Origin of the sequence: Nonomuraea maritima (assembly GCF_900100395.1) — a bacterium.
Classification (GTDB): Bacteria; Actinomycetota; Actinomycetes; order Streptosporangiales; family Streptosporangiaceae; genus Nonomuraea; species Nonomuraea maritima.
This window is the reverse complement of the sequence record NZ_FNFB01000003.1, coordinates 57672-172202: the sequence shown is the minus strand read 5'-3', so window position 1 is coordinate 172202 and position 114531 is coordinate 57672. Positions and strand designations below refer to the sequence as shown.

At 71.7% G+C, this 114531-nt stretch carries 102 protein-coding genes and 1 riboswitch (2 of these 103 running past the window's edge); of the genes, 57 read left to right on the top strand and 45 right to left on the bottom strand.

The window, feature by feature from the left end; translation table 11 throughout:
• The 3 genes in view from BLR04_RS07625 to BLR04_RS07615 are tightly spaced (at most 26 nt apart) and all read left to right on the top strand, a layout consistent with a single transcriptional unit that may run on beyond the window.
• On the top strand, positions 1–1137 hold the 3' portion of the coding sequence (locus tag BLR04_RS07625; RefSeq protein ID WP_245740090.1) for an N-acetylneuraminate synthase family protein. The gene continues 915 nt to the left of window position 1, outside the view; only the last 1137 of its 2052 coding nucleotides appear in the window; its start codon lies off the left edge, out of view; its stop codon occupies positions 1135–1137.
• Between the two features lie 26 nt (positions 1138–1163).
• The gene (locus BLR04_RS07620; protein WP_090761111.1) at positions 1164–2138 is read left to right on the top strand and encodes a glycosyltransferase family 2 protein; all 975 of its coding nucleotides are present in this window, start codon (positions 1164–1166) and stop codon (positions 2136–2138) included.
• Positions 2139–3407 (top strand): alpha-2,8-polysialyltransferase family protein, encoded by a 1269-nt coding sequence (locus BLR04_RS07615; RefSeq protein ID WP_090761109.1) that lies wholly within the window; start codon positions 2139–2141, stop codon positions 3405–3407. It begins immediately after the preceding gene.
• On the opposite strand, the gene BLR04_RS07610 is transcribed toward BLR04_RS07615, so the two are convergent.
• Both BLR04_RS07610 and BLR04_RS07605 read right to left on the bottom strand, forming a co-directional pair.
• Complete coding sequence (locus tag BLR04_RS07610) at positions 3391–4575, bottom strand: DUF6716 putative glycosyltransferase (RefSeq protein ID WP_090761108.1); 1185 nt, start codon at positions 4573–4575, stop codon at positions 3391–3393. The genes BLR04_RS07615 and BLR04_RS07610 overlap by 17 nt on opposite strands.
• The gene (locus BLR04_RS07605; protein ID WP_090761107.1) at positions 4572–5516 is read right to left on the bottom strand and encodes a hypothetical protein; all 945 of its coding nucleotides are present in this window, start codon (positions 5514–5516) and stop codon (positions 4572–4574) included. Before BLR04_RS07605 ends, BLR04_RS07610 begins: the two co-directional genes overlap by 4 nt.
• Positions 5517–5608: 92 nt before the next feature.
• Between BLR04_RS07605 and BLR04_RS07600 the strand changes: the two genes are divergently transcribed.
• From BLR04_RS07600 to BLR04_RS07560, 9 genes are all read left to right on the top strand, one after another.
• Positions 5609–6424, top strand: a complete 816-nt coding sequence (locus tag BLR04_RS07600; protein WP_218128756.1) for an aldo/keto reductase — start codon at positions 5609–5611, stop codon at positions 6422–6424.
• A gap of 34 nt (positions 6425–6458) precedes the next feature.
• A complete protein-coding gene (locus BLR04_RS07595; protein WP_090761104.1) occupies positions 6459–7412 on the top strand; it encodes a Gfo/Idh/MocA family protein in 954 nt (317 codons plus the stop codon).
• Positions 7413–7523: 111 nt separating this feature from the next.
• A riboswitch (cyclic di-AMP (ydaO/yuaA leader) is annotated at positions 7524–7661 on the top strand.
• Between the two features lie 13 nt (positions 7662–7674).
• Complete coding sequence (locus BLR04_RS07590) at positions 7675–8367, top strand: CHAP domain-containing protein (RefSeq protein ID WP_090761102.1); 693 nt, start codon at positions 7675–7677, stop codon at positions 8365–8367.
• A 1166-nt stretch (positions 8368–9533) separates the two neighbouring features.
• On the top strand, positions 9534–10853 hold the full coding sequence (locus BLR04_RS07585) for an extracellular solute-binding protein (protein ID WP_090761100.1): 1320 nt from the start codon (positions 9534–9536) through the stop codon (positions 10851–10853).
• A 56-nt stretch (positions 10854–10909) separates the two neighbouring features.
• Positions 10910–11863 carry a carbohydrate ABC transporter permease gene (locus BLR04_RS07580; protein WP_090761098.1) on the top strand — a complete coding sequence of 318 codons (954 nt, stop codon included), beginning with the start codon at positions 10910–10912 and terminating at the stop codon, positions 11861–11863.
• Complete coding sequence (locus tag BLR04_RS07575) at positions 11860–12690, top strand: carbohydrate ABC transporter permease (RefSeq protein ID WP_090761096.1); 831 nt, start codon at positions 11860–11862, stop codon at positions 12688–12690. Before BLR04_RS07580 ends, BLR04_RS07575 begins: the two co-directional genes overlap by 4 nt.
• Positions 12687–14096 carry a GH1 family beta-glucosidase gene (locus BLR04_RS07570; RefSeq protein WP_090761094.1) on the top strand — a complete coding sequence of 470 codons (1410 nt, stop codon included), beginning with the start codon at positions 12687–12689 and terminating at the stop codon, positions 14094–14096. The genes BLR04_RS07575 and BLR04_RS07570 overlap by 4 nt, the downstream gene beginning before the upstream one ends.
• Positions 14077–15075, top strand: a complete 999-nt coding sequence (locus BLR04_RS07565) for a LacI family DNA-binding transcriptional regulator (protein WP_090761092.1) — start codon at positions 14077–14079, stop codon at positions 15073–15075. The genes BLR04_RS07570 and BLR04_RS07565 overlap by 20 nt, the downstream gene beginning before the upstream one ends.
• A 23-nt stretch (positions 15076–15098) precedes the next feature.
• Positions 15099–16094 (top strand): phosphotransferase family protein, encoded by a 996-nt coding sequence (locus tag BLR04_RS07560; RefSeq protein ID WP_090761090.1) that lies wholly within the window; start codon positions 15099–15101, stop codon positions 16092–16094.
• Here BLR04_RS07560 and BLR04_RS07555 read toward each other — a convergent pair.
• From BLR04_RS07555 to BLR04_RS07540, 4 genes are all read right to left on the bottom strand, one after another.
• On the bottom strand, positions 16038–18170 hold the full coding sequence (locus tag BLR04_RS07555) for a M64 family metallopeptidase (RefSeq protein ID WP_218128755.1): 2133 nt from the start codon (positions 18168–18170) through the stop codon (positions 16038–16040). The two genes, BLR04_RS07560 and BLR04_RS07555, sit on opposite strands and share 57 nt — an antisense overlap.
• A gap of 171 nt (positions 18171–18341) precedes the next feature.
• Positions 18342–19226, bottom strand: a complete 885-nt coding sequence (locus BLR04_RS07550; RefSeq protein WP_090761086.1) for a 2-hydroxy-3-oxopropionate reductase — start codon at positions 19224–19226, stop codon at positions 18342–18344.
• 28 nt (positions 19227–19254) lie between these two features.
• Positions 19255–20067 (bottom strand): hydroxypyruvate isomerase family protein, encoded by an 813-nt coding sequence (locus BLR04_RS07545; protein WP_090761085.1) that lies wholly within the window; start codon positions 20065–20067, stop codon positions 19255–19257.
• 43 nt (positions 20068–20110) lie between these two features.
• Positions 20111–20830 carry a GntR family transcriptional regulator gene (locus BLR04_RS07540; protein ID WP_218128754.1) on the bottom strand — a complete coding sequence of 240 codons (720 nt, stop codon included), beginning with the start codon at positions 20828–20830 and terminating at the stop codon, positions 20111–20113.
• A 156-nt stretch (positions 20831–20986) separates the two neighbouring features.
• Here BLR04_RS07540 and BLR04_RS07535 point away from each other — a divergent pair, with 156 nt between their 5' ends.
• The 3 genes from BLR04_RS07535 to BLR04_RS07525 all read left to right on the top strand — a co-directional run bounded on the left by BLR04_RS07535 (position 20987) and on the right by BLR04_RS07525 (position 24540).
• Positions 20987–22183 carry an FAD-dependent oxidoreductase gene (locus BLR04_RS07535; RefSeq protein WP_090761080.1) on the top strand — a complete coding sequence of 399 codons (1197 nt, stop codon included), beginning with the start codon at positions 20987–20989 and terminating at the stop codon, positions 22181–22183.
• A 91-nt stretch (positions 22184–22274) separates the two neighbouring features.
• A complete protein-coding gene (locus BLR04_RS07530; RefSeq protein ID WP_176902990.1) occupies positions 22275–23612 on the top strand; it encodes a class II 3-deoxy-7-phosphoheptulonate synthase in 1338 nt (445 codons plus the stop codon).
• A gap of 157 nt (positions 23613–23769) precedes the next feature.
• Positions 23770–24540 carry an SAM-dependent methyltransferase gene (locus BLR04_RS07525; RefSeq protein ID WP_090761078.1) on the top strand — a complete coding sequence of 257 codons (771 nt, stop codon included), beginning with the start codon at positions 23770–23772 and terminating at the stop codon, positions 24538–24540.
• A gap of 72 nt (positions 24541–24612) precedes the next feature.
• On the opposite strand, the gene BLR04_RS07520 is transcribed toward BLR04_RS07525, so the two are convergent.
• Positions 24613–24987, bottom strand: coding sequence for a thioredoxin family protein (locus BLR04_RS07520; RefSeq protein WP_090761076.1), 375 nt, complete (start codon positions 24985–24987; stop codon positions 24613–24615).
• A 438-nt stretch (positions 24988–25425) separates the two neighbouring features.
• Here BLR04_RS07520 and BLR04_RS07515 point away from each other — a divergent pair, with 438 nt between their 5' ends.
• Entirely contained in the window at positions 25426–26781 is a 1356-nt protein-coding gene (locus tag BLR04_RS07515; RefSeq protein ID WP_176902989.1) for a pentapeptide repeat-containing protein, read from the top strand.
• Positions 26782–26790: 9 nt separating this feature from the next.
• Complete coding sequence (locus BLR04_RS07510) at positions 26791–27510, top strand: permease prefix domain 1-containing protein (RefSeq protein WP_245740089.1); 720 nt, start codon at positions 26791–26793, stop codon at positions 27508–27510.
• 154 nt (positions 27511–27664) lie between these two features.
• Here the strand turns inward: BLR04_RS07510 and BLR04_RS07505 are convergent, their stop codons facing one another.
• Positions 27665–28000, bottom strand: a complete 336-nt coding sequence (locus BLR04_RS07505) for a helix-turn-helix transcriptional regulator (RefSeq protein ID WP_090761070.1) — start codon at positions 27998–28000, stop codon at positions 27665–27667.
• Between the two features lie 91 nt (positions 28001–28091).
• Between BLR04_RS07505 and BLR04_RS07500 the strand changes: the two genes are divergently transcribed.
• The 8 genes from BLR04_RS07500 to BLR04_RS07465 all read left to right on the top strand — a co-directional run bounded on the left by BLR04_RS07500 (position 28092) and on the right by BLR04_RS07465 (position 36273).
• Positions 28092–29252, top strand: coding sequence for a cytochrome ubiquinol oxidase subunit I (locus BLR04_RS07500; RefSeq protein ID WP_090761068.1), 1161 nt, complete (start codon positions 28092–28094; stop codon positions 29250–29252).
• Positions 29253–29263: 11 nt separating this feature from the next.
• Positions 29264–30094 carry a cytochrome d ubiquinol oxidase subunit II gene (locus BLR04_RS07495; RefSeq protein ID WP_090761066.1) on the top strand — a complete coding sequence of 277 codons (831 nt, stop codon included), beginning with the start codon at positions 29264–29266 and terminating at the stop codon, positions 30092–30094.
• A 6-nt stretch (positions 30095–30100) separates the two neighbouring features.
• Entirely contained in the window at positions 30101–31861 is a 1761-nt protein-coding gene (gene cydD, locus BLR04_RS07490; RefSeq protein WP_090761063.1) for a thiol reductant ABC exporter subunit CydD, read from the top strand.
• 8 nt (positions 31862–31869) lie between these two features.
• A complete protein-coding gene (gene cydC, locus BLR04_RS07485) occupies positions 31870–33624 on the top strand; it encodes a thiol reductant ABC exporter subunit CydC (protein WP_090761539.1) in 1755 nt (584 codons plus the stop codon).
• Between the two features lie 82 nt (positions 33625–33706).
• Positions 33707–34330, top strand: a complete 624-nt coding sequence (locus BLR04_RS07480) for a hypothetical protein (protein ID WP_090761061.1) — start codon at positions 33707–33709, stop codon at positions 34328–34330.
• The gene (locus tag BLR04_RS07475; protein ID WP_090761059.1) at positions 34327–34662 is read left to right on the top strand and encodes a winged helix-turn-helix domain-containing protein; all 336 of its coding nucleotides are present in this window, start codon (positions 34327–34329) and stop codon (positions 34660–34662) included. The genes BLR04_RS07480 and BLR04_RS07475 overlap by 4 nt, the downstream gene beginning before the upstream one ends.
• The gene (locus tag BLR04_RS07470) at positions 34659–35540 is read left to right on the top strand and encodes an ABC transporter ATP-binding protein (RefSeq protein ID WP_090761056.1); all 882 of its coding nucleotides are present in this window, start codon (positions 34659–34661) and stop codon (positions 35538–35540) included. The genes BLR04_RS07475 and BLR04_RS07470 overlap by 4 nt, the downstream gene beginning before the upstream one ends.
• Positions 35533–36273, top strand: coding sequence for an ABC transporter permease (locus tag BLR04_RS07465; protein WP_090761054.1), 741 nt, complete (start codon positions 35533–35535; stop codon positions 36271–36273). Before BLR04_RS07470 ends, BLR04_RS07465 begins: the two co-directional genes overlap by 8 nt.
• A 73-nt stretch (positions 36274–36346) precedes the next feature.
• Here BLR04_RS07465 and BLR04_RS07460 read toward each other — a convergent pair whose 3' ends face one another.
• From BLR04_RS07460 to lon, 7 genes are all read right to left on the bottom strand, one after another.
• Positions 36347–37477, bottom strand: a complete 1131-nt coding sequence (locus BLR04_RS07460) for a S1C family serine protease (RefSeq protein WP_245740087.1) — start codon at positions 37475–37477, stop codon at positions 36347–36349.
• A gap of 263 nt (positions 37478–37740) precedes the next feature.
• A complete protein-coding gene (locus BLR04_RS07455) occupies positions 37741–39276 on the bottom strand; it encodes an AMP-binding protein (protein ID WP_090761052.1) in 1536 nt (511 codons plus the stop codon).
• Between the two features lie 96 nt (positions 39277–39372).
• Positions 39373–39960, bottom strand: a complete 588-nt coding sequence (locus tag BLR04_RS07450) for a hypothetical protein (RefSeq protein ID WP_090761049.1) — start codon at positions 39958–39960, stop codon at positions 39373–39375.
• A gap of 168 nt (positions 39961–40128) precedes the next feature.
• Positions 40129–40965 carry a MetQ/NlpA family ABC transporter substrate-binding protein gene (locus BLR04_RS07445; protein WP_090761047.1) on the bottom strand — a complete coding sequence of 279 codons (837 nt, stop codon included), beginning with the start codon at positions 40963–40965 and terminating at the stop codon, positions 40129–40131.
• Between the two features lie 8 nt (positions 40966–40973).
• The gene (locus tag BLR04_RS07440; RefSeq protein ID WP_176902988.1) at positions 40974–41630 is read right to left on the bottom strand and encodes a methionine ABC transporter permease; all 657 of its coding nucleotides are present in this window, start codon (positions 41628–41630) and stop codon (positions 40974–40976) included.
• Positions 41627–42604 (bottom strand): methionine ABC transporter ATP-binding protein, encoded by a 978-nt coding sequence (locus BLR04_RS07435; RefSeq protein WP_090761045.1) that lies wholly within the window; start codon positions 42602–42604, stop codon positions 41627–41629. Before BLR04_RS07435 ends, BLR04_RS07440 begins: the two co-directional genes overlap by 4 nt.
• Before the next feature lie 443 nt (positions 42605–43047).
• A complete protein-coding gene (gene lon, locus BLR04_RS07430) occupies positions 43048–45417 on the bottom strand; it encodes an endopeptidase La (protein ID WP_090761043.1) in 2370 nt (789 codons plus the stop codon).
• Between the two features lie 314 nt (positions 45418–45731).
• On the opposite strand from lon, the gene BLR04_RS07425 reads away from it, so the two are divergent.
• From BLR04_RS07425 to BLR04_RS07410, 4 genes are all read left to right on the top strand, one after another.
• On the top strand, positions 45732–45932 hold the full coding sequence (locus tag BLR04_RS07425) for a hypothetical protein (RefSeq protein WP_090761041.1): 201 nt from the start codon (positions 45732–45734) through the stop codon (positions 45930–45932).
• A 200-nt stretch (positions 45933–46132) separates the two neighbouring features.
• Entirely contained in the window at positions 46133–47419 is a 1287-nt protein-coding gene (locus BLR04_RS07420; protein WP_090761038.1) for an ArsB/NhaD family transporter, read from the top strand.
• Between the two features lie 172 nt (positions 47420–47591).
• Complete coding sequence (locus BLR04_RS07415) at positions 47592–48242, top strand: biliverdin-producing heme oxygenase (RefSeq protein ID WP_090761036.1); 651 nt, start codon at positions 47592–47594, stop codon at positions 48240–48242.
• A gap of 112 nt (positions 48243–48354) precedes the next feature.
• Entirely contained in the window at positions 48355–48948 is a 594-nt protein-coding gene (locus BLR04_RS07410) for a TetR/AcrR family transcriptional regulator (RefSeq protein ID WP_090761035.1), read from the top strand.
• A gap of 23 nt (positions 48949–48971) precedes the next feature.
• Here the strand turns inward: BLR04_RS07410 and BLR04_RS07405 are convergent, their stop codons facing one another.
• A complete protein-coding gene (locus tag BLR04_RS07405; protein WP_090761033.1) occupies positions 48972–49622 on the bottom strand; it encodes a helix-turn-helix transcriptional regulator in 651 nt (216 codons plus the stop codon).
• Positions 49623–49691: 69 nt separating this feature from the next.
• On the opposite strand from BLR04_RS07405, the gene BLR04_RS07400 reads away from it, so the two are divergent.
• Positions 49692–50546, top strand: coding sequence for an oxidoreductase (locus BLR04_RS07400; protein ID WP_090761533.1), 855 nt, complete (start codon positions 49692–49694; stop codon positions 50544–50546).
• An 81-nt stretch (positions 50547–50627) separates the two neighbouring features.
• Positions 50628–52040 (top strand): MFS transporter, encoded by a 1413-nt coding sequence (locus BLR04_RS07395; protein ID WP_090761031.1) that lies wholly within the window; start codon positions 50628–50630, stop codon positions 52038–52040.
• 8 nt (positions 52041–52048) lie between these two features.
• Here BLR04_RS07395 and BLR04_RS07390 read toward each other — a convergent pair whose 3' ends face one another.
• From BLR04_RS07390 to BLR04_RS07355, 8 genes are all read right to left on the bottom strand, one after another.
• The gene (locus BLR04_RS07390) at positions 52049–52225 is read right to left on the bottom strand and encodes a hypothetical protein (protein ID WP_245740086.1); all 177 of its coding nucleotides are present in this window, start codon (positions 52223–52225) and stop codon (positions 52049–52051) included.
• A 49-nt stretch (positions 52226–52274) separates the two neighbouring features.
• The gene (locus BLR04_RS07385; protein WP_090761027.1) at positions 52275–53504 is read right to left on the bottom strand and encodes a cytochrome P450; all 1230 of its coding nucleotides are present in this window, start codon (positions 53502–53504) and stop codon (positions 52275–52277) included.
• Positions 53505–53637: 133 nt separating this feature from the next.
• Positions 53638–55104 carry a sensor histidine kinase gene (locus BLR04_RS07380; protein ID WP_245740085.1) on the bottom strand — a complete coding sequence of 489 codons (1467 nt, stop codon included), beginning with the start codon at positions 55102–55104 and terminating at the stop codon, positions 53638–53640.
• A gap of 4 nt (positions 55105–55108) precedes the next feature.
• Entirely contained in the window at positions 55109–55801 is a 693-nt protein-coding gene (locus BLR04_RS07375; protein WP_090761026.1) for a response regulator transcription factor, read from the bottom strand.
• On the bottom strand, positions 55798–56361 hold the full coding sequence (locus tag BLR04_RS07370; RefSeq protein ID WP_143021979.1) for a cytochrome c maturation protein CcmE: 564 nt from the start codon (positions 56359–56361) through the stop codon (positions 55798–55800). The genes BLR04_RS07375 and BLR04_RS07370 overlap by 4 nt, the downstream gene beginning before the upstream one ends.
• Positions 56354–57592: an ABC transporter permease gene (locus tag BLR04_RS07365; protein WP_090761022.1), complete on the bottom strand. Its 1239-nt coding sequence runs from the start codon at positions 57590–57592 to the stop codon at positions 56354–56356. Before BLR04_RS07365 ends, BLR04_RS07370 begins: the two co-directional genes overlap by 8 nt.
• Positions 57589–58320 carry an ABC transporter ATP-binding protein gene (locus BLR04_RS07360; protein WP_090761020.1) on the bottom strand — a complete coding sequence of 244 codons (732 nt, stop codon included), beginning with the start codon at positions 58318–58320 and terminating at the stop codon, positions 57589–57591. Before BLR04_RS07360 ends, BLR04_RS07365 begins: the two co-directional genes overlap by 4 nt.
• The gene (locus tag BLR04_RS07355; RefSeq protein WP_245740084.1) at positions 58317–59495 is read right to left on the bottom strand and encodes an efflux RND transporter periplasmic adaptor subunit; all 1179 of its coding nucleotides are present in this window, start codon (positions 59493–59495) and stop codon (positions 58317–58319) included. Before BLR04_RS07355 ends, BLR04_RS07360 begins: the two co-directional genes overlap by 4 nt.
• A gap of 134 nt (positions 59496–59629) precedes the next feature.
• Here BLR04_RS07355 and BLR04_RS07350 point away from each other — a divergent pair, with 134 nt between their 5' ends.
• A complete protein-coding gene (locus BLR04_RS07350; RefSeq protein WP_090761018.1) occupies positions 59630–61462 on the top strand; it encodes an efflux RND transporter periplasmic adaptor subunit in 1833 nt (610 codons plus the stop codon).
• A 140-nt stretch (positions 61463–61602) separates the two neighbouring features.
• On the opposite strand, the gene BLR04_RS40480 is transcribed toward BLR04_RS07350, so the two are convergent.
• The 3 genes from BLR04_RS40480 to BLR04_RS07340 form a co-directional block, all read right to left on the bottom strand.
• Positions 61603–61743 (bottom strand): hypothetical protein, encoded by a 141-nt coding sequence (locus tag BLR04_RS40480; protein ID WP_176902987.1) that lies wholly within the window; start codon positions 61741–61743, stop codon positions 61603–61605.
• A gap of 91 nt (positions 61744–61834) precedes the next feature.
• Entirely contained in the window at positions 61835–62425 is a 591-nt protein-coding gene (locus BLR04_RS07345; RefSeq protein WP_176902986.1) for an HAD family hydrolase, read from the bottom strand.
• On the bottom strand, positions 62422–63246 hold the full coding sequence (locus BLR04_RS07340; protein ID WP_090761014.1) for a lipase family protein: 825 nt from the start codon (positions 63244–63246) through the stop codon (positions 62422–62424). Before BLR04_RS07340 ends, BLR04_RS07345 begins: the two co-directional genes overlap by 4 nt.
• A 156-nt stretch (positions 63247–63402) precedes the next feature.
• Here BLR04_RS07340 and arfB point away from each other — a divergent pair, with 156 nt between their 5' ends.
• Positions 63403–63810 carry an alternative ribosome rescue aminoacyl-tRNA hydrolase ArfB gene (gene arfB / locus BLR04_RS07335; protein WP_090761012.1) on the top strand — a complete coding sequence of 136 codons (408 nt, stop codon included), beginning with the start codon at positions 63403–63405 and terminating at the stop codon, positions 63808–63810.
• A 12-nt stretch (positions 63811–63822) separates the two neighbouring features.
• Here the strand turns inward: arfB and BLR04_RS07330 are convergent, their stop codons facing one another.
• Positions 63823–64263 carry an NUDIX domain-containing protein gene (locus BLR04_RS07330; protein WP_090761010.1) on the bottom strand — a complete coding sequence of 147 codons (441 nt, stop codon included), beginning with the start codon at positions 64261–64263 and terminating at the stop codon, positions 63823–63825.
• Positions 64264–64340: 77 nt separating this feature from the next.
• On the opposite strand from BLR04_RS07330, the gene BLR04_RS07325 reads away from it, so the two are divergent.
• Positions 64341–65270: an acyl-ACP desaturase gene (locus BLR04_RS07325; RefSeq protein WP_090761008.1), complete on the top strand. Its 930-nt coding sequence runs from the start codon at positions 64341–64343 to the stop codon at positions 65268–65270.
• A gap of 284 nt (positions 65271–65554) precedes the next feature.
• A complete protein-coding gene (locus BLR04_RS07320; RefSeq protein WP_176902985.1) occupies positions 65555–66151 on the top strand; it encodes an NADPH-dependent FMN reductase in 597 nt (198 codons plus the stop codon).
• A gap of 120 nt (positions 66152–66271) precedes the next feature.
• Here BLR04_RS07320 and BLR04_RS07315 read toward each other — a convergent pair whose 3' ends face one another.
• The gene (locus BLR04_RS07315; protein ID WP_218128776.1) at positions 66272–67057 is read right to left on the bottom strand and encodes an HAD-IIA family hydrolase; all 786 of its coding nucleotides are present in this window, start codon (positions 67055–67057) and stop codon (positions 66272–66274) included.
• Positions 67058–67138: 81 nt separating this feature from the next.
• Here BLR04_RS07315 and BLR04_RS07310 point away from each other — a divergent pair, with 81 nt between their 5' ends.
• From BLR04_RS07310 to BLR04_RS07275, 8 genes are all read left to right on the top strand, one after another.
• The gene (locus BLR04_RS07310) at positions 67139–68326 is read left to right on the top strand and encodes a M20 metallopeptidase family protein (RefSeq protein WP_090761004.1); all 1188 of its coding nucleotides are present in this window, start codon (positions 67139–67141) and stop codon (positions 68324–68326) included.
• Position 68327: 1 nt separating this feature from the next.
• A complete protein-coding gene (locus BLR04_RS07305) occupies positions 68328–69293 on the top strand; it encodes a zinc-dependent alcohol dehydrogenase family protein (RefSeq protein WP_090761002.1) in 966 nt (321 codons plus the stop codon).
• A gap of 161 nt (positions 69294–69454) precedes the next feature.
• Positions 69455–71269: an ABC transporter substrate-binding protein gene (locus tag BLR04_RS07300; RefSeq protein ID WP_176902984.1), complete on the top strand. Its 1815-nt coding sequence runs from the start codon at positions 69455–69457 to the stop codon at positions 71267–71269.
• A 10-nt stretch (positions 71270–71279) separates the two neighbouring features.
• The gene (locus BLR04_RS07295) at positions 71280–72290 is read left to right on the top strand and encodes an ABC transporter permease (RefSeq protein ID WP_090760998.1); all 1011 of its coding nucleotides are present in this window, start codon (positions 71280–71282) and stop codon (positions 72288–72290) included.
• Positions 72291–72333: 43 nt separating this feature from the next.
• The gene (locus tag BLR04_RS07290) at positions 72334–73233 is read left to right on the top strand and encodes an ABC transporter permease (protein ID WP_090760996.1); all 900 of its coding nucleotides are present in this window, start codon (positions 72334–72336) and stop codon (positions 73231–73233) included.
• A 2-nt stretch (positions 73234–73235) separates the two neighbouring features.
• On the top strand, positions 73236–74222 hold the full coding sequence (locus tag BLR04_RS07285) for an ABC transporter ATP-binding protein (protein ID WP_245740082.1): 987 nt from the start codon (positions 73236–73238) through the stop codon (positions 74220–74222).
• Positions 74219–75226, top strand: a complete 1008-nt coding sequence (locus BLR04_RS07280; protein ID WP_090760992.1) for an ABC transporter ATP-binding protein — start codon at positions 74219–74221, stop codon at positions 75224–75226. Before BLR04_RS07285 ends, BLR04_RS07280 begins: the two co-directional genes overlap by 4 nt.
• The gene (locus BLR04_RS07275) at positions 75226–76080 is read left to right on the top strand and encodes a GNAT family N-acetyltransferase (RefSeq protein ID WP_090760990.1); all 855 of its coding nucleotides are present in this window, start codon (positions 75226–75228) and stop codon (positions 76078–76080) included. Before BLR04_RS07280 ends, BLR04_RS07275 begins: the two co-directional genes overlap by 1 nt.
• Positions 76081–76082: 2 nt before the next feature.
• Here BLR04_RS07275 and BLR04_RS07270 read toward each other — a convergent pair whose 3' ends face one another.
• Entirely contained in the window at positions 76083–77222 is a 1140-nt protein-coding gene (locus BLR04_RS07270) for an exo-beta-N-acetylmuramidase NamZ family protein (protein WP_090760988.1), read from the bottom strand.
• A 57-nt stretch (positions 77223–77279) separates the two neighbouring features.
• Here BLR04_RS07270 and murQ point away from each other — a divergent pair, with 57 nt between their 5' ends.
• Together murQ and BLR04_RS07260 are read left to right on the top strand one after the other, a co-directional pair.
• On the top strand, positions 77280–78179 hold the full coding sequence (gene murQ, locus BLR04_RS07265; protein WP_090760986.1) for an N-acetylmuramic acid 6-phosphate etherase: 900 nt from the start codon (positions 77280–77282) through the stop codon (positions 78177–78179).
• A gap of 22 nt (positions 78180–78201) precedes the next feature.
• Entirely contained in the window at positions 78202–79416 is a 1215-nt protein-coding gene (locus tag BLR04_RS07260; RefSeq protein WP_090760984.1) for a serine hydrolase domain-containing protein, read from the top strand.
• Between the two features lie 85 nt (positions 79417–79501).
• Here BLR04_RS07260 and BLR04_RS07255 read toward each other — a convergent pair whose 3' ends face one another.
• Positions 79502–80389 (bottom strand): TIGR03619 family F420-dependent LLM class oxidoreductase, encoded by an 888-nt coding sequence (locus tag BLR04_RS07255; protein WP_090760982.1) that lies wholly within the window; start codon positions 80387–80389, stop codon positions 79502–79504.
• A 363-nt stretch (positions 80390–80752) separates the two neighbouring features.
• Between BLR04_RS07255 and BLR04_RS07250 the strand changes: the two genes are divergently transcribed.
• The 3 genes from BLR04_RS07250 (at position 80753) to BLR04_RS07240 (ending at position 82377) form a co-directional block, all read left to right on the top strand.
• Entirely contained in the window at positions 80753–81103 is a 351-nt protein-coding gene (locus tag BLR04_RS07250; protein ID WP_245740081.1) for a hypothetical protein, read from the top strand.
• An 86-nt stretch (positions 81104–81189) separates the two neighbouring features.
• The gene (locus BLR04_RS07245; RefSeq protein ID WP_090760976.1) at positions 81190–82056 is read left to right on the top strand and encodes a phosphotransferase family protein; all 867 of its coding nucleotides are present in this window, start codon (positions 81190–81192) and stop codon (positions 82054–82056) included.
• Between the two features lie 57 nt (positions 82057–82113).
• Positions 82114–82377 (top strand): TFIIB-type zinc ribbon-containing protein, encoded by a 264-nt coding sequence (locus tag BLR04_RS07240; RefSeq protein WP_090760974.1) that lies wholly within the window; start codon positions 82114–82116, stop codon positions 82375–82377.
• A 67-nt stretch (positions 82378–82444) separates the two neighbouring features.
• On the opposite strand, the gene BLR04_RS07235 is transcribed toward BLR04_RS07240, so the two are convergent.
• Positions 82445–83416: a hypothetical protein gene (locus BLR04_RS07235; RefSeq protein WP_143021978.1), complete on the bottom strand. Its 972-nt coding sequence runs from the start codon at positions 83414–83416 to the stop codon at positions 82445–82447.
• Between the two features lie 19 nt (positions 83417–83435).
• Positions 83436–85052: an ABC-F family ATP-binding cassette domain-containing protein gene (locus tag BLR04_RS07230; RefSeq protein ID WP_090760969.1), complete on the bottom strand. Its 1617-nt coding sequence runs from the start codon at positions 85050–85052 to the stop codon at positions 83436–83438.
• Between the two features lie 321 nt (positions 85053–85373).
• Here BLR04_RS07230 and BLR04_RS07225 point away from each other — a divergent pair, with 321 nt between their 5' ends.
• Positions 85374–87131 (top strand): AMP-dependent synthetase/ligase, encoded by a 1758-nt coding sequence (locus tag BLR04_RS07225; RefSeq protein WP_090760967.1) that lies wholly within the window; start codon positions 85374–85376, stop codon positions 87129–87131.
• Positions 87132–87188: 57 nt separating this feature from the next.
• On the top strand, positions 87189–87716 hold the full coding sequence (locus BLR04_RS42710; RefSeq protein ID WP_425413432.1) for an acyl-CoA thioesterase: 528 nt from the start codon (positions 87189–87191) through the stop codon (positions 87714–87716).
• Between the two features lie 8 nt (positions 87717–87724).
• Here the strand turns inward: BLR04_RS42710 and BLR04_RS07215 are convergent, their stop codons facing one another.
• The 5 genes from BLR04_RS07215 to meaB all read right to left on the bottom strand — a co-directional run bounded on the left by BLR04_RS07215 (position 87725) and on the right by meaB (position 93862).
• Entirely contained in the window at positions 87725–88807 is a 1083-nt protein-coding gene (locus BLR04_RS07215) for an acyltransferase family protein (protein ID WP_090760963.1), read from the bottom strand.
• Entirely contained in the window at positions 88804–89424 is a 621-nt protein-coding gene (locus tag BLR04_RS07210; protein ID WP_090761525.1) for a TetR/AcrR family transcriptional regulator, read from the bottom strand. The genes BLR04_RS07215 and BLR04_RS07210 overlap by 4 nt, the downstream gene beginning before the upstream one ends.
• 48 nt (positions 89425–89472) lie before the next feature.
• Complete coding sequence (locus BLR04_RS07205; RefSeq protein WP_090760961.1) at positions 89473–90414, bottom strand: acyltransferase domain-containing protein; 942 nt, start codon at positions 90412–90414, stop codon at positions 89473–89475.
• A gap of 4 nt (positions 90415–90418) precedes the next feature.
• Positions 90419–92587, bottom strand: a complete 2169-nt coding sequence (locus BLR04_RS07200) for a CehA/McbA family metallohydrolase (protein WP_090760959.1) — start codon at positions 92585–92587, stop codon at positions 90419–90421.
• A gap of 282 nt (positions 92588–92869) precedes the next feature.
• Positions 92870–93862: a methylmalonyl Co-A mutase-associated GTPase MeaB gene (gene meaB, locus BLR04_RS07195; RefSeq protein WP_090760957.1), complete on the bottom strand. Its 993-nt coding sequence runs from the start codon at positions 93860–93862 to the stop codon at positions 92870–92872.
• A gap of 77 nt (positions 93863–93939) precedes the next feature.
• Here meaB and BLR04_RS07190 point away from each other — a divergent pair, with 77 nt between their 5' ends.
• Complete coding sequence (locus tag BLR04_RS07190) at positions 93940–95907, top strand: serine/threonine protein kinase (protein WP_090760954.1); 1968 nt, start codon at positions 93940–93942, stop codon at positions 95905–95907.
• On the opposite strand, the gene scpA is transcribed toward BLR04_RS07190, so the two are convergent.
• From scpA to mtnA, 4 genes are all read right to left on the bottom strand, one after another.
• Entirely contained in the window at positions 95904–98048 is a 2145-nt protein-coding gene (scpA, locus tag BLR04_RS07185; RefSeq protein WP_090760950.1) for a methylmalonyl-CoA mutase, read from the bottom strand. The two genes, BLR04_RS07190 and scpA, sit on opposite strands and share 4 nt — an antisense overlap.
• The gene (locus BLR04_RS07180; protein WP_090760949.1) at positions 98045–99784 is read right to left on the bottom strand and encodes a methylmalonyl-CoA mutase family protein; all 1740 of its coding nucleotides are present in this window, start codon (positions 99782–99784) and stop codon (positions 98045–98047) included. Before BLR04_RS07180 ends, scpA begins: the two co-directional genes overlap by 4 nt.
• 46 nt (positions 99785–99830) lie before the next feature.
• Positions 99831–101303 carry an N-acetylmuramoyl-L-alanine amidase gene (locus tag BLR04_RS40475; protein ID WP_176902983.1) on the bottom strand — a complete coding sequence of 491 codons (1473 nt, stop codon included), beginning with the start codon at positions 101301–101303 and terminating at the stop codon, positions 99831–99833.
• 86 nt (positions 101304–101389) lie between these two features.
• Complete coding sequence (gene mtnA / locus BLR04_RS07165; protein WP_090760947.1) at positions 101390–102328, bottom strand: S-methyl-5-thioribose-1-phosphate isomerase; 939 nt, start codon at positions 102326–102328, stop codon at positions 101390–101392.
• A 121-nt stretch (positions 102329–102449) separates the two neighbouring features.
• On the opposite strand from mtnA, the gene BLR04_RS07160 reads away from it, so the two are divergent.
• Positions 102450–103559, top strand: coding sequence for a DUF5925 domain-containing protein (locus BLR04_RS07160; RefSeq protein WP_090761523.1), 1110 nt, complete (start codon positions 102450–102452; stop codon positions 103557–103559).
• An 82-nt stretch (positions 103560–103641) separates the two neighbouring features.
• Here the strand turns inward: BLR04_RS07160 and BLR04_RS07155 are convergent, their stop codons facing one another.
• Complete coding sequence (locus BLR04_RS07155; protein WP_090760945.1) at positions 103642–104988, bottom strand: SWIM zinc finger family protein; 1347 nt, start codon at positions 104986–104988, stop codon at positions 103642–103644.
• An 83-nt stretch (positions 104989–105071) separates the two neighbouring features.
• On the opposite strand from BLR04_RS07155, the gene BLR04_RS07150 reads away from it, so the two are divergent.
• From BLR04_RS07150 to BLR04_RS07135, 4 genes are read left to right on the top strand one after another with little or no spacing between them, the layout of a single operon-like run.
• Positions 105072–106142 carry a C39 family peptidase gene (locus tag BLR04_RS07150; RefSeq protein ID WP_090760943.1) on the top strand — a complete coding sequence of 357 codons (1071 nt, stop codon included), beginning with the start codon at positions 105072–105074 and terminating at the stop codon, positions 106140–106142.
• Between the two features lie 4 nt (positions 106143–106146).
• Entirely contained in the window at positions 106147–108006 is a 1860-nt protein-coding gene (locus BLR04_RS07145; protein ID WP_176902982.1) for a dipeptidyl-peptidase 5, read from the top strand.
• On the top strand, positions 108003–109271 hold the full coding sequence (locus tag BLR04_RS07140; protein ID WP_090760938.1) for a M20/M25/M40 family metallo-hydrolase: 1269 nt from the start codon (positions 108003–108005) through the stop codon (positions 109269–109271). The genes BLR04_RS07145 and BLR04_RS07140 overlap by 4 nt, the downstream gene beginning before the upstream one ends.
• 31 nt (positions 109272–109302) lie before the next feature.
• On the top strand, positions 109303–110550 hold the full coding sequence (locus tag BLR04_RS07135) for an erythromycin esterase family protein (protein ID WP_176902981.1): 1248 nt from the start codon (positions 109303–109305) through the stop codon (positions 110548–110550).
• Between the two features lie 690 nt (positions 110551–111240).
• Here the strand turns inward: BLR04_RS07135 and BLR04_RS07125 are convergent.
• Together BLR04_RS07125 and BLR04_RS07120 are read right to left on the bottom strand one after the other, a co-directional pair.
• Positions 111241–111960 (bottom strand): DUF427 domain-containing protein, encoded by a 720-nt coding sequence (locus BLR04_RS07125; RefSeq protein ID WP_218128753.1) that lies wholly within the window; start codon positions 111958–111960, stop codon positions 111241–111243.
• Between the two features lie 62 nt (positions 111961–112022).
• Positions 112023–112610, bottom strand: a complete 588-nt coding sequence (locus tag BLR04_RS07120; RefSeq protein ID WP_090760931.1) for a hypothetical protein — start codon at positions 112608–112610, stop codon at positions 112023–112025.
• A 497-nt stretch (positions 112611–113107) separates the two neighbouring features.
• Between BLR04_RS07120 and BLR04_RS07115 the strand changes: the two genes are divergently transcribed.
• On the top strand, positions 113108–114531 hold the beginning of the coding sequence (locus BLR04_RS07115) for a S8 family serine peptidase (protein WP_218128752.1). Its footprint extends 2269 nt past the window's final position; the window shows 1424 of its 3693 coding nt (coding positions 1–1424); its start codon is at positions 113108–113110; its stop codon lies off the right edge, out of view.

Below are 114531 nucleotides of genomic sequence, written 5' to 3'. Positions count from 1 at the left end.
GAGTGGCTGGCGTCCGAGGGTCTCGACCCGGCCCGCGTGGCCTACGTCGGCAACGACGTGAACGACCTGGGCGCGATGGCCGAGGTCGGCTGGCCGATCGCGACGCCGGAGGCCCACCCGAAGGCCCGAGCCGCGGCCCGCGTGGTGCTGACCCGTCCCGGCGGGTCGGGCGCGGTGCGCGAGCTGTGCGAGCGCGTGCTCGCCGCGCGCCCCGAGCCGGCGCCCGCCGCCGTCACCTCCGCGCGGGTCCGCACCTGGCCGCGCCGCGGCCCGGTGGCGATCGGCGACCTGCTGGTCGGCGACGGACAGCCGGTGTACGTCATCGGTGAGATCGGCATCAACCACAACGGCGACGTCGACATCGCCCGTCGCCTCATCGACGTGGCCGCCGACGCCAGCTGCCAGGCGGTCAAGTTCCAGAAGCGTACCCCCGCGATCTGCGTCCCCGAGGAGCAGAAGCGCCAGATCCGGCAGACGCCGTGGGGCGAGATGACGTACCTGGAGTACAAGGAGCGCACCGAGTTCGGCCGCGACGAGTACGAGCAGATCGCGAAGTACTGCGACGAGCGCGGGCTGCACTGGTTCGCCTCCCCCTGGGACGTCCCTTCCGTGGAGTTCCTGGAGGACATGGACGTCCTGGTGCACAAGGTCGCCTCGGCCGGCATCGCCGACCACGAGCTGCTGCGCGCCCTGGCCGCCACCGGCAAGCCGATCATCCTGTCGACCGGCATGTCCACGCTGCAGGAGATCGACGCGGCGGTCGACATCCTCGGCACCGACAAGCTGATCATGATGCACGCGACGTCGACGTACCCGCTGCCGCCCGAGGAGGCGAACCTGCGGACGATCACCACGCTGAAGGAGCGTTACGGCGTCCCGGTCGGCTACTCCGGGCACGAGCGCGGCCTGCAGATCTCGCTGGCCGCCGTCACGCTCGGCGCGGTCACGGTGGAGCGGCACATCACCCTCGACCGGACCATGTGGGGCTCCGACCACGCCGCCTCCCTGGAGCCGGTCGGCCTGGAGCACCTCGTCCGCGACATCCGGATCATCGAGCAGGCCATGGGCGACGGCGTCAAGCGCGTCTTCCCCGGCGAGGAGGCCCCGAAGGCCCGCCTGCGCCGGGTGACCGCCTGACCCTCCGCACCCCCTGGAGCGTCCATTTGATCACCCTCTCGGTCGTCGTGCCGGTGCGGGACGGCGAGCGCCACATCGCCGACGCGCTCACCTCGCTGTGCCGTAACACCAGGCACGACTTCGAGTTCATCGTCGTGGACGACGGGTCCGTGGACGGCACCGGCGAGGTCGTCTCCGACTTCGCCGGTGAGCTGCCCGGTCTCACCGTGCTGCGCAACGAGGCGCCCGCCGGGCTGGCGGACGCGCGCAACGCGGGCCTGTCGGCCGCGACCGGCCGGTACGTCACGTTCCTGGACGGTGACGACTGGCTCGCCCCCGGCTACCTGGCACGGCTGGTCGACGCCGTCGACGGCCTCGGCTGCGACTTCGTCAGGACCGACTACGTGCAGGTCGAGGGCCGCAAGCGGGTCGTGCACCGCGCCCCGTCGGCGCGGCGGGGCGCGGTGCACGACCCCCGCGACGGCATCCTGCCCGCCGACGTGCGGACCATGGTCGACTACCCGTATGCCTGGGCCGGGATCTACCGGCGCTCGCTCGGCGACCTGCTGCGCTTCCCCGGTTCCCTGCACACGGCCGAGGACCGGCCGTGGATCTGGCGGCTGCACCAGCAGGCGGCCACGTTCGCCGTGGTGTCGCTGGCCGGCGTGTTCTACCGCAGGATGGTCTCCGGGTCGCTCACCCAGGTGGGCGACGAGCGCCAGCTGCACTTCCTCGACGCGTTCGAGCTCGTCATGAAGGATGTCGAGCCGCGTTTCCAGGCCAAGGCGGTGCGGAACTTCTGCGCGCTGCTGGCCCACCACCTGGAGCTCGCCGACCGGTTCACGCCCGAGCTGCGCGCCCGCTTCGAGGAGCGGGGCGCGCGGATGGTGCGCGACCTGCCGGCCGAGCTGGTGGCCGACTCGGTCGCGCGGATGTCCGCGCAGCGCGGGGCGGCGCTGCGCGCCCTGCTGCCCGACCTTCCCCCCGGCCCGCACGTCCGGGTCCGCCAGGAGGAGCCGTAAATGAAGGTCTTCTACGCCTCGACGCTGTTCGGGGCGATGTCACTGGCGGCCGCCATCGACGACGGCCGCTTCGGTGACGGCCGTCGCGTGCTGATCGTGTCGAGCAACGCGGCCGTCCCGGAGATCGCGACCCCGCTGGAGCAGACCCCCGGCTTCGCCGTGCTGCGCTCCCGCTTCGACGCGGTGCACTCGTGGAACGAGCTCATCGCGCCGCTGCACCCGTCCGACTGGCGGGCCCGCGTGGTCGAGGTGCCGATGTTCGAGCGGCTGCTGCGCACGCTCTGGGGGCTGGACGGCGTCGAGGAGCTGGTGCTGGAGTCGATCGCGGTCGCTCCGGCCCGGACCATCGCGGGGCTCGTGCGCGACTGCCCGATCACGGTCTACTCCGACGGGCTGATGAGCTACGGCCCGACCCGCGACCCGCTGCCCGCGGAGATCTCCCGCCGCATCGTCCGGCTGCTGCACCTCGACCTCGTGGCGGGCCTCACGCCGCTGCTGCTGAGCGAGTACGGCGTCACCCCCGAGGTGCTGCCCGCCGAGCGGTTCCTCGCGGTCGTGGACGAGGTCGCCTCGACCGCCCCCGCCGGGCTCTCCGGCCGGGCGCTCGTCCTCGGCCAGTACCTGTCGGCGCTGGACATCGTCACGCCGGAGGAGGAGGCCGGGCTGCACGAGACGATGCTGTCGGCCCTCGCCGCCCGCGGCTGCACCGACGTCGTCTTCAAGCCGCACCCGGCCGCCGGACGCCGGCACGCCCAGCTCGTGCGGACCGCCGCCGACCGGCTCGGCGTGCGGGTGTCGGTGGCAGGGGAGAGCGTCCCCGCCGAGGTGTACTTCGCGGCGCTGCGGCCTGAGCTGGTCGTCGGGTGCTTCTCGACGGGGCTGATGACGGCCCAGCGCTACTTCTCCCTGCCGGTCGCCTCGTACGGCACCGACCTGGTGCTGGAGCGGCTGACGCCGTACGAGAACAGCAACCGGATCCCGGTCACCATCGTCGACGCGCTGCTGCCCCGGCTGTCGCCTGAGGGGCACCTCGGCTGGCCGCCCGCGCTGGACCTGCCCGCGCTCGTGCGCGCGGTCGGCTACTGCATGCAGGCCGACGCCTATCCCGAGCTGCGGCCGGACGGCATGGAGTTCGACCGGCGCTACTTCAAGCGCCGGCGGCTGGAGGCCCTGGGCCTCGCCGTCCCGGCGGCGGGAGCCGTCCAGGAGGCGAAGCCCAGGGCGGGCGCGCTGACCCGGATCCGCAGGAAGATCAGGTCAGCGCTTTGAGATAGCGCCGGACGCGGCGCTTGGCCCGGTATCCCACCCGCAGCATCTGCGGCGGCACCTCCACCCGCAGCCGGGCCCTGCGCCGCGCGGCCGCGTGCTCCTGGCCGTCGAGCAGCGATCTGGCCGGTGTGGGCCGGGAGGTCACGAGGCCGTTCAGCAGGCTCGTCCAGTCGCTGCGCTCGGCCGGGTGGAAGTAGTTGGCCGCGCACCACGTGGGCGAGGCCGCCCTGAAGTCGCCGGCGGCGAGGTCGTCGAGCGTGCCGAGCAGGCCGCTGCCCTCGAACACCACGTTGATCATCTCGGCGTTCACGCCGAAGTCGCTCAGCACCAGCGACGGGACGCCGAGCGCGATCGCCTCCAGCGCCGCCGTGGAGCTGACCGTGACGAACCCGGCCGCCTTCGTGAGGTGGTCGTGCATCGAGCCGGTCGCGAACTCGACCCGTCCCGGCTCGCCCAGGTCCCGCCACAGCTTCTGGTAGTGGTGGCGCTCCTTGTGCGTCTGCTGCTCGTCCTCCAGCGCGCGGAGCTTGACCACGACGTCGAGGTCGGGCCGGTCGGCGGCCAGGCGGGCGAGCACGTGCAGGATCCGCTCGCGGTTGCCGCGCTCGCGCGGCACCTTGGCCTGGGTGGCGAACACCACCCGCCTGCCGCCCCGCGGCGGGGCCTCGAACACCGTGCCGGAGGATGCGGGACGCAGGAAGGGCAGCCGGGCCAGGCCCACCGCGCCTCCTCCGCCGAGCCGGGCGGCGACCGCGGAGAACTCGGCCACCTCGCGCTCGCTGTGCACCACGAACAGGTCGCATCCGCTGCGGAACAGCCACGCCTTGTCCGTCGCCGGCACCGAGATGCCGGGCAGGCCGCTGACGAACACCGGCCGGGGCCGCAGGCCGTCCAGCACCTCGGCCACCAGGACGTCCACCACCGGGCCCGTGCAGGCCACGAGGATCACGTCGGGCCGGGTGCGCTCGGCCACCCGCCGCAAAGAACGGGCCGACAGCACCGGCGGCGCGGGACGCCCGTCGACGGCGGCGGCGATCTGCTCCGCGGAGGGGGCGATCGGCGTCCGCACCACGACCAGCTCCGTCACGCAGCCCGCAGGCAGGTCACCGAGCAGGCAGGCCGCCCATTTCAGATACGAGTCGGAGTCGGCGACCGCCAGCACTCTCACCCAGGTACTCCAGTCAAATGCGAGCGCAGGGCAGGAGCCGCCCTGCTGGTCCACCAGTCATCGGGAACGTGCACGGGCTCGACGGCGACACCGCGCGGGCTGAGCAGCACCCGCAGCGAGGTGATCGCGGTCGAGGGCAGGCTGAGCACCCGCTGGCCGGCGTCGAGGCCGCGCAGCGTGAGCTCGGCGGGAGCGCCGGCGTCGTGGACGGTGATGCCGGGGCGCTCCCGGATCAGCGCGACGTCGGTCGGGTCCTCGCGGCGGTGCGGGTAGTACGCGAGCGGCTCGCGCGCGGCGAGGTCGCTCAGCCAGCGCAGGTAGTGGTCGCGGTGCACCAGTCCGTTGCGGACGAGCGAGGTGCCGAGGACGACCGTGCGCTCGGCCGGCCCCTCGGCGCTCGGCGGCTGGGCACGCAGCCAGGGGAAGTCGTGGCGGACGAGCTGGACCCCGGCCTGCCGGACGGCCCTTTCCAGCGCGTCGCCCACCGGGAGCGCGGTGAAGATCGACACCTCGCTCATGCGCAGGCGCAGCGCGGCGGCGAGGCCCAGCGCGGTGCGCGTCGGGCTCGGCTCGGCGCGGGCCCGCAGCAGCGGGCGGAAGCGGCCCTCGGCGAGCAGCTCCAGCAGGTTGAGCGTGGCCCGTCCGTCGTCGACGATGACGATGCGGCCGGGGCTGGACAGCAGCCAGCGCAGCTGGACCCGTCCGGAGAAGGCGTCACCGACCGCCTGCACACGGCGGGGCATGCGCTCGCGCGGCTCCGCCACCGTGAGCCCCTCGGGCAGCCCGAGGGACTCCAGCTCACGCCGCGTGGCCCGCAACGGCCGCAGGCCCGCACGCGGGATCACGACCGACGCCGGGCCCAGCAGCCCGGCGTGGTGGGCCTCGACAGCGCACAGCATCTGGAGCGGCGACTCCACCCAGGCCGACGCCTGTTCGACCACTGCTGCCTCCGAGTCGGTGGCCCGTCAACGACCGCTTCAAGCTAGCCCGACCGGCTTAAGCCGCTAGAAACACGACGTGAACAATGGAGAGTATGAACTCACTCCTGCTGAACACGGACGGCGTCCAGATCCCTCAGCTGGGGTTCGGCGTCTGGCAGATCCCGGCGGAGGAGACCGAGCGGGCCGTCGCCCACGCCCTGCGGATCGGCTACCGCCATGTCGACACCGCCGCCGCCTACGGCAACGAGGAGGCCGTCGGGCGGGCGGTCAGGGCCGCCGAACGGCCGCGCGAGAAGCTGTTCGTGACCACGAAACTGGCCAACCCCGACCACGACCGCGCCGAGGCCGCCTTCGAGGAGAGCCTGTCGCGGCTGGGCCTCGACTACGTCGACCTCTACCTGATCCACTGGCCGGTGCCGAGCCGCGACTCCTACGTCCAGGCGTGGCGGGCGCTGGAGAAGATCTACCGCAGCGGCCGGGCCAAGGCCATCGGCACCAGCAACTTCACCGTCGAGACGCTCACCCGGCTCATGGACGAGACCGACATCGTCCCGTCCATCAACCAGATCGAGCTGCACCCCTACTTCCAGCAGCGTGAGTTGCGGGCCTTCCACGAGGCCAACGGCATCCTGACGCAGGCGTGGAGCCCGCTCGGCCAGGGCAAGGGGCTGCTCGAGGACCCGGCGCTGGAGCTGCTGTCGTCCAAGTGCGGCAGGACGCCCGCGCAGCTCGTGCTCCGGTGGCACCTGCAGCTCGGCAACGTCGCCATCCCCAAGTCCGCGACGCCCGCCCGGATCAAGGAGAACTTCGGCGTCTTCGACTTCGTCCTCGACCCCGAGGACATGGCCGTCATCGGGGCCATGAACCGGGGACAGCGCCTCGGACCCGACCCCCAAACGTTCGTATGACCTGAAATATCCCTTACCGGCTAGCATCTCCCGGGTGCGAGAATTTACCTGGGGAATAGCAGCAACCGGTGCCATCGCCCGCGTCGTGGGTGCGGCCATCGTGGCGGAGCCGGGAATGCGGGTGGCCGCCGTGGGCTCCCGCGACCTCGGCCGGGCAGAGGCCCTGGCGGCCGAGCTGGGCGCCGAGTCGGCGTACGGATCCTACGAGCAGTTGTGCGCCGACCCGGCCGTCGACGCGATCTACATCGCCACGCCCCACGCCCAGCATCTGCAGGTGGCCGAGGCCGCGATCGCGGCGGGCAAGGCCGTGCTCTGCGAGAAGCCGCTGGCCGCGACGGTCGACGACGCCGAGAAGATGGTGCGCCTGGCGCGCGAGGCCGGCGTCTTCTTGATGGAGGCGATGTGGATGCGGTTCAACCCGCTCATCCAGCTGATCGCGGCCGACCCCCGCTTCGGCGAGATCCGGTCGGTGCAGGCGAGCTTCGGCTTCGCCCTGCCGTACGAGCCCGCGCACCGGCTGTGGGCGCCGGAACTGGGCGGCGGCGTGCTGCTCGACCTCGGCATCTACCCCATGGGGCTGGCCCAGCTGCTCCTCGGCATGCCCTCCGAGCTCCGGGTCACCGGCTCCCTCGCCCCCAACGGGGTCGACGCGGAGGCGGGCGGCGCCCTGTACTACCCGGGCGGCAGGCACGCCCTCGTGTCGACGTCGCTGCTCGCCGACTACCCGAACGACGCGCGCGTGGTGGGCACCGGCATGCGGGCGGACATCCAGGCGCCGTTCTGGGCGCCGCAGCGGATCGTCCTGACGGCCAAGGGGATGGAGCCGGAGGAGCACGTGCTCGACCCGGCCGACAACGGTTACGCCGGGGAGTTGCGCGAGGTCCGCGCCGCCGTGGCGGAGGGCAGGACCGAATCTCCGATCATGCCGCTTGACGAATCCCTTGCCATGATGGGGCTTCTGGCCGACGCACGGCGTCAACTGGGCTGACATCCCTTTTCAGGGATTGTGAACCTCTTGCCCCATGTATTACCTTGTGGGGACAGGTCAGCCGGTTTGTCCGGTTTTGACCGACCATCGTACGACCACACTCACAGGATCGTCCTGTGACCGCTGAATCCGCCTGAGGCGGAACCGGGGACCCATGTTCCTTCGGGGCGAATCGGCACGTCAGTGCCGTAGGGCAGCTTCCACGCCCGAGCCCGTCAGCTAACCCGGTAAGCGGCATGGAAGCAAGGAGTTAGCCCCCTCGATGGCCAAGCATTCCCTTTTTGCTGCTTCGAAGAAGAACCTCGCCCGCGCCGTCCTCGGCGCGACCGTCGTCTCCACCGTCCTCGGCGTCAACGCTGTCGCGCACGCCGAGGCCCTCCCCCACCCGGCCGCCCACGCGGCGCCGGTGCTCGCGGACCGTTCCGAGGACGTGCGGGTCAAGTCGGAGAAGGAGAAGATCACCGTCACGGCCCAGCAGGTGCTGGCCCTGGCGAAGTCGCAGATCGGCACCTCGGAGAACTCCGTCGGCGGCGGCACCCCGTACCAGCGGTGGTACTCCCGCTCGCAGCGCGCGGCCGAGACCATCGCCCGTGACGGCGGCACCCGCGCCGACTACCTGAACGCGGCCTGGTGCGCCATGTTCGTCTCATGGGTCGGCGACAAGGCCGGCGCCCGCTCGCAGATCGGCTGGGACGCCTACACCGTCGCCCACGCGAAGTGGTTCAAGAACAACGGCCGGTTCGGCGACGTTGCCAAGCCCGGCTCGGTCGTCTTCTTCTCCTGGAGCGGCAGCGACAGGATCCGCGACATCAACCACGTCGGTTTCGTGGAGAAGGACAACGGCGACGGCACGATCACCACGATCGAGGGCAACACCGGCAGGGGCCGCGTCGAGGAGCGCGTCCGCCCGAAGTCCCAGGTCGTCGGCTACGGCTACCCCGATTACGCCGCCTGACCCCCCTCTGAGGCCCCAACCCCACGCGTCCGCCCCCGGCCGCAAGCCGGTCCGGCCAGCCGCTCCCAACCAGGCTGACCTGCCCCCATCCCCCTGAGGCGCGCGCCCCCTTCGCAGGGGCGCGCGCCTCACAACACAGCGACATTCCCGCGAGTACGTCCGGCACGACCACCCCGACGCCGCCGGCCCCCTCCCCCGAAGCCACCCGCCCCACACCGGGGCGCTCGACCCGGCCACCCCGAACGCGAGCACCTCCCACCCGCGCCCTCGCCCGACGGCCACCGCCAACCACGCCGCCCAAGTTGCCCCTTGACGGCGAACATCTGGTCGGTGGCCTTGACGGCCTCTTCCGGTGTTCCATCGCCCATTCCTTGGCGGTGGCGGTGAGCCAAGTGCAGGCGCGGCACCTGCCCCCTTCACCTGCGCGCGCCTCTCCGACGGCCACCCCCGACGCTGCCCGCCCTCCTGAGACACCTGCCCCCCACACCGGGCCCGCGCGCCGCACGCACCCGACCACCCCGAACGCGGGCACGTCCAGAACGCAGGCGCTCGCACCGAGCGGCACCTGCCCCCTTCGCCGAGACGCGCGCCTCACGCACCCGACCGCCTCCAGCAGCCCCGCCGCACCCCGACGCTGCCCGCCCCCTGAGACACCTGCCCACACACCGGGGCCCCCGCTCACGCACCCCGCACCCCTCGAACGGGGACACGTCCCTGAACGGCCACCCTGACCACGCGCCCCAGAGGCACGTGCCGCCGCACCGGGGCCACTTACCGCACGCGTCCGGCCGCTCCGGACGCGGGCTCGTACCGAACGGCCACCTCGATCGCCCGCCCGGCCCCTGAGGCGCCTGCCCTTTTCGTCGGGGGCGCCTTGCGGCGCGCGGCCGGCCCGATACGGGTGGGGCCACTGGGGTTGGTGAACTCTGGGCGGTGCGAAATCCACCATGTGGCCTGGGAGCGCTCCCAATATACCTTTTATGGCTTTATATGCCCTTAAGTCCGGTCTCACGCCTCACAAACCGGCCCTTGGTAACGGTTGGGTGACGTGGCATTGACGCACAGACCGCGTGAGTGCACCCTTTGTGGGAGCGCTCCCAAAACCCCCCACCGCGGAGGCGCTACCGCGGTGCCGTCTCCCATGTTCACCCAGAAGGGGTCAACCCATGTTGATCAGCAAGCGTCGCGGCATGGCCGCGGCCACGGCCCTGGCTGCGGCCACGCTGGCCGTAGCGTCCTGTGGCTCCGGCTCAGGCTCCAGCGAGCCCACCAGCTCAGGCCCGGTCACCATCCGCGTGCAGACCTTCGGCGGCGGCAGCAACTTCGGCTACAAGAACGCCATCACGAAGTGGAACGCCGAGCACAAGGATATCCAGATCAAGGAAGAGCACCTCACCGACCAGTTCGAACAGCAGTACTGGCCGCAGATGATCCAGTGGCTGACCTCCGGCACGGGCGCCGGCGACGTGGTGGGCATCGACGAGGGCGGCATGGGCCTGGCCAAGGCGCACCCGGAGTGGTGGGCCGACCTGAAGGAGCACGGCCTGGAGTCCCGCAAGGCCGACTTCCCCGCCTGGAAGTGGGAGAACGGCGTCACCGCCGACGGCAAGCTGTTCGGCCTCGGCACCGACATCGGCGGCATGAGCCTGTGCTACCGCAAGGACCTGTTCGAGAAGGCCGGCCTGCCCACGGACCGCGACGAGGTCGGCGCCCTGTGGCCTACCTGGGACGACTTCCTGAAGGTCGGCCAGCAGTTCCAGGCCAAGGTCAAGGACAGCAAGTGGGCCGACGGCACCAACACGCTGTACCAGGTGGTGCTGTACCAGGAGGCGGCCAAGAACGGCAACGTCACCTACTTCGACCAGCAGAACAACCTCATCGTCGACAAGAACGCAGCGGTCAGGACGGCCTTCGACTTCGCCCAGAAGCTGACCGAGCAGGGCCTGACGGCGAAGCTGCGCAACTTCACCGACGAGTGGGCGGCGGGCATCCAGAAGGGTTCGTTCGCCACGCTCGGCTGCCCGTCCTGGATGCTCGGCGCGGTCAGCGACAACGCCGGTGAGGACGGCAAGGGCAAGTGGGACGTCGCGTCGGTGCCCGGCGGCGGCGGCAACTGGGGCGGCTCCTGGCTCGCGGTGCCCAAGCAGTCGAAGCACCCGAAGGAGGCGGCCATGGTCGCCGACTACCTGACGCAGGCGCAGACCGAGGCGAGCATCTTCACCGACTTCGGCAACATGCCGAGCAACGTCAAGGCCCAGCAGGACCCGGCGGTGCAGAGCGCGAAGAACGAGTTCTTCAACGACGCTCCCATCGGTGAGATCTTCGCCAAGTCCGCCGCCAGCCTCCAGCCGGTGTTCCTGGGTGTGAAGCACGCCCAGGTCAAGTCCGCCATCGAGTCGGTCGTCCAGGGCATGGACGACGGCTCCGTCGCCTACGACAAGGCCTGGCAGCAGCTGGTCGACGACGCGGTGAAGGCCGCGGGCTGATCCTCCGCCCGGCCCGCCAGGGGGCGGGCCGGGCTTTCGCCGCTGAAAGGTCTGTGATGAGCCTCGACACCCTTCCACGGACGGCGCGGACCCCTCGCCGCGACCACCCGCCAGGACGCCGCTGGCGTTCCCGCGTGGACGTCAAGGCGATGCCGTACGTCCTGGTGTCCCCGTACTTCCTGCTGTTCGCCGCCTTCGGGTTGTTCCCGCTCGCGTTCACGCTCTACTACTCGCTCTACGACTACGACCTGGCCGGCACCACCGAGTGGACCGGGCTGGGCAACTACGCCGCGCTGCTCGTCGACGAGGACTTCTGGAACGCCGTGGTCAACACGGTCGGCATGTTCGTCCTCGCGACCGTCCCGCAGATGCTGCTGGCGCTGTTCCTGGCCAACGCGTTGAACAAGCGCTTCCGCCTCCGCCTCGCGATCCGGATGAGCGTGCTGCTCCCGCTCGTCACGTCGGTGGTCGCGGTGGCGGTGGTGTTCACGCAGCTGTTCGCCCGCGACTGGGGCCTGGTCAACTACATCCTCAGCTGGTTCGGCGTCGACGCCACCAACTGGCGGGCCGAGCGCATCCCGTCCTGGCTCGCGATCGCCACCATGGTCGACTGGCGCTGGACCGGCTACAACGCGATCATCTTCCTGGCCGGCATGCAGACGATCCCGCGCGACCTGTACGAGGCCGCCGCGATCGACGGGGCCTCGCGGCGCCGCCAGTTCTGGCAGATCACGCTGCCGATGCTGCGCCCGACCATGATCTTCGTGGTGCTCAACTCGACGATCGGCGGCCTGACGCTGTTCTCCGAGCCGACCACGTTCTACAACGGCAACGTCGACGGCGGCTCGCAGGGCCAGTTCCAGACGGTGGCCATGTTCATCGTCAAGCAGGGCTTCCGCGAGTTCGACTACGGCTACGCCGCCGCGGCCGCCTGGCTGCTGTTCCTGCTCATCCTCATCGGCGCGCTCGTCAACTTCCTGGTCGTGCGCAGGATCGGGGGCACCAAATGACCAACTGGTCACCGACCGTCTTCACCAGGGTCATGCTGGGGGTCGCCGTCCTCCTGTCGGCGTTCCCGCTGTACTGGATGCTGGTGATCGCCTCACGCACGAACGCCGACGCGGTGGCCGTGCCGCCGCCGTTCCTGCCGGGCGGCAACCTCGGCGAGAACATCGTCGCCGTGCTCAACAACGAGGACGCGAAGTTCCTGCTGGGCCTGACGAACTCGTTCGTCGTGGCGAGCATCGTCACGGTCTCGGTCGTCATCATCTCGACGCTGGCCGGGTTCTCGTTCGCGAACCTCGCCTTCAAGGGCAAGAACGTGCTGCTGCTGCTCGTCCTGCTGACGATGGCGGTGCCGCTGCAGCAGATGGGCGTCGTGCCGCTCTACCGGCTGATGGTCAGCATGGAGTGGACGGGCACCCTGAAGGCGGTCATCCTGCCGTACCTGCTGAACGGGTTCGGCGTCTTCCTGATGACGCAGTACACGCGCCAGGCCGTGCCGATGGAGCTGGTCGAGGCCGCCCGGGTGGACGGCGCCGCCACGCTGCGCATCTGGTGGAACGTCGTGCTCCCCGCGGTGCGCCCCGGCATGGCCGTGCTCGGCATCAACACGTTCATGCTCATGTGGAACGACTTCATGTGGCCGCTGATCGTGCTCACCCCGGACAACCCCACCGTGCAGATCGCGATCACCTCGCTGAACGCGCGGTTCTCCACCAACTACACGTTGATCTTCGCCGGGACGGCGTTGTCCATCATCCCGCTCATCGCGGTGTTCGTCGTGTTCGGCCGGCAGATCGTCGGCGGACTCATGGAAGGTGCGGTCAAGGCGTGACGACACAAGAGGAACCGGCGCTCGCCGGGCTGCGCTTCCCCGCGGAGTTCGCGTGGGGCGCGGCGACCTCGGCCTACCAGATCGAAGGCGCCGTCGCCGAGGACGGGCGTGGCCCGTCCGTCTGGGACACCTTCACCAAGATCCCGGGCCGGGTCCTCGGCGGCCACCACGCCGACGTGGCCATCGACCACTACCACCGCTACCGGGAGGACGTCGCGCTGATGGCGCGGCTGGGCCTGTCGGCCTACCGCTTCTCGGTCTCGTGGCCGCGGATCCAGCCGGGCGGCTCTGGCCCGGTCAACACCAAGGGCCTCGACTTCTACAAGCGGCTCACCGACGAGCTGCGCCGCCACGACATCGCTCCCTGGCTGACCCTCTACCACTGGGACCTGCCGCAGGAGCTGGAGGACCGCGGCGGCTGGCCCAACCGTGACACGGCCTACCGCTTCGCCGAGTACGCGGCCGCCGTGCACGACGCCCTCAAGGACCACGTCGACACGTTCAGCACCGTCAACGAGCCTTGGTGCGCCGCGTTCCTCGGTTACGCCTCGGGCGAGCACGCCCCGGGACGGCGTGAGCCGGAGAACGCCATCAGGGGCGCGCACCACCTCAACCTCGCCCACGGGCTGGCCGTCCAGGCCATGAACGCCCGGCGGGTCGGCGGCTGCGTGAACCTGTACGCGATCTCCCCCGCCACCGACAGCGAGCGCGATCTCGACGCGGCCCGCCGCGTCGACGGGCTGCAGAACCGGTTCTTCCTGGACGCGCTCCTGCTCGGCCGCTATCCGCAGGACGTGCTCGACGACCTCGCCATGGATCTCGACTTCATCGAGCCGGGCGACATGAAGACCGTCAACGCCCCGATCGACGTGCTGCTCGTCAACTACTACAGCCGCTTCACGGTGTCGGGCGAGCCGGGCGGACGGGCCTCGGCGGCCGCGGCCCCCACCGACACGGCCTCGCCGTGGGTCGGCAGCGAGCACGTGTCGTTCGTCAACGGCGGCCGGCCGGTCACCGCGATGGGCTGGGAGATCGACGAGGACGGCCTGGTGGAGATCCTCACGAGGGTCCAGCGGGAGTACCCGGCGATCCCGATGGTGATCTCGGAGAACGGCTCCGCCTTCGACGACGTGCTCGTCGACGGGCGGGTTCACGACCGGGAACGGCAGGCCTACCTGGAGTCCCATCTTGCCGCCTGCAGGCGGGCGATCGACCTCGGTGTGCCGCTGCAGGGCTATTTCGCCTGGTCCTTGATGGACAACTTCGAATGGGCCTGGGGTTACGGCAAGCGCTTCGGTCTCGTCCACGTGGACTTCGAGACGCAGGAGCGGCTGCTGAAGGACAGCGCTCTCCGGTACGCGGAGATCATCCGGCAGAATAGGCGCCATGAACCGACCGACTCTTGAGGCAGTCGCTGCTCGGGCCGGGGTGGGCCGGGGCACGGTGTCGAGAGTCATCAACGGCTCCCCCAACGTCAGCGCCAAGGCCCGAGAGGCGGTCGAGCAGGCCATCCGCGAGCTGGGTTACGTACCCAACCGCGCGGCGCGGGCGCTCGTCACGCGCCGCACCGACACGGTGGCGCTCGTGGTGTCGGAGTCGCAGCTGCGCGTCTTCGACGAGCCGTACTTCGCGGGCACGATCCGCGGCATCGGTTCGGCGCTGGCCGAGACGGGGCTGCAGCTCATCCTCGCCATGGCCCGCACGCCCGAGGAGCACGAGCGGTTGGAGGCCTACCTGTCCGGCCAGCACGTCGACGGCGTGCTGCTGCTGTCGCTGCACGGCGCCGACCCGCTGCCGGACAGGCTCGAGAGCATGGGGGTGCCGACCGTGCTCGGCGGCCGGCCCGTCGGCCTCTCCCCCTACAGCTACGTCGACATGGACAACCGGGCGGGCGCCCGGCAGGCGGTCAAACACCTGCTGGGCCTCGGCCGTTCGCAGATCGCCACCATCGCCGGCCCTCAGGACATGGGGGTGGGCGTCGACCGGCTGGCCGGCTACCGCGACGCGCTGCTGCCCTCCGGCCTGCCGGAGCTGGTGGCCTACGGCGACTTCTCCGAGCGCAGCGGCGCGGCGGCGATGACCGAGCTGCTGCGTGCGCATCCCGGCATCGACGCCGTGTTCGCCGCGTCCGACCTGATGGCACTGGGTGCGGTCCGCGTGCTGAAGAGCGAGGGGCGCGCGATCCCGGGCGACGTGGCGGTGATCGGGTTCGACGACTCCAAGGCGGCGCTGCACGCCGAGCCGCCGCTGACCAGCGTCCACCAGCCGACCGAGGCGATGGGCCGGCAGATGGCGCGGCTGCTCGTGGCCCGCATCCACGGCGAGGAACTGCACCAGCCGGTCGTGATCCTCGACACGCACCTGGTACACCGCGAATCCGCCTGATCCGCCCCCCTCGGGAGAACCTGATGGACAGCAGGACCAAGCGGCGCCTGACGGGCGCCGAGCTCGACGCGCTCGCGCGACGGGCGCTGGGCACGGGCGTCACGGCCGCGACCGAGCTGACCGACGGCTTGGCCAACGCCGTCTGGCGGCTGCGGCTGAGCGACGGGCGCGAGGTGGTGCTCAAGCTGTCGCCCCCGCCCGACCTCGACCAGCTCAGTTACGAACGCGACCTGCTGCGCACCGAGGCCGCCGCCATAGGCCTGGCGCTCGAGGCGGGCGTCCCTGTCGCGCCGCTGCTGCGGGCCGGCTTCGACGACCCGGAGCTGGGCGGCGACTACCTGTTCCTGACCGCGCTCGACGGGGTGTCGTGGAACGACACCACGCCGGACGACGAGGGCGAGGTGCGCCGCGAGCTGGGCCGTCTCCTGGCCCGGCTGAACGGGGTGACGGGCGAGCGGTTCGGCTACCCGTACGCCGGAATCGTGGGCGCCACGTGGCGGGAGGCGTTCCTCGCGATGGTGGCGGCGCTGCTCGGCGACACCGAGCGCTGGCCGACGCCGCTGCCGCGCCCTGCCGCGGACCTCATGGCGGTGTTCCAGGCCGCGGCGCCCGTGCTGGACGAGGTGACGACGCCGCGGCTGGTGCACTTCGACGCCTGGAAGGGCAACGTCTTCCTCGACCTGAGCGGCCCGCCGCGCATCCAGGCCCTCATCGACCACGAGCGGGCCTTCTGGGGTGACCCGCTCGCCGACCTCGTCACCCCGACGATCTTCGGCGAGCTCGCGGAGGACGACCCGCTGCTGGCGGGCTACCGCGAGGTGACGCCGCTGGAGCTCACCCCCGCGGCGCTGGTGCGGCTCGACCTCTACCGCGCCTACCTCTACCTCATCCTGCTGGTCGAGAACGGACCCCGGCAGTACCCGCCGGACGAGTACGCCAGGGTCCGCGACCTCGCGCTCAGCTCACTTGACGGGGTCCTGGACCGCCTCGTACACGCGTCCTCGGGGACCCTGCGGTAGGTCGCCGGAGCACTGACCGGCGCCCTTGACGGTGTTCGGCACGCCGAGGTCCACCGGCGCGGGCGTGTTGCCCGAGCAGGACAGCGCGCCCTTGACGGTGGTGCCCGACAGGATGGGCGCCGTGTTGCCGGTCAGCACGGCGGCGCCGGTCAGCTGCGCGCCGACGACGGTGAGCTCGCGCGCGCCGGTCACGCTGACCGCGCCCGTGACCGTGGCGCCGAGCAGGTGGACGGCCTCGGGGGCGGTCGCGCTGAGCGCGCCGGCGATCCGGCCGCCCTTGACCACCAGCGACGCGCCGCTGCCGACCGTGACGGGGCCGCTCACCTGGGCGCCGTCCAGGCAGGTGACGCCGTCGGTGACCGTGAGCGGGCCGCGGTGGGCGCCGGTGACCGTGCGGGTGCAGGCGGGCGGCGGGGCGATCGTGGTGACGGTGAAGGCGCCGGGCGTGCCGGCGTTGCCTGCGGCGTCGATCGAGCGGTACTCGATCGTGTGCCGGCCGCGCGGCAGCTTGCCGTACACGAGGGAGTCGATCTCCGTGCCCTTCTCGGTGAACGTCCACGGCAGCTCGGACGAGGTCGGCCAGCCGAAGTAGTTGAACCAGCCGTCGCCGTCGACCCGCGACTCCGAGACCACGTAGCCGTCGTGGTCGTCCTCGCCGGTGAGCCGCATGCTGAACGGGCCGTTGTAGACGTAGGTGTCCCCCGACCTGGCGAGGGGCTCCGACAGCTCGTAGCCCGTGGTCGGCGCGGTCGCGTCGACCGTCCAGGTCAGCGTCTGCCCGCCGAGGCTCGCGGTGAGCGTGTGCGTGCCTGCGGCGAGGTCGAGCGTGCCGAGGTCGAGTTCGGCTCCCTCGTGGCGGTCGCCGTCCAGGGTCCAGGTGACCTGCGGGACGGTCGTGGCCGGGTGGGTGGTCTCGACGTAGACGACCTCGTCACGGCTGACCGGGTGCGTGGTCGGGGTGGAGGAGACGATCTCCGGCTCGACGCCGTCCGGCGGGGTGGTGATCGCGGTGTCGACCGTCCAGGTGCGGGTGCGGGCGATGGCGTCGCGGATCGCCGGGTCCCGGACGTAGTCCGTCGGGTCGGTGACCGTGGCGGTGACCGTGTGCGTGCCGGGCGACAGCTCCAGCGTGCGCAGGTCGAGGGAGTCGCGGTCGCCGTCGATCCGCTCGCCGTCCACGGTCCACGTGGTGGTCAGGGAGTGGCTGACCGGGCGCATCGGCTCCACCCACAGCACGCGGTCGGCGCCGACCGGCGCGTCCGTGGGGGTGGAGTCCTGGATCACCATGGTCTTGGCGGTGATCCGCTGGACCATGACCTCGCGGCTCACCTGGTCGTAGTAGTAGCCGAGCGTCTTCATGAGAGAGTGCTCGCTCGGCCGCCACACGCCCTTGGTGTAGTACAGCCCGCCCTCGAAGCGGCCGATCCTGCCGCCCGACTCGCTCTCCTCGCCGACCCAGCGCCACCACTTGCGGCGCTGGTCGAGCATCTGCTGCTCGGTGAGCAGGGTGTGGTGGGCGCTGGACGGCTCCTGGCCCGTGTAGGTGTCGCCGGGGACGCCGCGCTGGTAGTAGTCGTACTCGTCCTGGAGGCCGCCCAGGGAGTGGCCCAGCTCGTGCGGGCTGATCAGGGCCGACATGCTGTTGCTGCCTGAGGCGGTCGCGTACGAGCCGCCGGCGCCGCCGTACGTGGCGCTGTTGGCGAGGGCGAGGATCTGCCGGTTGCCAGTGGTGGTGCCGGAGACCAGGTTCGCGTAGGTGTTGGCGGCGGTGTTGTTCACGGTGATCAGCCGCTGGACGCTGTTCGGGTTGCAGCCGCCCCAGAAGCCCATGCTGAGCGGGGTGGTCCTGCGTGGCGCGTCCAGGCCGGGGTCGCAGCTGACGCCCGACTCGCCGGAGACGATGTCGATCCGGTAGACGTTGATGTAGTTCCGGTACGACTTGAACGGCTCGATCGACCACATGACGTTGAGGTGGCGGTCGGTGTCGGCGCGGAACTTGTCCTGCTCGGCCTCGGTGTAGCCGTCGCCCATGACGATGAGGTTGAACCGTTTCGCCGGGCTTCCTGTCACCTGCACGGGGACGACCGTGGCCGTCCCCGGCTCGGCGGATTGGGCGGATGCGACCGCCGGGGATAATGTGGCAGCGGCTAGCACAAGAGCCGCAAATATACGCATGTTATGCACTATCCGGCATACAGGCGGCGCGTCAATCTCGATTCGATCACGCCTGGGGCATCGCGGGCGACCTCACGGGTGCAGGCGGCCCGACAGGCGTTCGACGCCGCGCAGCAGCGCGGAGTGGTCGAGGGCGCCGTCGCCGGCCGCGTTCGCCGCCGCCACCAGCTGGGCGACCAGGGCGGCCGACGGCAGGGCGATCCCTGCCTCCCGGGCGGCCGACGTCACGATGCCGAGGTCCTTGTGGTGCAGTTCGACACGGAAACCCGGCTCGAACGTGCGCGTCGCCATGTTGCCGCGCTTCTGCGCCAGCACGGCGGATCCGGCCAGCCCGCCGCCGAGGACGTCCAGGGCCGCGTCGAGGTCGACGCCGTGCGCCTCCAGGAAGACCACCGCCTCGGCGAGCGCCTGGAGGTGGGCGGCGACGATGAGCTGGTTGGCCGCCTTGACGGTCTGCCCCGAGCCGCTGGGGCCGACGTGGACGACGGTCCTGCCGACCGCGTCGAAGACCGGCCTGGCCGCCTCGAAGTCGGCCGCCTCCCCGCCGACCATGATGGACAGCGCGGCGTTCCTGGCGCCCGCCTCGCCGCCGGAGACCGGGGCGTCGAGCGGACGCAGACCGCGGGCCCGCGCCGCCTCGGCCAGCTCGGTGGTGACGTCGGGCCGGATCGTGGAGAAGTCGATGATCAGCGTGCCCGGCTCGGCGTGGCGAAAGACGCCGTCGACGCCGGTCAGCACGTCGCGTACGTCGGGAGAGTCGGGCACCATGACGGCGACGATCTCGGCGTCGCGGACCGCTTCGGCGATCGACGCCGCGGCGCGGCCGCCGGCCTCGACGAGCGGGGCCGCCTTGGCGGGGGTGCGGTTGTATCCGGTGACGGTGTGGCCCGCCCGGACCAGGTTCACCGACATGGGGCTGCCCATGATGCCGAGTCCGATGAAGGCGATGGTGGTCACGAGGTGAATCCGTCCTGTCGTGGGTGGATCAGCCGGCGCGGTGTTCGCGGGCCAGCCAGTCGAAGGTGCCGGGTCCGGCGTGGAGGTACTCCAGACCGACACGGCCCCGGTAGCCGGCAGCGTGGAGCCGCCCGATCCAGCGGTCGAGGGGCAGCGTGCCGGTGCCGGGCGCGCCCCTGCCCGGCGCGTCCGCGATCTGCACGTGGGCGATGCGGTCGGCGTGAGCGTCGATGACGGCGGGCACGTCGTCGCCGTTCACGGCGAGGTGGTAGAAGTCGGCGAGCAGCCCGATGCCCCCGCCCGCCACATCGGTGACCCGGTCGATGACGGCCACGGCGTCGGCGGCGCGCAGCAGCGGGTAACGCGGGGCGCCGCTCACCGGTTCGAGCAGCACGGTGCCGCCGATCGCGGCGACGCCGCGCACGCACGCGGCGAGGTTCTCGACGGCGAGCTCGTCCTGCTCGGCGGCGCTGACGCCGTCGAGCCGGTTGCCGTACAGGGCGTTGAACGACCGGCAGCCGAGGCGTTCACCGATCGCGGCCACCACCGGGATGTTGTCGAGCAGCTCGGAGGTCCTGGCCGGCCAGGAGACCAGGCCGCGGTCACCGCCCGGCATGTCGCCCGCGAAGAAGTTGAGGCCGGTCAGCCGCACGCCCGCGTCCTCGATCGCGCGCGCGAACGCGTCCACCTCGTGGTCGGCCGGGACCGCTTCGGCGAACGGCCACCAGAACTCGACGGCGGTGAACCCGTCGGCGGCCGCGGCGGCGGGCCGCTCGAGGAGCGGGCGGTCGGTGTAGAGGATGGAGCAGTTCACGGTCCAGGAGACCGCCGGTGCAGACATGAGCCGTCCTTCGTCGAGGGGTGTGGGTGGGTGTCGCGAACGCTCAGGCCGGGGCCTCCCGCGAGGGCTCCGCCACGGCCCCGCCCTCCCTGCGCAGCTGGCCGATCAGGCGGTCCTGCGCCTGATCGAGGTGGTGGGTCAGGCACTGCTGCGCGGCCTCGGGGTCGGCGTCCTCGATGGCCTTGAGGATGTCGTCGTGCTCGCGGGCGACGTTCATCGGGTGGGTCGTGCGGTGGGCCTGGAACTGCCCCATGGTGAGGTGGATCTCGCCGAGGATGACCTCGTGCATGCGCGCCAGGCGGCGGCTCCCGACCCCGGTGACGAGCGCGGCGTGGAAGGCGATGTCGGCCTCCACCTGGTTCTCGAAGGCCATGTCGGTCGCGGCCGCCTTCATCGCCGCCTGCGCGCGCACGGCGGCGGGCGGCACGACGCCGCGGCGCGCGAGCGCGGCGACGGCGGCGCGTTCCACGGTCTCCCTGCTGAAGTAGAGGTCGCGGATCTCGTCCTCGTCGAGCTTCGGGACGACCGCGGTCTTGTGCACCGAACGGCGCAGCAGGCCGAGCGCCGTCAGCCGCTCGAGGCACGCCTTGGCGGTCGGGCGCGCGACGTTGTACTCGCTCGCGATGCGTACCTCGGTGAGCTTCTCCCCCGGAGCGATCTCGCCGTTGACGATCCGCTTGCGCACGGATTCGTACAACGCCTCAGTCAGGGACGACGGTCCCAGCGGAAAGCTGCCCTGGCTGTCCACGTGTTTCCCCTCCATCGTCGCAAATCGTCAGACAAGTATGCGCGTCTGTCAATATCCGTCGCCTTGTTCCGCCCTTACGAACCGGGAGAGGTTGTCGGCAAGGGCTCAGGGCATGTCGAACCCCTTGGCGGTTTTCGTGCGGCGTGCGACTATTTCATGGGGTGATGAATTATGGGATGCGTGATAGCGGGCGGCGGGCCGGCGGGTGCGATGCTCGCCCTGATCCTGGCCAGGTCGGGCGTCGAGGTGACGCTGCTGGAGAAACACCATGACTTCCTGCGCGACTTCAGGGGCGACACGATCCACCCCTCCACGCTGCAGGTGCTCGACGAGCTGGGCCTGGCGCAGGACTTCCTCGAGCTCCCGCACCGCAAGGCCTACTCCATGAGCGTCGTGACCGACACCGGCGAGGTCCAGCTGGCGAACCTGCGCGGACTGGCCGGCGGGTACGACTACATCGCGTTCGTCCCGCAGTGGGACTTCCTCGAACTGATCACGTCGGCCGCCCGGCGCTACCCCGGGTTCCGGCTGCTGATGGGCGCCGAGGCCCACGACCTGATCCGCGAGGACGGCGCCGTACGGGGGCTGCGCTACCGCGACGCGACGGGCGAGCACGAGATCCGGGCCGCACTCACGGTCGCCGCCGACGGCCGGACGTCCGTGCTGCGCGAGCGGGCCGGGCTCGTCCCGCAGGACCTCGGCGCACCGATGGACGTGCTGTGGTTCCGGCTGCCCCGCCACGACACCGACCGAGGCGACACGTTCCTGCGGCTGTCCGCGGGCCAGATGATGGTCGCGATCAACAGGGGGGCCTACTGGCAGCTGGCGTACCTCATCCCCAAGGGCGGCTACGACGAGCTCGTACGCCAGGACATCGACGCCCTGCGCCGCCCGGTCGCGCAGCTGCTGCCCTGGCTGGCCGGGCGGGCCGGTGAGATCGGTGGCTGGGACGAGGTCAGCATGCTCAGGGTCGAGCTCAACCGGCTGCGCCGCTGGCACCGTCCAGGCCTGCTGTGCATCGGCGACGCCGCGCACGCCATGTCGCCGGTGTTCGGGGTCGGCATCAACCTCGCCGTGCAGGACGCCGTCGCCGCCGCCAACCTGCTCGCCGGGTCGCTCCGGTCGGGGGCGCCGATCCCCGAGTCCACCCTCCACCTGCTGCAGCGGCGGCGGATGTTCCCCACCCGGGTCACCCAGGCCGCCCAGCGTGTCGTGCAGAACCGCGTGATCAGCCCGACGCTGAGCAGGTCGTCGGACGCGCCACGGCTGCCGCGCGACCCGGCAGGGCTGCCGTTCGTGAACCGGCTGGCGCGGCGGTTCATCGGCACCGGAGTCCGGCCGGAGCACGTGCTCATCAAGGAGGCATGACGTACGCCCGTCCCGAATGCGTACAACTGCATTCTCACAACGTGGACACGGGGGTCGGTCCGGACGGGTCAGTGGCATACCCTCGTATCTCGTGAGCAGCAATCTGGTGGATCTTGATTCCTGGCGGGCTCTTCAAGCTGCGCAGCAGCCCGAGTGGCCCGATCCCGACGAGCTCGAGAAAGTCGTCGCCGAGCTCGGCGGCCTGCCGCCCCTCGTCTTCGCCGGCGAGTGCGACCAGCTGAAGGACCAGCTGGCCGCCGTAGCCCGCGGCGAGGCGTTCGTCCTGCAAGGCGGTGACTGCGCCGAGACGTTCACCGGCGCCACCGCCGACAATGTGCGCAACAAGCTCAAGACGCTGCTGCAGATGGCGATCGTGCTGACCTACGCGGGCAGGGTGCCGGTCGTGAAGATCGGCCGCGTCGCGGGCCAGTTCGCCAAGCCCCGCTCGAAGCCCACCGAGGTGCGCGACGGCGTCGAGCTGCCGGCCTACCGCGGCGACATGGTCAACGGGTTCGATTTCACCCCCGAGGCACGCCGGCCCGACCCGTGGCGGCTGCTCAAGGCGTACCACTCCTCGGCGGTGACGCTCAACCTCGCCCGCGCCTTCACCAAGGGCGGTTACGCCGACCTGCGCCAGGTGCACGCCTGGAACCAGGACTTCGTGGCCGGGTCGCCCTCCGGGCGCCGCTACGAGCAGCTGGCCCGCGAGATCGACCAGGCGCTCGCGTTCATGCGGGCCTGCGGGGCCGAGCCCGAGGAGTTCCACACGGTCGAGTTCTACTCCTCGCACGAGGCGCTCATCCTCGACTACGACCGGGCGCTCACCCGCATCGACTCGCGTACGGGCCTGCCGTACGACGTGTCGGCGCACATGGTCTGGATCGGCGAGCGCACCCGCCAGCTCGACGGCGCGCACGTCGACTTCTTCGCCAAGATCCGCAACCCGATCGGCGTGAAGCTCGGCCCGTCCACCACCGCGGACGACGCGCTCGCGCTCATCGAGAAGCTCAACCCGGCCAACGAGGCGGGGCGGCTCACGTTCATCACCCGCTTCGGCGCCTCGAAGATCCGTGACCTGCTGCCGGGCCTGGTCAAGGAGATCACCGCGAGCGGCGCGCGGGTCGCGTGGATCTGCGACCCGATGCACGGCAACACGTTCGAGACGCCGAGCGGCCACAAGACGCGGCGGGTCGACGACGTGCTCGACGAGGTGGCCGGCTTCTTCGAGGTGCACCGGGCGCTGGGTACGCACCCGGGCGGCATCCACATCGAGTTCACCGGCGACGACGTGACCGAGTGCCTCGGCGGCGGCCACGAGATCAACGAGGCCGACCTCGCGACGCGCTACGAGACGGCCTGCGACCCGCGGCTCAACCGCGTCCAGTCGCTCGACCTCGCCTTCCGGGTGGCCGAGCTGTACCGCGGCTGACGCCCGCGCTTCCTTCGCGCCCTCCGGCCCGCTCGGGCCGGAGGGCGTCGTCGTTCCCTAGTGATCTACGTCTCACTGCCGAGCTGCCGGAAACCCGGTGAATGTCGGGCTACGCGGCTATGCTCACCCCGAAAAGTGAACAATCTTGGGAGTTCATGTGGATACAGCTCCGGAAGGGGTCGACCCGAACGTCCCCAATGTCGCACGAATGTACGACTACTACCTCGACGGCAAGGACAACTTCGCCGCCGACCGCGCCGCGGCGGAGCAGATCCTCAAGACGTTCCCCCACACCAAGCAGGGCGCGTGGGCGAACCGGAACTTCCTGCGGCGCGCCGTACGGCACGTGGCCGACTCCGGCGTGCAGCAGATCGTCGACCTCGGCGCGGGGCTGCCGACCCAGGGCAACACCCATGAGATCGCGCCGGAGGCGCGCGTGGTCTACGTCGACTACGACTCCGTGGTGTGCGTGCACGGGCGGGCGCTGCTGGCCAGGACGGCGAACGTCGACTTCCTGCAGGCGGACGTGCGCGACACGGACGTGCTGCTCGACAAGGTGCGCGACATGGTCGACTTCGACCGGCCGGTCGCGTTCCTCATGCTGGCGCTGCTGCACTTCATGCCGGACGACGTCGCCTACGACGTGGTGGCGAAGCTGCGGGAGGTGAGCGCGCCGGGGAGCTACCTGGTGATCAGCCACGCCGTCGACCCGACACCGGACACCACGCCGGAGGCCCTGGAGATCTACCGCAGGAGCACGGCCGCGCTGAACCTGCGCGACCGCGAGGGCATCCTGCGCTTCTTCGACGGGTACGAGCTGGCCGAGCCGGGCCTGACGTTCCCGGACGGCTGGCGTCCCGACGATCCCGACGCGCCGGTCGACGACCGCATCGACTTCGGCTACGTCGGCGTCGGCCGCAAGCTCTGAAGGCTCGTCCCCTGACTCACGGCACGCGAAGGCCCCGCCTGCGATCCGGCAGGCGGGGCCTTCGCGATGGCGTCAGCTCTGCTGGGCGTTCTTCAGCTCCTCGCTGAGCTCGGCCCTGATGCCGTCCATGTCGAGGGCCCTGACCTGCCGGATGAGGTCGTCCAGCGCGGGCCCCGGGATGGCGCCGGCCTGGGAGAAGACCACGATGCCGTCGCGGATGGCCATGAGCGTCGGGATGGACGTGATCTCGAAGCCCTGCGCGAGCCCCTGCTCAGCGTCGGTGTCGATCTTGCCGAAGGTAATGTCCTCGTGCTTGTCGGAGGCCTGCTCGAAGATCGGCCCGAACTTCTTGCACGGCGGGCACCACTCGGCCCAGAAGTCGAGCAGGACGATGCCCTTGTCGGCAATGTCGTTGAAGTTCTGCTCGGTTACTTCGATGGTCGCCACAAGTGGCTCCTTGCTCGTCGTTGTCACTGAAGTGCATGCGTGTCAACCACGCACATGCCTCCAGCATTCCATGCTCAGGCGCGTGTCCCCGATGAATACGGGCATCCGCCCCACATGACCGGTCTTCCCGAAGAAGGGCGCCCTACCCCCGGACGACCGTATCGGTCATGACCAGCCTTCCCGCACCGGAAGGGAGAGCTTGCCAGGAGTATCCGCCGTCCCGGGCTGCCGACGTTCCCAGGTCCTGACGGCGGCCCGGAGAGACGCATGATCAGGCGATGGCGGTCCGACGACACCGAGGAATGGACAGCCGAAAACCAGGGATCGGGCAGGCGTAGCGGTATCGTCCGCGATTCAGCACCGCATAATTGCCGGTTAAGTACCCGGACCATTGAACGGCCGAACCTTGACGCGGCCGTGTGCGGGTATCACCCGTTCATGGACTGGGTCACCTGCGCGTACTCGTCTGCCTGCACCGGAGTCGCTAGCCGGCCCTCCGGCTACTGCCTTGCCCACCTCAGCCCCGAGCATCTCGACGCGACGCTGCGCGGCATCTCCCCCGGACGCCTGCTCGACCTGCGAGGCACCACCCTTTCCAGTGATCTGTTCAGCCGCGTGCTCGACGCCGCCCGCGGCCGGCCCGGCAGGACCCGGATGGAGCGCGCGACGTTCACCGGCGACGTCCGCCTGGCGGAGGTCACGTTCTCCGGCGACGTCACCCTCGACGGCGCCCGGTTCGAGCGCCTGGCCTCCTTCTTCGGCGCCCGATTCGAGGGCAACGTGTCGCTGGCCGACGCCCGTTTCGCCCGCGAGCTGTCCTTCCACGGCGTCCCGGTGCTCGGGCACCTCTCGCTGGACCGGGCCGTGATGGCCCGCGACGCGCTGTTCAGCCAGGCCGACCTCTCCCACGGGCTGTCCTGTGAGCGGGCCAGGTTCGACGGCTACGCCACGTTCGACGGCGCCCGCCTCGGCGCGGGGGCCGTCTTCAGGGGCGCCCGCTTCGGCCGTACCCTGTCGTTCCGCAAGGTGACCGGCCACGCCGCGTTCGACGCCGCGCACTTCGCCGCGGACGCGTACCTGTCGGCCACCGGACGCCTCTCGGCGGCCAGGGCGCGCGCCGACGGCGCGCTCGACGTCACGGTGGCGAGGTGCGGCGTCGACCTGCGCGGGGTGGAGGTGACGGGGCCCGCGACGGTGCGGCTCACCGACGCGCAGGCCGACCTCGAAGGGGCGGTCCTGCGCGGGCCCGCGACCGTGACCGGGCGCGGCGCGTCGTCGCTCACCTCGCTGCGCCAGGTGAGCGCGGCCGACCTGAGCCTGCGCACGCTCGACCTGTCGGCGTGCCGGTTCGCCGGGCTGGTGCACCCGTCAGGGGTACGGGTCAAGGACTGCACGTTCGCGCTCACGCCGCGCGGTATGCGGGTGAGCCTGCGCTGGCCGATGCTGCGCTGGTTCTCGCGCAGGCGGGCGCTGGCCGACGAGCAGTCGATGCGCGCCCCCGCCGGGCCCGACGCCTCCGCCGACGGGCTGGCCGCGCTCTACGCGGGCCTGCGGGCGGGCGACCGGGCCACCGCGACGGACTTCGCGTACGCCGCCGCCGAGATGCGCCGGCGGGCCGCGCACCAGCGGTGGCCCTCCCTGTTATGGACACTCGCCGCGCACGTCCCGCGTGCGGGCCGCACGGGAGCCTGGCTGGCGGTGCTGGCGGCCGTCGCCGCGGCCGCCCTGCTGTGGGGTTCTGCGCCGCACGCGGGCGTCCGTCCCCACCTGCCCAACCCGGCGATCCGGCGCTGAGGAGCGGCGATGAATCAGGGCTTTCCCGGATGGGCACCCGACGCCTCCGTCTCTAGACTGGAGGCCATGCGCATCGACGACTACGTGGCCGAGCTGAGCGACGCGCTGTCCGGCCCGCACGGCACCAAGCGTGACCTGGTCGTCGAGGCGCGCGACAGCCTGTTCGACGCCGCCGAGGCGCTGGAGGCGAGCGGGCTCGACCGTGACGAGGCCGAGCGGCTGGCGGTGGCGGAGTTCGGGCACGTGTCCGAGGTCGCGCCCGGTTACCAGGCCGAGCTCACCGCGTCGTCCGGGCGGCGGCTGGCGACGCTGCTGTTCATCAGCCTCCCGATCACCGTGGTCATGTGGTCGGTGCTGTGGCGGCTCTACCCGGCCACCGATGAGGTCTGGCTGCACCAGCCCGCGTGGTACGGGCCGGTCTCGCGCGTGCTCGACGCCATCCAGCTCTCCCTCGGCCTGTACGGCGGTCTCGTCCTGTTCGGGCTGAGCCGGGGCGCCCGCTGGATCCGCCGGCCGCGGCTGGCCATCAGGTCGCTCGCCGTACTCGTCTGGGTCGCGCTGCCGATCACCGGCGGGCTCGCGCTGCTGCTGTCGTACGGCGCCACCGCGCCCAACACCCTCGCCGCCCTGCCCGGCGCGCTGGCCAACCTGGTGACCTCGGCGATGTGGGGGCTGCAGGTCTACTGCGCGACACGCTGCCTGCGCCTGACGGCCCCCGAGCGCGCCTGACCCCACAGCCGCCGCCCCGTCGAGGACGAGCACAGCAGGCCCTGCCCGCCGGGCGGGACCTGCCGTCCCCTGTACCCGAGCCGGGCGGCCCGGTCAGGCCGCGCAGGAAGACGCCGCGCGGCACACGGACGGCGGCAGGCAGCGTTCGGGCCGGTCAGGTGGTTCCGGTGGTGTCGGCGCGCAGGACGCCGCCGATCACGGTGGTGAACTGCCGCCAGGCCGATCGCTCGCCTTCGAGCTGCTTCCTGCCGGAGTCGGTCAGCCGGTAGGTGCGCCGCTTGCGCCCGCCCACCGTGGCCCACTCGCTCGACAGGTAACCGATGCGCTCGAGCCGGCGCAGCGCCGGATAGACCGTTCCCGTGGGGACGTTGAGCGCTCCTCCGCTGCGTTCCTGCAACGCCTCGATGATGGCGTAGCCGTGCAACGGCTCCCGCTCCAGCACAGAGAGCAGCAACGCGTCCATGTGCCCGCGCAGCGCGTCCGGATTCATGTCCTCGATCCTAGACACCCGTTTCGCATGTAGCCAGTCTACATGTAGACTCCCTATATGTAGACAACCTATGTATGAAGGATCGTGGCGGATGGACGTACTCGACCTCGCCCGCACGCAGTTCGCCGTGACGGGCAGCCTGCATTTCCTGTTCGTGGTGCTGACACTGGGGCTGGCGCCGCTCGTGGCGATCATGCACACCCGGTGGACGATCACGGGCGATCCGGCACGCGAGAAAGCGGCCAGGTTCTGGGGGCAGATCTACGTCATCAACTACGCGCTGGGCATCGTCACCGGATTGGTGATGGAGTTCCAGTTCGGGCTGGCATGGAGCGGGTTGTCCCACTACGCGGGTGACGTCTTCGGCGCCCCGCTGGCCATGGAGACGCTGGTCGCCTTCTTCCTCGAGTCGACGTTCCTCGGGCTGTGGATCTTCGGCTGGGGACGGCTGCCGCGCTGGGCGCACCTGGCCTGCATCTGGCTCGTGACGCTGACCGCGTACGCCAGCGCCTTCTTCGTCATGGCGGCCAACGCGTTCCTGCAGAACCCGGCGGGCGCGACGGTCACCGGTGACCGCCTGGCGCTGACCGACCCCGTCGCCCTCTTCACCAACAAAACGTTGATCTTCGCCTTCCCGCACGTGATCGCGGCCGGGATGTTCACCGGCGGCATGGTGCTGGCGGGCGCGAGCGCGTACAAGCTCCTGCGGGCCGAGGACCGCGAGTTCTTCACCAGGTCGCTGCGCACCGGCGTGGCGGTGGCTGCCGTCGGGATCTTCCTGACCATGGGCACCGGGTTCGCGCAGTTCGCCGGCGTGCAGGAGGGCAAGTGGGACAACAGCGCGGCGGCGAGCGCGCTCGGCTTCATGGTGACGGGCGGGGAACTGCTCGCGCTGGTCATGCTGTTCGTCCTGCTGCCGCTGGTCCGTTTCCTGCACCGGTGGCGTTGGGCGCAGCGGCTGCTCGTCGTGATGACGCCGCTGCCGTTCGTGCTGGCGATCATGGGCTGGCTGGCCCGCGAGGTGGGACGGCAGCCCTGGATGATCTGGGAGCGGCTCACCGTGGCCGACGCGATGTCACCGGGGCTCACCGCGGGCATGGTGGGCACGTCCCTCGCCGCGTTCGCGACCGTGCTGGGACTGCTGGCGGTCGTCGACTACGTCCTCATCGCCCGGGCCGTACGGCGCGGGCCGCGAGCCCTCGACCTCGGGGCTCCCGCCGATGAGCCGCGTACCCCCGTGCTGAGCTACTGAGGAGACCTGGCGTGGAAATCTTGTGGTTCGCCATCTTCGCGCTGTTGTTGATCGGATATTTCGCCCTGGAAGGCTTCGACCTGGGCGTGGGGCTGCTGCTGCCGGTGCTCGGCCGGACGCCGGAGAACCGGGACCGGATGGTCGCCGCCATGGCGCCGTACGTGCTGGCCAACGAGGTGTGGCTGGTGGCGCTCGCCGGGACGATGTTCGGCGTCTACCCCCTGCTGGAGGGACAGGTCCTGTCGGGGCTGTACCCGCTGGTCGTGGCCATGCTGCTGAGCTGGGTGCTACGCGACGCCGGGCTGTGGTTCCGGCGCAGGCTCGACGGCGCGCGCTGGCGCGCCTTCTGGGACGCGATGATCGCGTTCGGCTCGCTGGGGCTCTCGTTCGGCTGGGGCATGGTCCTGTACGCCGCCGCCACCGGCTTCGCAGGGTCACCGGTGCACCCGGCCGGGCTCCTGCTGGGCGTCGTCGTGTCGCTGCTGTTCGCCCAGCACGGGCGGACGTTCCTGGCCTGGCGCGCCCCGGCCATGTTCAGCGGCTCCCGGTCCGGGTCTGGCGCTTCGGGCGACACCCAGCCCGGACAGGCGCCGGGCTCTTTCGGCGGCTTCCGGTCCGGACGGGCGCTCGCGCTGACCGGGGTGCTGGCCACGCTGCCCGCGCTCGGGGTGCTCGCCGGGGCGGCGCCGTATCTCGTGGAGGCCAGCGCGCCGGCCGCGACGCTGAGTGTGCTCAGTGTCATGGTGCTGCCGATCACCCCGGTCCTCGTGGGTGCGCAAGTATGGGTGTGGCGGACTTTCCGGCCAGGGAAGGACGCCTACCGCGTCCCCTCCTTCTTCTGAGGTCACGTGCACAAGGATCTCTTCGCGCTGATGCGGGCCGAGCGCACGGTCCGCGTCCACCTGGCCGTCACCATGACCGCGGCCGTGCTGACCGGCCTGCTCGTGCTCGTGCAGGCCGAGCTCCTGGCCGGGGCGCTGTCGGGCAGGTTCGGCGCCGCGGCGCTGGCCGCGCTCGCCGCGGTGGTGGCCGTGCGGGCGCTGCTGGCCTGGGCGCAGGGCGTCTTCGCCGGACGTACCGCGACGGCCGTGAAGTCGGCGCTGCGGCACCGGCTGCTGGCCCGGTTGCGCGACCTCGGGCCCGCCCGGCTGGCCGCGCACCGCTCCGGTGAGCTCGTCACGCTGACCGGACGCGGGCTCGACGGCCTCGACGACTACCTGACCGGCTACCTGCCGTCGATCGCGGTGGCCGCGGTCGTGCCGGTGGCGGTGGTGGTCCGGCTGTTCGCCGCCGACCTCGCCAGCGCCGTGATCGTGCTCGTCACGCTGCCGCTCATCCCGATCTTCGGCGCCCTCGTCGGCATGACGACGAAGGCCGTCACCGAGCGGCAGTTCACGGCGCTGTCGCGGCTCGGCGGCCACTTCCTCGACGTGGTGCGCGGCCTGCCGACCCTGCGCGCTTTCGGCCGCGCCCGCTACCAGGCGACGGTGATCCGGGAGATCGCCGACGCGCACCGGAGCGCCACCATGCGGACGCTGCGGGTGGCGTTCCTGTCGTCACTGGTGCTTGAGCTGTGCGCGTCGCTGTCGGTGGCGCTGGTGGCGGTGCCGATCGGCCTGCGCCTGCTCGGGGGCTCCCTCGACCTGACGACGGCACTCCTGGTGCTGCTGCTGGCACCGGAGGCGTACCTGCCGCTGCGCGCGATGGGCACCCGCTTCCACGCCTCCATGGAAGGCATAGCCGCCGCCGACGCCGCCTTCGCCGTACTCGACAGCCCTGGGGGCGAGGAGCCAGCACCCGCCGTGAAGCCGCTCGCGCGGGGTGCGGGCGAGGGGTCCGCGCCCGCCGCCGAGGCACCCGCGTGGGGTGGGGGCGCTCCTGAGCTGCGGCTGGAGCATGTGACCGTCCGTTATCCGGGACGCGACGAGCCCGCGCTGGAGGACGTCAGCCTCACCATCGCCCCAGGCGAGCGGGTGGCTCTCGTCGGCGAGAGCGGCGGGGGCAAGAGCACGCTGCTCAGCCTGCTCCTCGGCTTCGTCCGCCCGTCGGCGGGCCGGGTGCTGGTGGACGGCGTCGACCTGCGCGAGCTGGACCTCGCGCAATGGCGGGCGCGCCTGGCGTTCGTCGCCCAGCGTCCGCACCTGTTCGCCGCCTCCGTGGCCGACAACATCCGGCTCGGGACGCCCGCGGCCTCGTCCGAGGACGTCCGCCGGGCCGCCGCGGCGGCGGACGCCGGCTTCGTGGCCGACCTGCCGCAGGGCTTCGACACCGTGCTCGGCGAGCGCGGCGCGAACCTGTCGGCGGGCCAGCGGCAACGCGTCGCCCTGGCCCGCGCCTTCTGCCGCCCCGGTACGTCGGTGCTGCTGCTCGACGAGCCCACGGCCCGCCTGGACGGGCGCAGCGAGGCCGCCGTCGTGGCCGCCACGGAGCGACTGGCCCGCGACCGCACGGCCGTCGTCGTCGCCCACCGCCCCGCCATGATCCACCTCGCCGACCGCGTCATCCGCCTCCACGCCGGCCGCGTCATCACCGACACCACCCCGAACGGGACCGCCGGGCATGCATGGGCGCTCACGGAAACCGTGGCGGGAGAGGGGTGTGGGGCGTGACGCGGCGGATGGGGGTGCGGCTGGTCTGGGCCGTGCTGGCCGGGGCGGCGGCTGATCTGGCGGGGCTCGGGCTCGTCGCGGCCGCCGCGTGGCTGATCACGCGGGCGGCCGAGCAGCCGCCGCTGGCCGCGCTGAGCGTGGCGATCGTGGCCACCCGGGCGTTCGCCACCAGCAAGGGCGTCTTCCGATACGCCGAACGCCTGACCGGCCACGACGTCGCCCTGCGCGCGCAGGCCGGCACCCGTGAACGTCTCTACGACGCCCTCGTCGCGCCGCAGCAGCCCCGCCACGGCGGCGCCGACCTGCTCAGCCGCATGGTGGACGACACCGAGGCCGTGCAGGACCTGCTCGTACGCTGCCTGCTCCCGGCGGTCGCCGCCGCGATGGCCGGGCTCGCCGCCGTCGTCATCGGGCTGACGATCCTGCCGGTGGCGGCGCTCGTGCTGCTGGCGGGACTGGTGGTGGCGGGTGTGCTGCTGCCCGCCGGCGCGGCCGCCGCAGCCCGGCGCTGGTCGGCGCGCCTCGCTCCGGCGCGCGCCGCCCTGGCGGGCCGCGTGGCCGACCTGGTGCACGGCTCGGCCGACCTGGCCGCGTACGGCGCCGACGGCGAAGCGCTCGCGCGCGCCCGCGAGGCGGACGAGGCGCTGGCCGCTCTCGAACGCCGCCAGGCCCGCGTGCACGCCGCCGCCCTGGCCGGCGGCATCCTGGCGCAGGTGTTGACGGTCGTGGCCGTCGTGCTGCTCGCCCAGGCGGGCGGTGCCGGCTCGGTCGGCACCGCCGTCCTCGCGTTGACGTCGCTCGTGGCCTTCGAGCCGGTGCTGCCGCTGGCGGCGGCGGGCGAGCGGCTCGCCGGTGTCACCGCGGCGCTGCGCCGACTGCGGGAGGTCCGCGCCGCCGTCCCCGCCGTCGCCGAACCCGCCGCCCCCGCGCCCCGCCCGGACGGCCCGCTGACCATCGAGGTCGACAACCTCGTCGTAAGCCACCCGCCCGCCACGACCACCGCAGCCGGGCAAGAGCAGGGGGCTCTCGACGGCGCGCCACAAAACGGCCAGCAGGGACACCACCGGCGACAGCAACAGCGGCGGGTGGTGCTGGATGGGGTGTCGTTGCGGCTTACGCCTGGGCGGCGGGTGGCTGTGGTGGGGCCCAGCGGTGCGGGGAAGAGCACGTTGCTGGCTGCGCTCATGCGGCTGGTCGAGCCCGAGTCGGGCGCCGTCAGGGTGAACGGCGTCGACATTCGCGCCCTGGCGGGCGACGACGTCCGCGCCCTGATGACGGGGCTCACCCAGGACCCGTACATCTTCCGCGCCAGTGTGCGCGACAACCTGCGCCTGGCCGGCCCTGAGGCGGACGACGAGACGCTGCATCGCGCCGTGCGCGACGCGCGGCTGGAGGAGTGGGTCGAGCGTACCGGGTGGGACGCCGAGCTGGGCGAGGACGGCAGGACGGTGTCGGGCGGCCAACTGCAGCGCCTCGCCCTGGCCAGGGCGCTGCTGTACGACCCTCCCGTGCTGCTCCTCGACGAGCCGGCCGAGGCGCTGGACGAGGAGACGGCCGACCGGCTGACGGCAGACCTGCTCGACGTGACCCGCGGCCGTACGACGCTGCTCGTGACGCACCGGCTGAAGGGCCTCGAACGGGTCGACGAGGTCATCGTGCTGGAGGAGGGACGGGTCGTGCAGCGCGGCCACCACGACGAGCTCGTGTCCGTCCCTGGCTACTACCGCGATCTGTGGGAGTCGGAGGCCCTGACCCGAAGGTGAGCTGATGCTGCCCAGGGGTCCCTTGTCACCGCGACCCATCCGGTTTACGCTTCAAACCAGTTTGCTTCTTCGAGGAGTTTGCATGCTGGAGAAAGACGAACGGCCGGAGAGCCCCGAGGAGATGCTCCGCGTCATCCAGGAGCAGAGCGCCGCCACCAGCAAGCGCCTCAACGGCGACCCCTTGCTGCTGTACGTGCCGTGGGGCGTCGCCTGGCTGCTCGGCTTCACGGCGCTGTTCCTGCACTACGGGCTCGACGGGCGTCCGTACGCCCCGATCTCACAGATGCAGGGCGTGGCCGTGCTGCTGGTCGCCCAGATGGTGGCGGGGGCCGTGGCGGCGGTCGGCATCGTGCGGATGAACCGGCTCGTCCGCGGGGACTCCTCCATCCGCGGCGCCATGTACGGCTACGCCTGGAGCGCCGGAATGGTGCTCATGGTCATCATCGGCACACGACTGGGCCCGCTGCTCCCCCCGGAGGAGAACGGCCTGCTCTGGGCCGGTGGCATGCTCACGGTCGTGGCGGTGCTGCACATGGTGGGCGGCGCTCTCTGGCTCAGCAAGCCGATGTTCTTCACCGGCGCCTGGGTGGCCGCCGTCAACGCGCTGGGCCTGCTGCTCGGGGCCGGTTGGCACGCGCTGCTCACGGCGGTGCTGCTGGGCGGCGGGTTCATCGCGGTCGGCATCCGGTGGAGGTTCCGCTCATGACCAGGGACGACTCCGACGGCGCGGCGCTGCCCGAGCTCGACCCGGTGATTCACGCGCAGGCCCGTCTGCGGGTGGTGGCCGCGCTCAACGTCCTGCGCGACGGCGACGAGCTGGCGTTCAACTCGATGAGGGACCTGCTCGGCATGACGGCCGGCAACCTGTCGGTGCATCTGAGCAAGCTGGAGGACGCGGGCTACGTGCGGATCACCAAGACGCACAAGGGCCGCACCCCCGCCACGTACGCGGCACTCACCCCACGCGGACGGCTGGCGTTCGAGGACTACACCAAGGCGATCCGCGCCTTGCTGGACACCGCTGGAGGCGCACCATGACGACACTGGCCCGCACGATCGAGGTGACCCGCCGGTACGGCGACGTACTGGCTCTCGACCGTGTCTCGCTCGACATCCGCGAGGGAGAGCTGGTCGGACTGCTCGGCCCCAACGGCGCGGGCAAGTCGACCCTGATCAACCTGTTCGTGGGGCTGCGGCGGCCGACGTCCGGAACCGTGGAGTTGTTCGGCGGCTCGCCCTCCGACCCCGTGACGCGACGCGGCATCGGCGTGACGCCGCAGGAGACGGGGCTGCCCGAGTCGTTACGCGTCGGCGAGATCGTCGACGTCGTCGCGGCGCACTTCCCCGCCCCCGCCGCCAAGGACGAGCTGCTCGGCCGCTTCGGGCTGGACGACCTGGCCCGGCGGCAGGTCGGCGGCCTGTCGGGCGGGCAGCGACGGCGCCTCGCGGTGGCGCTCGCGTTCGTGGGCAACCCGCGGCTGGTGTTCCTCGACGAGCCGACGACCGGCCTCGACGTCGAGGCGCGCCGCGCCCTGTGGGAGAACATCAGGTCCTACCACGCCGGCGGCGGCACCGTGCTGCTCACCAGCCACTACCTGGAGGAGATCGAAGCCCTCGCCCAGCGGGTCGTGGTGGTGGGCGGCGGCCGCGTGCTGGCCGACGACACGGTGAACGCCGTACGCGACATCGTCGGCGTGCGCCGGGTGTCGTTCCACGCGCCCGAGCCGCCGGACCTGCCGGGGGTGGTGAAGTCGGAACGCGACGGCGACCGCGTCGTCCTGTTCACCGCCGACCCCGACCGCCTGGTCATCGACCTCGTACGCGGCGGCACGCCGTTCTCCGGCCTGGAGATCACGCCGACCACCCTGGAAGAGGCCTTCCTCGCCCTGACGTCCAAGGAGTCCGCGCATGTCTAGCATCGTCGCCGCACACACCCGCTACCTCATGCTCGAGCTGGTCAGGGTGCCGGTCGCCCTGCTGGCCGGCTCGTTGTTCCCGGCCATCTCGATGCTGGCGTTCGTGGTGCCGTTCACCGGGGGCGACGCGCAGGCCGCGACGACGGCGACGGCCTCGCTGATGTTCTTCGGCGCGATGTCGGGGGCGGTCATCGGGCTCAGCATCGCCGTGGCCACCGACCGTGAACAGCCGTGGGACCCGTACGTGCGCACCCTGCCGGCGGGCCCGTTCCCCCGCTTCGCCGGACGGATCCTCGCGACGTTGGCCGTCATGCTGCTCTCGACGCTGCCGTCGCTGCTGGTGGCGGCGCTCTTCACGGAAGCGACCACCACGCCCCTGCGGCTGCTGCTGGGGTTTCCTGCGCTGATCGCGCCCAGCGTGCCGTTCATGCTGCTCGGGCTGTTCATCGGCTTCGTGATGTCGGCCAAGGGCGCGGTCGCGCTGTCGCAGGTGCTGTTCTTCCCGCTGGCGATCCTGGGCGGGCTGCTGATCCCACCCGCGATCCTGCCCGGGTTCATCCAGGCCGTCTCGCCCTTCACGCCCGCCCGGGGCGCGGCCGAGCTCCTGTGGGCCGTCGCGGCGGGCACCACGCCCGACGCGCTCGCGCTGGTCATGCTGGGGGTGTGGACGGTGGCGCTGGCGGCAGCGGCCGCCTGGGCCTACCGCCGCGACGAGGGCAGGCGCTTCACCTGATGAGCCTGACGGGGGGGTGTGCCGCCGAGTCCGCAGCGATCTCGACGGCACACCCGTCCATGAAGGGGTCTCGTCAGTTCTGCTCTTGGAGAGTGACGTTGACCTCGTGGGTCTTGCCGTCCCTCATATAAGTGATCTTGACCTCTTGGCCCGGTTTGAAACCTCTGACCTGTCCCACAACCGTATCGCCCCCGTCAACCATCTTGTCACCGATCCCCGTGATCAGGTCGCCCTGCTGCAGCCCGGCCTTCTCCGCCGGGCTTCCCGCGGTGACCTCGCGGATGAGGGCTCCAGGCACGTCGCCCATCGCGTCGGTGACGCTCACGCCGAGGAAGGCGTGGGTGACCTTGCCGTGCTGGATGAGCTGTTCGGACACCTGCTTGGCGGTGTTGACCGGGATGGCGAAGCCGACGCCGCCACCCGCGGCGTCCGACGCGATGGCCGTGTTGATGCCGACCAGCTCGCCCGCGGCGTCGACAAGCGCGCCGCCGGAGTTGCCGGGGTTGATCGAGGCGTCGGTCTGGATGGCGCCGCCGATCGTGGTGGGCGGGCTCTGGTCCTGCTGCTGCCACCAGCCCGGCGGGAGCTGCGGGCGCTGCTCGTCGCCGAGGTTGAGCGTACGGTCGAGAGCGCTGACGATGCCGGCGGTGACCGACCCGTCGAGGCCGAGCGGGCTCCCGATGGCCAGCACGGGGTCGCCGACCCGCAGCCTGTCGCTGTCGCCCAGCGTGGCCTTCGTCAGCCCCGAGACGCCCTGAGCCCGCACGACGGCGAGGTCGGTGGTGGGGTCGGTACCGACCACCGTGGCCTTGGCCGTCCTGCCGTCGCTGAACTTGACCGTCATCTGGCCGCCGCCCTGGCCCGCGCCCACGACCACGTGGTTGTTGGTGAGGATGAGGCCGTCCTCCGACAGGATCACGCCGGAGCCCTCGCCGGTCTGGCCCTGGATCATCACGACCGAAGGCTGCACCTTGGCCGCCACCTCGGCCACGGTGAGCTGGTCGGAGGCCTTCTTGAACACCGCGCCCGGCGCGCTGACCGTGCTGCTCGCCACCGGCCGCGGCTGGAACGAGGTGGTGACGGCGGCTCCGACCACGCCACCGACGATCGCCATGGCGGCCAGGGCGAGCCCGGCGCCGACCTTCTGCCCCACGCTCAGCCGCGCCTTCACGGGCGCCCCTGACGGCGGGGGCGGCTGCGGCATGGGGTGCGTGTCCCTCCGGGGAAAGCCCCCGGCAACCGGCGGGACGGTACCGAACTGGCTCCACCCTCCGGTGCCCTCCGGCTGAGGGCGCTGCTCCTGAGGCTCGTTCGCGTTCATGGTCATCTCCTCGATCCCGATGACCCAAGAGTGGCAAGACACGCGTAAGGACTGTCTAAGAGATGGTTCGTCCCGGTGTGAGACGTCTCACACCGGGGCTCACGGAAGGACGGGCACGCCGGGATTCGCGTGCCCGTCCTTCCGTGCTAGCGGGCCGCGGGCCAGTACGCGTCGCGGAGCAGCCGCTTGTAGAGCTTGCCCGTCGGATGGCGCGGCAGCTCGGGCCGGAAGTCCACCGACCTGGGGCACTTGTAGTGCGCGAGCCGGTCGCGGCAGTACGCGATGAGCTCGGCCTCCAGCTCGGGGCCGGCCTCGTCCATCGACACCGGCTCGACCACGGCCTTGACCTGCTCGCCCATCTCCTCGTCCGGCACCCCGAACACCGCCACGTCGGCGACCTTCGGGTGCACCGACAGCACGTTCTCGGCCTCCTGCGGGTAGATGTTCACCCCACCCGAGATGATCATGTACGAGCGGCGGTCGGTGAGGTACAGGAAGCCGTCGGCGTCCACGTGGCCGATGTCGCCCAGCGTGGTCCAGCCGCGCCCCTGGGGGTCCTGGACCGAGCGGGTCTTGCCGGGATCGCCGTGGTACTCGAAGCGGCCGCCGTTCTCGAAGTAGATGGTGCCGTCGACACCGGGCGGCAGCTCGTTGCCGTCCTCGTCGCAGATGTGCACGACGCCGAGCAGCGAGCGGCCGACGGTGCCCTTGTGCTTGAGCCAGTCGTCGGGACCGACGTAGAGGAAGCCGTTGCCCTCGGTGCCGGCGTAGTACTCGTGGATGATCGGCCCCCACCAGGAGATCATCTGCTCCTTGACCGGGATCGGGCAGGGCGCGGCGGCGTGGATCGCGTAGCGCAACGAGGAGAGGTCGTAGCGGTTCCTGGTCTGCTCGGGCAGCTTGAGCATCTTGATGAACATCGTCGGCACGAGCTGCGTGTGGGTCGCCCGGTACCGCTCGACCAGCGCGAGGTACCGCTCCGGGTCGAACCCCTCCATCACCACCACCGTGGCTCCGAGCCGCTGGAACGACAGGCTGTAGCGCAGCGGCGCGGCGTGGTAGAGCGGCGCGGGCGACAGGTAGACGTCGTCGGCAGCGGGTGCGAAGAGGAACTGGATGAGCTGGAGGAGCCCTCCGGGCTCGGTGAGCGGCCCGAACGCCGAGGGCAGCTTGACACCCTTGGGCCGGCCGGTGGTGCCCGAGGAGTAGAGCATGTCCATGCCCATGCACTCGTCCTCGATCGCGGTGACCGGCTGCCCGGCCACGGCCTCCTCGTACGACTGGAAGCCGTCGGCCGTGCCGTCGAGCATGAGCCGCAGTTCGACGCCGGGCGTGGCCTCGGTGATCGAGGTGGCGACGCCGGCCAGGTCGGCGCTGGAGATGAAGACGCGGGCGCCGCAGTTGTCGACGATGTAGGCCACCTCGTCGGTCTGCAGCCGCGAGCTGACGGCGGTGTAGTAGAGACCCGAGCGGTGGGCGGCCCAGGTGATGACCAGGAAGAGCGGGTGGTTGGCGAGCATGAAGGCGATGTGGTCGCCGGGTCGCAGGCCGGACGCGCGGAACAGGTGCGCCAGCCTGTTCGACTCCTCGTCCAGCTCGCGGTAGGTGATGATCCGTCCGGAGCCCGCCATGATCACAGCGGGCTTGTCTGGGGTGACTGCTGCGATGGCTCCCGGATACATGAATAGAACAGTATTCGGTTCGTCAGGCCGGACGCCAGAACGCGCGGCAAGCGGAAAGCCGCGGCCTCACCTGGAGACCGCGGCTTCGCGTACGGGTCAGACACCCGCGTGGTGGACGGGCTTCCAGCCGGAGTTCTGACCGGTCGAGTGGAAGCGGTCGCCTCTGCTCACGTTCACGAAGATGTGGGCGGCGTCCTTGCCGGAGAAGGAGAACTGGCGAGGGCTCCTGCCGCAGTTCGAGAACGTCTTGAAGGACGCCGAGCCGTTCTTGTCGACGATCCTGAACGTCTCCCACGCGCACTTGCTCCTGCCCCACGGCTTGTGGTTCACGAGCACGCTGTGCACGGTGAAGAATTCACGGGTCCGCCACTCCCAGACCTTCTTCTTGACCTTCTTCACGACCCACTTGCAGTGCCGGTCGCCCTTGTGGTCCTTGAAGCAGACCCGGTCCCTGACGAAGTCGGTCTTCCAGTACCAGTGCCGGTAGCGCTGGGTGTCGACCGACACGCGACCCTGTGCCCGCGACTGGTGGTCGGCGGAGAAGTAGGGCCCCCAGCCGGCCTGGGAGGCGGCCGAGGCGGACGTCGTCGTGGAGGTGGTGGTCGCTCCGGCCGCTGCCGGAGCGATGGTCGCGGCCAGGGCGGCCGCGGTGAAGCCGAGCGCGATGCGAGAGGTGAATCGCATGTGGGCCCTCCTCGGGAGAGGTTTTCTGACAGTGCATTCGTACGCCCACGGGATTGCTTACGACTTACAACTCACTTAACGCCATAAAAGCCCGGATAAGATGATATTCCGGAATGATCGCCTTTTATTGTGATCATTCCGGAAGATCCATCCAGTCGTTTCCCCTGGTCATTCCGCGGGGATCACGGAGCCCTCGTACTTCTGCTTGATGAAGTCCTTGACCTTCGGGTCCTGCAGCAGCTTGCCGAGGGTCACGATGTTGGGGTCGTGCTCGTGGCCGGCCTTGACGACCAGGCCGTTGACGTACGGGTTGCCCTCGGTCTTCTCCAGCAGCAGGGCCTGCGAGGCGGGCTTCAGCCCGGCCTCGAGGGCGTAGTTGCCGTTGATCACCGCGGCGTCGACGTCCTCCAGCGAGCGCGGCAGCTGGGCCGCCTCCAGCGGCTTGAACTGCAGGTGCTTCGGGTTCGCCGTGACGTCGCGCTCGGTGGCCGCGGTGCCCGCGCCGCTCTTGAGGGTGACGATGCCGTGGTCGGCCAGCAGCTTCAGGGCACGGCCCAGGTTGGTGGCGTCGTTCGGCAGCGCCACGGTCGCGCCGTCGGGCAGCGCGGCGACGTCGGTGATCTTCCTGGAGTACAGGCCGAGCGGCTCCAGGTGCACCGGCGCGACGAAGCTCAGCTTGGTGCCCTTGGTGGCGTTGAAGTCGTCGAGGTACGGCTTGTGCTGGAAGAAGTTGGCGTCGAGCTGCCCCTCGTCCAGCTGGACGTTGGGCTGCACGTAGTCGGTGAACTCCACGATCTCGAGCTTCAGCCCGGCGGCGGGCGCCAGGTTGTCCTTGACGAACTGCAGGATCTCGGCGTGCGGCACGGGCGACGCGCCGACGCGCAGCACGCTGTCGGCCCCCTCGGACGCGCCCCCGGCCGCCGTGGTGGTGGCGGACTGCGACGTACCGCATGCGGCGAGCGACAGAGCCAGCGCGACGGCACCTACAATGCGATGAATTTTCATGATTTTCCTTATTTGTGCGATAGGCGCCGAGCGACCGCGTCGCCCAGGCTCTGCAGCAGTTGCACGATGATGAGCAGCAGGACCACGGTCACGATCATGAGTGACGTCTCGAACCGCTGGTAGCCGTACCGGACGGCCAGGTCGCCCAGCCCTCCCCCGCCGAGCGTGCCCGCCATGGCGGAGTAGCCGATGAGCGCGACGACCGTCACGGTCAGGCCCGCGACCAGGCCGGGCAGCGCCTCCGGCAACAGCACCTTGCGCACGATCGTGGTCCGGCTCGCGCCCATCGCCTGGGCGGCCTGCACCACGTCGGCGCCGACCTCGCGCAGCGCCGTCTCCACCAGCCTGGCGTAGAACGGCACCGCCCCGACGGTCAGCGGCACCACGAAAGCGGCGGTGCCGATGGTCGTACCGACGACGAGCCGGGTGAACGGGATGATCGCGATCATCAGCACGATGAACGGCAGCGACCGTCCGACGTTGACCACGAACCCCAGCCCCGACCGCAGCGCCAGCAGCGGCCGCAGCCCGTCACGGTCGAACGCCACCAGCGCCACCCCGAGCGGCAGCCCGAACAGCAGGGTGAACACCGCCGACCAGCCGACCATCTGCGCCGTCTCCAGCGTCGCCGGGCCGAGCAGCGGCACGATCTCCTCCCAGGTCACGCCGCCTCCCCCGCCACTTCGACGATCAGCCCGGAATCCCTCAGGTACGCCAGCGCGGCGGACCTCTCCTGGCCGTCGAGCGCGACCCGCAGCCGGCCCACGGCCCCGGCGCTCAGCTCCTCGATGGAGCCGCCGAGGATGCTGAGGTCGACGTCGAACTTGCGCACCACGTCCGAGACCACGGGCTGCGACGCCCCTGGACGGCCGGGGTCGCCGGTGAACGTCAGCGTCACCGAGCCGGCCGGCGCGGGCTCGGGCAGCGGGAAGATCTCCCTGGTCAGCCGCGAGTCAGGCGTCCGGACGAGGTCGGCGATGGTGCCGGACTCCTCGATGCGGCCCCCGGACATGATGGCGACCGAGTCGCAGACGCTCTTGACGACGTTCATCTCGTGCGTGATGAGCAGGATCGTCAGGCCCAGCTCGGCGTTCAGCCGCTTGAGCAGCCCGAGGACGGACTCCGTGGTGGCCGGGTCGAGCGCGGAGGTGGCCTCGTCGGACAGCAGCACCGACGGGTTGCCGGCGAGCGCCCGCGCGATGCCGACCCGCTGCTTCTGGCCGCCGGACAGCTGGTGGGGGCGGTCCTTGCCGCGTCCGCCGAGACCGACGAGCTCCAGCAGCTCGCCGACGCGGCGCTCGCGCTCGGCCCTGGGCACGCCCATGGCCTCCAGCGGGAACGACACGTTGCCCGCGACCGTGCGGGACGACAGCAGCGCGAAGTGCTGGTGGATCATGCCGATGCGCTGCCTGGCCCGGTTGAGCTCGGCGTCGCCGAGCGCGGTCAGGTCCTGGCCGGCGACCCGCACGGTGCCCGCCGTCGGGCGTTCGAGCAGGTTGACACAGCGCAGCAGCGTGCTCTTGCCGGCGCCGCTGCGGCCGAGCACGCCGTAGATCTCGCCTTCGCGCACGTGCAGGTCCACGCCGTCGAGGGCGACGGTCGTGCCGTAGTTCTTGCGCAGGCCGCAAGCCTGGATCACGGGTCTTCCCCACGTCTGAGGGCGGCCACGGGCGCGGCCGCGCGAACGTACAGGTCTGGAGGCGGAACCGCCTCAGTACAGGTCTGGAGGCGGAACCGCCTCAGTACAGGTCTGGAGGCGGAGCCGCCTCAGCGGGTGCCTGGGGGGAAGGGCAGGTGACTGAGCCTGCGCAGCACGAAGCAAGGTGCGATCATCGGGAAACCTTCAGCGGAACGGGCGGACGGAAGGGGTCTCAGCGGGCCGGCATTCGTCGCGTGCGCATGCGACGACACGCGCCCCCTCGGGCGCGGTGGTCGGTCGCGTACGCCTCGTTCACGCTTTGCTCAACCGAAGGTGAACGACGCCGTATTCCACGGCGTCGTCGTGATCCACGTCACTCCCAGGAAACGGGACCGCCCCGCCGCGCCTCAGGAGGAGAGCGCGACGGGGCGGTCGTCTCGGGGTCAGGCCGCCGCGGGCGCGGCGACCTGGGCCGGGGCCAGCGCGATGTCGAGCACCTCGCGCACGTCGCTGACCGCGTGGATGGTCAGCTCGTCACGGACCTCGGCGGGCACGTCGTCGAGGTCGGGCTCGTTGCGCGCCGGGATGAGGACGGTCGTGATGCCCGCCCGGTGGGCCGCCAGCAGCTTCTGCTTGACGCCGCCGATCGGCAGCACCCGCCCGGTCAGCGAGATCTCGCCGGTCATGGCCACGTCGCTGCGGACCAGCCGCCCGGACAGCAGCGAGGCCAGCGCCGTGGTCAGCGTGACGCCCGCCGATGGGCCGTCCTTCGGGACGGCGCCCGCCGGGAAGTGGACGTGCACCGAGCGGTCCTTCAGCGCGGTCACCGGAAGCTCCAGCTCGGCGCCGTGCGAGCGCAGGTACGACAGCGCGATCCGAGCTGACTCCTTCATCACGTCGCCGAGCTGGCCGGTCAGCGTGAGACCGGTCTCGCCGGTCTCCGGGTCGGCCAGCGACGCCTCCACGTAGAGCACGTCGCCGCCGGCGCCGGTGACCGCGAGCCCCGTGGCCACGCCCGGCACCGAGGTGCGCTGGACGTTCTCGGGCAGCGACGACTCGGGCACGAACCTCGGCCGGCCGAGGTAGCCGACCAGGTCGTCGGCGCCGACGGTGACGGGCAGCGCGTTGTCGTCGTCGGCGCGGGCCGCCACCTTGCGCAGGACGCGGGCGACCGAGCGCTCGAGCGAGCGCACGCCCGCCTCGCGGGTGTACTCGGCGGCGAGCCGGCGCAGCGCGGTGTCGTCGACCGCGACCTCCTCGGCGGTCAGGCCGGCGAGCTCCAGCTGGCGGGGCAGCAGGTGGTCGCGGGCGATGGCGACCTTCTCGTCCTCGGTGTAGCCGTCGAGGGTGACGACCTCCATGCGGTCGAGCAGCGGCCCGGGGATCGCCTCGAGGACGTTGGCGGTGGCCAGGAACAGCACGTCGGACAGGTCGAGCTCGACCTCGAGGTAGTGGTCGCGGAACGTGTGGTTCTGGGCCGGGTCGAGCACCTCGAGCAGGGCGGCCGTCGGGTCGCCGCGGTAGTCGGAGCCGACCTTGTCGACCTCGTCGAGCAGGACGACCGGGTTCATCGAACCGGCCTCGCGGATGGCGCGGACGATGCGGCCGGGCAGCGCGCCGACGTAGGTGCGCCGGTGGCCGCGGATCTCGGCCTCGTCGCGGACGCCGCCGAGCGCCACCCGGACGAACGTGCGGCCCATCGCGCGGGCCACGGACTCGCCGAGTGACGTCTTGCCGACGCCGGGAGGGCCGGCCAGGGCGAGGACGGCGCCGCTGCGGCGGCCGCCCACCACGCCGAGGCCCTTGTCCTGGCGGCGCTTGCGCACGGCCAGGTGCTCGATGATGCGGTCCTTCACGTCGTCGAGGCCCGTGTGGTCGGCGTCGAGCACGCCTCTGGCCCCCGCGATGTCGTAGTTGTCCTCGGTACGGACGTTCCACGGGATGTCGAGCACGGTGTCGAGCCACGTGCGGATCCAGCCGGTCTCGGGGGACTGGTCGGACGTGCGCTCCAGCTTGTCGACCTCCTTGAGTGCGGCCTCGCGCACCTTCTCGGGCAGGTCGGCGGCCTCCACGCGGGCGCGGTAGTCCTCCTCCTCGGTCTCGGAGTCGCCGTTCAGCTCCTTGAGCTCCTTGCGGACGGCGGCCAGCTGCTGGCGCAGGAGGAACTCGCGCTGCTGCTTGTCCATGCCCTCCTGGACGTCCTTGCGGATCGTCTCGGCGACGTCGAGCTCGGCGAGGTGCTCGCGGGACCACTCGACCAGCCTGGCCAGCCGGTCGGCGGGGTCGGCGGCCTCGAGCAGCTCGACCTTCTGGGCCGTCGTGAGCCAGGGGGTGTAGCCGGAGCTGTCGGCGAGCACGGAGGGGTCGTCGATCTGGTTGACCTGGTCGACCACCTGCCAGGCGCCGCGCTTCTGCAGGATGGTGGTGGCGAGGGCCTTGTACTCCTTGGCCAGCTCCTGGGCGCGCTCGCCCACCGGGACGACGTCGATGGTCTCGGCCTCGACCCAGAGCGCGGCGCCCGGGCCGGTCGTGCCGGTGCCCACGCGGACGCGGTCGACACCGCGCACGACGGCGGCGGGCTCGCCGCCGGGGAGCCTCCCGATCTGGTCGACCACCGCCCGCACGCCGACCGCGCCGTAGCGGCCGTCGATGCGGGGAACGAGGAGGACCCGCGGCTTGTTGCCACCGGATGCACGGGCCGCGTCGATGGCAGCACGCACCTCGGAGTCGGACAGGTCCAGCGGAACCACCATGCCCGGCAGAACGACGGCGTCGTCCAGCGGCAGGACCGGGAGGGTCAAGCTCTCACTCATGCGAACTCCAAAGGGTTGAGTTATACCGACTCAACTCATCAGAGCCGAGAGCTGTTCCCAACCCTGCCGATGTTCGCTCATGGCGATCGTAATCGTGTAAGCATCGCCTCCAGGCAGGCGGATCCGGTCAAAGAGCCACCCGCCCGGCCATCTCCTCAGCCTCCACGCCGACGAGGAGCCCGTCCATGCGGGCTGACCCTCATTTCCGGAGCTTGCGCTACATGTTCTCCCCCGGCGCATATGGGTGCCGGACCCGATGGCCGGCGGGCGGGTGCGCCAAGAGACTGTAAAGGAGTCGGACAGGAGTTAACGAAATGGACGTCACCCGCACGAACATGCCGAACAACGGCAGCGTGCATCATCTCGTCGCCCGGAGGGGCCGGACCTCCGGCAACCTCGTCGGCGACGGCGGGCGGTGGCGTCTCCCCCACGGCTCCACGGCGGTGGCCACCCCGCCCCCATCCTCCTCCGGGGGGATGTCGAGCCGGCCGGTGACGTCCACGCGGGCCTGCTGACACACCGGCCCGACCCGTCCGGCCCGGACGACTGAAGAAACCAGACACGCCAGGGCATGGGCTTCGCCTCGCCCTGGCCTCAGCATGCCCACCGTTCTGGAGGTCACCGTGTTGTCCCATCGAGTCGCCCTGTTGTCATGTCCTGACCTACTGCCATGTGCCCACCACGGCCACACGGCCGGACCGCCGGGGCAGACCGGATGAGCGCCTTCGCCGCACTGGCGATCTTCCTGGTGGCGTTCTTCTTCATCGCCACGGAGAAGGCCGACAAGGTCAAGGTCGTGCTCATCGCCGCGGGGCTGATGGCCGTACTGGGCCTCATCCCTGGCGCTCACGTGTTCTACTCCGAGCACGAGGGCATCGACTGGAACGTCATTTTCCTGCTGTTCGGCATGATGGTCATCGTCGGCATCATCAAGCGGACCGGCGTCTTCGACTACCTCGCCATCTGGGCGGCCAAGAAGTCGCGCGGGCGCCCCTACCGGTTGATGGTCATGCTGATGGCGATCACCGCGGTCGCCTCGCCCGTCCTCGACAACGTCACCACGATCATGCTGGTCGCACCGGTCACGATCGTGGTGTGCAACAGGCTGCGGATCCCGGCGCAGCCGTACCTGATCGCGGAGGTGCTCGCCTCCAACATCGGCGGCGCCGCGACGCTCATCGGCGACCCGCCCAACATCATCATCGGCAGCCGCGCCGGGCTGACCTTCAACGACTTCCTGGTCCACATGGCGCCGATCGTGCTGATCGTCTTCGCCGTGTTCGTGCTGTTCACGCGGGTGCTGTTCGGACGCACGTTCCAGTACCACCCCGAGCACGTGGCCGAGGTGATGGCGCTGGAGGAGCGCCGGGCGATCACCGATCCGCGCCTGCTCGTGCGCTGTCTCGTCGTGCTGGGCCTGGTCATCGTGGGCTTCGGGCTGCACGCGATCGTGCACATCGACCCGTCCATCGTGGCGCTGGTGGGCGCGGGCGTGATGATGCTCGTCGCCCGCGCGGACGTCTCCGAGGTGATGAACGAGGTCGAATGGCCGACGCTGGTCTTCTTCATGGGACTGTTCGTCATGGTCGCGGGCCTGGTGCACACCGGGGTGATCGCCTCGATCGGCACCTGGGCCGTGGACGTGCTGGGCGACGACTACTTCCTCGCGGCGACCGCGCTGGTGTTCGGCTCCAGCGTGCTGGGCGCCTTCTTCGACAACATCCCGTACGTCGCCACCACCGCGCCCATCGTCGAGGGCGTGGTCGCGGCGGCCGCCGACCCGCAGACCGGTCAGGCGCTGTGGTGGGCCTTCGCCCTGGGCGCTGACTTCGGCGGGAACGGCACCGCGGTCGCGGCCAGCGCCAACGTGGTGGCGCTCGGCATCGCCGCGCGCAACGGCCACAAGATCACCTTCTGGCAGTTCACCCGGTACGGCATCGTCGTCACCGTCCTCAGCTCGCTGATGGCCTGGATCTACGTCTGGCTGCGGTACTTCGCCTGAGTACCCGTGCCCGCTCCCTCCCGGAGCGGGCGCGGCCGTCTTGACGTGCGCTTTTCCGGGTACGCATGAGGAACGGCCACACTTTGCTGACATGGTGTCGTCATCCTCTTGACGTCGGCCGCCAGCGTTTGTGACACTGCGTCATAAACGTCGGCTCGACCTGAGGTGGACCGTGACCAAGCCGTTCTCCGAGACCTTGCGGGAGGCCACCTGGGCCGACCACGAGTCGGCCGAGTCCGAGAGCTACCTCTCGGAGCTGATGGGTGGACGCCTCAGCGAGCACCAGTACGGCCAGATGGTCGCCCAGCACTACTTCGCGTACGTGGCGCTCGACGGCGTCTCACGCCGGCTGGCAGACCACCCGGTGGCGGGCCGCTTCGTGTTCCCCGAGCTGTTCCGCGAGCGGGCCCTGGAGCGTGACCTCGCGACGGTGTACGGCTCGGGGTGGCGCGACGTGATCACGCCGTCGAAGGCGACCCGTACCCTCGTGGCCCGCATCCACCAGGCCGCCGACTGGCCGGGCGGCTACATCGCCCACCACTACACCCGCTACCTCGGCGACCTGTCGGGCGGCCAGTTCGTCCGGATGGAACTGCAGAAGATCTACGGGTACGCCAAGGGCGGCGGCGTCGACTTCTACATCTTCGACGAGCTGGGCAGCCTGCCCCGGTTCAAGACCGAGTACCGCTCCCGGCTCGACGCGCTGGAGCTGCAGCTCGACGAACGCGAACGCCGCCGGCTGATCCGCGAGGTGAAACTCGCCTACCAGCTCAACACCGAGGTACTGACCGAACTGACCCACACCCTCACCACCGCCGCCTGACCGGACGGCTCGGGCCCGCCGGGCTGACGCCTCGACCGCCGCCCGACCGCATCGCTCGGGCTCCCCTGACGAAGGGGCGTCGCGTGGGTGACGACCGGCCTACGATGGGTTTATGCCCCGCATCTCCGCCGCCACCATCGGCGAGCACCGCGCCCAGACGCGTGACCGCATCCTGCAGGCGGTCTCGCGGTTGTCGCGGGTGCAGGGCATCGACGCGATCTCGATGACCGACGTGGCCGGCGAGGCCGGCATCACCCGGACGGTCCTCTACAACTACTTCCCCGACAAGGCGGCGCTGCTGCTGGCGTTCACCGAGCGGGTGACGCAGTACTTCATCGACGGCTACCAGCGGGAACTGCCGGACGGCGCCTCGCCCGCCGACCGGCTGCGGGCGTTCGTCCGGCTCCAGCTCGCCGGGCTGGTCGCCCACCCCCATCCCGGTGCCGCCGACCTGAGCGCGGCGCTCGGCCCCGACGCCTACCAGCGTCTCGCCGAGCACGTCGCGCCGATGCAGCGCATCCTCGCCGACATCCTCGAGAGCGGCGTCGCCACGGGTGACTTCCGGGTGCTCGACGTACCGGCCACCGCGCGCATGATCCTCGCGGTGATCGGCGCCGAACGGGTCCCGCTGATCAGCGGCGAGGTGACCGTGGAGCGGGCTTGCGACCTGGTGTCCGACTTCGTCCTGCGCGCCCTCGCCTCGTAGGAGGGTCGCGCGGTTGTGGCCGGTCAGGTGGTGAGGCCGAGTTCGCCGGCGCGTCTGCCTGCCTGGAAGCGGGTCTCGGCGTCGAGTGTCGCGAGCAGGGCGGCCACGCGCCGCCGGTAGGTGCGTACGGACAGACCGAGCTGGCGGGCCGCCGCCTCGTCGGTGTGGCCGAGGCTCAGCGTGCGCAGCACGGCGCGTTCGGCGTCGTCGAGGTGCGGCCGGTCCGTGCCGAGGTACGCCCCCAGCTCCGTCGCCGCCTCCCACACCCCGTCGAGGAGCGAGCAGACGCCGCCGACCAGCGACGGCTCGTCGGTTACGGTGTACTCCCTGGCCCCCGCCGCGGCCTCGCCCGCCGTGATGGCGTACGTCCGGTCGATGACGATCGTCTCGTACGGGAAGGGCCGCGAGCTTATCCGCACCTGAGTTCCGGCCGCCGCGAGCCGCCGCAGGTGGCTGCGCGCCTCCTCGCCGGCGAGCGCGGCGGGGCTGAGCAGCTTGCGCACCTCGACGCGGCCCGGGACGGCGGCGACCCGCCGTGCGACCGCCTCACGGGCCCGCGGCTGCGCCCACGTGGCGAGGTCGCGCGCGGCGCACACGAACTCGCGCGTGACTCCGTCGAACAGGTGACCCGCCCGGGCGACGAGCTCGACGTCTCCGCGTACGGTGATGAGCATTGCCGGAGTATATGGCAGGAACCTGCCATGGTCTTGGGCCGAGCCGGTCCGACCGGCAAGGCTGTGACCATGACAGAGACCATGTTCCCGATCGGCGGAGACCTTCCCGTCCACCGGCTCGGCTTCGGCGCCATGCGCCTGGCCCGCGGCACGTTCACCGGGCCCGTCCGCGACCCCGAGATGGGGCTCGCCGTACTGCGCAGGGCCGTCGAGCTCGGCGCCGACCACATCGACACCGCCGCCTTCTACCGGCACGAGGGCGTGGCGGCCAACGACCTGATCCGCAAGGCGCTGCACCCGTATCCGGACGGCCTGGTGATCGCCACGAAGGTGGGGCCGCTGCAGGACGAGCGCGGCCTCCTGAGCCGGCAGGCGCGGCCGGACCAGCTGCGCGCCCTCGTCGAGGAGAACCTGACCGGCCTCGGGCTGGACCGTCTTGACCTGGTCTACCTGCGGGTCGGGGCGATGGCCGGGCCGGGCGGCGAGTCGATCGCCGACCGCTTCTCCGTCCTCGCCGAGCTCCGGGACGAAGGGCTGATCCGCCATCTGGGCGTGAGCAACGTGGACGCGGCCCAGCTCGCCGAGGCCCGGGCCATCGCACCGGTGGCGGCCGTGCAGAACGCCTTCCACGTGCAGGATCGCGGGTCGGCCGCGCTGCTGGAGGAGTGCGCCGCCGCGGGGATCGCGTTCGTGCCGTTCTTCCCGCTGGGCGGCGGCCATGCGCCGATCGACCAGGCCAGGCTGGCCGGGGTCGCGGCGCGGCGGCGGGCGACGACGGCGCAGGTGGCGCTCGCCTGGCTGCTCGCCGCCTCCCCGGCGATCCTGGCGATCCCCGGCACCGGATCGGTCGCGCACCTGGAGGAGAACATGGCGGCGGCCGGGCTCCGTCTCACCGACGAGGACCTGGCAGAGCTCGGAGGCTGACTCCCCGTCCGTCCTGTATCCCCTCGTCAGAGGGGGTGCCCCGCCGCGGAGGGGCGGTGGGGCGGTGACAGGATGGCCTGCATGACAGACCCCCTCCAACAGGCCCCCGCCGACGGGCACGTCGCGCTGAAGTCGGCGCGCGGCCGGTGGATCCTCACGGCGACCGTGCTCGGCTCGGGGATGGCGCTCCTCGACAGCACCGTGGTGAACGTGGCCCTGCCGTTCCTCGGCCGGGATCTCGACACGGACATGGCCGGCCTGCAGTGGACGATCAACGCCTACACGCTGACCCTCGCCGGGCTGATCCTGCTGGGCGGCTCCCTCGGCGACCGCTACGGCCGGCGCAACGTGTTCGTCGTCGGGGTGGTCTGGTTCGCGGTCGCCTCGGCGCTGTGCGGGCTGTCGCCGTCCATCGAGTTCCTCGTCGGGGCCCGCGCGCTGCAGGGCGTCGGCGGGGCGCTGCTCACGCCGGGGTCGCTGGCGCTCATCCAGGCGGCGTTCGTCCGGCAGGACCGGCCGAAGGCGGTGGGGGTGTGGTCGGGGCTCGGCGGCGTGGCCAGCGCGGTCGGGCCGCTGCTCGGCGGCTGGCTGGTGCAGACGGCCGGATGGCGGTGGGCGTTCCTCATCAACGTGCCGGTCGCGGCGGCCATCGTGGTCGTCACGCTCCGGCACGTGCCGGAGAGCAGGAACGAGCAGGCGGCCGGACGCTTCGACGTCCTCGGCTCGGCGCTCGCGGCGCTGGCGCTGGCGGGGATCACGTACGGGCTGATCCAGAAGGGCGCGGCGGTGCCGCTGATCGCGGGGCTCGCGCTCGCGGCGGCGTTCGTCGTGACACAGATCCGCAGGTCACCGAACGCGCTGGTGCCGGTGGAGATCTTCCGCGACCGGGTGTTCACCGCGGTCAACGTGGTGACCTTGATCATGTACGCGGCCATGGGCGTGGTGTTCTTCCTGCTGGTCGTGCAGCTTCAGGTGGTGTCCGGCTTCTCCCCCATCGCGGCCGGGCTGTCGATGCTGCCGACGACGGTGCTCATGCTGCTGCTGTCGGCCAGGGCGGGCGAGGTGGCCCGGCGGTTCGGTCCGCGCTGGCCCATGACGATCGGCATCCTCGTGGCCGGGGCCGGATTCCTCGCGATGAGCACGATCGGCGCCGGCTCGTCGTACGCGTGGCACGTGCTTCCCTCGGTGTTCGTCTTCGGGCTGGGCCTGTCGGCGGCGGTCGCGCCCCTCACCGCGACCGTGCTGGCCACGGCCGACGAGCGGCTCGCGGGCACGGCGAGCGGCGTCAACAACGCGGTGGCCCGCACCGGCAGCCTCCTGGCCGTGGCCGCCGTGCCGCCGCTGGTCGGCCTGGTCGGCGACGCCTTCCAGGACCCGGCCGCGTTCGACGCGGGGTTCAGGACGGCGATGCTGATCAGCGCCGGGATGATGGTGCTCGCGGCACTCATCACGCTCACCACGATCAGAACGAACGTGCTGGCCACCGGCGACTGAGTGGGGCGTCAGACCAGGCGGCGGAGGATCGGCTCGGCGTGGGTCCCCAGCACCGCGCGGCTCGTGGCCGCCCCCGGGCACAGCACCGCAGGAACGCCATCAGGCGGCCCCCGTTCGGCCCAGCCGAGCAGCCGTCCGTCGGGGAACCGGCTCTCGCCGAGCCGGGCGGGGTCGTCCACGAGCATGATCTTCATCATGGCCGCGGACGAACGACGCCCGCACCCGATTTTCGCGCTAGAACGTGAAGGGCTGGCTGCGGACGCTGTTGTCGAAGTTGGACAGCAGGAGTTCGGGCTCGCCGACCGAGCGGATGTCGGGCAGCCGGGTGAGCAGCTCGCGGAACATCGTGCGCATCTCCTGACGGGCCAGGTTGGCGCCGAGGCAGAAGTGCGGGCCGGGCCCGCCGAAGCCGACGTGCGGCTTGGTGTCGCGGGTGATGTCGAACGTGTCGGCGTCGGGGAAGACCGACTCGTCGCGGTTGGCCGAGCCGTAGAAGAGCACGACCTTGTCGCCCTTCTTCAGCTCCAGGCCGCGCAGCGAGTAGTCCTGCGTGACGGTGCGCCGGAACTGCATGATGGGCGAGACGTAGCGGACCATCTCCTCGATGGCGCTGTTGATGTGGGCGTCGAAGTCGCTCGTCAGCAGCTCGCGCTGGGCCGGGTTGTCGGTGAGCAGCTTGATGCCGTGGGCCATCGTGTTGCGGGCGGTCTCGTTGCCCGCGACGAGCAGCAGCGAGAAGAACGAGCCGAGCTCCTTGTCGGTGAGCTTCTCGCCGTCGGGGTTGGCGGTGACCAGCAGCGAGACGAGGTCGCCCTTGGGGTCGGCGGCGCGTTCGTGGCCGAGCTTGATGACCATGCGCTGCAGGGCGAGCAGGGCCAGCATGTTCTGGCCGGCCATCTGGACGCTGCGGGCCAGGCTGGGCCGCACGCCGGTGTAGGCGGTGGAGACGTCGACGTGCCGGTGGACCTGTTCGCGCAGCTCCTGAGGGATGTCGAGCATGTCGCAGATGACGTGGATGGGCAGCCGGGCCGCCACCTGGCCGACGAAGTCGCGCGGCCCTTCCTCGATCACGTCGTCGACGATGCGGGCGCAGGCCGCCTCGATGTCGGACTGCAGGCCGGCCAGCATCTTGGGGCTGAACGAGCGGGTGACGATGCGCCGCAGGCGGGCGTGGCGCGGGTCGTCCATGTTGACCATCGACTCTCCGAACACCTGCTTGACCCAGCCCGGCGGCTCGGGGTTGGTGACGGCCGGCTCGCTGGAGAAGACCTTGGCGTTGCGGCTGGCCTCGGTGACGTCGGCATGGCGGACGAGGGCGTAGAAGCCCTTGCCGGAACGCAGCAGCGGCACCTTCTTCTCGGGGAAGAACACCGGGTGCTCGAGCTGCCGCAGCCGGGCGAACGCCTCGTTCCGCTCTTTGAGCGGCTTACGCCAGAAATCAAGATCAGCGAGGTCGATGTCCACCCGACTATCCTGGCACGTCCCCGTCGCCAGGAAGGCCGGTGCGCGGCTTCGACGAGCCGGCCGTCGGCGTCCCCGGGGAGAACAGCGTCCAGGTGCCGGCAGGAGGGCTGACGCGGAAGGGGAACCTACGCCCTCAGCCGACCTCGGGCCGCAGCGGCAGCACGATGCGGAACAGCGTCCCAGCGCCGGGTTCGCTCTCGGCGATGATGACGCCGCCGTGCGCCTCCACCAGCGTCGCGGCGATCGACAGGCCGAGCCCGGAACCGCCGGTGCTGCGCGCCGGGTCGGCCCGGTAGAAGCGCTCGAACACCCGCTCGGCGACGTCCGCCGGGAAGCCGGGACCTTCGTCGGCCACCTCCAGGACCGCCCGGTCGCCGTCGGCGCCCACGCGCACCTCGAACGGCGTGCCCGGCGGCGTGTGGGTGAGCGCGTTGCCGACGAGGTTGTTCAGCACCTGCGCGAGGCGCGGCTCGTCGCCGATCACGGTCACGTCGCCGTCGCCGCCGAAGAGCCGTACCAGCTCGATGCGCCGGTCGGGGGCGAGCGTCTGGGCGTCGATCACCGCCGTGGCGGCCAGGCTGAGCAGGTCGACGGGCCGCAACGCGAGCTCGCGCCGCTGGTCGAGCCGGGCCAGCAGGAGCATGTCCTCCACCAGCAGCCCCATGCGGGCGGCCTGCCCCTCGATCCGGCCGAGCAGCCGCACGGCCTCGCCTGCGTCCCTGTCCTCCCCCAGGCGGTACAGCTCCGCGAAACCGCGGATGGAGGTCAGCGGCGTGCGCAGCTCGTGGGAGGCGTCGGCCATGAACCGGCGCATCAGCTCCTCCGAGCGGCGGGCGTCCGTCGCGGACGCGCGGGCCGCCTCGGCCGCCTTCTCCCGCTCCCGTACGGCCTCCTCGATGCGGGCCAGCATGACGTTCAGCGAGCGGCCGAGCCTGCCGACCTCCGTGGTGGCCGCCCAGAGAGGTACCCGCCGCGACAGGTCGCCGCCCGCGATGTCGTTGGCGGTACGGGCGATCTCGCCGAGCGGGCGCAGGCTGCGCCGTACCAGCCAGTAGCAGGCGAACCCCAGCACCACCAGCGTGCCGCCGCCGCCGGAGACGACGATCAGGACGAGCCTGCCGACGGTGGCGTCCACGTCGCCCAGGCTGATCGCCACCACGCGGCTCTCGCCGAGGCGGTTGGGCACGGCGACGACCCGCCATTCAGGGCCGCCCTCGCCGCGCGACTCCACGGAGAACGGCCGCCCGCTGCGCGCGGCCACGTCGGGGCCGGTCAGCCGGGGCAGGTCGGGGACGTGCTCCTCGGTGGACTCGCTGATCGTCCTGACGACGAGGCCGTTCGCGTCGAGCAGCACCGAGTGGAACAGGCCGAAGAAGCGCAGCGGGCGCACGCCCGGCCGCGGCTCGGGCGGCGGCGACTCGCGGATCGGGGCGGTGGCGGCCCGCAACTGCTGGTCGACCCGTTCGACCAGGTACCCGCGCAGCAGCCGGACGGCGAACAGCCCGGTCAGCGTGATGGCGAGGGTGACCAGCAGGAGGGTCGCCGAGACCAGGCGCAGCCACAGCGGCGCCCTGGACAACTGCTTCCTGAGCCTGCTCACGAGCTCACAGCTTCGGCGGCCGCAGGATGTAGCCGACACCGCGCAGGGTGTGCAGGTATTTGCGCTCACCGTCGTCGATCTTGCGGCGCAGATAGGAGACGTACGACTCCACGAGGCCGACGTCGGTGCGCCAGTCGCCGTTCCAGACCTGGTCGAGGATCTGGGTCTTCGACAGCACCCGGCCGGCGTTCAGCATGAAGTGCCGCAGCAGCCGGAACTCCGTCGGCGACAGCCGTACGGGCACGCCGTCGCGCCAGACCTCGTGGGTCTCCTCGTCCAGCTCCAGGTCGGCCACCCGCAGGCGGTTCGGCGGCGGGACGCCGCGCCGGGTCCTGCGCAGCACGGCCCGGATCCTGGCGATGACCTCCTCCAGGCTGAACGGCTTGGTCACGTAGTCCTCGCCCAGGCCCAGCCCGGCTATCCGGTCCTCCGGCTCGCCCTTGGCGGTGACGAACAGGACGGGGACCCGGCGGCCGCGGGACCGCAGCTTTCCCGCGACCGCCAGGCCGTCCAGATCGGGCAGCATGACGTCGAGCATCACCAGATCAGGTGAGCACGCCTCCGCCACCCGAAGAGCCTCCATGCCGTCGGCCGCGGTGAACACCTCGAACCCGGCCATGCGCAAGCTCGCCGAGAACAACTCCCTGATGTTGGGTTCGTCGTCGACCACCAGCAACCTGGCCTCGGGTTCGTTCATCGCGGGCCTCCTCCCTGAAATCCACCGCCGCCCTGGGTGATCGTCCGGGCCGTGACCGTCCCATCGGCGCCGCGCTCGCCCCGGACGACGATCGTGGTGCCGGGCTCCAGGTCGGTGACCTTGCCCTGCCGGGTGACCTGCACGGCGGTGTCGCCACTGGTGGTCACGGTGACGGTCTCGCCGGTCATGGTCCGCACGTAGACCTTGCCGTCCTCGACCTTCTCGACGGTGCCGAGCGTGCCCCCACCTCCGGCACCTCCGGCGCCACCGCGCATCCTGCCACCCCCGGGTTGCCGATCTTCGCCCGGCTGCCCGCCTCGCCGCGGGAACCCGCCGTCCCCGAACCTGGACGCGACCGCCGCGGCTCCCGGGGAGCCGAAGAGCTTGTGGGCCTGGACGCCGATGAGGATGCCCGCCACCAGCACGACCGCGGCGGCCAGCGTCAGCGTCAGCTTCGAGGTACGGCGCGCGGGCTTGACCGCGAGCTCCTCCCGCAGATCGTCGGGGAACGGCGAGGAGTCCAGCTTGTCCTGATTCTCCATGATCCTCTCTCTACTCATGGCGCAGAGCCTGGATCGGCCTGAGCTTGGCCGCCCGGTCGGCGGGATAGCTGCCGAAGAACAGGCCGATCCCCACCGAGACGCCCAGCGCCAGCACGACCGACGACGGCACGAGAACGGGCTGGATGCCCGCGACGGAGAACCTCGTCCCTGCGAACGCCAGCAGCACCCCGGCCACCCCTCCGGCCAGGCTCAGCAGCGTGGCCTCCAGCAGGAACTGGCCGAGGATCGCGCCCCTCGACGCGCCGATCGCCTTGCGGATGCCGATCTCGCGAGTGCGCTCGGTGACCGTCACGAGCATGATGTTCGTGATGCCGATGCCGCCGACGAGCAGCGAGATGGCGGCGACTGCCGCCAGCAGCACGGTGAACGTGCCGGTCGCCTGGCTGACGGTCTCCTGCAACGTGGCCTGGTTGAGGATGCGGTAGTCGGCGGCGCCGCCCGTGACGCCGTGCCGCTGGTCGAGCACGGCCGTGACCTCGGCCTGGGCCGCCGTGGTGGTGTCGGCCCCGGTCGCCTGCACGACGATCTGGTTGAGCGGGCCGAACCCGCTCAGGCTCTGCTGGACGGCCGGCAGCGGCGCGATCGCCACGTCGTCGGCGTCCTGCGTGCCGGTGGAACCGGTCTCCTTCAGCACGCCGACCACCGTGAACGGCACCCCCGACACGCTGATCCGCTCGCCGACCGGGTCGGCGGAGCCGAACAGCGCCTCCGCCACCGTCCGGCCGATCACGACGACCTTCCTGGCGGCCTGGACGTCGTCGTTGAAGAAGTACGTGCCCTGGTCGACCGGCTTGTTGACCGCCTCGAAGTAGCTCGGGTAGGTGCCGACGAACTGCGCGATCGCGTGGGAGGCGGCGCCGTACGCGGCCGTGGCGGAGGGCGCGGTCACGACCGGGGAGACGCTCTTGACGGACGGCGCGAGCGTCCGGTCGGTCAGCGCCCGCGCGTCGTCCAGCGTGAGGCGGCGGGCCTGGGTGCGGGGCCCGGCGTCGCCGCCTCCCCTCGCACCACCACCGCCGCCGCCCGCGAAGGACGGCGAGACCGTCAGCGTGTTGGCGCCGAGGCGCTGGATGTTCTGCTGGATGCTGCGCGAGGCCCCCTCGCCCACGGCGACCAGCATGATGACCGCGGACACGCCGATGAGGATGCCCAGCATGGTGAGCGCGCTGCGCATCTTGTTGGCCAGCAGGCCGCGCAGCGCGAACCGGACGATCTCGAACGGGTTCACCTGGCCGCCTCCGCCAGCCTGGGCGGCGGGCCGTCCGGCGGGGCCTGGCGGCGGTCCTCCACGATCTGACCGTCCACCAGCCTGACCACCCGCTTGGCGTGCGCGGCCACGTCGTCCTCGTGGGTGATGAGCACGATCGTGCGGCCGGCCGCGCTCAGCCCGTCCAGGATCCGCAGGACGTCGTCGGTCGAGGCGGTGTCGAGGTTGCCGGTGGGCTCGTCAGCCAGCAGCAGCGCCGGCGCGGTGACCAGCGCCCTGGCCACGGCCACGCGTTGCTGCTGGCCGCCGGAGAGCTGGTTGGGCTCGTGGTGGACACGCTCGGCGAGGCCGACCTGCTCCAGCGCGGCCAGCGCGCGGGCGCGCCGCTCGGCCTGGCGGACGCCGCCGTACACGAGGGGCAGCTCGACGTTGGCCAGCGCGCTCATGCGCGGGATGAGGTTGAACGACTGGAAGACGAACCCGACCCGGCGGTTGCGCAGGAGCGCGAGCTGGTGCTCGTTCAGCCGGCCCACGTCGGCGCCGTCGATCTGGTACGAGCCCGAGGTCGGGATGTCGAGGCAGCCGAGGATGTTCATGAGCGTCGACTTGCCGGAGCCGGACGCGCCCATGATGGCGACGTAGTCGCCCTTGTGGACGTCGAGGCTGACGCCGCGCAGGGCGCGGACCTTCGCGTCGCCCTCGCCGTACTCCTTGACGAGGTCGCGTACGCGCAGCACCGGGACGGTCATGGACGGCTCCCTTGCGCGCCGCCGCCGCGGAACCCGCCGCCACCACCACCGCCGCCGCGGAAGCCGCCACCGCCGCCACCGCCGCCGCCGATCCGGCCGAGGATGCCGCCGGTGTCCGCGCCGGACGTCGCCGCGGGCGGCACGATCCGGTCGCCCTCCGACACGCCCGAGGTGATCTCGGTGAGCCTTGTACCCCGCACGCCGACCTCGACCGGGGTCGGGACCTGGCGGCCGTCCTTGAGGAGGGTGACCGTGGTGCGGCCGCCACTGGTGGAGATCGCGGTGGACGGCACGGTGACGACGTCGTCGGCCTGTCCGACGACGACCTCGACGGTGGCGGTCTGGCCCAGCCTCACCTGGCGCGGCACCTTCGAGAGGGTGACCGTGACGGGGTACTGGACGACGTTGTCGCTGGTCGAGGCGACCGGGTCGATCTGGGTGACCTCGCCGGAGGCGGTCACGCCGGGCAGCGCGTCGAAGGTGACCGTGGCGTGCTGCCCCTGCTCCAGCTTCGCGACGTCCGACTCGGTGAAGCTGCCCACGAGCCGCAGTCTGGACGTGTCGGCGAGCTCGATGAAGCCGCCGGACCCCGAGCTCGCCTGCCCAGTCGCCTGGCCCTGCTTCGCGTTCTGGTTCGCCGCCTGTTTCGCGGCCTGGCCGGTGCCGCCGACGGAGCCGTTCACGGTGATGACCGTGCCGGCGAACGGGGCCTTCAGCACGGTGCCCTGGACCGTGCGCTGCGCTTCCCGGTAGGCGTTGCGGGCCTTGACGTACGCGGCGTACAGCTGGGCCGTGCCCGTTCCGTCGGCCTCGGCGCTGTCGAGCGTGGCCTTCGCGGCCGTCAGGGCCTCCTGGACGGCGTCGTCGTCCAGTTCGGCGAGGATGTCGCCCTTGGCGACCTTGTCACCGGCCTTGACGTAGATCTTCTCCACGGTGCCGTCGGCGGCGAACGACAGCGACCTCGACCGGGCGCTCTCGACCGACCCCGACGCGGTCACCGTGGCGGTCACCGAGTCGCGCGTGGCCGTCACGGTGCGCACGACCGGGCCGCTCTCGGCACGTCCCGTGCCGAGCTGGGCGTAGACGAGCCCGGCACCGCCCAGCAGGAGCACCACGAGCGCCCCGTTGGTCATCAGCGCTCTGCGCCTGATCGACACCTTCACGAGCGGTGACACTTGCACAGTTTGCTGCGCCGAAGCCGGGAGTGAGCTGAACGTTCGCTGACAACCCTGTTGTCGCGTCAGGCACACAGGTAACTCTGAGGGTCCTCGCAGGCTGGTGTGAACCTGGCACGCCAGGATGTTCGCCCATGAGACCGACTATCGCGGTGGGTGGGCTCGCCGTCGCCGTGCTCGTGGGCGGCACCGGCCTGGCGCTGGCGCTTCGGGACGACGCCCCGCCCGCCGTACAGGTGCGGCTGGCCGCCGTGCAGCGCGGGGCGGTGACGGCCGAGGTCAGCGCCGCGGGCAGCACCCTGGACGGCACCCGTCGCGACCTCGCCTTCGGCTCCGCCGGGACGGTGACGAAGGTGTACGTCAAGGTCGGCTCCAAGGTGAAGAAGGGCCAGGTGCTGGCCCGCGTCGACAGCCGCGCGGCCCGTGAGGCGTACGAGGCGGCCCAGGCCGACCTCTCCGCCGCCGAGGAAGCCCGGTCCGACCTGTCCACCGCCACGAACTCCCGGCCGAACCCGGCCAGAGGGGACCTGTCCACCGCCGGCAAGGCGCAGGGGGACCGCTCGTCGTCGGCCGCCGCGTCTTCCCGGTCATCGACTGCCGGCGTACCGCCCACCTGCGTCCCTGCCAGGGGCAACGCGCCCTCGGCGACCGACGGGCCGTCCGAAGCGGGCGCCGACTCGGATGCCCGCTCTCACGGCGCCGGCGTGCGCCCGGCCGAGGCCGGTGCGGGCGGGGGTGAGTTCGGCCCTCCAGGACCGTCCTCCCCCGTGGCCTCCCCCACGGCCTCCCCCACGCCCACCGCCACCGCTCGGCACAGGACGTCCCACGAGCCCACCGCGATGCCCACTCCCACCGGGGGCTCGTTCACCCCGCGTCCTGGCTCTGGCTGGGACCACGGGGGCTCGCCTCGGCCCACCGCGACCACGCACCCTCACCCGCACCCTCACCCGACGGCGACGCCGACCTCTGAGCCGGGCGACCCGGAGCCGCAGCCCACGGTGACGGTTACGGTCACGGCGACCGCGACCGTAACGGTGACGGCGCCCGCGCCCCCGGCCACCGGGCCTTCCGGAGGGCACGAGGGCGGCTCGCCGTCCGGTGGACCCGACGCCGGCGGGACGCCGAGCCCCAGGGCCACGGGCGGCGCGACCGCGTCGCCGCGCCCCGGCAGGCCCACCCCGGGCGCGTCCGGCGCGTGCGCCGGGAGCGGCGGCGGTGGTGGAGGCGGTCAGCACTCGTACGCGGGAGCAGGCCGAGGCTCGGGAGGCGCGACGGGCGCGCGTACGGACACGGCCGGGCCGGGGCGTGCCGGTGTGGGCAGCGCCGAGCAGGCGGCGGCGAGCGTGGAGCGCGCCGAGGCCGCCGTCGAGGAGGCCGCCGACGCCGTACGGGGAACGCGCATCGTGGCCCCGGCGGCGGGCACGGTGCTGTCGGTGGCGGGCGGGGTCGGCGACGCGGCCGGCACCGGCGCCTTCATCGGCCTCGGCAACCTGAACGAGCTCCAGGTCCAGGCCATGGTCACCGAGTCCGACGTGAACCGCCTCAAGCTCGGACAGAAAGCGCAGATCACCCTGGCCACCCGTGGCGACGAGCAGCACGCCGGCACCGTGACGGCCATCGCGCCGAACGCGACCGTGGACGGCCGGCTCGTGCGCTACGCCGTCACCCTGGCCTTCGACGATCCGCCGAAGGGGCTGATGCTCGGGCAGACCGCCTCGGTGACGATCACCACCGACGAGGCGATGGACGCCGTCTACGTCCCGGCCGCCGCCGTACGCCGCCGCCCGGACGGCACCCAGGTCGTCACCGTACGCTCCGGCGGCCGGGACACGGCGAAGGTGGTCGAGACCGGCGTCCACGGAGACCAGTACGTCGAGGTCGTCTCGGGCCTGTCCGAGAGCGACCGGGTGGTCATGCCCGGCGGCGCCTCGGGCGAGTTCCCCGACGGAACCTGGCCCGGCGCATGAGCCGGGCACCCAGGCCGTGCGCCCTGGCCCCGCGCATGGACCCGCCACCGGGCTCGGCGCGTGGGCGTCCGGTGGCGGGTGGGCCGGGCCGGGCGGCGTGCGGGCGTTCAGCGCATTCTCAGGTAGTCAGCAGGAAGCGTTCAGCCGACCTGTGACGCCTCCAGGGTCGTGGGGGACGCCGGGATAGTGACCTCGCGGCGGGCGAACGCGGTCGCACCCGTCCCGGTGTGGTTGGAGTGGGAGCCGGCCGTCGCCGCTGCCAGGAAGGTTCTACGGTCCACACCCCAGGTATCACCCGCCGGATCGACCCCGCCGTGACATCGGAGTCAAGCGCGGGTGAGCAGCCTAGTTTGTTCCCTTTTCGTGCGGTTTCTACCGGATGACCGCCGGCAGCGCGGCCCGCAGCGCGGCCGCCCCGGAGAAGTGCACGCCGGTCATTCCCGCGCGCTCGGCGCCCTCGACGTTCTCCGGGCGGTCGTCGATGAAGACGATCTCGGCAGGGTCGGCGCCGAGCGCCTTGGCCGTCACGTCGTAGATCTCCCTGTCGGGCTTCACCAGCCCCAGGTGGCCGCTGTAGAAGCGGTGGCCGATCGCGGAGATCCACGGCAGCTGATCGATGCCCTCACCGACGGCGGCGGAGGCGTTCGACAGCAGCGCCACGTCGCGCCCCGCCGCGAGCAGCTCGCCGAGCAGCGCGACCGTGCCCTCGTCGGGGTGGGCCCAGCTGGCGACGTCCATGGCGACCAGGCGGGCCACCTCGGAGTCGGTGACGGGACGGCCGAGCACCTCCGCCCAGTAGGCGTGCGGGGTCAGCGAGCCCCGGTCGAACTCCAGCCGGTGCTCCCAGTAGCGGCGGGAGAACTCCTCCGGGTCGGCCGCCACGGCCCGCGCCATGGCCTCGGCGTCGGCCTCGGGCTGAGGAAGGGACAGGACACCGCCGTAGTCGAAGACAATCCACGTCATGCGAGGAATGGTCGCAGATGCGGGCCGAGCGCCGGGCATCCGAGGTATTTCTCGGCGGTGTGGAAGTCGATCCAGTCGAGATTCACGAGGTTCTCGGCGTCGACGCCGGTGAAGCAGCCGGCCAGGGCGGGCGGGATGGCCGCGATGTCGTCCTTGTCGGCGATGTTCACCCAGCGTCCGACGCCCGGGGGCCGTTCGCCGCGGCCGCCCACCGGGGCGGGCAGCAGGCGCTCGAAGACGACGTTGCGCATGCCGAGCGGGCTGCCGAGCGTGACCAGCAGGTCGACGCGCAGGCTGGGATCGGCCCACAGGGCCTCGTACGTGACGACGCTGCCGAGCGAGTGGGCGATCACGACGTTCGCACCGCTGCGCCTGATGGTCTCCGCCACGGCCCTGCGGCACTTCTCGCGCCGTCCCTCGTCGGTGAGATAGGCCGCCACCTCGGGCGCGAACAGCGCGGCGAACGCCGCCGACCGCTCGTCGAGCGTGTCGAGCAGCCAGCCGGTGAACGACTTGAGCGCTCCCGTGACGTGCTCGCCGAGGCCCAGGTTGCGCGCCCAGCCGGCGAGCATCAGCTCGGCCTGGCCGCCCAGGCCGGCCACGGCCTTCGCGGGCTCTGGCTCGCCGCCGTCGCCGTCGTTCAGGTGGTGGGAGAAATAGGCGATCTCGGTGAAGTACGGCCGCGCCTGGCCCCCGAGGCAGGCGTGCAGGTAGCGGTCCCACTTGCGGCGCATGGCCTCGGCCGCTCCCGTCGCCGAGCGCCCGGCCCGCAGGAAGTAGTCGTACTTGCCGATCCCGTGCACGCCGACGATACCGGCCACCGCGCCTCCCGACCCCGTGATCCCTTCCGCGCGATAGTGGCATACGTCGGCGGCGGCGACGAGGTCAGGTGCCGGAAATGCCGTTGCGAACGGCATACCGCACCCAGATACGGTGACATGTCATAAGGAACGCGCGTTCAAGAAGGAAGTGCAGCCATGCCCGGCCCGCTGGTCGTCAACGACTCGGTCGTCATCCCTGACGCCGAGCTCGTCTGGCGCTTCTCCCGTTCGTCGGGGCCGGGAGGCCAGGGGGTGAACACCACCGACAGCCGGGTGGAGCTCACCTTCGACGTGGCCGCGAGCACGGCCCTGCCGCCGGCGCTCAAGGAACGGGCACTCGGCCGCCTCGGCTCCGGCACGATCACGATCGCCGCCTCGGAGTTCCGCTCCCAGCTGCGCAACCGGGAGGCCGCCGAGCAGCGCCTGGCGCAGCGGCTGCGCGAGGCGATCGCCCCACCGCCCAAGCGGCGCCGCGCGACCAAGCCCAGCCGGGGCGCGGTCGAGCGCCGCATCACCGCCAAGAAGCACCGCTCCGACGTCAAGCGCCTGCGCCGCGACCCCTGATCGGCCGGGGCCTCACCCGATGAGCCGGGGCAGCGCCGCGACGCGCCCCGACAGGTATCCCGCCACCGCGGGCGGGATCACTTTCCTGGACGTGATCTCGGCCCGCTCCAGCCGTACGCGTTCGACCTCGTAGATCCCGCGCGAAGGGTCGCTGAACTCGGGCCCGCTGCGCAGCGCCGGGTCCATCGACACCAGCCGGCAGCCGAACAGGTGCTGCGTCTTCACCTTGCCCTCGTACGGATAGGACACGGTCGCGAGCCTGGTCACCGCGCGGACGGTGGCGCCGAGTTCCTCCAGCAGCTCACGGTGGAGAGTGTCCTCCAGCGAGCCGTCGCCCGGTTCGACGTGCCCGCCGGGCACCGTCCAGTACAGTTCGCGCCCCGGCACGGTACGGCGGAACAGGATGAGCCGCTGGTTGTGATCAAGAAGGACACCGCGGACACTCGGTCGCATACCACTAGCCTATTTGACGGGTATGACCTTCGGGTAGCCTAACCTACGGTACCGTAACCTGAAGGAGAAGATCTTTTATGGCGATGACTCAGACGCAGCTGCTGCACGAGCTGGAGCCCGTGGTCGCCGTGGAGCTCGACCGCCACAACGCGATGGCCAAGGAGTGGTTCCCCCACGAGTACGTCCCGTGGAGCGAAGGCCGTGACTTCGACGGCGTCTACGGGGGCGAGGCGTGGCAGGAGAGCGACTCGAAGATTCCCGAGGCGGCGCGCGTCTCGCTCATCGTCAACCTCCTGACCGAGGACAACCTGCCGAGTTATCACCATGAGATCGCCAGCACGTTCGGGCGCGACGGCGCCTGGGGCACGTGGGTGCACCGCTGGACGGCCGAGGAGGACCGGCACGGCACGGCGATCCGCGACTACCTGACGGTCACCCGCGCCGTCGACCCCGTCGCGCTGGAGCGCGCCCGCATGGCGCACATGGAGCAGGGCTTCCAGTCGGAGTACGGCACCATGCTGCAGCAGCTCGCCTACGTCTCGTTCCAGGAGCTGGCCACCCGCATCTCGCACCGCAACACCGGCAAGGCATCGGGCGACGAGGGCTGCGAGCGCCTGCTGGCCCGCATCGCCGCCGACGAGAACCTGCACATGCTCTTCTACCGCAACCTGCTCAAGGCGGCCTTCGAGCTCGACCCCAACCAGACCATGCGGGCGGTCACCGACGTGGTCACGACCTTCCAGATGCCGGGCTCCGGCATGGACGGCTTCGCCCGCAAGTCGCTCATCATCGCCAACGAGGGCATCTACGACCTGCGCCTCCACCTCGACGACGTCCTCATGCCGGTGCTGCGGCAGTGGGCGGTGTTCGACAAGACCGGGCTCGACGGCGACGGCGAGAAGGCCCGCGAGGAGCTGTCGGCGTTCCTCGCCAAGACGGACGCCACGGCGGCCCGGTTCGTCGAGCGCCGCGAGGAGCGCCGCGCCCGCGCCGCCGCCCGGCAGTGATGTCGACCCCGCGCGTGGGACGGTCACGCGCGGGGCGTCACGGCGTGACCGAGACCTCCCGGTAGAAACACCCGGGCAGTGAACCGCCGGTCGCCGGACGTGTGCGTCGAAACACCCGGGCGGTGAGCCGCCGGTCGCCGGATGTGAGACACGCTCTCACCACTTCCGCGACCGGGAATCGCCCGGAACGGCAAAGCCTGTGCTCACCTTGACCCGCCGATGGTCTTGTCCATCAGACCATCGGGCAGGTTCCCGTCAACACCGGAACCTCTTGGGAGCAATGGGTGAAAATCATAGGGATCGCCGCCAGCCTCCACGCAGGGTCATTTATCACTAAATTGCTGGATGCCGCCGGTCGCGAGCTGCCGGCGGGCGTCCGCTTCGAGACCTGGCGAGGGCTGGACGAGATCCCGCCGTACCACCACGGCCCCCCGCCTCCCGAGGCACGCGACCTCCTCACGACCGTCTCGAGGAGCGACGCGATCCTGCTGACCGCTCCCGAGCACAGCCTGCTGCCCGCGCAGCTGACGTACGCGCTGGACTGGATGTCGGCGCGGGACGGGCTCGCCGGACGGCACGTCGCCGTGATGAGCGCGAGCGTGCGGGCGTGCGGCGCCATGTGGGCGCAGGCCGAGCTCTACAAGCGGTTGCTGGGCGCGGGCGCCGTCGTGATGGGGGACGAGCTGGTGCTCTCGCCGGCGTGCCCGCACTTCGACGAGGACGGCCGCCTCACGGATTCGGATCTGCGCGACCGGGTGCGCGCGGTGGTGCGCCGGCTCTGCCCCGCCAAGACCGTGGAACCGGTCGCCGAACGGGCCATGCGCCCGCTCAGGGTTCCGGAGCCGGTGCCTGTGATGGAACCCGCCCTCTCCTTCCGCTGAGCGGAGCCAGGTGTGGATTTTTCACCCGATAGGGGCGTCGTACCAGGTCGGCTGGAGGAAAACGGCGGGATGAGAATCTTCCACCCGGCGGGACCCCGCGCCCGCCGGGTGGCGTACGGATCAGACGAGGTCGATGAGGTCGGCCACCGAGTCGACCACCAGCGACGGGCGGTAGGGGTAGCGGTCGATCTCGTGGCGCTGCGTGACGCCGGTCAGCACGAGGATCGTGAACAGCCCGGCCTCCATGCCGGCGACGACGTCGGTGTCCATGCGGTCGCCGATCATCGCCGTCGTCTCGCTGTGGGCCTCGATCTCGTTGAGCGCGCTGCGCATCATGCGGGGGTTGGGCTTGCCGACGAAGTAGGGGGCGACGCCGGTGGCCTTGGTGATCATGGCGGCCACGGCGCCGCACGCCGGCAGGGAGCCCTCGGTGGAGGGCCCGATGGGGTCGGGGTTGGTCGCGATGAAGCGCGCACCGTTCTCGATGAGGCGGATGGCGCGGGTGATCTGGGTGAAGCTGTAGGTGCGGGTCTCGCCGAGCACCACGTAGTCGGGGTCGAGGTCGGTCAGCACGTAGCCGACCTGGTGCAGGGCCGTGGTGAGGCCGGCCTCGCCGATGACGTACGCCGAGCCGCCGGGACGCTGGTCGTCGAGGAACTGCGCGGTGGCCAGGGCGGAGGTGTAGATGGAGTCGGCCGGGACGTCGAGGCCCGCGCCCGAGAGCCGTACGGACAGGTCGCGCTGGGTGTAGATCGAGTTGTTGGTCAGGACCCTGAACCGCTTGCCCGACCCGCTGAGCCGCTTGATGAATTCCTCGGCGCCGGGGACGGGACGCCCCTCGTGGACGAGGACGCCGTCCATGTCGGACAGCCAGGAGTCGATGCGCTTACGCTGAGTCACGCGCATCATCGTACCGATCGGCGACTTCATGATCGCGATGGCGGTGCACCCCCTGGACGAAGGGCGACAGACGTGAACAATGTCCTCATGTCGTTCATCGAATCCGCGCAGGACATGCAGGACGAACTCGTCCAGCTCCGCCACTCCCTCCACACCACGCCCGAGGTCGGTCTCCATCTGCCGCGCACCCAGGAGAAGGTGCTCGCGGCACTCGACGGACTCCCCCTGGAGATCACGACGGGCACGCAGCTCAGCTCGGTCACCGCCGTCCTCAGGGGCGGCCGGCCCGGCCCCGCGGTGCTGCTGCGCGGCGACATGGACGCCCTTCCCGTGACCGAGAAGAACGACCTGCCGTACGTCTCGCAGATCCCCGGGCAGATGCACGCCTGCGGCCACGACCTGCACACCGCGATGCTGGCGGGCGCGGCCCACCTGCTGAGCGCGCGCAGGGAGGAGCTGGCCGGCGATGTGATCTTCATGTTCCAGCCGGGCGAGGAGGGACACGAGGGCGCCAAGTACATGATCGAGGAGGGCGTGCTCGACGCCGCGGGCGAGCGGCCGATCGCCGCCTACGGCCTGCACGTCACCTCGGCGATGTTCCCCCGCTCGATGCTCATGACCCGCCCCGGGCCGCTCATGGCGGCGGCCGACGTGTTCCGCGTCACGGTGAAGGGACGCGGCGGGCACGGCTCGACCCCGTGGCGCTCGCTCGACCCGGTGCAGCCGGGCTGCGAGATGGTCGCCGCGCTGCAGAGCATGGTGACCAGGACGTTCGACGTGTTCGACCCCGTGGTGGTGACCGTGGGCAGCTTCCACGGCGGCACGAAGGACAACATCATCCCCGACGAGGCCGAGTTCGAGGCCACCGTACGCACCTTCAGCAAGGAGAACCGGCAGCTGATCAAGCGGCGGCTGGTCGAGGTCGTCGAGGGCATCGCCGCGGCGCACGGGCTGCAGGTGGAGACGTCGTTCGGGATCGGCTACCCGGTGACGGTGAACGACGCGAGCGAGTCGGAGTTCGTCGGCCGTACGGCCGACGAACTGTTCGGGCCGGGCCGGTACTTCGTCGCCCCCAACCCGATCATGGGCTCCGAGGACTTCTCGTACGTGCTGGAGTCGGTGCCGGGGGCGTTCGCCTTCCTCGGCGCCTGCGTCGGCGACCGCGATCCGGAGACCGCGCCGTACAACCACTCCCCCCTCGCCATGTTCGACGACGCCGTGCTGCCCGACGGGGCCGCGCTCTACGCGTCCCTGGCGCATTCGCGGCTGAGCTGACATGCGCGCCTGGGTGGTGGAGCGGCCTGGACCGATGGCGTCCGGGCCGCTCGCCCTCGTCGAGCGGGAGGTGCCCTCGCCAGGACCGGGTGAGGTGCTCGTCCGTGTGGAGGCGTGCGGCGTCTGCCGTACCGACCTGCACCTCGCCGAGGGCGATCTGCCACCCAGGCGGCCAGGGACCACGCCAGGACACCAGGTGGTGGGCCGCATCGAGGGCACCGGCGAGCGGGTGGGCGTGGCCTGGCTGCGCTCGACCTGCGGCCGGTGCCGCTACTGCCTGCGCGGGCAGGAGAACCTCTGCCCCGCGTCGACCTACACCGGATGGGACGCCGACGGCGGGTTCGCCGAGTACGTGGTCGCGCCCGCCGACTACGTCTACCCGCTGCCCGGCGACGTGCCCGCCGAGCGGCTGGCGCCGCTGCTGTGCGCGGGGATCATCGGCTACCGGGCGCTCGCCCGCTGCGACCTGCCGCCGCACGGGCGGCTCGGCATCTACGGCTTCGGCGCCTCGGCCCATCTGACCGCGCAGGCCGCCATCGCGCGCGGCGCCACCCTGCACGTCGTCACCCGTACGGCCGCCGCCCGGCGGCTGGCCCTGGAGCTCGGCGCCGCCTCCGCGGGCGACCGGCCGCCGGAGCCGCTGGACTCGGCGATTCTCTTCGCGCCCGTGGGCGAGCTGGTGCCGCCCGCGCTGGAGGCGCTGGACCGGGGCGGGACGCTCGCCGTCGCCGGCATCCACCTCACCGACGTGCCGTCGCTCGACTACGAGCGGCACCTGTTCCAGGAGCGGACACTGCGCAGTGTGACCGCCAACACCCGGGCAGACGGACGGGCCTATATGGAGCTCGCGCTGGCGCATCCGCCGCGCGTCGCCATCGCCCCGTACGCCTTCGACGAGGCCGCCCGAGCGCTCACGGATCTGGCGAATGACCAGGTCAACGGTGCCGCCGTTTTGGTAATGGATTAGCTCAAAACTTGATGACGCTTCGTGCCACTACGTACACTCATGAAGGAAAGTTACATTAGCTTCACATCTAGTGGAGATTATTGACGCCAGTCTGGCGTGATCGTAGTGTCCGGTAAATCCCTTGTGATCCCCTATAGGGCTAACATCCCCCGGAGCGGTAAATGAAGCGACTTGCAGCGGTAGTGGCGTTGCTCGGTCTCGCCACCACGACTGCGGCGTGCAGTGCTGGCACGGACGATTCCGCCGGCCCTGGAGGCGGCAGGATCTTCACCACGATTGACGCGAGCCGTCCCGGCCTTGACGCGTCCGCACCGGCGAACCCCTGGAACCCCAAGGGCAACTCGTTCCTGGGCTACAACGGGATGAAGCTCGCCTGGGTCAAGAACGACCTCACCGACCCGAACCAGTTCTACCCGGGCATCGCCGCAAGCTGGGACATCGCGCCCGACAACTCGTCGATCACCCTGCACATCCAGCCGGACGCCAAGTGGTCCGACGGCAAGCCCGTCACCGCCGAGGACGTCCGCACCTCCATCGGCATCGCCTACACCACCGGCAGCACCGCGTTCGCGATCACGCCCGGCGCTGCGGGAACGGCGGCCGACATCACGATCGTCAACGACAAGACCGTCAAGATCACCCAGGACATGAAGAACCCGAGCGTGAAGTTCGCGCGCGGCGTTCTCGACAACTGGGTCGTCCCGGCGCACATCTGGGGCAGCGTGCTCCCGGCGACCTTCTGGGAGACGCTCAAGACCTCCCGGGGCGAGGGCGCGGCCGCCGACAAGGCGCGCCAGGAGATCCTCGCCATCGGCCAGAAGGTGCTCGCGTTCTCGCCGCCGAAGGACGTCTCGGCCGGCCCGTTCACCCTGGAGCGGGTGAACCCGGGTGAGGCGCTGCTGGTGAAGAACAAGTACTTCTACAACGCCAAGAATGTGGCGCCGACGGCGGTGAAGTTCCTCAACTACAACGGCAACGAGCAGGTCTGGAACTACCTGTCCGCCGGAAAGCTCGATTACTCCGGTTTCGTCGCCGCTCCGACGGACGTGATGAACCGCATCAAGAAGGCGCCCGGTTCCCACGTCATCACGGGATTCTCACCGGTCGCGGTCGGCATGGCGTTCAACCAGTCGAAGAAGCCGTACGACAACGTGCACGTGCGCCGCGGGCTCGCGTACCTCATCGACCGCGCCCAGGTGACCAAGGTCGCCTCGCCCGACGGCGGCACCCCGTCGCTCACGACGTCCGGCATCCACCAGGTGCCGGCCAAGGCGTGGATCGGCGACGAGCTCAACCGCCTCGACCCGTACAACCACGACGTGGCCAAGGCCGACGCCGAGTTCGCCGAGGCCGGACTGAAGAAGCAGAACGGCAAGTGGCTGCTGCCCGACGGCAAGCCGTGGACGGTCACCATGACCGCGCCGTCCGGCTTCTCCGACTGGGTCGCCGCGCAGGAGAACATCAAGAGCCAGCTCATCGACGCGGGCGTGAACGCCCAGGTCATCACCGTCGCCGACTACCCTGTCTATCTGCAGGGGCTCTCGGACGGCCAGTACGACGTCGGCTTCTGGCTGATGGCGCTCGGCCCCGCGCCGTACGACATCTTCCAGCGCCTCTACGGCGCCTCGAACGGCTGGACCAACGTGGCCGGCCGGGTCACCCACAGCGCGCCCGGCAAGGGCGGCAACTGGATGGGCGGCCCCGAGGAGATCGACGTCAAGGGCGTCGGCCGGGTCAACCCCGGCGAGCTGACGGCCGAGCTGAACTCCGCCTCCCCCGAGGAGGCCAAGCCCATCATGGCCAAGCTCGCCATGGCCTCCAACCAGGACCTTCCCGCCATCCAGCTGTGGGACTACGTGAACACCACGTTCACCAACACCTCGCGGTTCACGGACTGGCCTCCGAACGACAGCGACATGCTGCGCCTGCCCGCCGGGGTCTGGATGCAGCTCGGCATGGTCAAGGTCAAGCAGTGAGAAAGAGCGTATGACGATCATCGCGCGACGGCTCGTGGGCCATCTGGCCCGCGGGATCGTCATGATCCTTGTGGTCGCCACGATCAGTTTCTTCATCGTCAGGAGCATCCCTGGCGACCCGGTGGCGGCGAACGTGCAGAAACTCATCGAGCAGGGCATGGCCCCGCAGGCAGCCGAACAGGCCACCCGCGTGCTGTACGGCTTCCAGCCGTCCGGCTCGCTGTGGCACCAGTACACCGACTACATGCTGGGGCTGCTCCACTTCAACCTCGGGCAGTCCGTCACGCACGCCGGCGCCCCGGTGACCGGCGTGCTGCTCGAGGCGGCCAAGTGGACGGTCCTGCCGGTCCTGGCCGGGACGGTGCTCAGCTTCCTCGTCGGCATCGTGATGGGCGTCTACGCGGCCATCCGGCGCAACGGCAAGCTCGGCGACCTGCTGGCGATCTCCGGCTCGCTGCTCCACGGCGTGCCGCAGTACGTGCTGGGCCTGCTGCTCAGCGCCATCTTCGCCACGCTCATCCCGATCCTGCCCGCCGACGGTCCGGTGGACATCCTGTTCGACCCCGGGTTCAACGCCGGCTACCTCGGCTCGCTCGTGCAGCACGCGGTGCTGCCGGTCGCGACGTACGCGCTGGCCGCCTACGGCGGCTGGATCCTGGCGATGAAGTCGAGCGTCGTCACCGTGCTCGGCGACGACTTCATCCTGGCCGCCGAGCTGCGCGGGATGAAGCGCTCGATCATCTTCCGCTACATCGCGCGCAACGCGATCCTGCCGCTGTTCACGATCCTCGCGCTCTCCCTCGGCCTGCTGCTGGGCGGCGCGGTGTTCATCGAGCGGATCTTCAACTACCCCGGTCTCGGGCTGCTGCTCATCGAGAGCATCACGATGCGCGACTACGCCCTGATGGGCGGCGCGTTCCTGCTGATCACGGCGTCCATCATCGTGGCGAACATCGTCGCGGACCTCTTCTACAGCGTCATCGACCCGCGGGTCAGAAGCGGTGAGGAGGTGTCCGCGTGACCGGGCGACCGAACCGACACGCCGCACCGGCGAAGGAGGCCGCATGAGCGTGCTGCTCGAAAGCTCGTCGACGACCGCCGCCATGCGCCGCAACTTCTGGTCGGGCGTGTGGCGGGTCATGCGACGCAAGCCCAGCCGTCTGGTGGGCGCGGTGCTCATGGTGGGATTCGTGTTCATGGGCGTCTTCGGCCCCATGTTCTACCCCGACCCGCTGCCGCGCGACGTCAACCAGCTGACCGCGCCGCCGAGCTGGCAGCACTGGCTCGGCACCGACGACCAGGGCCGCGACGTGGTGGCCCTGGTGATCACCGGGTCGCGGTACGTGCTGCTGGCGGCGCTCGTCACCGCCGTCATCACCGTGGTTCTCGGCACCGGCGTCGGGCTGTACTCCGGCTTCAAGCGGGGCCGCTGGGACACCGTCCTCATGCGGATCACCGACATGAAGCTCACCATTCCCGGGCTGCCGCTGCTGCTGGTGCTCTCCACGGTGTGGAAGTTCAACAGCGCCGTGCAGATGGGCCTGGTGCTGGGACTGCTCAGCTGGGGCGGCGTGGCGCGAGCCGTACGCTCGCAGACGCTGTCGCTGCGCGAGCGCGGCTTCATCGAGGCGGCGCGCGGGCTGGGGCTGCCGACCACCCACATCGTGGGCAAGGAACTGCTGCCGAGCATGGCGCCCTACATCGCGATGAACATGCTGATCGCGATCACCGGCGGCGTCTACGCCCAGGTGGGCCTGTTCTTCCTGGGCGTGCTGCCGTACGAGTCGAACAACTGGGGCCAGATGCTCAACACGGCGGTGTTCCGCTCCGGCGCGCTCACCGTGCCGAGCGGGCTCGGCTTCCTGCTCGGGCCGCTGCTGGCGATCCTGCTGCTGACACTGGCCATCGTGCTCGTGGTGGACGCCATGGACGAGATCTTCAATCCCCGCCTGCGCGAGGAGTAAGTGTGACTAAGCAAGCGCCGGGTGTGCGCATCGACGGCCTCACGGTCGTCTACAAGACACCGGCGGGCGAACTGCCCGCCGTCCGCGGCGTCAGCCTGGAGCTGCCGCCCGGTTCGATCACCGGCATCGTCGGCGAGTCGGGCTCCGGCAAGTCGACGCTGGCCCTGTCGCTGCTCAACGCGGTCCAGCCGCCTGGCCGCATCTCCGCGGGCAGCGTCGACATCGACGGGCTCGGCGACGTGGTCGGCCTCGCGGGCGAGCAGCTGCGCAAGGCCCGCGGCCGGCACATCGGCTACGTCTTCCAGGCCGCCCAGAACTCCCTCAACCCGCTCAAGACGGTCGGCAAGCAGCTGCTCGACCTCGGCCGTTCGCACGGCGTGGAGGATCTCCGCGGGCTGGTGCGCGAGGCCAAGGACCTGCTCGGCCGGATGGGTCTGGACGGCGCCCGGGTGCTCGACTCCCACCAGCACGAGCTGTCCGGCGGCATGCGCCAGCGGGTCGGCATCATGCTGGCGCTGGTGCTCAACGCCCACCTGGTCGTCCTCGACGAGCCCACGACGGCGCTCGACATGATCACTCAGGCGAACATCCTGAAGATCGTGCGCGAGGTGCACGACGAGCGGGGCCTGACGACCCTCGTCATCACCCACGACATCGGTGTGGTGGCCGAGGTGGCCGACCGGCTGGCCGTCATGTACGGCGGCCGCCTGGTCGAGCAGGGCCCCACCCGCGAGGTGCTCGCCTCGCCCGAGCACCCGTACACGAGAGGGCTGATCCGGGCGATCCCGCGGCTCGTCGGCGACATCGACGAGGCACAGGCGCTGCCCGGCCGGCCCCCGACGCTGGCCACCGTACCCAAGCGAGGGTGCGTCTTCAGGGAGCGCTGCGCGCTGCGCATGGACGTGTGCGACGACGTGGATCCCGAGGCGATCCTGCGGGGGCGAAGGACAGTGGCGTGCCACGCCGTGGCCGTGAAGGAGCATGCGTGATCACCGGAACCGGCGTCGTCAAGACGTACAAGCAGCGCGGCAAGGTGCTCGGGGCCCGCGAGGTGCAGGCCCTGCGGGGCGTGGACTTCGCGATCCCCAAGGGCGGCGCGGCCTCGTTCATCGGCGAGTCCGGATGCGGCAAGACGACGCTCGGACGGATCATCGCGGGGCTGGAGACGTACGACGGGGGCGAGGTCGCCATCGACGGCGTGTCGATGACGGAGCTCAAGCCCAAGCAGCGCCAGCCGCACTTCCGCAAGATCCAGATGATCCACCAGGACCCGTACTCGGCCCTGAACCCCACCCGGACGATCCACCAGACGCTGTACGCGCCGCTGAGCCTGCGGGCCAAGCAGACGGGACGGCCGGCGTCGTGGATCGAGGGACGCGCCACCGAGGTGCTGTCGCTGGTGGGGCTCGACCCCGCCACGGTGCTGTCGCGCTACCCGCACCAGCTGTCGGGCGGCATGCGCCAGCGCGTCGTCATCGCCCGCGCGCTCACCGTCGACCCCGAGATGCTGGTCGCCGACGAGGCCGTGTCGATGATCGACGTCTCGCTCCGGCTCGGCATCCTCGCGCTGCTGAAGGACCTGCGCGAGCGGCTGGGCGTGAGCGTGCTGTTCATCACCCACGACGTGGCCACGGCCCGCTACATCGGCGACGACGGCGAGCTGTACGTGATCTACCGCGGCCAGGTCGTCGAGCGCGGCCCGGTCGACACGATCATCGCCGACCCGGTGCACCCGTACACGCAGTCGCTGCTGTCGGCCATCCCGGTGCTGCACGGGCTGGAGCAGCCGGGTGAGCACCCGGTGATGCCGCTGGAGTCGCTGAACGAGAGCCAGTCCGACGAGGGCTGCCTGTTCGCGCGCCGCTGCCCGTTCCGGGCCGAGCGGTGCACGACCGAGCGGCCGCTGCTGCGGATCACCGAGGCGGCGCCGCAGGAGCACGCCTGCTTCTACCCCGAGCGCCGCAGCGTCATCGCCCGCCCGATGGAGGTGTGATGGGGCACGCCGTACGTGAGGCCGACACCGCCGAGGCGGCCCGGGTGGCGCAGGCGGCGCTGACGCTGGATCCCGGCGAGGGCGCGGCCCTGGTGGCGCACCTGTCGCGCCCGCCCGCCGAGCGCCGCTGGACCGCTCTCGCCACGGCCGACGGCGTGGTCATGGCGTCGCTGTCCGCGTCCGACCCGGCCGTCGGGCACATCGACCTGCTCGCCGTGCACCCGTCCGCGCAGGGACGCGGGCAGGGCCGGGCGCTCGTGGGCGCGGCCGAGGAGTGGCTCGCCGGGCAGGGCGCGCGACAGGCCCGCTTCGCGGGCAACCCGCCGTGCTACGCCTGGCCGGGCATCGACGTGCGCTACACCGCCGCCGCCTGCCTGGCCGAGAGCCTCGGGTACGAGCGCTACCACGTGGCCTGGAACATGACCGCGGACCTCGGCGGCGACCTGTCGTCGCAGGAGGCGGAGCAGCGGCTGGCCGACCACGGCGTGACCGTGCGCAAGGCCGGCGACGACCGCGACCGCGTCGCGGCGTTCGTCGAGGAGCAGTGGAACGACAGGTGGGCCTGGGAGGCCGTGCACGCGGCCGGGCTGCACTACGCCGAGCGCGACGGCCGCATACTCGGGTTCGCCGCCTGGGGCGCGCGGCCGGCCTGGTTCGGGCCCATGGGCACCGCCCTCGAGTCCCGCGGGATGGGCCTCGGCGGGGTGCTGCTGCGCCGGTGCCTGGCCGAGCAGCGGGACGCCGGACAGTCCGGCGCCCAGATCGGGTGGGTGGGGCCACTGCGGTTCTACTCGCGTGCCGTCGGCGCGCGGGCCGAACGCGTCTTCTGGCTCTACCGGCGCGATCTGGCGTGATGTCAGGCGCGGTCCGTGACCTCGTCGCCCGCCGGGTAGAGCAGGCGGCCTTCTGGGCGTCCCGGCGGCGGGCACAGCTCTCGGGGGTCGGCTCCGGCGTCCAGGCACCTGCTCAGGGTGTCGGAGCCCCACAGCTGGTCGAGGAACCGGCCGGGGCCCGACCAGCTCAGGTCGCCGGGGTAGAGAGTCCGGGCGACGTGCAGCATGGACACGCCGGTCAGCACCGGACGGAAGGCGTACGGGTCGTGCACGTGCAGCTGCACCCCGTGTACGGGCACACCGGCGTGCTTGTGGAACGTCGGTGTGAACCACGTCTCCCTGAACCGGACGCCGGGCAGGTCCAGCGCGCGCAGCCGCGTGGCGAACCGCTCGTCGGCGTACGGGGCCCCGATGAGCTCGAACGGCCTGGTCGTGCCGCGGCCCTCGGAGAAGTTCGTGCCCTCGAACAGGCAGGTGCCGGGATAGACGAGGGCGGTGTCGGCGGTCGGCATGTTGACCGACGGCATCACCCACGGCAGACCGGTCGCGGCGTAGGTCATCTCACGCCGCCAGCCCTCCATCTCCACCACGATCAGGTCGACGTCCAACCCGAACAGGACGGCCAGCTCCCCGGCCGTCCTGCCGTGCCGGACGGGCAGCGGGAAGCGGCCGACGAAGCTCGCGAACGCCGGGTCGAGGACGGGGCCCTCGGTCACCAGGCCGCCGAGCGGGTTGGGCCGGTCGAGCACCACGAACCGCAGGCCGAGCCGGGCCGCCGAGGCCAGCAGGTCGTACATGGTCCAGACATAGGTGTAGAAGCGGGAGCCCACGTCGGCGATGTCGAAGACGAGGGTGTCCACGCCGGACGCGGCCACCACGCGGTCGAGCTCCTCGCCCGAACGGCCGTGGGTGTCGTAGACGGGCAGGGAGGTGCGCTCGTCGACGCCGTCCGCCTCGCTGCCTGCGGCCTGGGCGGTGCCGCGCAGGCCGTGCTCGGGCCCGAACAGCGCGGTCAGCCGGAGCCCGGCCGCCTGGAGGGCGTCCACCGTGGGGGTCAGGTCGGGCAGGACCCCGGTGGGGTTCGTGATCAGGCCGAGGCGGCTGCCTCCCGCGAGCGCGGGGGTTCTGGCCAGCCGTTCGGCTCCGGTGCGCACATGTGACATGAACCCATTGTCTGAAAGATATTTACAACAGCGAAGCAAAGGGCGGAAATTAGCGTCATGATCGAACGCCTTCCCGAACTGTCCACCGAGCAGAGCGATCCCCGGTACAGCCAGATCGACCGGCTGCCGACGGAGCAGATCGCCAGGCTCATGAATCAGGCCGACGCCGCCGTACCCGCCGCGGTGGCGGTAGTCCTTCCCGCGATCTCCGCGGCCGTCGACGCGATCGTGGCCCGGATGGCCGAGGGCGGCCGCCTCCTCTACGTCGGAGCGGGCACCTCAGGACGGCTCGCCGTGCTCGACGCCAGCGAGTGCCCGCCCACCTTCGGCACCGACCCGTCGACGGTGCAGGGCGTCATCGCGGGCGGCCCCGAGGCGCTGACGCACTCCGTCGAGGGCGCCGAGGACGACGCGCCGGCGGGCGCCGCGGCCATGGCCGACCTGGAGGTCGGACCGCTCGACTCGGTGGTGGGCCTGTCGGCGAGCGGCCGGGCGCCGTTCGTGCTGGGGGCTCTAGGGGAGGCCGCCGCGCGCGGCGCGCTGACCGCCGCCGTGTCGTGCAACGAGGGCACGCCGCTGTCGGCCGCCGCCGAGCACGCCATCGAAGTCGTCGTAGGCGCCGAGGTGGTGGCCGGCTCGACCCGGCTGAAGGCGGGTACGGCCCAGAAGCTCGTGCTGAACATGATCTCCACGATCTCCATGGTCAGGCTGGGCCGTACGTACGGGAACCAGATGATCGAGGTGTCGACCGTGAACAGCAAGCTGGTCGAGCGGGCACGGCGCATGGTCAGCGACATCACCGGAGCCGACAGCCAGACGGCGGGCGCGGCGCTGGACGCGGCGGGCGGCCACGCCAAGATCGCGGTGGTGATGCTGAGGCACGGGCTCGACGCCGAGGGGGCCCGGGCCCTGCTACGGTCGCACGGCGAGCGGCTCAGCGACGCCCTGAGCGGCTGAGCCCGGACAGAAGGGAAGGCGGATGTCCGACCGGCTGGAGGCGATCCTGGCGGACGCGGTGCCACGCGTCTGCCCCGCCGCGGTCGCGCTGATCTCCGTGGACGGCGACGTGGCCGCCACGGCGGCGGCCGGAGAGCTCGTCCGCTACGCCGACGCGGACGGCACCCTGGCCGACGAGCGACCGCCCGTGCGCGTCGACTCGGTCTTCGACCTGGCCTCGGTCAGCAAGCTGTTCACCACGGTCGCGCTGCTGTCGCTCACCGAGGAGGGCCTGCTCGACCTCGACGAGCCGGTGGCCGCGCGGTTTCCTTGGCACCTGTCCTGCGTCGATCCGCGGATCACGCCGCGCCGCCTGCTCACCCACACGGCCGGCCTGCCGCCGGGCCGCCGGATCGACCGCGAACTGCCCGACGCCGGGTTCGAGGAGCGCATGGCCGCGATGACGCGGACACCGGTCTCCCACCCGCTCGGCGGACCGTACCTCTACAGCGACGTCGGCATGATCATCGCCGGCCGCACCGCGGAACTCGCCGGCGACGCGCCGCTGGACGCGCTGGTGGAAGCCCGCGTCACCGCCCCCCTCGCCCTCACCGACACCGGCTACCGCCCGGACACCCTCGGCCGCGCCACCACCCCCACCACAAAAGCACCCGAGCCAGGCACCACCGGCCGGCCCACCACCCCCACCACCAAAACACCCGAGCCGGGCAGCGGCGGCCAGGAGGCGCTCGGGCGGGGCGCCGCACGCTACCGTCCCGCCGCTCTCGAGCGGATCGCGGCGACCGAGTGGAAGCCCGGGCGTCCAGGTCCCGGCTGCGTGCGGGGCGAGGTGCACGACGAGACCGCGTACGCGCTGGGCGGCGTCGCCGGGCACGCCGGGGTCTTCGGCACGGCGGGCGACCTGCTCGCCTTCGGTGAGGCGCTGCGGCGCGGCACCGCGCAGGACGGCCCGATGCTGCGCCGCGAGACCCTCGCCGAGATGCTGCGCGACCAGGGCACCGAGGGCGCTCCGTTCCGCCACGGGCTGGGCGTGCGCCTCGGCGACCCGGGCATCGCCGGCCCGCTGGAGTGCGCGTTCGGCCACTCCGGCTTCACCGGCACCTCGCTGGTCGTCGACCCCGTCCGGCGGCTCACCGTCGTGCTGCTGACCAACGCCGTCCACCCCGTACGCGGCCGCGACGGCATCCGCGCCCTGCGCGTCGCCGTCGCGACGGAGGCCGCCCGCCTCGCGGCCTGACCCGCCCGTCAGGGAGGGCAGCGGTCACCTGCCCCGCGGCCCGAACCCGGCGGTCAGGAGCGTGGAGGCCACCCGCACCCGCCCGTCAGGGGGCCAGCGCCTCCAGCGCCTCCTCGGCCCGGCGCATCGCCTCCTGCGGGTCGGACACCGGGATGTCACGGTCGAAGTTCAGGTCGTGGAAAACGTCGGTGACGCCCTGCGCGGCCAGCTCGGCCACATCGTTCCTGATCTTCTCGTACGTGCCCGTCAGCGGCCGATCCTCGTCGGCGGCCCGCACCTGGGTGACGCCACGGCAGACGAACCGGAACGCCTCGGGGTCACGTCCCCGCGCGACCAGCTCGTCCTTGATCATCTGGATCCGTCCGGCGATGGCCGACAGGTCCTCCCTGCTGGAGCTGACCCAGCCGTCGGCCAGCCGGGCGGCGCGGCGCAGCGCGACCTCTGCGGTCCCGCCGAGCAGGACGCGCGGCGGCCCCGGCACCGGCTTCGGGTCGACGTACGAGGCGGGCACCCGGTAGAAGTCGCCGGAGTGCTCGACCACCTCGTCGGTCCACACCTCGCGCAGCAGCTCGACGTACTCCTCGCCCCGCCGCCCCCGGCGGGCCATGTCGACGCCGGTCGCCTCGAACTCCTCCGGCACCCAGCCGAGCCCGACGCCCGCGAGCACCCGTCCACCGGAGACCGTCTGCAACGTCGCGAGCTGCTTGGCCAGCACGACCGGCTGGACATAGGCGTTGATCACCGCCACCCCGAGCTCGATCCGGCTGGTCACCGCCGACAGGTGCGCCAGGGTGATCAGCGGGTCGTGCACGGCGCGATAGGTGGGCCCCATGCTGTGGCCCACCGGGTACATCAGCCGCTGGAACGTCCACAACGCGTCGTAACCGAGCTCCTCGGCCCGGACGGCGACGCGCCGCATGTTCTCGGGTGTGGCCCACGGCCCTGACTGCGGAACGGCGAAACCGACTCTCATGCCCCTAGTGTGACCGACGCGCGTCCACACCGGACGAGAGCCTGTGGCCCGCGAAAGGAACCCCGGCGCGCGCGTCGAAAGCCGGCGGCGTCGGCCCTGGCGGCAGGGCCTCGCGGCCGGCCGGCAGCGGGATGAACACGTCATCCCCTCGCGAGGGCGTCAAGGGGAAGCCGTGCACACGTTGACCACCATCCGTATGCGGTGAGCTATGGACACGGAGAGTGACGTCACGGATACTCATCGTGTTGGACCTGGTGCTCCCCCTTCTCCCATGATCACTCAACCGCTTGCGGCGCTCCGGCTCGCCCGGGATGCCGTGGGCTGCCCGTGGGGGAGCCGAACGGAAGGAGAACAATGCAGTCGATGAGGTTCTTGGCCCTCCCCCTCGCCGTGCTCGCGACGGCGGGCCTGACGGTCATCGCCACCGCACCGAGCCAAGCGTCAGCCCCCGCCGCCGCTGCGCGGCAGGCAGCGCTTCCCCACGGATACCAACTGGTCAAACTCCCCAACGCCAACGTCCCCAACTTCCAGCGCCGTACCCTGTACTGCCCCGCCGGCAAGAAGGTCATCGGCGGCGGCGCAGAGGCCCGGGGCAACCGGGCGATCCTCGTCGGGTCGTTCCCCACCGACGACGGGCGCGGCTGGATCGGCCTCGGCCGCCAGGACGGCAACAGCACGGTAGGCATCAGCGTCTTCGCCATTTGCGCGATCTGACGCCGGCTCCCCCCATGCGCGCCCGGGCCGCCCACCGGCCCGGGCGCGCGGCGCACACCGTCTGTGCCGCGGAATACCCTGTACGCGTGGGTCTTGAGGAGGAGCTCGCGGGAGTCGCCGCGGCGTACGGCGGCGCGGGCGCTCCCGTTCTGCACCCGACGCGCACCGACGTCGTGGTGTTACGCATGGGCGAGGTCGTGGTGAAGGCCCATTCGGCGGGCGACGACGTCGAGGCGCTGCGGCTGAGGGTGCGAGCGGCCGCGTCGGCGGCGGCCAGCTCGGTGGTCCTCGCGCCGCTCACGTCCGAGGTGCTCGCGGTGGGCGGGCGCGCGGTCACGGTGTGGCCCGCCGGGCGGCCGCTCTCGCAGGACGATGACCCAGGCGCCGCACCCTGGGAAGAGGGAGCGAGGCTGCTGGCGCGCCTGCACGCCGTCCCCCTCACGCTGCTGCCCGACCTGCCGCCCGCCGGCGGGCCCGCGCGGGTCGCCCGCGCGGTCGGCCGCATGACCGGTGACGGCCCGGTGGAGCAGCTCGTCAGGCGGACGTTCAAGGAGCTTCCAGAACCCGGGCGCACCGGGCCGCTGCCGGGCCTGCTCACGCACGGCGACTGGCACCTCGGCCAGCTGGTCCACCGCGACCGCTGGCTGCTCATCGACGTCGACGACCTCGGCGTCGGCGATCCGGCATGGGACCTCGCCCGTCCCGCCGCCTGGTACGCGGCCGGGCTGCTCGACCCGGCCATGTGGGAGCGCTTCCTCGGGGCCTACCTCGCCTCGGGCGGGCCCGCGCTCGGGCCGGGCGACGACCCCTGGCAGTGGCTCGACGTGCCCGCCAGGGCGCTCACCGTCCAGCTGGCCGCCGTGGCCGTCTGCAACGCCGCGCGCGAGGGCCGGGAACTCGACGAGGTCGAGTATTCGTTGGTCGAGTCGTGCAACAGAATCGTCGGCGCATGACGGTGTTGCGCGCGATAGGTTTCACCGTGAGACCTCAAAGCTGGAGGAGCGACCTAGATGCAGTGCCCCAAGTGCCGCGGGAACATGCGGACCTATGAGCGCAACGGCGTCCACATCGAGCAGTGCGACAACTGCCGTGGGATCTTCCTCGACTACGGAGAGCTGGAGACGCTGACCCGGATGGAGTCGCAGTACCACGCCGCTCCCCCGCCGCCGCCCGCGCACGGCGGCCCGGCCTGGGGCGCCCCGCACGGCGGCCACGGCGGCCACTACGGCCACCACCGCCAGAAGAGCTGGGTGAACATGCTCTTCTCCACCTGATCGTTCGACTGCGCAAGGCCGCGCGCCGCGACGGCGCGCGGCCTTCGCCGTCCAGGAACCCGCCGGATCACGAGGGGAAGTCGTCCGGGTCCACCTTCTCGGTGCGGACGTTGCCGCCGGTGATCGAGTGCAGCGTGATGCGCCAGTCGTGCCAGAGGATCTGCGTGGCGGTGTAGGTGGTCTCGAACTCCACCGGCTTGGCGAACTTCTCGAACCCGCACTTGCGGGTGAACCTCCGGTTCCTGCCCTCCCAGTCGACGCCGTGCGAGAAGTAGACCCGGTAGCTGCCGTCGCGCACCCCGCGGACCTTGAACGTCGCCTTCCTGCGTACGTACACGCTGAAGGCCGTGCGGCCGCCTTTGACGGCGGTCACCACGGCGTCACGGTCGCCGCCGTTGTCGATCTCGAGTGAGCCGCGGCCGCCCAGCGTGCCCTTGCGGACGAACTCGCCGTTGCGCAGCCGCCTCGTCTGCTTCTTGCCGGCCTTGACCGACACGACGTCGGCCGGGTAGTCGCCGGCGCTCCGCAGCGCCCTGCCCGCCGCGTCGAGCGCGGCGAGCCGCCCGCCGACGTCGGCGAGCACCGCCGAGGACGTGCACAACTCCCGCACCCCCACCTTGGTCATCGTCGTGCCGAGCACGTGCGCGAGGTCGCTCAGGGCGGAGACGTACGCGTCGTGCCGGGCGCGCACCTCCTCGGGCGGGACGAGCGCGGCCAGCGCCTGGGCGGCCTCGTTCAGTTTCTCCTCGGCCGCGACGACCCGCCGGGTGAGGTCCTTGAGCCGGCGCGCGCGGGCCATCGCCGTGATCGCGCCGGCCATCGCGTCGTGGCGGCGTTCGAGTTCGCTCCGGTACGCCTCGGGCGTCAACGCCGACGGGCCGGGAGTGCCGGCGCCCGTGCTTGTGCCCGTGCCGCCGCCCGCGACCCCCGTGGCCCTCGGCTCGCCTTCGGTCGGCGACGGGGCCGCCGAGGAGCAGGCACCGACGGTGGCGAGCGACGCCATGGCGAGAACGCAGGAGATCAACCGGGGGGCAGCCACCTGCCACACTATCGCCGGATTAATCCCCTACCGTCAATCTCGATGCGGACAGCCCTTTCTCCCTGTCCTGCCACAGCCACCGGGTGATGCCGATGCTCTCCAGGAACGGCAGGTCGTGACTGGCGACCACGAGCGCGCCCCGGTAGGCGGCCAGGGCCTGGGCGAGTTGCGCGACGCTGCTCATGTCGAGGTTGTTGGTCGGCTCGTCGAGCAGCAGCAGCTGTGGCGCCGGCTCGGCCGACAGCAGCGCCGCCAGGGCGGCGCGGAACCGCTCGCCGCCCGACAGCGTGCCGACGACCTGGTCGGCCCGGTCGCCGCGGAACAGGAAGCGCGCCAGCCGGGCGCGGACCTCGTTCACCGTCGCGGTGGGCGCGGCGGCCCTGACGTTGTCCACCACGCTCAGCCCGTCGTCCAGTACCTCGAGCCGCTGCGGCAGGTGACGTACGGGCACGTGCGCGCCGTGCTCGACGATCCGCCTGAGCAGGGTCGTCTTGCCCGCGCCGTTGGGGCCGAGGAGCGCGATCCGCTCGGGCCCCCGGATGACCAGCGTCTCCAGCACCCCGGCCACGATCTCCCGCTCATGGCCGGGAGCGGCGGGAGGCGGCGGCAGGGGCAGGGTGAGCACGGTACGGCCGGCGGGCACCTCGGTGGCGGGCAGCTCGACGCGGATCTCCGCGTCGTCGCGCACCGCCGGCTCGGCCTCCGCCAGCCGCTCGCGGGCCTCCCGCAGCTTCTCCAGGTGCAGTGCCCGCTGCTTGCCCGCGGTGACCTGAGCCTTGCGCTTCAGCCCGTTCGCGGCGATCTTCGGCACCTTCTTGTTCTCGAACGCCTTCCTCCCCTGACGCGCGCTCCTGTCGATCCTGGTACGGGCCTCGATCAGCTCGCGCTGCTGCCGGCGGACGTCGCCCTCGGCGGCGCGCACCATGCGCTCGGCCGCCTCCTGCTCGGCCGCGACCTGCTCCTCGTACGCGCTGAAGTCGCCGCCGTACACCCGGACGGCGCCGTCGCGCAGCTCGGCCACCTGGTCCACCAGGTCGAGCAGCGCGCGGTCGTGGCTGACCACGAGCAGCACGCCCCGCCAGGCCGCGACCGCGGCGTAGAGGCGGCGGCGCGCGTCGAGGTCGAGGTTGTTGGTCGGCTCGTCGAGCAGCAGCACGTCGGGCCGCTTCAGCAGCTGGGCGGCGAGCGCGACCATGACGCTCTCGCCGCCGGACAGCGTGCCGACCGTGCGGTCGAGCCCGACGTGGCCGAGGCCGAGCCGGTCGAGCTCGGCCAGGGCGCGCTCCTCGACGTCCCAGTCGTCGCCGACCACGGCGAAGTGCCGCTCGGCGACGTCGCCGCCCTCGATGGCGTGCAGCGCGGCCCGCGTCGCGCTGATCTCCAGCAGGTCCGACACGGTACGGCCGGCGAGCGGGACGTTCTGCGGCAGGTAGCCGATCTCGCCGGTGACGGACACGGACCCGGAACTCGGGGTCAGCTCGCCGGCGATCACCTTCAGCAGCGTGGACTTGCCGGATCCGTTGCGCCCGATGAGCCCGGTACGGCCCGCGGGGAACGCGGCGTCGAGTTCGTCGAGCGCTGTGGTGCCGTCCGGCCAGGCGAAGGACACGTGGTCGACGACAACGGAGAACATCATCAAGCGGCTCCCATCACAAAAGTCGAAATTTCGTGACTTGGCGGGAACACCGCATACGCGCACAACACCACGGAAATGAAGTCCGCTGTCCAGGGGGAGGATCTCCTCCGAGGTCCAGGTGTGCGCGCACATGCCCATGACAGGGCGGAACGGCGCGGTGCCCGCGACCTCAGATCCTCACGTCAACTGCCCCCATGATTCGGCGATCGGACGCCGTACAGCCTATGCGACGTCCACCACACCGGCAAGATCCGGTGTGACCGTCGACTGAGACGCCGCTCACACCCTAGAGTCGGGGCCAACACCCCCAGGAGGTCAGGCATGTCGAGCATTCCCTCCCTGCTCCGCGACCGGATCGCGGCGACCCCCGACGCCGAGGCGTACCGTGTGCCGTCCGATGACGGCTGGATCTCACTCTCGTGGCAGGAGGTCGGCTCACGCGTACGGTCGCTCGCCCTCGGTCTGTCCGAACTCGGTTCCGGCCCCGGCAACCGGGTGTCGATCCTCTGCTCAACCCGGCTGGAATGGATCCTGACCGACCTCGCGGTGCTGTCGACCGGTGCCGCGACGACGACGATCTACCCGTCCAACACGGCCGCGGAGTGCGCGTACGTCATCAACGACTCCGGCAGCACGATCGTCGTCGCCGAGAACGACGACCAGGTCGCCAAGCTGAGGTCGGTGCAGAAGGAGCTGCCCCGCGTCACCCGCGTGGTGGTCGTCGAAGGCACCCCCAGCGACGACGGCTGGGTCGTCACCCTCGACTCGGTGAAGGCCGAGACCGGCGACTACGACGCGATGGTGGACGCCATCTCCCGCGACGACCTCGCCACGCTCATCTACACCTCCGGCACGACCGGCGTGCCCAAGGGCGTCGAGCTGACCCACGACAACTGGCTCTACACGGCCGAGGCCGTCGGCGAGGTCGACCTCATCGGGCCGTCCGACCTGCACTTCCTGTGGCTGCCGCTGTCGCACTCGTTCGGCAAGCTGCTGGAGGTCGTGATGATCGCCCTGGGCGTGCCGACGGTGATCGACGGCCGCCTCGACAAGATCGCCGACAACCTCGGCGCGGTCCGGCCGACGGTCATGGCCGCCGCGCCGCGCATCTTCGAGAAGATCCACAACACGGTCGTGGCCACCCAGCAGCGCGAGGGCGGCGTCAAGCTGCGCATCTTCGAGTGGGCGCGGCAGACCGGCATCCGGGTCAGCCGGGCCCGTCAGCACGGCGCCCCCATCCCGGTCACCACCCGCGTCGAGTACGCCATCGCCGACCGGCTGGTCTTCAGCAAGCTGCGCGAGCGGTTCGGCGGGCGCGTCCGCTTCTTCATCTCGGGCGCCGCGCCGCTGTCACAGGACATCGCCGAGTTCTTCGACGGCGCCGGCCTGACCATCCTCGAGGGGTACGGTCTCACCGAGTCGTCGGCGGGCAGCTTCCTCAACCGCCCCGACTCGGTGCGGTTCGGCACGGTCGGCCGGCCGTTCCCCGGCACCGAGGTGCGCATCGCCGACGACGGCGAGATCCTCATCGGCGGGCGCGGCATCATGCGCGGCTACCACGGGATGCCGGAGGAGTCGGCGCAGGCGCTGGCCGACGGCTGGCTGCACACCGGCGACATCGGCGAGCTCGACGAGGCCGGGCGGCTGCGCATCACCGACCGCAAGAAGGAGCTGATCAAGACCTCGGGCGGCAAGTACGTCGCGCCGACGTACCTGGAGGGCCGGATCAAGGCCGCCTGCCCGTACGCGTCGCACGTGTTCGTCCACGGCGACCGGCGCAACTACGTGACGGCGCTGGTCACCCTCGACATGGACGTGGTCAGGCCGTGGGCGCAGGCCGAGGGGCTGCCGACCGACCCGGGTGAGCTGAGCCGCCACCCGCGCATGCTCGCCGAGGTCGAGAAGGCGATCAAGCAGGTCAACGACGACCAGGCCAGCTACTCGACGGTCAAGAAGTTCGCGATCCTGGCCGCGGACTTCACCGTCGAGACGGGCGAGCTGACGCCCAGCCTCAAGGTCAAGCGCAAGGCGGTCGAGGAGCGCCACGGCGAGGTGCTCGACTCTCTCTACGACGCCTGACCGCCCGGGGTGATCTCCCGCCTGCCGGTGCGTCCGCGCCACTGCGACGCCCAGGCGATGGTGCACGCCGTCCGCTACTACGAGTTCTTCGAGGACGCGTTCCTCGACTGGCTCGGCGAGCGCGGCGGCTACGACCGGCTGCGGCGGGAGGGCGCCGACCTGGTGATCCGGGCCAGCGGGTGCGAGCACCACGCCCCCGCCCGGCTCGGTGACGTGCCGGCCGTGCAGAGCGCGCCGTCCCGGGTGGGCACGACCTCGCTCTCCATCAGATCCTCCCGAGGGGACCGTCGCCTTCAGGCGACGGTCCCCTCGGGAGCGGGAGGGCCGTCAAGGCCCGAGCGTGCAGTGACAGAACCTCGGAAATTGTCGCCACCTCCGGATACGATTGCTTTCGTGCTTTCGGGCATCGGTCAGGGCTTGGCCGTCGTCTCCCGCGCAAGCGGGGCGAGAAGCCGCTCTCTTCAGGGAGCGGAGGAGTCACGACGTTCACGGTCCGCCGAGACGCGGGCGAGCTGGTGGCCGTCGGCACGATCACGTACGTGTGCGTGCGCGACGGCCGCCCGTCCGCGCTGCCCCCGATGCTGAGGTGAGCCTCACAGCACCCGCTTGGCATGCGGAAGGGAACGCACCAGGTAGGCCACCCACCAGCACAGCGGCAGGGCCGTCGCCAGCAGCAGCGCGAACTTGACGACCGCGGGGGCCTCCAGCCAGCGCAGCGCCCAGCCGAGACCGACCAGCACCAGCGGGTGGATGACGTAGACGGTGTAGGCGTGCTCCGACAGGAACCTGCCGCGCGGCCCCTGCCGGTCGCGCCGCTCGCGGAACGTCACCGTGAGGCCGATGATCATGCTGACCGCGAAGACGGACTCCCACAGGGTCATGAGGGCCGACGACAGCGCCCCCGTCGTGGACAGGGCCGGAGGGATCAGCGCCACGGTCGACACCAACGCGGTGCCGAGCCCGAGCCGCGCCGCCCGCGCGGGCAGCGCCTCGAACCAGCCGCGCCGGTAGGCGAGGCAGCCGAGGACGAACATGCTCACGTACTGCGGCATGTACTGCGCCGACGGCAGCCCGACGACGGGGACGTACGTGCCGGTCGGCACGAGGAGACGCCACAGGAACGTCGCGACCGCGAGGCCGAGCGCGTAGGCCACGATCCAGAGCAGCCGCGGCGCGGCGGGCGTCCGGGTCGTCTCGGGCGCCGGGCCGCGCCAGGTCCGCCAGGCCGCGTAGGCGAGCGCGAAGACGATCAGCACCTCGACGAACCACATGGGCCCCGGGTCCCAGGAGGCGAAGTAGTACACCCCGTACGGCAGGCCGCTGCCGGCGTGACCGCCGAAGTTGACCATCGGCCGCAGCACGAGGAGGAACACCAGCAGCGGGACGCCGAGCCGGATCAGCCGGTCACGCACGAACGCGCGCCCGCCCTTGCGGTCGTGGGAGCCGGGGGTGAAGAAGCCGGAGATCAGGAAGAAGAAGCCCATGAAGAAGGCCTGGTTGGCCATGACGAAGAAGTCGAGCAGCAGCCCGGTGGGGTCCTTGGCGGGCTCGGTGTAGAACCAGAGCGGGATGTTGCCGTACGTGATGGCCGCGTGGTGGGCCACGACGAGCGCGGTCAGCACCACGCGTAAGGCGTCGATCGCGAAAATCCTGGTCCTTGACGTCGTGTCGGTCATCTCCGGCAGGCCCTTTCGAGGAGGTCGGCGAGCTGGGCGGCGTGGGCGTCCAGGTCGTGGCCGGGGTTGGCGGCCCAGTAGGCGAACATGCTGTCGATGGCCGAGGAGTGGGTGATGGCCATCACGCGCCGGTCGAAGTCGCGGAACTCGCCGTTCTCCTGGCCGAGCTGGTAGATCCCCTCCAGCGCGCGGTAGATGTCCTCGTTGGCGTTGATGCCGTAGCGCGGCCGCCCGTCGGCGGTCCTGAGGTTGGTGAAGATCTCGCCGAGGGCCAGGAGCTGCGAGCGGTGGCCGCGCATGTGCTCGGCGACGGACGTGACGTGCGACCTCAGCAGCTCGGTGGCCGTGGTCAGGCCGATCATCTTGGTGCCCACGTACTCGGCGATGGTGCCGTACGTGCGCTCGACGACCTCCTCCATCAGCTCGTCCTTGCCGGCGAAGTGGTAGGAGATCACGCCCTTGCTGATGCCCGCGTGCTGGGCGATCCGCGCGAGCGACGCCTGGGCGAAACCCGACTCGGCGATCACCTCGATCGCCGAGGCGACGATCTGCGCCCGCCGCGCCTCCTCGATGAAGGACCGCGATTTCTGTCCACCCGGCTCATTTTCTGACCGCATGGCCAAATTTTAGCCCATGCGTACGAACGGTGCGTACTGTCGAAAGGGTCAGAAGGGGAGCCAGCCGATGCCGCCGTGGCAGGTGCCGCCCGCCTCGACGTGGTCGGCGACGGCGCCCTCGAGACGGGTGCGGCGGGGCAGGGCGGCCGGGTTCGCCGCGCCGGCGCCGTAGACGTAGGCGAGCATCTCGCTGTCGTCGAACCGGTCGAAGAGCTGGAAACGGCGCTGGAAGGCCACGATGTTGGCGTCGTCCGGCAGGCGGCGGGCGAGGTCGTCGTTCAGCAGCCACGACCCGCACGTCATCACGACGGGCTTGCCGTCGGGGAAGTGCCGGGGGAAGAACCGCCGGGCCCGGGCGAAGGAGGCGTCGCACTCCCCGGGCGTGAGCGGGCCGAGGAAGTCGGGCACGTGCACGCCGAGCGACGATGCGCCAGGACCGCCCGGCAGCCCGGCCGCCCGGACCGCCTCACCGGCGGCCCGCCCCAGCGTGGCCCGGTTGAACTGCAGGCGGCCGAGGGCGTACAGCAGGCCGCGGGCGTGCAGCATGAACCAGTGGGGCGCGTGCAGACCGGGAGCGCCGTGGCGCTTGCGGTGCACCGCCATGTTGCGGCCGAGGTCGGTGAACGTCGCGAACGACACCTCCTCAGGGACGCCGAGCCGCCGGTGGTAGGCGCGGGTGTGGGGCAGCGCGGCGAGGTGGACGTACACGTAGAAGTACGGACCCAGCTCGGGCAGCGGCACGAACGGCGGCGGCCCGTCGAGGTCGCCCATCGTGGACACCAGCGAGCGGACGCACCGCTCGGCCAGCCACCACGCGCCGGTGCCGCGCTCGGGCCGGGCGGCGAGGACGGGGCCGACGTCCTCGTGCGGCACCGCGAGGCGCAGCAGCTCCGACATCAGGTCGGCGGGCAGCACCAGGTCGGGTCCTTCGACCGACTCCAGGTGGTCGAGCCAGGCCGGATGGTCGCGCAGGAGTGCCTTGACGTCCACTCGATCACCCTAGCCGCCCGCGGTAGACGGCTCTGGCCTGCTGCAGGAGGCAGACGTGGTCGCCGAACTGGTACGGGGCCACCAGCCGGGCGTGCTGCCTGATCAGGCCCTCCAGCAGGTCCAGCCACTCCAGGCACCAGAGCACGTCGCCGGGCCTGGCGACGCGGCGGCCGGCGACGTCCACGTACACGGGGCTGGTCAGCGCGTAGCCGGTGGCGGTCAGCGTGCGCGGGTGCGGGTCGCACAGGACTTCCGCGATCACGTACGTGGGCTCGTCCAGCCGCAGCTCGGCCGACACGGTCAGCCGGTCGTCGCCGGGCCCGCGATCGACAGGAAGGCGCTCGGCGCCCGCCCGCACGCCGTCGGCGGTGCGGATGCGCACGGCGGCGACCTCGGGACCGACGGCGGTGGCCGTCACGGTGAGGCGGTCGCCGGGACGGGCGTGGATCACGTCCCCAGGGCCGTGGCCCTCGACCGACAGCTCCAGCCAGGGGCCGGTGGTGGCGAAGGTCCGTCCGGCGCGTACGGCGGCGGCGAACGAACGGGCCGTCAGCTCCCCCTCGACCTGGGCGTAGACGCGGGCCCAGCCGGGCGGGTTCGACCGGTTGTGGGAACGGGTGAAGGAGATCGTCGCGTCGGTTCCCGCCGTGACCGCCAGCCGGTTGCCCGCGCCGATCAGCCGCCGGTACACCGCCGCCGTGGACGGGATCGACGCGTGCGTGATCACGTCCACGCTGTCGACCAGGCCGAGCGCGGCGTCGGCGACGAGCTCGCGGGCGGCGCAGTCGCGGGGCGCCGGGGGCACCGCGCGCCGGGGCGGGTCGCCGTCGCCGATCCGGGCGCGGAAGGGATGGCTGTAGCCGACGAGCGCGCCGAGAGCGCGCAGCTCGCGCAGCGCGTCGGCGTTGGGCGGCCAGTCGGCGTCGCCGTCGAACCCCGTGTGGTACCGGGTCGGGGCCGAGCGCGGCGCGAACGCGTGCACGTGGCCGAGCAGGTCGTTGCGGTACTCGACGCCCATCCGCGCCACGTGGGTCGCGTCGGACCACGGCAGGTCCTCGTCGCTCCAGTGCTCCAGGGCCTCGCGGTCGTAGACGCGGCTGCCGGAGACGTTGCCCGCCAGCAGGTTGAGCACGTGGAGGTCCTCGCCGTGCTGGGCGGCGGCCGCGTCGGCGGGCACCGCCACCACGTCACCCGCCGCGTTGAGGTGGACGTGCAGGTCGCCGCCGTACCAGCCGCGGGCTGCGGCGTCGTACAGGCGAGGAGGGGTCAGCTCCACGCGCTGCTCCCGGCCGGGCACGGGGACGATCTCCAGCGTGGCCTCGCCGTACTCCATGCCCCTGGTGGCCGTGACCGTGAGCGGCGCGCACGGCACCTCCAGGACGAGGTCGTCGCCGTGGAAGTACGGGCGGCCGTGGTAGTCGTGGCGGGCGGGCACGCCGGGCGGGAACCAGCCGCCGTGGTCGGCGTCCACCACGCTCCACCGGCACGGCGCCCCCGCCACCAGGCGCAGCCGGGCCGACGCGATCGGCCGCAGCATGGCCTCCAGCCGGACGGCGACGCCGTCCACGACCACGGAGCCGTCGCGGTCGACCTCGACCAGCCAGGCACCGTACGGGTCGAGCAGCCGCAGCTCGCCGTCCACGCTGACCGCGCAGGGCCCCTCGCGGCGGGAGTCGATGAGCAGCGAGATCCGCTCGTTCCCGCGGCCGGGAAGCCGCACGGCGGGGGCGGCGGTCGGCCGCCACGTGACCGCGCCGTCGCTGTTCTGCCCGCCGTCCCGGGCTGCCGCGGTCGGTCCCGCCTTGCCCCACGGCAACAGCACCGTACGCGGCGCCCCCTCCAGGACGACCTCGCCCGGCTCGACCCGTACGGCGACCAGGTGCCCCGGCAGCTCGCCGTCGAGCGTGTCGCGCAGCACGCGGTCGTAGTCGGGCTCGGCGAGGCGGGCGGCGAGCTGGTCGGGCAGCTCCCCCGGGTGGTTCTCGGCGACCGCCTTGAGGACGAGCTCCCAGAAACGGTCGAACAGCGCGGGCGGCAGCACCCGGCGCCGGGCGAAGAACTTGACGTAGTGGAGCTCCGGCTCGCCCCAGGTGATGCCGTGCTCGTCCAGGAGGCGACCGTACTGCTCCAGCGCGCCGGCCACCCTGTCGGGAAGCGTCGATTCGGCACCCATCTGTGCTCTCCCCACCTCGGTTGCGCGCCATAGTGACATGGATCACGCCGCTTTCCATGACCGCTCCGAGGGCGGGGTGAGGGATGTTTCCACTCGGGGAGGCGTATCTGCACCGCTGGGGTTCCGATGCTGCCCTCGCCATGCGCGAAGCCCGATTCACGACAGACCGTAACGCCTCGCGGGCGGAGAGTACCGGACGGAGAGGCGGTACGTCCGGGTCGGGGGTGTTTGCGAGCCCACAGAACGAGTCAGGGCCGCGAAGGCCGGCTGGATGCGGTCGGGTCAGGGCCGCTTGAAGGCCGAGAGGATGCGGTCGGCGGCGAGGGCCGGGGTGAGCTTGCCCTCCAGGACCTCCCGCTCGACCTCCTCGGTGATCTCCGCCACGCGCGCGTCGTGGCGCAGCTCGGCGAGCAGGCGGTCGCGGACCAGCGTCCACGTCCAGCCGACCTGCTGGGCGCGGCGCTTGGCCGCCACGTCGAGCCCGTCCTGGTGGGCCAGCACGTGGCGCCAGACGTTCTCCAGCCCCTCGCCGGTCAGCGCGCTGCAGGTGAGCACCGGCGGCGGGACGGAGTCGGAACGCAGCATGCGCAGCGCCCCCGCCAGCTCGCGGGCGGCCTTCTTGGCGGCCGTCGCGTACTCTCCGTCGGCCTTGTTGACCGCGACGACGTCGGCCAGCTCCAGCACGCCCTTCTTGATGCCCTGCAGCTGGTCGCCGGTACGGGCCAGGGTGAGCAGCAGGAAGGTGTCGACCATGTCGGCCACCGCGGTCTCCGACTGGCCCACGCCGACCGTCTCGACCAGCACGATGTCGAACCCGGCCGCCTCGACCACGACCATCGCCTCCCGTGTCGCCTTCGCGACGCCGCCGAGCGTGCCGGAGGTCGGTGACGGGCGGATGAACGCCGCGGGGTCGGTCGCCAGCCGGGCCATGCGGGTCTTGTCGCCGAGGATGCTGCCGCCCGTCCTGGTGGAGGACGGGTCGACGGCCAGCACCGCCACCCGGTGGCCCTGCTCGGTCAGGTGGGTGCCGAGAGCGTCGATGAACGTCGACTTCCCGACGCCAGGGACACCCGAGATCCCGACCCTCCTCGCGTGCCCGGCGAGCGGGGTGAGCTCGACGAGCAGGCGCTGGGCCAGCTCCATGTGGTCGGGCCGGGTCGACTCGACCAGCGTGATGGCACGGGCGATCCACGTACGGGAGCCCGTCCGCACACCCTGGGCGTAGTCCTCCAGCGAGCGCACCCGCCGACCCCTTTCTTCAGTGCTGATCAGCATAACTTCTGACAAGTCCTGTCAATTGCCGTTAAGGTGCTGGAGTTCTGATCACAGCGGTCACAGGAGTCACTCCCCCCATGCCCCATGTCGAACCCCTCCGCGCGGGCGACCCCGCGGCGGTGGGGCCGTACCGGCTGGCCGGGCGGCTCGGTGCGGGCGGGCGCGGGGTCGTCTACCTCGGCAGGACGCGCACCGGAGCCCTCGTCGCCGTCAAGGTGCTGCACGAAGGGCTGGTCGCGGGCGACCGGCTCGCCGCGGCGGTCGCCGCCGCCCGCACGGTGGAGCCGTACGGGGTGGCCCGGGTCCTCGACGCCTCGACGGAGGGGCGGGCGTACATCGTCTCGGAGTACGTGGACGGCCCGTCCCTGCGGCAGTCCGGCCGCCTGACCGGGGATGACCTGCGGCACCTCGCCGTGGTGACCGCGACCGCACTGACCGCCGTCCACCGCGCAGGCTTGGTCCACGGATCCCTCACTCCCACGAACGTCCTCCTCGCCGCGGACGGCCCCCGCCTCACCGACTTCACCCTCCTCCACTGCCTGACACCACCCCACCCACCCGAGCAGCTCGCGGGGACGCTCGCCTACGCGGCGCCCGAGCAGGTTGCGGGGCCGGCGGTGGGGGCGGCGGCGGGCGCGGCGGCGGACGTGTTCTCGTGGGGGGCGGTGCTGGTGTTCGCGGCGACCGGGACGCCGCCCTTCGGTGACGACGCGCCGTCGGCCGTGATCCACCGCGTCCTGCACGACGAGCCGCGCCTCGGCGACCTGCCGCGGGCGCTGCGCGAGGTGGTGGCGGCCTGCCTGGCCAAGGATCCCGCCGCGCGCCCTGGGATGCGCGACGTCGTCCTGCGGCTGACGGCCTCCGCCCGCCGCCCCACTCCCCCGCCCGCCGCACCCGACTGGGAACGCACCCCCGACCGCGCCTGGGACGCCCCCACGCTGCACCCCGCGCCTCCCGCACAGATGCCCGCGACCGCTCCGCCGGCGCAGGCCGAGCCCGACGTCTTCGCCCACGCCGCTGCACAGGAAACAGAGGAGTGGGACGCCCCCCACGGGGACTTCGCACGCCCGGCGAAGACCGGGCAGCACCCTGTCTTCGCACACCCGAACGCGTCACCGTTGGAAGCGGTACCGACCCCGCCTCCCCTCACCCACCACCACACCTCACCGGCACCTGCCGCCTGGCCCCACCACGACGGCACCGGCGAGATGAGAGCAGGCGGACCCTCCGCGTTCGCAGCAGGCCAGGACAGTGCGTTGCCGCCCACCGGCCCCACTGCCACCGCACCTCACCATGACCCCGGCGACGAAGCGAGAGCAGGCGGGCCCTCCGCGATCGCGGCAGGTCGGGACGGTCCTGTCCCCTTCGCGACGGGCCAGGAGCACGGTCGCGCCACGGAGGCAGGCGGCGGTGGCGACCCCCTACGGACCGGAGAGAGCCGGGGCGAGCACCCGGCCGTGCCCGCGTTCGGCCAGGGCGGCGGTGACGGCGGGGGGCGGAGGCGGGTGTTGACGGTGGTCGTGGCGGTGTTGGCCGGGGTGGTGGTCGTCGTTCTCGGCGGGGCCATCTGGTGGTTGACGCCGGCGACGCCCGACACGGTGCCGTCCCCCGAGTCGTCTGCCGAACCGTCCGGCAGGGGCTCCACCAGGGCGTCGACCGGGCGTTCCGATGGAGCCTTCGACGGTGGTGCCGGCGAGTCGTCCGGCAGGCGGGGCACTGCCTCCTCCACCGCCGCCGATGGTGGGCTCGCGGTCGTCTATCTGCGGCCGGAGGGGGTCAGGGCCGGTGGGTGCTGGAGTGGGGGTGAGGTGACGCTGCGGGCGCTGGTGCGGCGGAACGGGGGCGCGACGGCGTTGCACTACACCTGGGTCGTCGATGGCGCGCCCATCGGCCGCTCGTCCGCGCTCGTCGCGGAGAACGGCCGCCGCTACCTGATCGCGCCGCAGACCCTGCGCGGCACGGGCGGCACCCACGAGGTCAGCCTGCGGATCACCGCCCCCGCCGTCGTCCAGCGGACGATCACCGTCACGATGTGCGAGAGCTAGCGCCGCTTCTCGAGCTGCTGCAGCAGGTCGAGGGCGGCGTCGGCGATCACCGTCCCCGGCGGGAAGATGGCCGCGGCCCCTGCCGCGCGCAGCTCGTCGTGGTCGCCCGGCGGGATGACGCCGCCCACCACGATCATGGTGTCGTCCGCGTCGAGGTCGGCAAGGGCGCGGCGCAGCGCCGGCACCAGCGTCAGGTGCCCGGCTGCCAGCGACGAGACGCCGACGATGTGCACGTCGGCCTCGACGGCCTGCCGGGCCACCTCCTCAGGCGTCTGGAACAGCGGGCCGACGTCGACGTCGAAGCCCAGGTCGGCGAACGCGGTGGCGATCACCTTCTGGCCGCGGTCGTGGCCGTCCTGACCCATCTTGGCGACCAGGATGCGCGGCCGCCTGCCTTCGGCGCGCTCGAAGTCGGCGCACGCCCGGCGGACGCGTTCGATGTTCTCGGCGGGACCCGACTCGTCGCGGTACACACCCGTGATCGTACGCACCTGCTCGGCGTGCCTGCCGAACACGCGTTCCAGCGCGTCGGAGATCTCGCCGACCGTGGCCTTGGCGCGGGCGGCGTCGACGGACAGCTTGAGCAGGTTGTGCTCGAGACCGGCTCGCGGGTGGGCGGCCGCCCTGGCGAGCGCGTCGAGCGCGCGCCGCACGGCCTCGCCGTCGCGTTCGGCCCTGAGCCGGGCGAGCTTGTCGAGCTGCCGGGCGCGTACGGCGCTGTTGTCGACCTTGAGCACCTCGACGGTCTCGTCTCCGGCGGCGCGGTACTTGTTCACCCCGATAACCGGCTGCCTGCCGGAGTCGATGCGGGCCTGGGCGCGGGCCGCGGCCTCTTCGATGCGCAGCTTCGGCAGCCCCGCCTCGATGGCCTTGGCCATGCCCCCGGCCTCCTCGACCTCCTGGATGTGCGCCCAGGCGCGTTCGGCGAGGTCGTGGGTGAGGCGCTCGACATAGAAGGAGCCGCCCCAGGGGTCGATCACGTGCGTGGTGCCGGACTCCTGCTGCAGCAGCAGCTGCGTGTTGCGGGCGATGCGGGCGGAGAAATCGGTCGGCAGGGCGAGCGCCTCGTCGAGGGCGTTGGTGTGCAGCGACTGGGTGTGGCCCTGGGTGGCGGCCATGGCCTCGACGCAGGTGCGGACGACGTTGTTGTAGACGTCCTGCGCGGTGAGCGACCAGCCGGAGGTCTGGCTGTGCGTCCGCAGGCTCAGCGACTTCGGGTTCTTCGCGCCGAACCCGGACACGAGCCTGGCCCACAGCAGCCGCGCGGCCCGCAGCTTGGCGACCTCCATGAAGAAGTTCATGCCGATGCACCAGAAGAACGACAGGCGCGGCGCGAAGCGGTCGATGTCGAGACCCGTGGCGACACCGGCGCGCAGGTACTCGACGCCGTCGGCGAGCGTGTACGCGAGCTCCAGGTCGCACGTGGCCCCGGCTTCCTGGATGTGATAGCCAGAAATGCTGATCGAATTGAATTTCGGCATCTTCTCGCTCGTATAAGCGAAAATATCCGAAATTATCCGCATGGACGGCGCCGGAGGATAGATGTAGGTGTTGCGGACCATGAACTCCTTGAGGATGTCGTTCTGGATGGTCCCCGCGAGCTGCTCCGGCGCGACGCCCTGCTCCTCGGCCGCCACGATGTACATCGCCAGCACGGGCAGCACGGCGCCGTTCATGGTCATGGACACCGACATGCGGTCGAGCGGGATGCCGTCGAACAGCTGCCGCATGTCGTAGATCGAGTCGATCGCCACCCCGGCCATGCCGACATCGCCCGCGACCCTCGGGTGGTCGGAGTCGTAACCCCGATGGGTGGCCAGGTCGAAAGCCACCGACAGGCCCTTCTGCCCGGCGGCGAGGTTGCGGCGGTAGAAGGCGTTGGAGTCTTCGGCGGTGGAGAAGCCCGCGTACTGGCGGATGGTCCACGGCTGGTTGACGTACATGGTCGGGTACGGTCCGCGCAGGTAGGGGGCGACCCCGGGGTACGTGCGCAGGAAGTCGAGACCCTCGAGGTCGGCGGCCGTGTAGAGCGGCTTGACCTCGATGCCCTCGGGTGTCTCCCACGCCTCGCCCTGCGGCCGGGGCGCGTCCCCCGTGGCGGACCCGTCGTGCAGCGGGATGCCGGAGAAGTCGGGGATCATCGGCCCACCTCCAGGTCGTCGAAGGTCTCGCGGAGCACGGCGAGCGCGTCGCAACCGGCGTGGATGTTGCCGTCCACACCGTCGTACTGCCCTCTGCCCGCCAGCCACACCTTGCGGGCGCCCGCCTTGCGCAGGGCGGCGGCGACCTCGGCGGCGTGCCGGTCGTAGAGCTGGTCGGAGGAGCACAGGCAGGCGACGGTCGAGCCGCTGACGGCGAAGGCGGTGGCGATCTGCTCGGGATCGGCGCCCGGCCCGGCGGTCTCGACGGCCAGCCCGCCCGCCTGGAAGAGGTTGGCGGCGAACGTCGCCCGCGCGGTGTGCGCGGCGAGCGGCCCGATGGTGGCCAGGAACACCGTCGGCCGTTCGGGCCGGGCGTCGGCGAGGTCGCGCAGCCGTTCGTACGGCTCGGCGTAGCGCACCCGCGGCAGCTCGCCCGCCTGCGGGACGGGGGCGGGACGGCGGCGGACGGGCTTCTCGCGCGGGTCGGCGAACTCGCTGACCCCGGTGATCGGCAGCCTGCGGTGGGCGATGTCGTCGTCGCGGCGGGCCCGGGCGGCGGCGACGCGCCCGGCCACCAGGTCGGCCGCCCGGTCGATGCCTCCCGCCGCCTCGATCTCCTGAAACCAGGCCCACGCTGATTCTGCGAGGTCGGCGGTGCGGCGCTCGACGTAGAAGGAGCCGCCGGCGGGGTCGATCACCCGTCCGAGTGACGACTCCTCCAGCAGCAGCGACTGGGTGTTGCGGGCGATGCGGCGGGCGAAGTCGTCCGGCAGCCCGAGGCAGGCGTCGAACGGCTGGACGGTCACCGCGTCCGCCCCTCCGACGCCGGCGGCGAAGCAGGCGACGGTGGTGCGCAGCATGTTCACCCAGGGGTCGCGCGCGGTCATCATGGCCGAGCTGGTGACGGCGTGCTGGCGTTGCGCGCCGGCCTCGGGGACGCCGCACACCTCGGCGACCCTGGCCCACAGGCGGCGGGCGGCGCGCAGCTTGGCGATGGTGGCGAACTGGTCGGCGGTGGCGGCGTACCGGAAGTCGATCTGCCCGAACGCCTGCTCGGCGGACAGTCCCGCGCCGGTGAGCGCCCGCAGCTCGGCGACGCCCCGCGCGATCGAGCAGCCCAGCTCCTCGGCGTCGGCCGCGCCGGCGTCGTGGTACGGCGTCGCGTCGACGGTCACGGCACGCAGCCCCGGGAAGTCGGCCGCGCAGCGGGCCGCCAGCTCGGCCGCGGCGGGCCCGTGGACGCAGGAGGCGCCGAGGTTGCCGGTGGGCGCGACGCCGCGGGCGGCGGCCAGCTCGAACAGGGCCTGCGCGGCCGGCGCGGTCGCCCGCCCGGCCTCCAGGACGACGGGCGCGAGGTCGAGGAGGACGTCCTTCATGACGGTGGGCAGCGACTCGACCGGGATCGCGCCGTCGCCGACGACCAGCCAGAGCGAGGTGACGCCGTTCTCCAGGTCGGCGAGCACCGCTTCGGGGTCGGCGACGGCGTGCCGCTGGCGGACGTCCCATCCGGCGGCGGTACGCGACCCGCGCACGTAGGGGGGAGCTCCGGGCAGGCCGGGGTCACCGGGCAGGTCGTCGAGGTCGTAGAGGGGCGCGACGGTCAGCCCGTCGTAGGTGGTGCGCGACAGCGCCTCCTCCGGTGAGCCCGCCGCTACGCCCGACTTGCGCAGGACCTCCAGCGCCAGCGCGCGCCAGTCGTCGCGCGTTGTGGACGCGAACCCCGCTGCCAGTTCCATGATTCGGATACTAGGCGGTAGCCCGTCGCGCCACTAACCCCGGGCTCTAGCCGGGACGGGGCGCGCCGTGCCGGACCCAGGCGTAGAGGGGACCACCGGGGCACTCGGTGGCGTAGCCGTCGCGGTGCCCCTTGATCTCTTTGCCCGCGAAACCGTCTTCACGCAGGTGGTCGACCGCGTCGAGGATGCCGTGCAGGAGGCCGTCGGGCGGCGTGACCAGGCCGGACTCGCCCACCAGGCCGAGTACGGCGTAGTGGTGGGAGTTGAGGCCGGGGCCGTTGGCGGCGGGCAGGTGGTGCAGCCACCGCCCCTCGAACACCTTGCGGTGCGGGCAGGCGACCGCCGTGTTGCCGGTGAAGTAGACGGTGCCGTCGCGACGGGCCAGCCAGCTCTGGTCGGGGGTGCGCGGGCACCAGATCTCGCCGTCGTACGGCTCCTCGCGGATCGTGACGGCGCCGGTCGCATGGCCCGCGGCCGGGCGCGGCCCGACGGCGGCGGTCGCGTCCCGCGCGGCCGGGCGTGGCGTGACATGGTGGCGGCGCCGGGTCGTCACCTGCCACAGGCCCGTACCGGTGTCGTGGCGCAGCGACGCCCCCGAGCCCGACAGCAGCACCGCGAACATGAACGCCTCCGCCACCTCTTTCCGCGCGAACGCGGCACGGCCGGCCGCCGCCAGGGAGGTCTCGACGAACAGGGCGAGCTGGGCCCGCGTCAGGGCCAGCAGGAAGGCGTGGCCCGGCACCCCGCCAGGCGAGGCCGCGTTCAGCTCGCCCGCCACGGCGGCCGGCAGCTCGGCGTGGCCGCCCCCGGCCTCTGCCGACCCGGACGGGCCGAGCACGTCGTGCAGGGCCGCTGCCGATCCCGACGGGCCGAGCAGGCTGTGCAGGGCGGCACGGACGCGCGGTGACAGGGCCCGGCCTTCGGACGTCCTTTCGGCGGAGCGCCAGGCGACCAGCTCGACGAAGGCGTCGGACCACTTCGGTTCCGCGGGCAGGTCGGCGCAAGGGGCGGCGACCTGGATGCGGTCGCCGGGGGCGATGGTCTCGGTGGTCACCCACAGCCGTTCGGCTCCGGCACGCCACGGGCGCTCGACCGGCCAGCGGTGGTGGGCGGTGGTCAGGGAGGAGTGGCCGGGGCCGTCCATCCGGACCATCTGCCGCCGCCTCGCGGGGAAGACGCACACCTCGAGGACGGGCTGCCACCGCGACAGGCCCGTGACGTGGTCGAGGGTGAGCGCGATGTCGCCGGCCCGCAGCTCGCGGTAGGTCTTCCAGCCGTCACGGGTGAGGATCTCGGTCTGCTCGTCGACGCAGTAGCCGATGTCGACCCAGCCGTTGACGTCCATGTGGTACGCCTGGATGGACCGGACGAGGCTCACGCAGCCGTCGTGGTCGGCGGTGATGCCGGGGTCGACCTTGCCGCCCGTGTAGTGGACTTTCACGCCTTTGACGAGTTCGAGCTGGGTGTAGTCGCCGAGCGGCGCGCGCGCGTTCCACTCGGCGCGTGACACCAGGTCCATGGGCACGATGCTCTCCGACGGTCACGGTTGGTTGTACGGAGCGTAACGCGAACACCACGGAAAGTCCCGGCGATCAAAGATTTCGCCTACGGCCGGATGACCCGCTTCTCGGTGACGATGGCGGTGATGAGGTCGTGCGGGGTCACGTCGAAGGCCGGGTTGAGCGCCTGGGTGCCCTCCGGGGCCACGCGCACGCCGCGGAAGGCGACGAGCTCGTCGGCGCCGCGGTCCTCGATCTCGATGTGGCTCCCGGTCGGGGTGCGCGGGTCGATCGTGGCCTCGGGGGCGACCACGACGAACGGCACCCCGGCGCGTTCCGCGCCGAGGGCGAGCGCGTACGAGCCGATCTTGTTGGCGGTGTCGCCGTTGGCGGCGATGCGGTCGGCGCCGACGAGCACGGCGTCCACCTCGCCTCCGGCCAGCAGGTACGGTCCTGCCGCGTCGGCGACGAGCCGGTGCGGCGCCTCCATCCTGGCGAGTTCCCAGGTGGTCAGCCGGGCGCCCTGCAGCAGCGGCCGGGTCTCCAGCACGAGCACCTCGGCGAGCCGTCCCCGCTCGTGCAGGGTCTGGACGACGCCGAGCGCGGTGCCGCGTTCGACGGCGGCGAGCCCGCCGCTGTTGCACACCGTCATGACGCGCAGCCGGTCGCCTTCGAGCAGGTCGGCCCCGCGCTCGCCCATGGCGCGGCAGGCGGCGATGTCGTCGTCGCGGACCCGCAGCGCGGCGGCGAGCACGGCCTCGCGGCCCTCGTGCAGGTGGGCGGCGGCCTGGTCGACGCCCCACGCGAGGTTGACCGCCGTCGGCCGGGCGGCGCGCAGCTCGGCGATCTGAGCGCGGTCGCCGTCGGCCAGGACGACACCGAGCGCCCCTGCCACGCCGAGCGCGGGCGCGCCGCGCACCGCCAGGCGCCGGATGGCGTCCACGAGCTCGCGTACGGTGGTGATGCGGAGCACCAGGAGCTTGTCCGGGAGCAGCGTCTGGTCCACGAGCTCGACGGCGCCGTCGACCCAGTCGATGGTTCTCACAGTTGAACGGTACGCCCGCCCGCCGCACACCGTCCGGACCCCGGAGGGCACGTGTTGAAATGGCCGACTTTTTCCATCAAACCCTTCGACATCGTCGCATGTGAGGGAGATCATGAGCTTCATGTCTGTGATGAGGGAGGCGCCGTTCTCGAGCTCCGACTCCTCAGCGGTCCCGATGAACATCTGGCTGGACGACACCGATTCGGCGGTCGACGTCATCGACGCCATGGCGTTGTCGCCGTTCGCCACCGGGTCGCAGCCGTGGTCGCGCCTGGCCAACCTGGAGCGCGTACGTCCTGACGCCCGGCTCAGCCCGGCCGAGGGGCGCGTGCTGCGCGCCGCGCGGATCGAGGACGGCTCGGAGTCGCGGCTCATCGCCGGTGACGGCTGGACCCTGCGGGTCGTCCGGCACCGCAACCGCACCGCCACCGTCAGCGTCACGGCGGTCAGCGACGACCTGGCCCGGTCGGTGCTCGCGGAGAGCATCGACGGCGCCGAGGAGGCCGCGCCCGACGTCGACCATGTGGACATGGGGTTCTGGTGGCGCGGCATGCACGGCGGCACCCGCTCGGAGAAGCCGATCACCGCACAGCCCTGGGACGACATCAGCAAGAACTACTCGGCGAAGGTGCGTCCCGGCCTCGACCGGCTGATGGCGATCACGCCGGCCGACGTCAACGGCCGCCTGATCCTCCTGCACGGTCAGCCGGGCACCGGCAAGACCACGCTGCTGCGCACGCTGGCCAAGCAGTGGCACGAGTGGTGTCAGGTCGACTGCGTGCTCGACCCCGAGCGGCTGTTCAACGAGCCGGGCTACCTCATGGAGGTGGCGGTGGGCTACGACACCGACGAGGAGGCGCAGCGCTGGCGGCTGCTCGTGCTGGAGGACTGCGACGAGCTGATCAGCGCGGGGGCGAAGGCGCAGGCGGGCCAGGGGCTGTCGCGCCTGCTCAACCTCACCGACGGCCTGCTCGGGCAGGGACGCGACGTGCTCGTGGCGATCACGACCAACGAGGACCTGACGCGGCTGCATCCCGCCGTCGTGCGGCCGGGCCGCTGCCTGGCGCAGCTGGAGGTGGGACCGCTGAGCAGGGAGGAGGCGGTCTCGTGGCTGGGCGCCGCGGACGGCGTCGGGCCCTCGGGCGCGACCCTCGCCCAGTTGTACGCCCTGCGCTCCGGCGGCGAGCTCACCCCGCCCCCGCCCGCCGACTCGACCGGCCTCTACCTCTGACACCGGCCGCTCACGAGGCGGGCCCCCGCGTGAGGATGCGGGCCGCTCACCAGGCGGGCGCCCGCGTGAGGATGCCGGCCGCTCACGAGGCGGGCGCCCTCGTGGAGATGCGGGCCGCGAGGACGTGCTTGCACGGGCCGCGCGAACCCCGGTGGTCGAACCACCACGGGCAGCTGCACGTGCCCTCGGTGACGCGCACCCGCCGTACGCCGCCGCCGGTCGTCACCTCGGCGGTGTCGTCCGGGAGCAGCCGTACGGCGCCGGACGCGGCGAGGGCCCTGGCCGACGTCAGGCGCGGGTTGAGCTCGGCCACCTTCTCCTTGTCGTAGGGCAGCTCCCGGTGGAAGTGGGCCGCGTCGTGCAGGTCGTAGCCGACCCGGCCGGCGGTGCCGAGCTGGGTGAGCGCGGCGCGGACGCGGCTGACGGGCAGGCCGGCGCGGTCGGCGAGCAGCCCCGGCTCGACCGTGGGCTCGAAGCCGAGCAGCATGCCGACCACGTCGGCGTCGCCCGTGGCCTCGTCGGTGGCCTCGTCGGTGGCCTCGTTGGCGGCAAGGTCGTCGAGGACGGCGCCCTCGCCGGAGAAGCCGCGCCACGGCTCGGGCGACAGGGCGAGGGTGTAGCGCATGCCGGGCAGCTCGACCTCCCACGCGCCGCCCGCCTCCGAGCAGTCGGCGGGCCCGTACACGCGTAAGGCCTTGGCGAACCTGAGCAGCGGCAGCAGCGTGGCGACGCGGCCCACGCCCGGCAGGCGGACCCCGCCGCGCGCCGGGGTCGTGGAGAGTCGCAGGTCGCGGCCCGCCGGGACGGCCCAGACGGTGGTGCGGGCGCCGCGCGGCAGGGAGCGCAGGAAGCGCACGGCCTGTGGCCCGCCGAGCTCGGCTCGGAGATCCCACCGGGCGGCGAGCACCTGCACCTCGGCGAACCCGCGCAGCCAGCGCGTCGGCAGCGGCACCTTCTTCTCCACCACCGCGCCGTCGAGCGTGGTGACGGCCAGCTCGTCGGGCCCGACGCCGACGTGGAGCGGGTCGCCGCGGCCGACCCTGGCCAGCGACTCGCGCAGCGGCCCGTTGACGTCGACGTTGGTGGTGCCGCGGTCGAGGACGTCGCCGTCGAGCCCGGTCACGTCGAGGCGGGCGTAGACGCCGCCGCACGCCGAGAACGACTCGAACCTGAGCCGCTCGCCGTCGCACGTGACCACCGGGTCGCGGGTCCAGCCGGGCCGCGGGTTGTGGTAGCGCGCGAGCGCGACGTCGGCGACGGCGAGCAGCCCGGCGGCGGCCGGGGCCGCGTGCGTGAGCAGGCCGCTGAAGAACCTCGGGTGCGCCTGCGGGCCGGTCAGGGCGGTGCCGCCGGAGGTGGACAGGCCGAGCCGTCCGTCGGTGAGGGTGGAGGGGCCTGCGTACGAGTACGCCTGCACGACTTGGGTCATGCCCGAACCATAGGGATCGCCACCGACACAATTCCGCCCGGTACGTAAACCATCCGATGCGCGGCGGAGGGCCGGAAAGCACAATGAGCCCGGTGCTCACCGTCGACCTGGCCCGCGTCGCCCTCACCCGCTTCGCCGTCCGCGAATTCGCGCCGGAGCCCGACGGGGATGACGTGTGGACCAGCGGGGAACGGCTCGTCGGCTTCGCGGCCACCCAGCTCGTGCCGTCCTGGACGGCACGCACGCCGCCCGGTTCGTGGATCGAGGTCGCGCTGCGTGCCAGGTCCGCGTCGGGTGACCTGACCAAGTGGTACGTGATGGGCCGCTGGTCGGAGCACGGCGAGCCGCGGACCTCGGTGCCCGGCCAGGGGGACGCGGACGGAGACGTCGCCGTGGACACGTACGTGGCGCGGCGGCCGGTGACCGCGTACGAGGTGCGGGTGACCCGCCACGGCGCGGGCGCGCGGGTGACCGGGCTCGGCGTGATGGCCTCGGCGCTGCCGCCGCGCCCGCCCGAGCCGGTGCCGGTCGCTCCTGGACCGGCGGTCGAGCTGGCGGTGCCGCGGCACTCCCAGTACGCGCACGCCGGGCACCATCCGCGTTTCGACGGCGGCGGGGCCAACTGGTGCGGTCCCGCCTCCCTGGCGATGGTGCTGGCGTTCTGGGGCAGGGGCCCGTCCGCCGCCGAGCTGGCGTGGGTCGGCGACGGCGACCCGGCCCCGGCGGTGGACCACGCGGCGGCGGGCACGTACGACGCGAGCTACCAGGGCACCGGCAACTGGCCGTTCTGCGTGGCCTACGCGGGACGCTATGGATTGTCCGGTTTCGTCACTCGGCTACGCTCGGCAACGGAGCTGGAGGGCTTCGTCAGGGCGGGGATCCCGGTGGTCACGTCGCAGTCGTTCAAGGCCGCGGAGCTGCCGGGGGCCGGTTACTCGACCAACGGTCACCTCCTCGTCGTCACCGGCTTCACCGCCGAGGGCGACGTCGTCGTCAACGATCCGGCCGCGCCGTCGGACGCCGAGGTCCGGCGGGTCTACCCGCGGGCGGCGTTCGAGCGCGTGTGGCTGCGCAGTTCGGGCAGCGGCGGCATCGCGTCCATCATTCATCCTCCCGAATATCCGCTTCCTCTCTGCACAGATGGCAATTGGTGAGTTCATGAGTATTCGACCGATCGACGTGGCCCGTACCGACGGGGGCCCTCAGTGGGTGGAGGCGGTCGGCACGCCTTCCGGTGTCGAGGTCTGGTGGGACGAGCCGCGTCCCCACGAGGGCGGCCGGCGTTGCGTGGTGCGCCGCCTGCCGGACGGCTCCCTGGTGGACGCGCTCCCCGACGGCTGGAACGCGCGCAACCGCCTGATCGAGTACGGCGGGCGCTCCTGGCGTCCGCTGCCCGGCGGCGGCCTGGTGTTCACGAACTGGGCCGACCAGCGCCTGTACCGCCTGGAGCACGGTGGCACGCCGCGACCGCTCACCGAGGAGGGCCCGGCGCGGTACGGCGACCTGTACCTGCCGCCCGGCCGTGACGAGGTGTGGGCGGTCAGGGAGATCGACGACGTGCGCGACCTGGTGGCGGTGCCGCTCGGCGGCGGCCGGGCCAGGGTCATCACCAAAGCCCAGCATTTCCTGATGAATCCCCGCATTTCCCCCGACGGCCGGAAAGTCGCCTGGATCGGCTATGACCACCCCAACATGCCCTGGGACGGCACCGAACTGTGCGTCGCCCCGCTGTCCGCGGAGGGGACGGCGGGACCGTACGAGGTGGTCGCGGGCGGGCCGCAGGAGTCGGTCTCGCAGGCCGAGTGGCGCGACGAGACGAGCCTGTACGCGGTCACCGACCCCACCGGCTGGTGGAACGTGCACCTCGTCCCGCTGGACGGCTCCCCCGGCCGCAACCTCACCCCGGTCGAGCAGGAGTTCGGCCACGCCGCCTGGAAGCCGGGCCTGACGACGATCGCCGTCGCCCCCGACGGCAGGCTGGCCGTCGTGTACGGCACCCCCGACCACCGCCGCCTCGGCGTCCTGGAACCGGAGACGGGCGAGCTGCGCGAGCTCGGCGGCGACGCCACCTACTGGGCCTCGACCGTCTCCGTGGCGGACGGCACGATCGCCGCCGTCAGGGCGACGCCGTACACGCCGCTGGAGGTCACGCTCGTCGGCCTCGCCGACGGCGCGCACGAGGTGGTGTCGCCGCCCAAGCCGCTGCCTGACCGGTCGCTGCTGCCCACGCCGGAGGCGGTGGCGATCGACGGGGTGCACGCGCACCTCTACGCGCCGGCGGGCGTCCAGGGCCCCGCGCCGTACGTGATCTTCGTGCACGGCGGGCCCACGGGCAACCTGCCGGTCGTGCTCGACCTGGAGATCGCGTACTTCACCAGCAGGGGCATCGGTGCGGCCGTGGTCAACTACGGCGGCTCCACCGGCTACGGGCGCGCCTACCGCGAGCGGCTTCGTCACGAGTGGGGCGTCGTGGACGTGCACGACTGCGCCAAGGTGGCGCGCGGCCTCGTCGAGCTGGGCCGGGCCGACGCCGCGAAGCTCGCCATCAGGGGCGGCAGCGCGGGCGGCTGGACGACGGTCGCCGCGCTCGTGCACAGCGACGTGTTCGCGGGCGGCGTCGCGCACTACGCGATCACCGACCCCGAGAGCTGGGCGGCCGAGACGCACGACTTCGAGTCGCGCTACCTCGACGGCCTGGTGGGCCCGCTGCCCGAGACCCGGCAGCGCTACACCGAGCGCTCCCCGCTGCTGAACGCCTCCCGGGCGTCCGGGCCGTGCCTGATGCTGCACGGGCTGGAGGACGCGATCGTGGACGTCGGCCAGGCCAGGCGGTTCGTCGACGAGCTGGACAAGCACGGCAGGCAGTGGGAGCTGCTCACGTACCCCGGCGAGCAGCACGGCTGGCGCAGGGAAGAGACCATCGTGGCGACCCTGGAGGCCGAGCTGGCCTTCTACGGGCTGATCTTCGACATGGAGACCCCCGAGGTGCCGCCGCTGACCCTGAAGGGACGGGCGTGAAGAGCGTCGCCGAGATCTGCTCGGATCTGATCAGGTTCGACACCACCAACCCGGGCTCCGGCGAGCGCCCGGCCGCCGAGTACGTCGCCACGCTGCTGGCCGACGCGGGCATCGAGCCGGTGGTGTTCGAGTCGGCGCCGAAGCGGACCACCGTGGTGGCCAGGATCGCCGGCGAGTCCCCCGACGCGCTGCTCGTCCACGGCCATCTCGACGTGGTGCCCGCCGACCCCGCCGAGTGGCGCACGCACCCGTTCTCCGGGGAGATCGCCGACGGCTGCGTGCACGGGCGCGGCGCGGTCGACATGAAGGGCGCCTGCGCGATGACCCTCGCCGCCGTGCTCGGCATGGCGGCGCGCGGCGAGCGGCCCAGGCGCGACCTCGTGCTGGCCTTCCTGGCCGACGAGGAGGCCACCGGCGACTACGGCTCCCGCTACGCGGTGACCGAGCACCGGGGGCTGTTCGACGGCGTCACGGAGGCGATCAGCGAGTCGGGCGGCTTCAGCGTCACCTCGGGCGAGCACCGCGTCTACCCGATCGGGGTCGGCGAGCGGGGCACCGCCTGGATGAAGCTGACCGCGCGCGGCGTGGCGGGCCACGGGTCGCGTCCTGCCGTGGACAACCCCGTGGCGACGCTGGCGCACGCGCTGTCGCGGCTGGCCTCGTACGAGTGGCCGGTCCGCCTGACGCCCTCGGTGGCGGCGCTCCTGGAGAGCCTGTCGCGGATCACCGGCCGGCCCGTCGACCTCGACCGGCTGGACGAGGAGGCCGAGCGGCTCGGCGCGCTCGGCGGCCTGTTCAGGAGCCAGATCCGCAACTCGGCCAACCCGACGATGCTGGACGCCGGCTACAAGGTGAACGTCGTTCCCTCCACGGCCGAGGCGCACGTCGACGGGCGGTACATGCCGGGGCTGCAGGAGGAGTTCCTGGAGACGGTCGACCGGCTGCTCGGGCCGAAGGTCACGCGGGAGTTCGTCAACCTGGAGGAGGCGCCCGCCGCGCCGTACCCTTCGGCGTTCTTCGACGAGCTGGCGGGCACGCTGGCGGCCGAGGACCCTGGGGCGCGGCCGGTTCCGTACGTGCTGGCCGGCGGGACGGACGCGAAGTCGTTCAACCGCATCGGCATCACGACGTACGGGTTCACCCCGCTCATGCTGCGGCCCGATCTCGACTACTTCGGCATGTTCCACGGAAAGGACGAACGCGTCCCGGTGGAGGGTCTGGAGTTCGGCACCCGCGTCCTCACCCGGCTCGTCGGCGGGGCTTGACCGCGGCGGTGCGACCGTCGACGCTGTGCGGGTGTCAGCCAGCCGAGAGACGCCCAAGCCGGACGACGTGACCACCTGGCTGGCCGGGCGGGCGATCCCGCTCGGCCGGCTCGAACCGGGCTCCGGCCTGGCGGAGCTCGATCCGCTGCGCGCCGTGCTCGCCGGGGTCTCGCTGGTGGGCCTCGGCGAGGCCACCCACGGCAGCGCGGAGTTCTTCCTGCTGCGCTGGCGGCTGACCGAGTTCCTGGTCAAGGAGCTCGGCTTCACCACGCTGGCGATCGAGGCGAGCGCGGCCGCGGCTCGCGCCGTGGACGCGTACGTGACGACCGGGGTGGGCGACGCCCGCGAGGTGCTGGCCGGGCTGGGCTTCTGGACGCTGAACACCACCGAGATGCTCACCGTGCTGGAGCGGCTGCGCGAGCACAACCGCACCGCCGCGCGGCCCGTACGGTTCGTGGGCGTCGATCCGCAGCACCCGGAGGCGTCCTTGAGCGCGCTGCGCGCCCACGTGGACGCCGGCGCGCTGGGCACCCGCGTGGACGCCGACTGGCTCGACGCGCTCCGGTCGTCACCTTGGGGACCGCAGCACGAGCCGCTCGACCGGCAGGTGGCGGCCGACGCCCGGCGGCTGGAGGAGCACGTGGCAGCGCACGGGCCGGCGGAGGCGCTGGAGGACGCCCGCATCGTGCGCCAGTTCGCCGACCTGGCGAGCAGGCCGTTCCAGCACGCCGACCCCGCGCGCACACGCATGCTGGCGCGCGACCGCCACATGGCCGAGAACGTGAGCCTGCTGCTGGCCGAGCCGGGCGTCAAGATCGTGCTCTGGGCGCACAACGGTCACGTCATGAAGGGCCGCTACAGCGGCGACACGATCCCCTCGATGGGCCTGCACCTGGCTCAGGAACACGGCACGGCCTACTACGCGCTCGGCGCGGCGTTCGGGCAGGGCGCGTTCCGCGCGTACCCCAAACGGTTCGGCCGGATCGTGACCCGCCGACCGCCCGCGCGTTTCCGCGTCCCTCTGGCGGACACGCCACGTGTGGTGGAGGCGCGCCTGGCCGCCGCCCGTCCTTTTGACTACGTGATCGACCTGCGCGACGGTGACCGGCCTGAGTCCGTGGCCGCCTGGCTGGCGGACACCAACCACATGCGCTCCTTCGGCGCGACGGCCCACCGGTTCACCGCGAAGTTCGCCTTCGCGCCGGCCGTGCTGTCGGAGCAGTACGACGGCCTCGCCTTCCTCCACCGGACCACCGCCTCCACACCCGTGGACGGGTAGCGGGCCTCGCCCGGAGCAATCACATCATCGCCGTACGGGCAGCGAAATATCGCCTGGTCAGACGGCTGTCCGCTTCGTACTGTTCGAGCGACAGTTGTCTCGACCAGGCGAGGGGCGAATGGCAACGAACATCAGCACCCAACCGGATTCCCCGAAAGCCCCGTGGTGGGCCGAACTACGGGACTGGTTCATCAGCTTCTTCAAAGGGCCGAGCGAGCGCGAAGACACCACCCAGCCACCACCGCCGGGGCTCGCACAGCAATCTTCCGTCAAGGCTGAGGACCCCATGGCGGAGATCAAGGCGGCCCTGCAGAGGATCGAGGAAGCCCTCCAGAGCCTCCCCACCCCCACCCCCACTCCGGCTCCGACGGTCGAACACCACGTCGGCACCATCTTTCTGGCCTACTTGGACACTGGGCGCTGGTGTTCCATGTGGGCCCACAAAATGCTGGTGGAGCAGGAGGATACGGCCAGGGAACACGAGCCTGGAGCGCGCTTAATCGCCGAAAAGGTCGCTGAGCGATACCAAGCCAAGTACCCGGACACTGCCAAGACCCTCCGGCATTGGGCGCAGCACGGGGAACCTGAGCCTCCAGCTACTCGCCCGAAACGGCGCCGTCGCGAGGGTGACGCAGTGTCATGAGCCCGGCCGGCCGCTGTGTGCCGGGCCATGGCATCGGATCCGGCGGGTCAGGAGAACTTCGTGTTCGGGCGTTCCTGGAGGACGCCGTCCACGTAGACGTCGAGCTTCTCGTCGTAGAAGGCGACCAGCCCGGCGATCTTCTGGCTCTCCGCCACCGGCGTGCGGTACGACCACGCGAGGTCCTTGCCGCCGTTGACCGTCCAGTACTCGGCACTCCCCTTGTACGGGCAGTGCGTGACGGTGTCGGACGGCTCCAGCAGGTCGAGCCGCACGTCGGTCTTCGGCAGGTAGTAGCGCGGCGGCAGCCCCGTCTCGTACAGGATGCGCGGGCTGCGCGAGTCGGCCACGGTGACGCCGTCGACCTCGATGCGGACGTGCCGCTGCGCGGCCAGGATGTCCACCCTCGTGTACGGGTCGCGCGGGTGGACGAACACCTCTTCGTCCTCCTCGAACCAGGCGTCCATGGCGTCCCACTGGAACCGGACGTGCCCCTGGATCTCGGTCAGCGGTGAGTCGGGATAGGACAGCGCCGCGTCCTCGGCCTCGACGGAGCCCGAGACGACCGTGTGGACCACGCCGTCGCCCCTGCTCGGCGAGTGGCGGGTGGCCCCGGTGGCCTTGAGCGCGGACGCGTCCACGTCCTGCAGCGGGAAGTAGTAGGTGGGGTAGTACGGAACTTCCCACACCAGGAGCGCGGAGGTGGTGTCGGCGACGACCCGTCCGCCCAGATAGGTCCTCACGCGCTTGGCCGTGTGCTCGACGTGCACGCGGCCACGATTCGTGACTCTCATTCCTGGGGCAACCTCGTAGGAGGACCCCCTATTCCGCCTCACCCGAGGCCGAACACCCACAGGGTGAGCCACGTCGTCAGCCCGCCGACCACGGCTCCGGCGACGACCTGCGCCGCGGTGTGGTGCGCGAGGCGTACGCGGGCCCAGCACACGAGCGCCAGCACGGCGGCCCCGGCGAGCACGCACGGCCACGCGGGCAGCACGTGGGCGAGCACGACGACGGTTCCGGCGCAGACGGCGGCGTGGAAGGAGATCTTCCAGCGCAGCGTGACCGGCACGGTGACGGCCAGCGCGGCCAGCATCGCGGTCACCGTGGCGACCAGCAGGGCGGGGGCGCCCAGCACGACGAGCAGCGCCAGCGCCACGAGCACGGCCGCGACCGCCGCGAGCAGCGGCTTCGTCCGGCGGGCCCGGTCGACGATGTGGTGGGAGTCGAGGCGGCCGGAGCGCACGCCCCACGCGACCACCGCCGCCGGTACGCCACCGCACAGCACCGAGGCGACAAGGCCCCAGGTGGCGCCCGTCCAGCCCTGCGCGAGCCAGCCGACGACGGGGGGCATGACGATCACCAGCACCTGCGGTGCGAGCAGGTCCGTCACCCGCCGCGCCAGCGCGTCACCCGTCATGTCAGGAAAGAGTAGCGATCATGCCCTGCGTCCGCGGAGCAGGGACACGCGTGCCGCCGCCCGCCGTAAGTCCACACCCTCAGGAGGCCGTAACACCTTCCCACTCCCCGCCCCTCCCCCGCCGTCCAGCGCTGAGGTCCTTCAGGGAGAGGAGGGGACGCGAGCAAGATCGTCTCGGCTGCTGCCCCCGCTGTCCGGCGCCGAAGTGGCCGGATGGTCGCAGCCGTAGCGTCCCGGGTGGTGTGACAGGCGTGGGGGCGTGAGGGGACACCGCGTGACTATTTACATGAACCATTGACACTTCCGACGAAGATCTACAAACTTCCCCATGGCAATACCGGCCGTCCGCTGCCGAGTGCGCGCCGCCGGTTCCGGGCCGGGGCTCCGGCGTGCCCACGTCGGCGATCGTCCGTCCGCCACTCCCCCTGGGAGCGCTCCCAGGGGGCAGGGCACAGAACCGCCCTGCCGGCTGCCCCCCTAGTGAAGGAACTTCTCACTTGCAGTTCAACTCACGCAGGTCACGGCTGCTCGCCGCCGTGACGACCCTGGCGATGCTCGGGGTGACCCCCCAGGCGTACGCCTCCTCCGCACCCCCCACCGCCCCGGCGCCGGCGACCGGCGCGCCGCGCACCATCACCCTGATCACCGGTGACAAGGTCACCGTGCGCATGGACGGCGACAAGCTCGGTTCCCTCGTGGTCCAGAGCCCGGACGGGGGCCCTGCCCGGGCCCGCATCACCACCGTCGGGACGGACACCTTCGTCTACCCCGACAGCGCGGTGCCGTACATCGCCGCCGACGTGCTCGACACCCAGCTCTTCAACATCACCGCGCTGATCGCCGCCGGCTACGACGACGCGCGCGCCGAGCAGCTCCCGCTGATCGTCACCTACGCCGACGGCGCGGCGGCGACCGCCCGCCGGGCGCAGATCGCGGGAACCGCCGGTGTCCGGCCGCTCACCAGCATCAACGGCGCCGCGCTGGCCCAGGACCGCGCCGACGCCGGCGAGTTCTGGACCGCGCTGACCGCCGGCCAGGCCGGCACGGCGCAGGCCCGCAAGACGGACGCCCCCGCCGGCTTCGCGAACGGCGTGGCGAAGATCTGGCTGGACGCCCCGGTCAAGACCGACATGGCCGAGACCACGGCCCAGATCGGCGCCCCCGACGTCTGGGCGGGCGGCAACACCGGCGCCGGCGTGGACGTCGCCGTCCTCGACACCGGCATCGACGCCGAGCACCCCGACCTCGCCGGCCAGATCGCCGCCGCCGCCAGCTTCGTGCCCGGCGAGGACGAGATGGCCGACTACATCGGGCACGGCACCCATGTGGCCTCGACGATCGCCGGCACCGGCGCCGCCTCCGGCGGACTCGAGAAGGGTGTCGCGCCGGGAGCCCGCCTCGACATCGGCAAGGTCTTCTCCAAGGAGGGCCGCGGCCAGGCCTCCTGGGTCATCGCCGGCATGGAGTGGGCGGTCCGCGAACGCCACGCCAAGGTCGTCAGCATGAGTCTCGGCACCGAGGCCCCCACGGACGGCACCGACCCCCTCAGCAAGGCGGCCGACGCGCTGAGCGCCGAGACGGGCGCGCTGTTCACCGTCTCCGCGGGCAACAGCGGCCCCTTTCCCACCAGCATCGGGGCGCCGGGAGCGGCCGACGCCGCGCTCACCGTCGGCGCGGTGGACGGGTCCGACCAGCTCGCCGATTTCTCCAGCCAGGGTCCGCGCCTGGCCGACGGCGGCATCAAGCCGGAGGTCACGGCTCCCGGCGTGAACGTGCTCGCGGCGCGGTCGCACCTCGCCGCCGGTGAGGGCCCGTACATCGCCTACAGCGGCACCTCGATGGCGGCTCCGCACGTCGCCGGCGCCGCCGCGCTGGTCGCCGCCGCACACCCCGCGTGGACCGGGCAGCAGATCAAGAACGC

Bases quoted from the DNA above. Each gene is read 5' to 3' on its own strand.
- BLR04_RS07615 (WP_090761109.1), top strand. From the start codon at position 2,139: ATGAAGGTCTTCTACGCCTCGACGCTGTTCGGGGCGATGTCACTGGCG.
- BLR04_RS07600 (WP_218128756.1), top strand. From the start codon at position 5,609: ATGAACTCACTCCTGCTGAACACGGACGGCGTCCAGATCCCTCAGCTG.
- BLR04_RS07590 (WP_090761102.1), top strand. From the start codon at position 7,675: ATGGCCAAGCATTCCCTTTTTGCTGCTTCGAAGAAGAACCTCGCCCGC.
- BLR04_RS07585 (WP_090761100.1), top strand. From the start codon at position 9,534: ATGTTGATCAGCAAGCGTCGCGGCATGGCCGCGGCCACGGCCCTGGCT.
- BLR04_RS07580 (WP_090761098.1), top strand. From the start codon at position 10,910: ATGAGCCTCGACACCCTTCCACGGACGGCGCGGACCCCTCGCCGCGAC.
- BLR04_RS07575 (WP_090761096.1), top strand. From the start codon at position 11,860: ATGACCAACTGGTCACCGACCGTCTTCACCAGGGTCATGCTGGGGGTC.
- BLR04_RS07565 (WP_090761092.1), top strand. From the start codon at position 14,077: ATGAACCGACCGACTCTTGAGGCAGTCGCTGCTCGGGCCGGGGTGGGC.
- BLR04_RS07560 (WP_090761090.1), top strand. From the start codon at position 15,099: ATGGACAGCAGGACCAAGCGGCGCCTGACGGGCGCCGAGCTCGACGCG.
- BLR04_RS07545 (WP_090761085.1), bottom strand. From the start codon at position 20,067: ATGTCTGCACCGGCGGTCTCCTGGACCGTGAACTGCTCCATCCTCTAC.
- BLR04_RS07540 (WP_218128754.1), bottom strand. From the start codon at position 20,830: ATGGAGGGGAAACACGTGGACAGCCAGGGCAGCTTTCCGCTGGGACCG.
- BLR04_RS07535 (WP_090761080.1), top strand. From the start codon at position 20,987: ATGGGATGCGTGATAGCGGGCGGCGGGCCGGCGGGTGCGATGCTCGCC.
- BLR04_RS07515 (WP_176902989.1), top strand. From the start codon at position 25,426: ATGGACTGGGTCACCTGCGCGTACTCGTCTGCCTGCACCGGAGTCGCT.
- BLR04_RS07510 (WP_245740089.1), top strand. From the start codon at position 26,791: ATGAATCAGGGCTTTCCCGGATGGGCACCCGACGCCTCCGTCTCTAGA.
- BLR04_RS07505 (WP_090761070.1), bottom strand. From the start codon at position 28,000: ATGAATCCGGACGCGCTGCGCGGGCACATGGACGCGTTGCTGCTCTCT.
- BLR04_RS07500 (WP_090761068.1), top strand. From the start codon at position 28,092: ATGGACGTACTCGACCTCGCCCGCACGCAGTTCGCCGTGACGGGCAGC.
- cydC (WP_090761539.1), top strand. From the start codon at position 31,870: ATGGGGGTGCGGCTGGTCTGGGCCGTGCTGGCCGGGGCGGCGGCTGAT.
- BLR04_RS07480 (WP_090761061.1), top strand. From the start codon at position 33,707: ATGCTGGAGAAAGACGAACGGCCGGAGAGCCCCGAGGAGATGCTCCGC.
- BLR04_RS07475 (WP_090761059.1), top strand. From the start codon at position 34,327: ATGACCAGGGACGACTCCGACGGCGCGGCGCTGCCCGAGCTCGACCCG.
- BLR04_RS07470 (WP_090761056.1), top strand. From the start codon at position 34,659: ATGACGACACTGGCCCGCACGATCGAGGTGACCCGCCGGTACGGCGAC.
- BLR04_RS07465 (WP_090761054.1), top strand. From the start codon at position 35,533: ATGTCTAGCATCGTCGCCGCACACACCCGCTACCTCATGCTCGAGCTG.
- BLR04_RS07460 (WP_245740087.1), bottom strand. From the start codon at position 37,477: ATGCCGCAGCCGCCCCCGCCGTCAGGGGCGCCCGTGAAGGCGCGGCTG.
- BLR04_RS07455 (WP_090761052.1), bottom strand. From the start codon at position 39,276: ATGTATCCGGGAGCCATCGCAGCAGTCACCCCAGACAAGCCCGCTGTG.
- BLR04_RS07450 (WP_090761049.1), bottom strand. From the start codon at position 39,960: ATGCGATTCACCTCTCGCATCGCGCTCGGCTTCACCGCGGCCGCCCTG.
- BLR04_RS07445 (WP_090761047.1), bottom strand. From the start codon at position 40,965: ATGAAAATTCATCGCATTGTAGGTGCCGTCGCGCTGGCTCTGTCGCTC.
- lon (WP_090761043.1), bottom strand. From the start codon at position 45,417: ATGAGTGAGAGCTTGACCCTCCCGGTCCTGCCGCTGGACGACGCCGTC.
- BLR04_RS07425 (WP_090761041.1), top strand. From the start codon at position 45,732: ATGGACGTCACCCGCACGAACATGCCGAACAACGGCAGCGTGCATCAT.
- BLR04_RS07420 (WP_090761038.1), top strand. From the start codon at position 46,133: ATGAGCGCCTTCGCCGCACTGGCGATCTTCCTGGTGGCGTTCTTCTTC.
- BLR04_RS07410 (WP_090761035.1), top strand. From the start codon at position 48,355: ATGCCCCGCATCTCCGCCGCCACCATCGGCGAGCACCGCGCCCAGACG.
- BLR04_RS07405 (WP_090761033.1), bottom strand. From the start codon at position 49,622: ATGCTCATCACCGTACGCGGAGACGTCGAGCTCGTCGCCCGGGCGGGT.
- BLR04_RS07400 (WP_090761533.1), top strand. From the start codon at position 49,692: ATGACAGAGACCATGTTCCCGATCGGCGGAGACCTTCCCGTCCACCGG.
- BLR04_RS07395 (WP_090761031.1), top strand. From the start codon at position 50,628: ATGACAGACCCCCTCCAACAGGCCCCCGCCGACGGGCACGTCGCGCTG.
- BLR04_RS07390 (WP_245740086.1), bottom strand. From the start codon at position 52,225: ATGCTCGTGGACGACCCCGCCCGGCTCGGCGAGAGCCGGTTCCCCGAC.
- BLR04_RS07375 (WP_090761026.1), bottom strand. From the start codon at position 55,801: ATGAACGAACCCGAGGCCAGGTTGCTGGTGGTCGACGACGAACCCAAC.
- BLR04_RS07370 (WP_143021979.1), bottom strand. From the start codon at position 56,361: ATGAGTAGAGAGAGGATCATGGAGAATCAGGACAAGCTGGACTCCTCG.
- BLR04_RS07360 (WP_090761020.1), bottom strand. From the start codon at position 58,320: ATGACCGTCCCGGTGCTGCGCGTACGCGACCTCGTCAAGGAGTACGGC.
- BLR04_RS07350 (WP_090761018.1), top strand. From the start codon at position 59,630: ATGAGACCGACTATCGCGGTGGGTGGGCTCGCCGTCGCCGTGCTCGTG.
- BLR04_RS07345 (WP_176902986.1), bottom strand. From the start codon at position 62,425: ATGACGTGGATTGTCTTCGACTACGGCGGTGTCCTGTCCCTTCCTCAG.
- arfB (WP_090761012.1), top strand. From the start codon at position 63,403: ATGCCCGGCCCGCTGGTCGTCAACGACTCGGTCGTCATCCCTGACGCC.
- BLR04_RS07330 (WP_090761010.1), bottom strand. From the start codon at position 64,263: ATGCGACCGAGTGTCCGCGGTGTCCTTCTTGATCACAACCAGCGGCTC.
- BLR04_RS07325 (WP_090761008.1), top strand. From the start codon at position 64,341: ATGGCGATGACTCAGACGCAGCTGCTGCACGAGCTGGAGCCCGTGGTC.
- BLR04_RS07315 (WP_218128776.1), bottom strand. From the start codon at position 67,057: ATGCGCGTGACTCAGCGTAAGCGCATCGACTCCTGGCTGTCCGACATG.
- BLR04_RS07310 (WP_090761004.1), top strand. From the start codon at position 67,139: ATGTCGTTCATCGAATCCGCGCAGGACATGCAGGACGAACTCGTCCAG.
- BLR04_RS07305 (WP_090761002.1), top strand. From the start codon at position 68,328: ATGCGCGCCTGGGTGGTGGAGCGGCCTGGACCGATGGCGTCCGGGCCG.
- BLR04_RS07300 (WP_176902984.1), top strand. From the start codon at position 69,455: ATGAAGCGACTTGCAGCGGTAGTGGCGTTGCTCGGTCTCGCCACCACG.
- BLR04_RS07295 (WP_090760998.1), top strand. From the start codon at position 71,280: ATGACGATCATCGCGCGACGGCTCGTGGGCCATCTGGCCCGCGGGATC.
- BLR04_RS07290 (WP_090760996.1), top strand. From the start codon at position 72,334: ATGAGCGTGCTGCTCGAAAGCTCGTCGACGACCGCCGCCATGCGCCGC.
- BLR04_RS07275 (WP_090760990.1), top strand. From the start codon at position 75,226: ATGGGGCACGCCGTACGTGAGGCCGACACCGCCGAGGCGGCCCGGGTG.
- BLR04_RS07270 (WP_090760988.1), bottom strand. From the start codon at position 77,222: ATGTCACATGTGCGCACCGGAGCCGAACGGCTGGCCAGAACCCCCGCG.
- murQ (WP_090760986.1), top strand. From the start codon at position 77,280: ATGATCGAACGCCTTCCCGAACTGTCCACCGAGCAGAGCGATCCCCGG.
- BLR04_RS07260 (WP_090760984.1), top strand. From the start codon at position 78,202: ATGTCCGACCGGCTGGAGGCGATCCTGGCGGACGCGGTGCCACGCGTC.
- BLR04_RS07255 (WP_090760982.1), bottom strand. From the start codon at position 80,389: ATGAGAGTCGGTTTCGCCGTTCCGCAGTCAGGGCCGTGGGCCACACCC.
- BLR04_RS07250 (WP_245740081.1), top strand. From the start codon at position 80,753: ATGAGGTTCTTGGCCCTCCCCCTCGCCGTGCTCGCGACGGCGGGCCTG.
- BLR04_RS07240 (WP_090760974.1), top strand. From the start codon at position 82,114: ATGCAGTGCCCCAAGTGCCGCGGGAACATGCGGACCTATGAGCGCAAC.
- BLR04_RS07230 (WP_090760969.1), bottom strand. From the start codon at position 85,052: ATGATGTTCTCCGTTGTCGTCGACCACGTGTCCTTCGCCTGGCCGGAC.
- BLR04_RS07225 (WP_090760967.1), top strand. From the start codon at position 85,374: ATGTCGAGCATTCCCTCCCTGCTCCGCGACCGGATCGCGGCGACCCCC.
- BLR04_RS42710 (WP_425413432.1), top strand. From the start codon at position 87,189: ATGGTGCACGCCGTCCGCTACTACGAGTTCTTCGAGGACGCGTTCCTC.
- BLR04_RS07215 (WP_090760963.1), bottom strand. From the start codon at position 88,807: ATGACCGACACGACGTCAAGGACCAGGATTTTCGCGATCGACGCCTTA.
- BLR04_RS07210 (WP_090761525.1), bottom strand. From the start codon at position 89,424: ATGCGGTCAGAAAATGAGCCGGGTGGACAGAAATCGCGGTCCTTCATC.
- BLR04_RS07200 (WP_090760959.1), bottom strand. From the start codon at position 92,587: ATGGGTGCCGAATCGACGCTTCCCGACAGGGTGGCCGGCGCGCTGGAG.
- meaB (WP_090760957.1), bottom strand. From the start codon at position 93,862: ATGCTGATCAGCACTGAAGAAAGGGGTCGGCGGGTGCGCTCGCTGGAG.
- BLR04_RS07190 (WP_090760954.1), top strand. From the start codon at position 93,940: ATGCCCCATGTCGAACCCCTCCGCGCGGGCGACCCCGCGGCGGTGGGG.
- scpA (WP_090760950.1), bottom strand. From the start codon at position 98,048: ATGATCCCCGACTTCTCCGGCATCCCGCTGCACGACGGGTCCGCCACG.
- BLR04_RS07180 (WP_090760949.1), bottom strand. From the start codon at position 99,784: ATGGAACTGGCAGCGGGGTTCGCGTCCACAACGCGCGACGACTGGCGC.
- BLR04_RS40475 (WP_176902983.1), bottom strand. From the start codon at position 101,303: ATGGACCTGGTGTCACGCGCCGAGTGGAACGCGCGCGCGCCGCTCGGC.
- BLR04_RS07160 (WP_090761523.1), top strand. From the start codon at position 102,450: ATGTCTGTGATGAGGGAGGCGCCGTTCTCGAGCTCCGACTCCTCAGCG.
- BLR04_RS07155 (WP_090760945.1), bottom strand. From the start codon at position 104,988: ATGACCCAAGTCGTGCAGGCGTACTCGTACGCAGGCCCCTCCACCCTC.
- BLR04_RS07150 (WP_090760943.1), top strand. From the start codon at position 105,072: ATGAGCCCGGTGCTCACCGTCGACCTGGCCCGCGTCGCCCTCACCCGC.
- BLR04_RS07145 (WP_176902982.1), top strand. From the start codon at position 106,147: ATGAGTATTCGACCGATCGACGTGGCCCGTACCGACGGGGGCCCTCAG.
- BLR04_RS07120 (WP_090760931.1), bottom strand. From the start codon at position 112,610: ATGACGGGTGACGCGCTGGCGCGGCGGGTGACGGACCTGCTCGCACCG.